Annotated in this window: 98 protein-coding genes, 6 tRNA genes and 1 pseudogene (1 of these 105 only partly in view); 49 read left to right on the top strand and 56 right to left on the bottom strand. The window is 72.5% G+C overall.

The features are described 5' to 3' along the window. From ACZ6O5_RS15435 to ACZ6O5_RS15415, 5 genes and pseudogenes are all read right to left on the bottom strand, one after another. Nucleotides 1-1,653, bottom strand: a 1,653-nt coding sequence (locus tag ACZ6O5_RS15435; protein WP_465977604.1) for an FG-GAP repeat domain-containing protein, incomplete at its 3' end; no start/stop codon positions are given. A gap of 984 nt (nt 1,654-2,637) precedes the next feature. After that, nucleotides 2,638-3,027, bottom strand: a complete 390-nt coding sequence (locus ACZ6O5_RS15430; RefSeq protein ID WP_465977602.1) for a hypothetical protein — start codon at nt 3,025-3,027, stop codon at nt 2,638-2,640. 630 nt (nt 3,028-3,657) lie between these two features. Next, nucleotides 3,658-4,646: pseudogene (locus ACZ6O5_RS15425) on the bottom strand (IS481 family transposase). Nucleotides 4,647-5,061: 415 nt separating this feature from the next. Then, entirely contained in the window at nt 5,062-5,958 is an 897-nt protein-coding gene (locus ACZ6O5_RS15420; RefSeq protein WP_465977600.1) for a hypothetical protein, read from the bottom strand. Next, entirely contained in the window at nt 5,955-6,338 is a 384-nt protein-coding gene (locus ACZ6O5_RS15415) for a PadR family transcriptional regulator (RefSeq protein WP_465977598.1), read from the bottom strand. Before ACZ6O5_RS15415 ends, ACZ6O5_RS15420 begins: the two co-directional genes overlap by 4 nt. Nucleotides 6,339-6,603: 265 nt before the next feature. Between ACZ6O5_RS15415 and ACZ6O5_RS15410 the strand changes: the two genes are divergently transcribed. Both ACZ6O5_RS15410 and ACZ6O5_RS15405 read left to right on the top strand, forming a co-directional pair. After that, the gene (locus tag ACZ6O5_RS15410) at nt 6,604-7,176 is read left to right on the top strand and encodes a hypothetical protein (RefSeq protein WP_465977596.1); all 573 of its coding nucleotides are present in this window, start codon (nt 6,604-6,606) and stop codon (nt 7,174-7,176) included. A gap of 304 nt (nt 7,177-7,480) precedes the next feature. Then, nucleotides 7,481-7,873, top strand: a complete 393-nt coding sequence (locus ACZ6O5_RS15405; RefSeq protein ID WP_465977594.1) for a DUF4279 domain-containing protein — start codon at nt 7,481-7,483, stop codon at nt 7,871-7,873. 1,415 nt (nt 7,874-9,288) lie between these two features. Here ACZ6O5_RS15405 and ACZ6O5_RS15400 read toward each other — a convergent pair. Further along, nucleotides 9,289-9,735 carry a GNAT family N-acetyltransferase gene (locus ACZ6O5_RS15400; RefSeq protein ID WP_465977592.1) on the bottom strand — a complete coding sequence of 149 codons (447 nt, stop codon included), beginning with the start codon at nt 9,733-9,735 and terminating at the stop codon, nt 9,289-9,291. A gap of 670 nt (nt 9,736-10,405) precedes the next feature. Here ACZ6O5_RS15400 and ACZ6O5_RS15395 point away from each other — a divergent pair. From ACZ6O5_RS15395 to ACZ6O5_RS15380, 4 genes are read left to right on the top strand one after another with little or no spacing between them, the layout of a single operon-like run. Further along, on the top strand, nt 10,406-10,864 hold the full coding sequence (locus tag ACZ6O5_RS15395; RefSeq protein ID WP_465977590.1) for a hypothetical protein: 459 nt from the start codon (nt 10,406-10,408) through the stop codon (nt 10,862-10,864). Then, nucleotides 10,861-12,315 carry a PrsW family intramembrane metalloprotease gene (locus ACZ6O5_RS15390; RefSeq protein ID WP_465977588.1) on the top strand — a complete coding sequence of 485 codons (1,455 nt, stop codon included), beginning with the start codon at nt 10,861-10,863 and terminating at the stop codon, nt 12,313-12,315. The genes ACZ6O5_RS15395 and ACZ6O5_RS15390 overlap by 4 nt, the downstream gene beginning before the upstream one ends. Further along, nucleotides 12,312-13,187: a hypothetical protein gene (locus ACZ6O5_RS15385; RefSeq protein WP_465977587.1), complete on the top strand. Its 876-nt coding sequence runs from the start codon at nt 12,312-12,314 to the stop codon at nt 13,185-13,187. The genes ACZ6O5_RS15390 and ACZ6O5_RS15385 overlap by 4 nt, the downstream gene beginning before the upstream one ends. A gap of 37 nt (nt 13,188-13,224) precedes the next feature. Then, a complete protein-coding gene (locus ACZ6O5_RS15380) occupies nt 13,225-13,767 on the top strand; it encodes a hypothetical protein (protein ID WP_465977585.1) in 543 nt (180 codons plus the stop codon). Between the two features lie 609 nt (nt 13,768-14,376). Here ACZ6O5_RS15380 and ACZ6O5_RS15375 read toward each other — a convergent pair. Then, nucleotides 14,377-14,448, bottom strand: a tRNA-Val gene (locus tag ACZ6O5_RS15375). Between the two features lie 50 nt (nt 14,449-14,498). Beyond that, nucleotides 14,499-15,032 carry a TIGR02611 family protein gene (locus ACZ6O5_RS15370; protein WP_425787384.1) on the bottom strand — a complete coding sequence of 178 codons (534 nt, stop codon included), beginning with the start codon at nt 15,030-15,032 and terminating at the stop codon, nt 14,499-14,501. 273 nt (nt 15,033-15,305) lie between these two features. On the opposite strand from ACZ6O5_RS15370, the gene ACZ6O5_RS15365 reads away from it, so the two are divergent. After that, complete coding sequence (locus tag ACZ6O5_RS15365; RefSeq protein ID WP_007457244.1) at nt 15,306-15,737, top strand: SsgA family sporulation/cell division regulator; 432 nt, start codon at nt 15,306-15,308, stop codon at nt 15,735-15,737. A 78-nt stretch (nt 15,738-15,815) separates the two neighbouring features. On the opposite strand, the gene ACZ6O5_RS15360 is transcribed toward ACZ6O5_RS15365, so the two are convergent. After that, a complete protein-coding gene (locus tag ACZ6O5_RS15360; protein ID WP_465977582.1) occupies nt 15,816-16,592 on the bottom strand; it encodes an SDR family oxidoreductase in 777 nt (258 codons plus the stop codon). Between the two features lie 161 nt (nt 16,593-16,753). Between ACZ6O5_RS15360 and ACZ6O5_RS15355 the strand changes: the two genes are divergently transcribed. Both ACZ6O5_RS15355 and ACZ6O5_RS15350 read left to right on the top strand, forming a co-directional pair. Next, nucleotides 16,754-17,668, top strand: a complete 915-nt coding sequence (locus ACZ6O5_RS15355; protein WP_465977580.1) for a helix-turn-helix transcriptional regulator — start codon at nt 16,754-16,756, stop codon at nt 17,666-17,668. Between the two features lie 7 nt (nt 17,669-17,675). Next, the gene (locus ACZ6O5_RS15350; RefSeq protein ID WP_281935072.1) at nt 17,676-18,131 is read left to right on the top strand and encodes an RrF2 family transcriptional regulator; all 456 of its coding nucleotides are present in this window, start codon (nt 17,676-17,678) and stop codon (nt 18,129-18,131) included. On the opposite strand, the gene ACZ6O5_RS15345 is transcribed toward ACZ6O5_RS15350, so the two are convergent. From ACZ6O5_RS15345 to ACZ6O5_RS15315, 7 genes are all read right to left on the bottom strand, one after another. Next, a complete protein-coding gene (locus ACZ6O5_RS15345) occupies nt 18,132-18,746 on the bottom strand; it encodes a malonic semialdehyde reductase (protein ID WP_465977578.1) in 615 nt (204 codons plus the stop codon). It abuts the gene before it with no gap. Further along, nucleotides 18,740-19,303: a flavin reductase family protein gene (locus ACZ6O5_RS15340; RefSeq protein WP_465977576.1), complete on the bottom strand. Its 564-nt coding sequence runs from the start codon at nt 19,301-19,303 to the stop codon at nt 18,740-18,742. The genes ACZ6O5_RS15345 and ACZ6O5_RS15340 overlap by 7 nt, the downstream gene beginning before the upstream one ends. After that, nucleotides 19,300-20,634: an LLM class flavin-dependent oxidoreductase gene (locus tag ACZ6O5_RS15335; protein ID WP_357296627.1), complete on the bottom strand. Its 1,335-nt coding sequence runs from the start codon at nt 20,632-20,634 to the stop codon at nt 19,300-19,302. Before ACZ6O5_RS15335 ends, ACZ6O5_RS15340 begins: the two co-directional genes overlap by 4 nt. An 11-nt stretch (nt 20,635-20,645) precedes the next feature. Then, nucleotides 20,646-21,503, bottom strand: coding sequence for an ABC transporter permease (locus ACZ6O5_RS15330; RefSeq protein ID WP_465977573.1), 858 nt, complete (start codon nt 21,501-21,503; stop codon nt 20,646-20,648). Continuing rightward, the gene (locus ACZ6O5_RS15325; RefSeq protein WP_465977571.1) at nt 21,496-22,314 is read right to left on the bottom strand and encodes an ABC transporter ATP-binding protein; all 819 of its coding nucleotides are present in this window, start codon (nt 22,312-22,314) and stop codon (nt 21,496-21,498) included. Before ACZ6O5_RS15325 ends, ACZ6O5_RS15330 begins: the two co-directional genes overlap by 8 nt. Then, nucleotides 22,311-23,342 (bottom strand): ABC transporter substrate-binding protein, encoded by a 1,032-nt coding sequence (locus ACZ6O5_RS15320; RefSeq protein WP_465977569.1) that lies wholly within the window; start codon nt 23,340-23,342, stop codon nt 22,311-22,313. The genes ACZ6O5_RS15325 and ACZ6O5_RS15320 overlap by 4 nt, the downstream gene beginning before the upstream one ends. Nucleotides 23,343-23,480: 138 nt before the next feature. Continuing rightward, nucleotides 23,481-23,621 carry a putative leader peptide gene (locus ACZ6O5_RS15315; protein ID WP_465977567.1) on the bottom strand — a complete coding sequence of 47 codons (141 nt, stop codon included), beginning with the start codon at nt 23,619-23,621 and terminating at the stop codon, nt 23,481-23,483. A 182-nt stretch (nt 23,622-23,803) separates the two neighbouring features. Here ACZ6O5_RS15315 and ACZ6O5_RS15310 point away from each other — a divergent pair, with 182 nt between their 5' ends. Beyond that, nucleotides 23,804-23,977: a DUF4236 domain-containing protein gene (locus ACZ6O5_RS15310; protein ID WP_064498970.1), complete on the top strand. Its 174-nt coding sequence runs from the start codon at nt 23,804-23,806 to the stop codon at nt 23,975-23,977. A gap of 114 nt (nt 23,978-24,091) precedes the next feature. Continuing rightward, a complete protein-coding gene (locus ACZ6O5_RS15305) occupies nt 24,092-24,610 on the top strand; it encodes a potassium channel family protein (protein WP_465977565.1) in 519 nt (172 codons plus the stop codon). Here the strand turns inward: ACZ6O5_RS15305 and ACZ6O5_RS15300 are convergent. Both ACZ6O5_RS15300 and ACZ6O5_RS15295 read right to left on the bottom strand, forming a co-directional pair. Then, the gene (locus ACZ6O5_RS15300; RefSeq protein ID WP_465977563.1) at nt 24,576-25,475 is read right to left on the bottom strand and encodes a hypothetical protein; all 900 of its coding nucleotides are present in this window, start codon (nt 25,473-25,475) and stop codon (nt 24,576-24,578) included. The genes ACZ6O5_RS15305 and ACZ6O5_RS15300 overlap by 35 nt on opposite strands. Before the next feature lie 48 nt (nt 25,476-25,523). Then, nucleotides 25,524-26,045 carry a VOC family protein gene (locus ACZ6O5_RS15295; protein WP_465977561.1) on the bottom strand — a complete coding sequence of 174 codons (522 nt, stop codon included), beginning with the start codon at nt 26,043-26,045 and terminating at the stop codon, nt 25,524-25,526. 50 nt (nt 26,046-26,095) lie between these two features. Between ACZ6O5_RS15295 and ACZ6O5_RS15290 the strand changes: the two genes are divergently transcribed. After that, nucleotides 26,096-26,566, top strand: a complete 471-nt coding sequence (locus ACZ6O5_RS15290) for a MarR family winged helix-turn-helix transcriptional regulator (RefSeq protein ID WP_281935094.1) — start codon at nt 26,096-26,098, stop codon at nt 26,564-26,566. Nucleotides 26,567-26,614: 48 nt separating this feature from the next. Further along, the gene (locus ACZ6O5_RS15285; protein WP_465977559.1) at nt 26,615-28,267 is read left to right on the top strand and encodes a tetratricopeptide repeat protein; all 1,653 of its coding nucleotides are present in this window, start codon (nt 26,615-26,617) and stop codon (nt 28,265-28,267) included. A gap of 4 nt (nt 28,268-28,271) precedes the next feature. On the opposite strand, the gene ACZ6O5_RS15280 is transcribed toward ACZ6O5_RS15285, so the two are convergent. After that, nucleotides 28,272-29,630 (bottom strand): sensor histidine kinase, encoded by a 1,359-nt coding sequence (locus ACZ6O5_RS15280; protein WP_465977888.1) that lies wholly within the window; start codon nt 29,628-29,630, stop codon nt 28,272-28,274. Nucleotides 29,631-29,668: 38 nt separating this feature from the next. Then, nucleotides 29,669-30,325: a response regulator transcription factor gene (locus ACZ6O5_RS15275; protein ID WP_107159334.1), complete on the bottom strand. Its 657-nt coding sequence runs from the start codon at nt 30,323-30,325 to the stop codon at nt 29,669-29,671. Nucleotides 30,326-30,422: 97 nt separating this feature from the next. On the opposite strand from ACZ6O5_RS15275, the gene ACZ6O5_RS15270 reads away from it, so the two are divergent. Both ACZ6O5_RS15270 and ACZ6O5_RS15265 read left to right on the top strand, forming a co-directional pair. After that, nucleotides 30,423-31,550, top strand: coding sequence for a LolA family protein (locus ACZ6O5_RS15270; RefSeq protein ID WP_465977556.1), 1,128 nt, complete (start codon nt 30,423-30,425; stop codon nt 31,548-31,550). A 245-nt stretch (nt 31,551-31,795) separates the two neighbouring features. After that, the gene (locus ACZ6O5_RS15265) at nt 31,796-34,012 is read left to right on the top strand and encodes a HelD family protein (protein ID WP_465977886.1); all 2,217 of its coding nucleotides are present in this window, start codon (nt 31,796-31,798) and stop codon (nt 34,010-34,012) included. Nucleotides 34,013-34,067: 55 nt separating this feature from the next. On the opposite strand, the gene ACZ6O5_RS15260 is transcribed toward ACZ6O5_RS15265, so the two are convergent. Then, the gene (locus ACZ6O5_RS15260) at nt 34,068-34,490 is read right to left on the bottom strand and encodes a hypothetical protein (RefSeq protein WP_281935104.1); all 423 of its coding nucleotides are present in this window, start codon (nt 34,488-34,490) and stop codon (nt 34,068-34,070) included. 301 nt (nt 34,491-34,791) lie between these two features. Here ACZ6O5_RS15260 and ACZ6O5_RS15255 point away from each other — a divergent pair, with 301 nt between their 5' ends. Continuing rightward, nucleotides 34,792-35,169, top strand: coding sequence for a hypothetical protein (locus ACZ6O5_RS15255; protein ID WP_425787397.1), 378 nt, complete (start codon nt 34,792-34,794; stop codon nt 35,167-35,169). Nucleotides 35,170-35,229: 60 nt separating this feature from the next. Here ACZ6O5_RS15255 and ACZ6O5_RS15250 read toward each other — a convergent pair whose 3' ends face one another. The 3 genes from ACZ6O5_RS15250 to ACZ6O5_RS15240 all read right to left on the bottom strand — a co-directional run bounded on the left by ACZ6O5_RS15250 (nt 35,230) and on the right by ACZ6O5_RS15240 (nt 39,078). Next, on the bottom strand, nt 35,230-36,216 hold the full coding sequence (locus ACZ6O5_RS15250; RefSeq protein WP_281935106.1) for a sporulation protein: 987 nt from the start codon (nt 36,214-36,216) through the stop codon (nt 35,230-35,232). A gap of 94 nt (nt 36,217-36,310) precedes the next feature. Next, nucleotides 36,311-37,087 carry a DeoR/GlpR family DNA-binding transcription regulator gene (locus ACZ6O5_RS15245; RefSeq protein WP_465977553.1) on the bottom strand — a complete coding sequence of 259 codons (777 nt, stop codon included), beginning with the start codon at nt 37,085-37,087 and terminating at the stop codon, nt 36,311-36,313. Then, nucleotides 37,087-39,078 (bottom strand): beta-galactosidase, encoded by a 1,992-nt coding sequence (locus ACZ6O5_RS15240; RefSeq protein WP_465977551.1) that lies wholly within the window; start codon nt 39,076-39,078, stop codon nt 37,087-37,089. Before ACZ6O5_RS15240 ends, ACZ6O5_RS15245 begins: the two co-directional genes overlap by 1 nt. Before the next feature lie 228 nt (nt 39,079-39,306). On the opposite strand from ACZ6O5_RS15240, the gene ACZ6O5_RS15235 reads away from it, so the two are divergent. The 6 genes from ACZ6O5_RS15235 (at nt 39,307) to ACZ6O5_RS15210 (ending at nt 46,398) form a co-directional block, all read left to right on the top strand. After that, complete coding sequence (locus ACZ6O5_RS15235; protein ID WP_465977549.1) at nt 39,307-40,638, top strand: ABC transporter substrate-binding protein; 1,332 nt, start codon at nt 39,307-39,309, stop codon at nt 40,636-40,638. A 22-nt stretch (nt 40,639-40,660) separates the two neighbouring features. After that, nucleotides 40,661-41,617, top strand: a complete 957-nt coding sequence (locus ACZ6O5_RS15230) for a carbohydrate ABC transporter permease (protein ID WP_465977548.1) — start codon at nt 40,661-40,663, stop codon at nt 41,615-41,617. Next, nucleotides 41,614-42,498: a carbohydrate ABC transporter permease gene (locus tag ACZ6O5_RS15225; protein WP_465977547.1), complete on the top strand. Its 885-nt coding sequence runs from the start codon at nt 41,614-41,616 to the stop codon at nt 42,496-42,498. Before ACZ6O5_RS15230 ends, ACZ6O5_RS15225 begins: the two co-directional genes overlap by 4 nt. Continuing rightward, the gene (locus ACZ6O5_RS15220; protein ID WP_465977545.1) at nt 42,495-44,654 is read left to right on the top strand and encodes an alpha-galactosidase; all 2,160 of its coding nucleotides are present in this window, start codon (nt 42,495-42,497) and stop codon (nt 44,652-44,654) included. The genes ACZ6O5_RS15225 and ACZ6O5_RS15220 overlap by 4 nt, the downstream gene beginning before the upstream one ends. Before the next feature lie 101 nt (nt 44,655-44,755). Next, a complete protein-coding gene (locus ACZ6O5_RS15215; RefSeq protein WP_465977884.1) occupies nt 44,756-45,148 on the top strand; it encodes a YciI family protein in 393 nt (130 codons plus the stop codon). Nucleotides 45,149-45,150: 2 nt separating this feature from the next. Next, nucleotides 45,151-46,398 (top strand): RNA polymerase sigma factor, encoded by a 1,248-nt coding sequence (locus tag ACZ6O5_RS15210; protein WP_465977882.1) that lies wholly within the window; start codon nt 45,151-45,153, stop codon nt 46,396-46,398. A 50-nt stretch (nt 46,399-46,448) separates the two neighbouring features. Here ACZ6O5_RS15210 and ACZ6O5_RS15205 read toward each other — a convergent pair whose 3' ends face one another. From ACZ6O5_RS15205 to ACZ6O5_RS15195, 3 genes are all read right to left on the bottom strand, one after another. Then, nucleotides 46,449-47,015 carry a hypothetical protein gene (locus ACZ6O5_RS15205; protein ID WP_465977543.1) on the bottom strand — a complete coding sequence of 189 codons (567 nt, stop codon included), beginning with the start codon at nt 47,013-47,015 and terminating at the stop codon, nt 46,449-46,451. Nucleotides 47,016-47,089: 74 nt separating this feature from the next. Beyond that, a complete protein-coding gene (locus ACZ6O5_RS15200) occupies nt 47,090-47,263 on the bottom strand; it encodes a hypothetical protein (RefSeq protein WP_465977541.1) in 174 nt (57 codons plus the stop codon). Continuing rightward, nucleotides 47,260-47,478: a flavin reductase gene (locus ACZ6O5_RS15195; protein WP_465977539.1), complete on the bottom strand. Its 219-nt coding sequence runs from the start codon at nt 47,476-47,478 to the stop codon at nt 47,260-47,262. The genes ACZ6O5_RS15200 and ACZ6O5_RS15195 overlap by 4 nt, the downstream gene beginning before the upstream one ends. A 282-nt stretch (nt 47,479-47,760) precedes the next feature. Between ACZ6O5_RS15195 and ACZ6O5_RS15190 the strand changes: the two genes are divergently transcribed. After that, a complete protein-coding gene (locus tag ACZ6O5_RS15190) occupies nt 47,761-48,174 on the top strand; it encodes a GntR family transcriptional regulator (RefSeq protein ID WP_465977537.1) in 414 nt (137 codons plus the stop codon). A 21-nt stretch (nt 48,175-48,195) separates the two neighbouring features. After that, nucleotides 48,196-50,682, top strand: coding sequence for a tetratricopeptide repeat protein (locus ACZ6O5_RS15185; protein WP_465977535.1), 2,487 nt, complete (start codon nt 48,196-48,198; stop codon nt 50,680-50,682). 94 nt (nt 50,683-50,776) lie between these two features. Here the strand turns inward: ACZ6O5_RS15185 and ACZ6O5_RS15180 are convergent, their stop codons facing one another. After that, nucleotides 50,777-52,159 (bottom strand): cellulase family glycosylhydrolase, encoded by a 1,383-nt coding sequence (locus tag ACZ6O5_RS15180; protein ID WP_465977533.1) that lies wholly within the window; start codon nt 52,157-52,159, stop codon nt 50,777-50,779. 298 nt (nt 52,160-52,457) lie between these two features. Here ACZ6O5_RS15180 and ACZ6O5_RS15175 point away from each other — a divergent pair, with 298 nt between their 5' ends. Beyond that, the gene (locus tag ACZ6O5_RS15175; protein WP_281935123.1) at nt 52,458-53,420 is read left to right on the top strand and encodes a TIGR03557 family F420-dependent LLM class oxidoreductase; all 963 of its coding nucleotides are present in this window, start codon (nt 52,458-52,460) and stop codon (nt 53,418-53,420) included. Between the two features lie 224 nt (nt 53,421-53,644). Then, entirely contained in the window at nt 53,645-54,280 is a 636-nt protein-coding gene (locus ACZ6O5_RS15170; RefSeq protein WP_465977531.1) for a GAP family protein, read from the top strand. Between the two features lie 38 nt (nt 54,281-54,318). Here ACZ6O5_RS15170 and ACZ6O5_RS15165 read toward each other — a convergent pair whose 3' ends face one another. From ACZ6O5_RS15165 to ACZ6O5_RS15140, 6 genes are all read right to left on the bottom strand, one after another. Further along, complete coding sequence (locus tag ACZ6O5_RS15165; protein WP_465977529.1) at nt 54,319-55,158, bottom strand: endonuclease/exonuclease/phosphatase family protein; 840 nt, start codon at nt 55,156-55,158, stop codon at nt 54,319-54,321. 8 nt (nt 55,159-55,166) lie between these two features. Continuing rightward, nucleotides 55,167-56,657, bottom strand: a complete 1,491-nt coding sequence (locus ACZ6O5_RS15160) for a phosphatase PAP2 family protein (protein WP_465977527.1) — start codon at nt 56,655-56,657, stop codon at nt 55,167-55,169. A gap of 76 nt (nt 56,658-56,733) precedes the next feature. Continuing rightward, complete coding sequence (locus ACZ6O5_RS15155) at nt 56,734-57,735, bottom strand: YihY/virulence factor BrkB family protein (protein WP_465977525.1); 1,002 nt, start codon at nt 57,733-57,735, stop codon at nt 56,734-56,736. Next, nucleotides 57,728-58,735 (bottom strand): diacylglycerol/lipid kinase family protein, encoded by a 1,008-nt coding sequence (locus ACZ6O5_RS15150; protein WP_465977523.1) that lies wholly within the window; start codon nt 58,733-58,735, stop codon nt 57,728-57,730. Before ACZ6O5_RS15150 ends, ACZ6O5_RS15155 begins: the two co-directional genes overlap by 8 nt. A gap of 91 nt (nt 58,736-58,826) precedes the next feature. Next, nucleotides 58,827-59,402: a Clp protease N-terminal domain-containing protein gene (locus tag ACZ6O5_RS15145; protein WP_465977521.1), complete on the bottom strand. Its 576-nt coding sequence runs from the start codon at nt 59,400-59,402 to the stop codon at nt 58,827-58,829. Then, nucleotides 59,402-59,638 (bottom strand): HTH domain-containing protein, encoded by a 237-nt coding sequence (locus tag ACZ6O5_RS15140; RefSeq protein ID WP_107159391.1) that lies wholly within the window; start codon nt 59,636-59,638, stop codon nt 59,402-59,404. The genes ACZ6O5_RS15145 and ACZ6O5_RS15140 overlap by 1 nt, the downstream gene beginning before the upstream one ends. Nucleotides 59,639-59,740: 102 nt before the next feature. Between ACZ6O5_RS15140 and ACZ6O5_RS15135 the strand changes: the two genes are divergently transcribed. The 6 genes from ACZ6O5_RS15135 to ACZ6O5_RS15110 all read left to right on the top strand — a co-directional run bounded on the left by ACZ6O5_RS15135 (nt 59,741) and on the right by ACZ6O5_RS15110 (nt 66,279). Then, nucleotides 59,741-60,541, top strand: a complete 801-nt coding sequence (locus tag ACZ6O5_RS15135; RefSeq protein WP_465977519.1) for a PP2C family protein-serine/threonine phosphatase — start codon at nt 59,741-59,743, stop codon at nt 60,539-60,541. 65 nt (nt 60,542-60,606) lie between these two features. Beyond that, nucleotides 60,607-61,170, top strand: coding sequence for a TetR/AcrR family transcriptional regulator (locus tag ACZ6O5_RS15130; RefSeq protein WP_465977517.1), 564 nt, complete (start codon nt 60,607-60,609; stop codon nt 61,168-61,170). Then, nucleotides 61,167-61,991 (top strand): oxidoreductase, encoded by an 825-nt coding sequence (locus ACZ6O5_RS15125; protein ID WP_465977515.1) that lies wholly within the window; start codon nt 61,167-61,169, stop codon nt 61,989-61,991. The genes ACZ6O5_RS15130 and ACZ6O5_RS15125 overlap by 4 nt, the downstream gene beginning before the upstream one ends. A 66-nt stretch (nt 61,992-62,057) precedes the next feature. After that, the gene (locus ACZ6O5_RS15120; RefSeq protein WP_465977513.1) at nt 62,058-62,888 is read left to right on the top strand and encodes a universal stress protein; all 831 of its coding nucleotides are present in this window, start codon (nt 62,058-62,060) and stop codon (nt 62,886-62,888) included. 128 nt (nt 62,889-63,016) lie between these two features. Then, complete coding sequence (locus tag ACZ6O5_RS15115) at nt 63,017-65,419, top strand: phosphoketolase family protein (protein ID WP_465977511.1); 2,403 nt, start codon at nt 63,017-63,019, stop codon at nt 65,417-65,419. Continuing rightward, the gene (locus ACZ6O5_RS15110; RefSeq protein ID WP_281935144.1) at nt 65,416-66,279 is read left to right on the top strand and encodes a universal stress protein; all 864 of its coding nucleotides are present in this window, start codon (nt 65,416-65,418) and stop codon (nt 66,277-66,279) included. The genes ACZ6O5_RS15115 and ACZ6O5_RS15110 overlap by 4 nt, the downstream gene beginning before the upstream one ends. A 47-nt stretch (nt 66,280-66,326) precedes the next feature. On the opposite strand, the gene ACZ6O5_RS15105 is transcribed toward ACZ6O5_RS15110, so the two are convergent. Next, entirely contained in the window at nt 66,327-68,666 is a 2,340-nt protein-coding gene (locus tag ACZ6O5_RS15105) for a heavy metal translocating P-type ATPase (protein WP_465977509.1), read from the bottom strand. Nucleotides 68,667-68,836: 170 nt separating this feature from the next. Between ACZ6O5_RS15105 and ACZ6O5_RS15100 the strand changes: the two genes are divergently transcribed. After that, nucleotides 68,837-69,847, top strand: coding sequence for an Acg family FMN-binding oxidoreductase (locus tag ACZ6O5_RS15100; RefSeq protein ID WP_465977507.1), 1,011 nt, complete (start codon nt 68,837-68,839; stop codon nt 69,845-69,847). Nucleotides 69,848-69,939: 92 nt separating this feature from the next. Continuing rightward, complete coding sequence (locus tag ACZ6O5_RS15095; protein WP_465977880.1) at nt 69,940-71,607, top strand: GAF domain-containing sensor histidine kinase; 1,668 nt, start codon at nt 69,940-69,942, stop codon at nt 71,605-71,607. Between the two features lie 11 nt (nt 71,608-71,618). On the opposite strand, the gene ACZ6O5_RS15090 is transcribed toward ACZ6O5_RS15095, so the two are convergent. After that, complete coding sequence (locus ACZ6O5_RS15090) at nt 71,619-72,257, bottom strand: response regulator (protein WP_281935148.1); 639 nt, start codon at nt 72,255-72,257, stop codon at nt 71,619-71,621. Nucleotides 72,258-72,431: 174 nt separating this feature from the next. Between ACZ6O5_RS15090 and ACZ6O5_RS15085 the strand changes: the two genes are divergently transcribed. The 3 genes from ACZ6O5_RS15085 to ACZ6O5_RS15075 all read left to right on the top strand — a co-directional run bounded on the left by ACZ6O5_RS15085 (nt 72,432) and on the right by ACZ6O5_RS15075 (nt 75,041). After that, nucleotides 72,432-73,406, top strand: coding sequence for an Acg family FMN-binding oxidoreductase (locus ACZ6O5_RS15085; protein WP_465977505.1), 975 nt, complete (start codon nt 72,432-72,434; stop codon nt 73,404-73,406). Beyond that, a complete protein-coding gene (locus ACZ6O5_RS15080; RefSeq protein WP_465977503.1) occupies nt 73,348-73,971 on the top strand; it encodes a tetratricopeptide repeat protein in 624 nt (207 codons plus the stop codon). Before ACZ6O5_RS15085 ends, ACZ6O5_RS15080 begins: the two co-directional genes overlap by 59 nt. A 65-nt stretch (nt 73,972-74,036) precedes the next feature. Then, the gene (locus ACZ6O5_RS15075; RefSeq protein WP_465977501.1) at nt 74,037-75,041 is read left to right on the top strand and encodes a twin-arginine translocation signal domain-containing protein; all 1,005 of its coding nucleotides are present in this window, start codon (nt 74,037-74,039) and stop codon (nt 75,039-75,041) included. Between the two features lie 227 nt (nt 75,042-75,268). On the opposite strand, the gene ACZ6O5_RS15070 is transcribed toward ACZ6O5_RS15075, so the two are convergent. Beyond that, on the bottom strand, nt 75,269-76,270 hold the full coding sequence (locus ACZ6O5_RS15070; RefSeq protein ID WP_465977499.1) for an NAD-dependent epimerase/dehydratase family protein: 1,002 nt from the start codon (nt 76,268-76,270) through the stop codon (nt 75,269-75,271). A gap of 605 nt (nt 76,271-76,875) precedes the next feature. Between ACZ6O5_RS15070 and ACZ6O5_RS15065 the strand changes: the two genes are divergently transcribed. Beyond that, nucleotides 76,876-77,430 (top strand): hypothetical protein, encoded by a 555-nt coding sequence (locus ACZ6O5_RS15065; protein WP_465977497.1) that lies wholly within the window; start codon nt 76,876-76,878, stop codon nt 77,428-77,430. 64 nt (nt 77,431-77,494) lie between these two features. On the opposite strand, the gene ACZ6O5_RS15060 is transcribed toward ACZ6O5_RS15065, so the two are convergent. From ACZ6O5_RS15060 to ACZ6O5_RS15050, 3 genes are all read right to left on the bottom strand, one after another. Further along, entirely contained in the window at nt 77,495-79,141 is a 1,647-nt protein-coding gene (locus ACZ6O5_RS15060; protein ID WP_465977495.1) for a PKD domain-containing protein, read from the bottom strand. A 176-nt stretch (nt 79,142-79,317) separates the two neighbouring features. After that, nucleotides 79,318-79,389 (bottom strand) — tRNA-Val (locus ACZ6O5_RS15055). 13 nt (nt 79,390-79,402) lie between these two features. Beyond that, nucleotides 79,403-79,475 (bottom strand) — tRNA-Gly (locus ACZ6O5_RS15050). Between the two features lie 149 nt (nt 79,476-79,624). Between ACZ6O5_RS15050 and ACZ6O5_RS15045 the strand changes: the two genes are divergently transcribed. Then, nucleotides 79,625-79,867, top strand: a complete 243-nt coding sequence (locus ACZ6O5_RS15045; RefSeq protein ID WP_107159425.1) for a DUF6458 family protein — start codon at nt 79,625-79,627, stop codon at nt 79,865-79,867. A 94-nt stretch (nt 79,868-79,961) separates the two neighbouring features. Here ACZ6O5_RS15045 and ACZ6O5_RS15040 read toward each other — a convergent pair whose 3' ends face one another. The 4 genes from ACZ6O5_RS15040 to ACZ6O5_RS15025 form a co-directional block, all read right to left on the bottom strand. Next, entirely contained in the window at nt 79,962-80,780 is an 819-nt protein-coding gene (locus tag ACZ6O5_RS15040) for an isocitrate lyase/PEP mutase family protein (protein WP_465977493.1), read from the bottom strand. Between the two features lie 87 nt (nt 80,781-80,867). Then, nucleotides 80,868-80,942 (bottom strand) — tRNA-Val (locus ACZ6O5_RS15035). 13 nt (nt 80,943-80,955) lie between these two features. Beyond that, a tRNA-Cys gene (locus tag ACZ6O5_RS15030) sits at nt 80,956-81,026 on the bottom strand. A gap of 35 nt (nt 81,027-81,061) precedes the next feature. Continuing rightward, nucleotides 81,062-81,134: transfer RNA gene (locus tag ACZ6O5_RS15025), tRNA-Gly, on the bottom strand. Between the two features lie 273 nt (nt 81,135-81,407). Here ACZ6O5_RS15025 and ACZ6O5_RS15020 point away from each other — a divergent pair. Further along, nucleotides 81,408-82,010 (top strand): TetR/AcrR family transcriptional regulator, encoded by a 603-nt coding sequence (locus ACZ6O5_RS15020; protein WP_199199863.1) that lies wholly within the window; start codon nt 81,408-81,410, stop codon nt 82,008-82,010. Between the two features lie 99 nt (nt 82,011-82,109). On the opposite strand, the gene ACZ6O5_RS15015 is transcribed toward ACZ6O5_RS15020, so the two are convergent. After that, nucleotides 82,110-83,282: an alkane 1-monooxygenase gene (locus tag ACZ6O5_RS15015; RefSeq protein ID WP_465977491.1), complete on the bottom strand. Its 1,173-nt coding sequence runs from the start codon at nt 83,280-83,282 to the stop codon at nt 82,110-82,112. 286 nt (nt 83,283-83,568) lie between these two features. Between ACZ6O5_RS15015 and ACZ6O5_RS15010 the strand changes: the two genes are divergently transcribed. Beyond that, complete coding sequence (locus ACZ6O5_RS15010; protein WP_465977489.1) at nt 83,569-84,927, top strand: glycosyltransferase family 2 protein; 1,359 nt, start codon at nt 83,569-83,571, stop codon at nt 84,925-84,927. A 6-nt stretch (nt 84,928-84,933) separates the two neighbouring features. Here ACZ6O5_RS15010 and ACZ6O5_RS15005 read toward each other — a convergent pair whose 3' ends face one another. Next, the gene (locus ACZ6O5_RS15005; protein ID WP_465977487.1) at nt 84,934-85,788 is read right to left on the bottom strand and encodes a hypothetical protein; all 855 of its coding nucleotides are present in this window, start codon (nt 85,786-85,788) and stop codon (nt 84,934-84,936) included. A 181-nt stretch (nt 85,789-85,969) separates the two neighbouring features. On the opposite strand from ACZ6O5_RS15005, the gene ACZ6O5_RS15000 reads away from it, so the two are divergent. The 3 genes from ACZ6O5_RS15000 to ACZ6O5_RS14990 all read left to right on the top strand — a co-directional run bounded on the left by ACZ6O5_RS15000 (nt 85,970) and on the right by ACZ6O5_RS14990 (nt 88,521). After that, nucleotides 85,970-86,653 (top strand): class I SAM-dependent methyltransferase, encoded by a 684-nt coding sequence (locus ACZ6O5_RS15000; protein ID WP_465977485.1) that lies wholly within the window; start codon nt 85,970-85,972, stop codon nt 86,651-86,653. Between the two features lie 117 nt (nt 86,654-86,770). Beyond that, nucleotides 86,771-87,703 carry an ABC transporter ATP-binding protein gene (locus ACZ6O5_RS14995; RefSeq protein WP_465977483.1) on the top strand — a complete coding sequence of 311 codons (933 nt, stop codon included), beginning with the start codon at nt 86,771-86,773 and terminating at the stop codon, nt 87,701-87,703. After that, entirely contained in the window at nt 87,700-88,521 is an 822-nt protein-coding gene (locus ACZ6O5_RS14990) for an ABC transporter permease (RefSeq protein WP_465977481.1), read from the top strand. The genes ACZ6O5_RS14995 and ACZ6O5_RS14990 overlap by 4 nt, the downstream gene beginning before the upstream one ends. Before the next feature lie 24 nt (nt 88,522-88,545). On the opposite strand, the gene ACZ6O5_RS14985 is transcribed toward ACZ6O5_RS14990, so the two are convergent. The 4 genes from ACZ6O5_RS14985 to ACZ6O5_RS14970 all read right to left on the bottom strand — a co-directional run bounded on the left by ACZ6O5_RS14985 (nt 88,546) and on the right by ACZ6O5_RS14970 (nt 92,964). Next, on the bottom strand, nt 88,546-89,223 hold the full coding sequence (locus ACZ6O5_RS14985; protein WP_465977479.1) for a response regulator: 678 nt from the start codon (nt 89,221-89,223) through the stop codon (nt 88,546-88,548). Continuing rightward, on the bottom strand, nt 89,220-90,905 hold the full coding sequence (locus tag ACZ6O5_RS14980; RefSeq protein ID WP_465977477.1) for a sensor histidine kinase: 1,686 nt from the start codon (nt 90,903-90,905) through the stop codon (nt 89,220-89,222). Before ACZ6O5_RS14980 ends, ACZ6O5_RS14985 begins: the two co-directional genes overlap by 4 nt. 176 nt (nt 90,906-91,081) lie before the next feature. Beyond that, the gene (gene bioD, locus ACZ6O5_RS14975) at nt 91,082-91,810 is read right to left on the bottom strand and encodes a dethiobiotin synthase (RefSeq protein WP_431937220.1); all 729 of its coding nucleotides are present in this window, start codon (nt 91,808-91,810) and stop codon (nt 91,082-91,084) included. Then, nucleotides 91,807-92,964 carry an 8-amino-7-oxononanoate synthase gene (locus ACZ6O5_RS14970; RefSeq protein WP_465977475.1) on the bottom strand — a complete coding sequence of 386 codons (1,158 nt, stop codon included), beginning with the start codon at nt 92,962-92,964 and terminating at the stop codon, nt 91,807-91,809. Before ACZ6O5_RS14970 ends, bioD begins: the two co-directional genes overlap by 4 nt. Before the next feature lie 156 nt (nt 92,965-93,120). Here ACZ6O5_RS14970 and bioB point away from each other — a divergent pair, with 156 nt between their 5' ends. The 3 genes from bioB (at nt 93,121) to ACZ6O5_RS14955 (ending at nt 94,937) form a co-directional block, all read left to right on the top strand. Beyond that, nucleotides 93,121-94,116, top strand: coding sequence for a biotin synthase BioB (bioB, locus tag ACZ6O5_RS14965; RefSeq protein WP_281935182.1), 996 nt, complete (start codon nt 93,121-93,123; stop codon nt 94,114-94,116). A 127-nt stretch (nt 94,117-94,243) separates the two neighbouring features. Continuing rightward, entirely contained in the window at nt 94,244-94,426 is a 183-nt protein-coding gene (gene bsaP / locus ACZ6O5_RS14960; RefSeq protein WP_281936254.1) for a biotin synthase auxiliary protein BsaP, read from the top strand. A 4-nt stretch (nt 94,427-94,430) separates the two neighbouring features. Further along, a complete protein-coding gene (locus ACZ6O5_RS14955) occupies nt 94,431-94,937 on the top strand; it encodes a GNAT family N-acetyltransferase (RefSeq protein ID WP_465977878.1) in 507 nt (168 codons plus the stop codon). Nucleotides 94,938-95,012: 75 nt separating this feature from the next. On the opposite strand, the gene ACZ6O5_RS14950 is transcribed toward ACZ6O5_RS14955, so the two are convergent. From ACZ6O5_RS14950 to ACZ6O5_RS14930, 5 genes are all read right to left on the bottom strand, one after another. Then, on the bottom strand, nt 95,013-97,460 hold the full coding sequence (locus ACZ6O5_RS14950) for a non-reducing end alpha-L-arabinofuranosidase family hydrolase (RefSeq protein WP_465977473.1): 2,448 nt from the start codon (nt 97,458-97,460) through the stop codon (nt 95,013-95,015). Nucleotides 97,461-97,660: 200 nt separating this feature from the next. Continuing rightward, entirely contained in the window at nt 97,661-100,546 is a 2,886-nt protein-coding gene (locus tag ACZ6O5_RS14945) for a glycoside hydrolase family 9 protein (protein WP_465977471.1), read from the bottom strand. 197 nt (nt 100,547-100,743) lie between these two features. Beyond that, complete coding sequence (locus ACZ6O5_RS14940; RefSeq protein WP_465977469.1) at nt 100,744-101,001, bottom strand: flavin reductase; 258 nt, start codon at nt 100,999-101,001, stop codon at nt 100,744-100,746. Then, nucleotides 101,001-101,291 carry a hypothetical protein gene (locus ACZ6O5_RS14935; protein ID WP_465977467.1) on the bottom strand — a complete coding sequence of 97 codons (291 nt, stop codon included), beginning with the start codon at nt 101,289-101,291 and terminating at the stop codon, nt 101,001-101,003. Before ACZ6O5_RS14935 ends, ACZ6O5_RS14940 begins: the two co-directional genes overlap by 1 nt. Then, nucleotides 101,288-101,428: a hypothetical protein gene (locus ACZ6O5_RS14930; RefSeq protein ID WP_465977465.1), complete on the bottom strand. Its 141-nt coding sequence runs from the start codon at nt 101,426-101,428 to the stop codon at nt 101,288-101,290. Before ACZ6O5_RS14930 ends, ACZ6O5_RS14935 begins: the two co-directional genes overlap by 4 nt. A gap of 254 nt (nt 101,429-101,682) precedes the next feature. Here ACZ6O5_RS14930 and ACZ6O5_RS14925 point away from each other — a divergent pair, with 254 nt between their 5' ends. Next, entirely contained in the window at nt 101,683-102,486 is an 804-nt protein-coding gene (locus tag ACZ6O5_RS14925; RefSeq protein WP_281935196.1) for a helix-turn-helix domain-containing protein, read from the top strand. After that, nucleotides 102,477-102,668, top strand: coding sequence for a DUF397 domain-containing protein (locus ACZ6O5_RS14920; protein ID WP_465977463.1), 192 nt, complete (start codon nt 102,477-102,479; stop codon nt 102,666-102,668). Before ACZ6O5_RS14925 ends, ACZ6O5_RS14920 begins: the two co-directional genes overlap by 10 nt. An 843-nt stretch (nt 102,669-103,511) precedes the next feature. Here ACZ6O5_RS14920 and ACZ6O5_RS14915 read toward each other — a convergent pair. Beyond that, nucleotides 103,512-104,618 carry the 3' portion of a GNAT family N-acetyltransferase gene (locus tag ACZ6O5_RS14915; protein ID WP_465977461.1) on the bottom strand. It continues 21 nt past the right edge of the window, so the window shows 1,107 of its 1,128 coding nt (coding positions 22-1,128); its start codon lies off the right edge, out of view; the stop codon is at nt 103,512-103,514.

The following is a 104,618-nucleotide window of genomic DNA, read 5'->3' as shown; positions in this document are numbered from 1 at the left end:
GAACGCGGTCCCGGTGCCAGGCTTGAATCCACCACTCCCGTTGCCCGAGAAAAGGTACAGATCCTTACTCACGGCGTGACGGGCAATGACATCGGAATTTCCGTCGCCGTCGAAGTCTCCTGGAGAGACGACGGTGTCGTACCGACTCCAGTCGTTACTGAACGCGGTCCCGGTGCCAGGCTTGAATCCACCACTCCCGTTGCCCGAGAAAAGGTACAGATCCTTACTCACGGCGTGACGGGCAATGACATCGGATTTCCCGTCGCCGTCGAAGTCTCCTGGAGAGACGACGGTGTCGTACCGACTCCAGTCGTTACTGAACGCGGTCCCGGTGCCAGGCTTGAATCCACCACTGCCAAGGCCGGAGAAGAGGTACAGGTCTTTACTGGCGGCGTGACGGGCAATGACGTCGGATTTCCCGTCGCCGTCGAAGTCTCCTGGAGAGAGGATGGTGTCGTAGCGACTCCAGTCGTTACTGAACGCGTTGCCGGTGCCGGGCTTGAATCCGCCGCTGCCGTTGCCCTGAAATAGGTGAAGGTCTTTCGTCTGAGAGTGGCGGGCAATTATATCCACATTCCTGTCGCCGTCGAAATCATTAGGAACAGGCGGAGGAGTGCCCCCGCCACCGTCGCCGCCGCCACCGTCGCCGCCGCCGTCACCGCCGCCGCCACCACTCGACCCGGATCCGCAGACAGTCCCAGTTGCGCCCGCGTGTTCCCACTCATGACGGCTGTCCGAACTGGTCCAACCGATTCCGACGCTAAAGGGCCCCACGCTCAGGCTATTAATGCCGGTTTGAGACCAGCTGTGACCGTTCTTGACGAATATTTGCGTTCTTGAACAAGAGTCCGTCAGCCTTGTGAACGACATTAGAATCATGCCGCCGTACATATCGAAGTCGACGTCGTTGTCGCAGCTAGCGCTTAGAGCCCGCGTGTAATCTTGTCTTTGATACGCGATACCATACTGATTCGCCGCAGTGGTGCCGGATGGGCTGGTGATGGAGCCAATGCCATAGTTGTCCCGCATTCCATTAAGGCCGGGGTCGCCCCAGTACCATAGTTGCGACGATCCAGAGTTGATCTGATATTCACCGCCACTCAACGCCAACCCAATCGCGTCCGGTCCGCCAAGGCTTCTGTTGATGCATCCCCTCCAAGCATCTGCGGCATAATCGTGGTTCAACCAAGACCATTCACCTCTGGCGTAATAGCGGCTATTTGTCGGCTCATACCACAAACTTGTAGACCAGCTGACATCCGACGCGCCTACGCCACCCTGGTCATCAAGAGTCGCGGCTGAACTTCGTGGTGAAGCCGTGGGCTTGCTCGCACTTCTGGCAACCGGGATTAGGCAGAACTCCTCAAGGAATACCTTGTCCGCCGCCGCTTCGCCTTCGCCGCGGGAGAGGAGCGACGACGACGCGTTCCCGAGCGACTTCTCAGTGATGGGCTTGTCGGCATTAGGTCCCTTGCGGATGCACTTTGCGGGCGCCGCCACTGCTGGTGCGGCGTCGATTGCTACCCCGGGGCCCCACAGGAAGAGTGCACCTGCGATAATGCTTAATGTTGTGCGACGCACGCATTTCCTTCCATCGAAGAGATGTTTGAGACCGTAGCAGAAGGTAAGGCGCGGTGGGGTGCGGTGGAACATGGCAGGACTTATAGACAAAAATGCGGACGTACTGCTGGCTCGAAGTTGGAAGAGGGAAGAGGAAGGCAGAACTGCATGCAAAGCGAAAGACGTAACTTCACCTACCCGCTAGGCAAGATAGCGTTTGGCATGGCACTGCTCGGCGTAATTCTATTCGTTTGCGCGGGCAACTTGGACTACGGGCTCTTAGGCCTAAGGTTCCCGATGAATGCAATCGCCATCATTCTCATGTCTGGATCGGTTCTTTTCTGGGCCCTCCATGCGCTGGCCTCGATCTTGCGGGAGAATAGAAGCGATTGCTAACGATCCTGCAAGAGAGCACCGATGTGCTAGCCGGCCACAGCCTCGTGTCGGATCGGATCCTGCCGCCGCGAGTGCATATGTCGGATCCATCACCGTCCGCGCAAGGCCGTTGTACCCGCTACGAGATCCGTTGGGCAAGCCAGGAGGCGGCCTGGTGGTGCCAGTGGATCGCATGCTGCGGGATGTGGCGTACGTGTGGACGATGTTCCAGTACCCCCCGCTACCCGCAGGTAGTGGGCTGGCACCGGACCTGCTCACCGATACGGAGCACACCCACGCCGAGGCCCTGGAATGGAGCCGAACGTCGTTGGTGGAGGCGTATCAGATCAGCGCCGCGCTGCTGGTCAAGCTCGGCGACGCAGAGTTGACGGGGCTGGCCGTGGATCCGCCGATGCTTGCCGCCACGGGGCAACCGAGATCTGGCAGCCGCCGCAGCCACGCAGCGCGGGCAGGTGTTGTTGCGCACGCTCAGGCGGGCGCGCCAGGCGAAGTCGTTGATGCTCGCCGCCGAGTACCGGATGCGGCCACGTCCCGCTGGCACGCGATCGCACCGGCCCACGCCGGATTCGCTAATCCGCTGAGCGGCCCAGTACGGCCTTCCCCGGCGTCCACGATAGTCCGGATTCGCACTCCACGGGCGGGCAGCCTGCGAGTACGTGGTGATGACGCCTGAGCGCTCGGTCAGTTGATCGCGATGGTTCCAGCAATGCGCTGAGCGGCTACTGCGGGAAGGCTCGGATTCTGCGTGAGTTCCAGGATCACCTCGGGGTCCGGGTGGGACGTCAGCTCGATCAGAAGGAACTGGGCAACGTCCAGTCGCTCCGACGCGTGGGCGCCCAGCGCCAGTCGCACTGCGGTGTCCGGCCAGGAGGCGAGCCTGGGCAGCAGGTCGTCGGGTGCGTCGGCCCGGTCGATGGCAGCGAGCAGTGCCCATGGATCCTCGCCTGACATTCGCTCCACCGCCAGGTTCCCCGACTCGATCAGCGCCAGCAGGATGTCGCGCTGTCCGCTTCCGGCAAGCAAGTTCGTCTGGGCTGACGTCAAACGCTGTTCCCGCGCCAACTTCCCCACAACGCCGGATCCTTCAAAGCCAAGAGGACATCGACGTGCTCGGGGAGCAGTGCGGGGTTTCCTGCCAAGGCAAGCAGGATCGGCTAGGAAGACACGACACTCCCGGACGTTGAGGGCTGTGCAGCGCAATTCGCGGTCAGTACACAGCGTCGGGCAACGTCGGGAAACATATAGCGCGGAGCCGCGCGAACATATCTGTCGGCGTTCCACCTTGCGACATCAGGGACGCACCCACTCCCAGTCGCTCTCGCATTCATCGGTGCTGAAGATGGCACACGACCCGTCCCCAGCCGGGGATTCTTGTTGCCCGGCCCGATACGACTTTCTGCTCCTTTCTCAGCCTGCCGCCGACTCCATCCACAGATCTTAACAATTCCTCCCGGTCGGCGGCAGCTCGAGTGCCGGTAAGAAACGTTAATCAGATCCTTATGGAACGTGACTGCCAGCGGCGGGATCACCCTCCGGGCACGCGTCGGCCCCGACAGTCACGATCGTCGCTGGCCGCCCGCGCTCCATCCACCCGGGCAACAGCGGCTCTAAACATCGCCCACTGCTCATCGGTCAGATCACCACGACCCACCGTAAGACCATCGACGGAGACGAGCCCGGGGATCAACTTCCGAAACGGCCCTAGATGTTCTGCCCAGAGAGGTTGGGGACGCGGCTGGCGGGTGGGCCGCCGAGTGCGGTGTGGCTGCGGTGATTGTTGTAGTGGTGCAGCCATGCGGGCAAGGCGGCTCGTCGGGCGGTCTCTGAGGTGTATGGCTTGGCGTAGGCCCATTCGTCGGCCAGGGTGCGGTGGAAACGTTCGACCTTGCCGTTGGTTTGTGGGTGGTAGGGGCGGGTTTCTTCACGCTGATCCCGGCGCTGGTGAGGGTGTCGCGCCAGAGTCGGGAGCGGTAGCAGCTGCCGTTGTCGGTGATGACCCGTCGCACGGTGATGCCGTGAGCGGCGAACCAGGCTTGCGCCCGTTGCCAGAAGGCGGTGGCGGTCTCGCGGGTCTCGTCGGTGAGGATTTCGGTGTAGGCCAGGCGGGAGTGGTCGTCCAGGGCGGTGTGCAGGAACGCGTATCCGAGCCTGGCGCCGCCCCAGCGGTCAGTGGTGTGTCCGGGTGTGGCGGTGCGGTTGAGTTTGCCTCGTCGCCGGCCTTGGGTGCGCCAGCCACCGCCGTCGGGGATGTTGCCGAGTTTCTTGATGTCGACGTGGACCAGGTCGCCGGGGTTGGCGTGTTCGTAGCGGCGGACCGGACGGCCGGTGCCGCGATCCAGATGAGCCAACCGGGCGACCCCGGCACGGCGCAGGATCGCGTGGCACGTCGACGTCGCGATGTCCAGCCGCCCGGCGATCCGGGCTGGCCCCCACCGCTTCTTCACCCGTACGTGCAGCACCTTGCGCTCCACCGGTGGGCGGGTCCGGTTCGGGGACCGGTGCGAGCGGCTGGACCGGTCAGCCATGCCCGCGACGCCCTCGGCGCGGTAGCGGTCAGCCCACCGCTTCGCGGTGTTCACGCTGACCTGGAAGCGTTCCGCGGCTCGCCGCAACGGCCACCGATCGTCAACCACACAGGGCGCCAAGCGCAGCCGGCCACGCTCTGTCAGGGATGCGTTAGCGTGGGGCACGAGGACCTCCCGGGTGATGCGGAACCTTCGACAAGCTCCACCTCACCCGGAGGTCCTCACCTATTTCAAGATCCCAGCCCTGACACCAACGTCCATGGGCAGAACACCTAGACGAGCCGTGAACGGTTAAAGCCCCGTCCAGGCCGTGGCGACCGCCCGGCTGCTACAGCTACCAGCGACCTAGCCCGCGAGCAGTACAGCCACGACTGGGACGCTATGGGCGTCATCAACGCCCCGACACATCCATACCGTTCCACCCATCGCCCGAATGCAGCACGAGTGGAACGCCACGGGTGTCAACGACGCGCCGACACACCGATGGCGTTCCACCCACGGCCTCGAAGCGGGGCAGGCCCCGGCGGCCTACGCCGTGAGGGCGACGCGCCACGACGACGACAAACCGTCCGTCGGCTGGTCAGGCGCGGGTGCGCTGCCGAAGCCGGGTCGAAACGACCGCGCCGACCGCCATGAAGACCGCGACCACAAGCGACGGCAGGGCGTCGGGCCGGCGCAGCAGTTCCCCCGCCGACTCGGTGTTGCCCAGTTGGTGGAGCGTGCCCAGCAGGAGGGTCGGCGCGATGGCGATCAGCAGGCGCTGGTCGGCCGTCGCCCCCCAGAGGAAGGCGGCCGCCCCGGCGATCACCATTGCGGCGGCGACGATCCGGCTGCCCGTGTCGACCATGCGGAGGCCGTCCGCGGAGATCAGGTGCAGGGCGAGCATGCCGGCGGTGACCAGGACGGCGTTGGCCCGGGGCGCCGGCGGCACGTCCGCCGGACGCCGCAGGCACGCCACGATCAGGGGCGTGGCGACGACCGGCGCCCACCACTGTGGCAGTCCGTTGAGGAAGAGGTACGGGGAAATCACGGTCGGCACCACTGCCGCGGCCACCACCAGGACGGCAGCCATGCGGGTACGGCCCGCGACGAGCGCCACCAGCGCCGCGCCGACCATGAGTTCGTAGACGCCCTGGTCCCGGAGGACGGTCAGGGGATCCGCGAGTCCACCGAACTGGAACGCCTCGATCAGGTCGTCGAGGCCGATGAGCGCACCAAGCGCCAGCACCGCCATGGCGCCCAGGTGGATGCCCTGCCAGAGCAGCACGGCCGTGGGTCGGGGCGCGGTGCTGCCGCCGTGCACCCGTAGGGCACCCCGGATCAGCGAGGTCGCCTCCCGAAGGCGGGGCCAGCGGCGGGTGGTCGGTTCGTCACCGATAAGCGTGTCGATCAGTTCGTCGGCGCGTTCGCGCCGGTAGCCGGCCGGATAGGCCCGCAGCAGCATCCGGTAGCGCTTCTCCAGAACATCGGAACTCATGCTGGTCGGATCCTCGCGGTAGAAGGTTGACGGGTGCTTCCCTGTGGTGAGCCCCGGTGCGCCAGGCGGTCCATGACCACCCGGGCGGCCCGGGCGAGCCGGTCGGCCTCTTCGGCGAGCAGGCGGTAGCCCTCGTCGGTGAGCCGGTAGTAGCGACGGGCACGCCCGTTGACGATCTCCTCACCGTCGGCGGTGACGAGGCCCTCGCCGAGCAGCCGGTCGATCACCGAGTAGAGCGAGCCGGCGGCGAGGGTCACCCGTCCATCCGACAGCTCGGTGACCCGCTTGATCACGGCATAGCCGTGGAGCGGGCCGCCGAGCAGGGCAGCAAGAACGAAGTACGACGGTTCCCGCAGCGCGGGACGCGAGGTCGATCGCATGAGCTGAATATACAAGCAGCATGAGTATTCAGCCAAGGCGACCTGGGGCCTGTGTCGAAAGTCGGTCACCACCACTAGTTGATGGCGGCGAGGGTGGATCGTGGCCATCGCTGCCACCGTGCTGATGAGGCCCGCCTTTCTCGGTCGCTTCGAGAACAACGTGGACACGTCACAGGTCAGGCGCTGCGGGCAACACAGTGATAGGCGTCTCTCGCACAGGCTTGCCAGTCAGCGCCGCCTCGGGCAGCGCCAGTAGGTGGCCCCAGTGGCGATCAACAACCGCGGCCAGGTCCTCGGCCGCACCGACGCAGGCCCCGTCCTGTGGACGAACGGCCGTGCCCGGCCCTTGGCCCTCGGCGAGGTGTCCGACGTCAACGAGCGCGGCAGGTCTCCGCCGGGGTGTATGTGCCGGGCGGCTTCTACGCCGCCCTGTGGCACAGTGGCCGGGTCACCGACCTCGGCGCCGGCCCCTTCGACCGCAGCAACCACGTACGCCCTCAACGACCACGGCTGGGTGATCGGCTGGCAGTTCTCGGCCGAGCAGTTCGAGCGCGGCATCCTCTGGCGGCACGGCCGCGCTCTGGACGTCGGCACCCTCAGCGGCAGCTCCACCCAACTGCGGACGATCAACAACCGCGGCGAGATCCTGGCCAGCTCCCAGGCCACCGACAGAAGCGCCCGCCCGACGCTGTGGCGACGCGGCGTCCTGCACGACCTCAGCCTCGCCGGAGTCAGCACGGACGGCGAGGTCGTCGACCTCGAAGACCGCGGCCGCATCGCCGCGACGGTCCGCCCGGTCTGGGGTGTCAGCCGCGCGGTCGTCTACCACCCGCGCTGACGAGGGCCGGTCCCGGGCGGCGGGCCGGTCGCGGTCACCCGCCCGGATCAGACCGCGGCCGCTTACCTGGGCGGCCCTGGCAGGCGTCAGCGCCCGGGCCAGCGACCGTGAGGCTCAGTCGCTGCCGACCCGTTCCCACGGCCCCCTCGTCAACCGGACGTGCTCAGGAATGCCGTGCCTTGTCAGCGGCGAAAGAGCACGCCGCACTGTCGGTTGCCGGCGCGGACCCGGTGGCGGAGTGACGGGGGACCCCGACTCCGGCGAGGCGGACTGACAGAATGCTCGGATGAAAGCGCGGAGTCGAGTGACGTTCATCATTGAAAGCGAATCACTCACCGCGGAAGAGATCAGCCGACGGCTGGGCCTGCGGCCTACGCAGGTCACCAAGCAGGGCGACCCTGTATCTCTGAGCAGGCCCCATGCGGACCGCCGCAGACACACGACATGGGCCCTGGCCAGCCCGCTCAACGACGACGAGGAACCGGCCGCGCACCTGGAGGCGCTTCTTTCCCTCATCGAACCGCTGGCCCCCACTCTTCGGCAGGTCGAAGAGTCAGGAGGCAACATTTCCTGGTCATGCTTCGTCACGGCGAAACCGACGGGGAACATGGTCTGGCTCGAACCGCACATCTTGTCCCGCCTCGCCAGGATCGGCATAGCGTTGGTGCTCGACATCTATGACAGCGACACCGACTGAGCGGTCACATCAGCAAGGCCGCGAGCGCTGGCAGGGGCGTTCTTGATCAGGATGGTGCTCGACAGCGGTAACGCCGAGGTGACCGAACGCGCGCCCGGTCAGCGGCATGTGCGGGCGCCGGCCAGGCGGACCACCTACGGCGCCCTGCGGCGATCGCGACTGTCCGCTGCGGCAGCACCGGGACCGGCCAGTCAGCGGCAAGCCGTCGTCGATCAGCCCTCGGCGAACGGGATTCGGCGACCTTCCACGAAAGCGGCGGCCCGTTCTCGCGCTTGCACTATTGATCGATTATCGACGTCGGTGATCAGACTGAGTCGGCAGCCAGACAGGGCAGGCGTTAGCCCGTCCTCGTGGCTCCAGAGGCGAGCGAGGTGATCACTCGGGCGGGTTATGGTTTCAAGGTTTCTAGGCACAGGATCAGCACTTGGCCGTCCTCGAAAGTCTTCCAGAGGACGTCGTCGGCTGTCGGAGCGCCGGAGCACGTCTCATTGAGGATCTTCTCTGTCACCGGACTCGGCCTTATCTCGCGGTACACCACTCGCCTGCGCGCAGTCGGATCGTCACAGGCGACGATGCGCGTGTCCTCTACCGCCGCCCCGGCTAGACAGTCCCCAATCTCGGCGGAGAACCGCTCTACATCCCGTACGCTGCGGACGAAGCCGAGGATGCAACTGATCGCACCAACGACGGCAAGAATCGCGGCCACGAACGCCCGTAGGCTTGACGCCCGAGATCCCTGTCCAGCGGGCAACGACATCAGCACTCCAGCGGAAGTATGGGCAGAGCCGATGGCACCCAAGGTAGAGCTCGCCGTCAACCGCCAACACACGACGCCTGTCAATCCGGGCGCCGACCGGGACACATTCTGGGGAGGTCAATGCACATCCGGCCGCGGCGGTCGCCCAACCACAATCAGGCGAGCGGGCCGACTAAAACCCGGACGTTGCTGGTCGGGCTGGAGCCCACGCGGGTTCACAGGCGCGGCGAAGCCTTGGGGTCGCGCGTGCACAGATCGAGCGGCTGGTACGTCGACGCGCCGCAGCGGGATGAGAACGACACGGCTACTTCTCAGGGAGTTGCTCGCTGTCATCGAGCCTCACGCCGAAGGGCTGGCGCACGCCCAGCAGGTGCGGGGAGTCCGGGCGGGGATCAACGTCGTGGTCGAGATGCGCTCCGGACGAGACAGAGCCGGCGACCTCCTGGTGACGACTCCCGCTTTTCACCTCACCGCGGCGACGATGCGGCGGCTGGCTGGCTGGCCTTAACCTGTGGCTCGACTGCGATCAGTACGTCAACTGACAGGCGACGCCCGTCATGCCACCTGCACCGAAGCCGACGACAATCGACCGTACCTCCGAACCCCTCGACGTGGCATGAGCGCGCACCCGCCGTCCGGCTTGGTGGCCGTTTCCCCCTCAGGGCAGATCGCGGCGCAGGATGTAGTTGAAGCCAAAGTCTGTCTCGGTGGTGCGGACGTCGATGTAGCCGAGCCGGCGGTAGAAGTCGTGCGCTGTGATACTCGCGCCGGTTTCCATGTGGTCGTAGCCGTCGATCAGGGCCAGCGCCTCGATGTGGCGCATGAGGAGCCGTCCTATGCCGTGACCGGCGGCCCGGGAGTGCACGAACATGGTGTAGACCTTGTTGCCGTCACGGGAGACGGTGCCGGTGATCCCGTTTGCTTCGGCGACGAACATCTGCCGTTGTGTGGCGAGTTCTTTGATGCGATGTTCGGTGAAATGGTCGCACATCCGCCCGATCACCTCGCTCGGATAGTCACGACTGTTGACCTGACGCAGGCAGCGTTCGATGAGGGCCGCGACGGCAGAGGCATCGGCGTTGTCGAACCGTCTCACGATCACCATCGATCCACCTTGCCTGCATCAAGTGCCAGACGGAGCACCGGCATGACCGGACGACGTGATGGATGCCCCGCATTCGGCGCTCCCGGTCGCCGTTGAAGTCCGGGTTGAGGCGGTCGGCCAGGCAGGACCGGTGCGCGGTGAACGACGCACACCCCGATCCCTCGCTGCCGCGCACATCGACAGAGACGCCGTCGCCGCCGGGGCTGAGGATCGTGCGCTGGCCGCAGCATCCGCACGGCCAGCTGAGCTCGCGCAGGTCCGCGGCACGCGTCGTGAGGCGTATCCGGACGGGCGGGTGGTACCAGCTGATCTCCTGTACGACCGCCCCAGGCCGCACATGGGTAGCGGCGTCTCACCGGTGATGAAGCGCCAGGCAGAGGCTGGCCCGCCCATGGGGTGGACCGCCGTAGGGATGCAGAGGGCATTGGCTTCGGCGATCGGCTTGCCCAGCAGGTCGACCAGCGCCTCGCGGTGCTCGGGTTCGTGACGCCCGCGGACGTGAGAAGAAGCTTCACGCTTGCCTCCTGTGTGCAACAAAGTCGACAGATCGGGGGTACGGGAGTACGGATCGAACACCGCAACGAAATTCATCGCTGTTACGACCCTCGACCCCTGCACGCCGAAACGGGACAGCGGAAGCGGCGACCGTTCGATACCTTCGCGATGACTGATGAACGCGGAGGGCTCGCATCCTGTCACGCGCGGTGCTGCCCGCTATCCGAACGCGGGGGTTCACGTGTCACCTGTCGAACCGCCGGGCGCCGCCGAGCGGCCCGGTTTTGAACGACGCCCGCACTTCCGGCTCATGCTGCTGCCGGCAGCCATGGGGCTCGTACTGGCAGTGCTCGGTGTGGTGGCCGCCAACCATGCGCCGACCGATCTGTCGCAACTTCCCGGCGTGCCCGGGCTCCCGTCGCTGCCGCCCTTCCCGGGTGGCAGCCCTGGCCCCGGTGCGCCGAACCTGCCGTCCGGGTTCCCGTCCCTGCCCTCGTTCCCCGGCGACCTGCCCTCGCGCTCCGGTGCGCCCAACCTGCCATCGGGCTTCCCGAGCCTGCCCTCGTTCCCGGGTGACCTGCCCTCGCTGCCCGCACTGCCTCCGGCACCGAACGCCGCCGGAGGTGTGCGATGACCGCCCTCACCACGACGACGACGGCGCCGGCCATCCGGCGGCCCCGATTGACGTTCGACACCCGACCTCCGCTGCTGGTGGCTCTGCTGTTCTCCGCGCTCTACGCGGTGCAGATGCTGATCGACCTCCTTCGGCCAAAACTGATCCCGACCGATCCGGCGATCGGCTTCTTCCTGCCGTTCTGGCCCGCCCTACCCCGGGTCGTGTTCTGGTTGGTGCTGGTCAGTTGGGCGGTGGCCATCCTGCTGCTCGTCGGCTGGTGGCTCACCCGGCGGACCCGACCGGTGGCGCCCGCGACCGTGCGCCTGGTTATCGCCGGCGTGCTGCTGGCGCCATTCGTCGTCTACCCGCTCGCCACCGTCTTCGGACACCTGGGCTACGCGCTGGTCTGCGTACCGAGCAGCGCTTTTGCGCTCTGGGCGGTGGTCCGGATGCAGCGCTACCGGCGGATGCCGGGCTGGCTGCCGCTGGCCCTGTTCGCCTGGGGTGCCACGATCGCGGTCGGATTCGGGGCCGCGATGAACACCTCGGTGTTGGAGTGGGGCCCTTCCTACTACGGCAGCGTCAACGCGCTCGTCACGATGAACAAGGTCTACACGATCACCTTCGTGAGCGCTGGCGTCGGCGAGGAACTCGGCAAGGGCGCCGGGGTCATGCTCGTCTATCTGCTCCTCCGGCGGCATTTCGACGGTGTGGTCTCCGGCATCGTGCTCGGGGCCGCCGTCGGGCTCGGTTTCAACTTCACCGAGAGCATCGAGTACATGTCGGCGGCGAACGGCGCCGCAGCCGAGTTTCAGTTCTACATCCGCCAGTCCGCCGGGATCATGGCCGCCCACGTCGCCTTCACCGCCGCGATCGGCGCCGGCTTCGGGGTCGCCCGGCAGCTCGCCGATCCTCTTCAGCGACGGCTCGCCATCGCGGCGGGCTACGTCGGGGCTGCCGGCGCCCACTTCGCCAACGACACACTGCTGCGGTGGCTCTCCCAGCACCCGCTGCACTGGTTCGCGGCCGGCTCGGCACCGGACATTCTCATCGCGCAACTGCTTCCCCTGGTGGTGCTCCAGGGTCCGTTCGTCGTCTTCTACCTCGCCCTGCTGCATCGGGGTCTGCGCAGCCAACGGGCCGGGCTGGCCGCCGAGCTTGGTGCCGAGGCCGGCTCCGGCGGGACGGCGGTCACCGAGGCGGAGGTGCCGATCCTGCTCGATCCCGCCCGGCGACTGTGGCTGCGAATAGCCACGCTACGACGGTACGGGCCGGCGGCGTACCGGGCGGTGAGTCGGCTGCATGCGGCTCAACTGGAGCTGGGTACGCAGTTGTGGCACCGGGCGCGCGCCGAGGTCGACCCGCATGCGCCGGACGACGAGACCCTGCGCGGCCTCGTGCTGCGCCGCAAACAGGAGGTCCAGTCGACAGTCATCGCGGGAGAATCCCAGCGGGCGGTGCCGGCATGAGCGGCAACGGTTTGCTCCGCCGGGCGGCGACCGGTTTGCTGGTCGCGCTGACGGTCCTGCTCTTCCTGCCCTCTCCCGCCCTCGCCTGCACGATCACCTACCAGAACGGCGAGCCGAGCCCGGGCGGCTGCGGCGGCGCGGCACCGGCGATCGGGGCCGCTGCCCTCCTCACGACGGCGGCCGGCGCGGCCGTGATCTGGTCACTACTCAGCTATGCCCGTGGCGCGATGTCGGCGACCGACATGGTGCGGGCGCTCCAGCAGAACTTCAACGTCCTCGATGCGATCGGCCGTGACCTGCCGTCGGGCGGCCAGTCCATCGGAGACCGGCTGGCCGCAGGCGCCCAGGTCCCCGCGCGGGCTCGCGGCAACCCGGATTCCTACTACTACAACCCGCAACGGCGCGAATACCAGCTCAAACCGACGGACCGAGGCGCCAACCCGGTCTCCGGATCGACGATCGCCAACCAGCTCGGCACCCGGGTCCACTCCAAACTGAAGGCTGCGGACATCGCCTCCGGCAGGTGGGATCAGGTCGACACCGTGCTGACGGACGCCGCCGGCGACGTGATCATGCTGCCGAAACGCTACGACCTCACCACGGGCGAACCCATGCCCGACTCACCGCTGATGAAGTCCCGGCCGGACGGGTTGAGCCTCACGCGCGACGAGATCATGGATCACAAGCCGATCGGCCGTCCGGTGCTGAAGGACCAACACCAGATCATCAGGTACGTCAAGGCGTACGAGCTGAAGACGGGTCGGCTGCCCCAGAAGATCCTGATCGAAGCCTACGATCCACTGACGGGCACCGTGGTGGACACGCAGGAGTACTCGATCCAGCACTTCATGCCCTGGCTGAACCGCGCCTAGCGGTCCCGTTCCATCGAAACCCTGCCGGAGACAGCACATGGAGACGCAGCACCAGGCATTTCCCTTCGATCACGAGGGTTTCCTGGGCGGGCTCGCCCCGATCCTGTCGCGAGCCCTGGCGAGCGGCGACACCGAGGGCCTCGTCGGGTTCATCGAGGACAACCTCGACCAACTCCGCAGCCCGTACCCCGGGAACACCGTGACGACCCCCTGGCGAGCCATGTTCGAGGGCGAGCTGGACGTATCCGAACTAGGAGACTTCGCCCTCACCCGCTACTACGACCCCAGCGACGATGTCGGGGTGGGGTCGGGCTGGGAGGAGGTCTACAACCTGGCAGCCGCCGAGGTCGAGGCCGACACCGACGAGCTGATCTTCGGCGCCTGGTTCGGTCCGGCGGACAACCGCTTCAACCCCGGCCGGGTGGGCTCCTTCATCCGGCCCTGGGAGACGGTACGCCGGCAGCGCCAAGCCACCGCCGCGCGCATCAGCAGCGGTGCCTACTCGGATGCCATCGTGGCCCTGGAACGCATGCTCGCAGCCGCGGATGAGCGGAAGCAGGGCCTCTACGTGACGTTCTGACGGTCGGATGGAGGGGCCATTGTTGTTCACGCACTGCTGTTGCTCGGATCAGGTGCCCCTGCAGGGCCCCGGCAAAGTCGTGACGGTGTCTTACTTCTCAGGTTTGGAGTAGAAGCGCCGCTGTTGGTGGCAGCAAGACGGGCATGACGTGCTCGGAAGATCATCGAGGTTCTCTACGCCATGCTGATCGCCGAAGTGAGTCATGCCTGCGCTGCCATCACTGCGTCAGCGAGGTCAGCTCAGGCAGTGTGTCCGCGTCCAGGCCGTAGCCATCGACAAGCTCGATGACTTCCAGACGCCTCCGTCATCGATGGCTCAATGGTCGTCCAACGTAGCCACGAACGAGCCGGATGATAGCCAAGCCAGCTACGAGCCCGTGGATCTTCGAGGGTGGGCGCGGCAGCGATGCAACGCCGGCAGAGACTTGATCTCGACACGGCCGCCTCTAACGACGCTCAGCGCTCCGCTGCAAGGCCGTCAGTAGACGGGGACGGGCAAGCGGTCGCCGACGCCGCTGCTCCCAAACTGCTCCCAATTTATGGGGCAACAGCGCGAAAGCCCGTTACCGGCAGGACCGGCTACGGGCTTCCTAGCTGTAGACATTTACGGTGGGCGATACTGGGATCGAACCAGTGACCTCTTCGGTGTGAACGAAGCGCTCTCCCGCTGAGCTAATCGCCCTCAGCGCGCATGACTCTACCCGATCGACGGCCCGGACCAAAAACCGGGCCTCAGTGCGTCGCGAGGTAGTGCAGCGCCCGCGCGACCACGTCGATGCCGAGGCTGTACTTCAGCGACAGCCACACCACCACCGACACGAAGACCAGCCCGACCAGGCCGAGCACGAAGCGCACCGGTAGCGATCGGCTGGTCACCCAACGCGTCCAGGCGTTGACGTGCCGGCGGGTGAACGCGAGCAGCCGGCGGGCCCAGTGGAACTCGACCGCCCAGACGCCGAGGCCGGCGATGACCAGCAGCCAGCCGGGCCCGGGCAGCGGGATGAGCGCGATGCCGACGGTGACCACGACAGCGCCGAGGATGCCGATGAAGATCTTCAGCGCGACGCGGCCGGTGGGGTTGGCGCGGATGAGGTCGAGCGTGGTGTGCAGGCGACCTCGCCAGCCCCGCCGACGCGGCGCGGTGGGCGCGGCCGGGGAACGCCCGTCGACCGGCACTTCGTACCCCCGATTTCTGGCCGTTCGGGCCGCATCCTCCGGCGGATCGCCCGGGGCCCGCGATGCCACCGGGGTTTCCCTCGTGACCATTTCCACCCCCAGTGTCGCGCGGGACCGTCACCCCTGCTGAGGACTGGACGTTACCGGAGTAAGTCGACGACTGAACCACCCGTTGCCGGGCGGGACGACGGAGTGGGCGGAACCGGAAATCCTACTCGGGGTCTCCCGGCCCCGAAGGCTTTCCGATCCCCTTCCCACCACTGGGTGAAGTCAGCGTATGGCGGAGCGTAGCCAGGAGCAGCACCTGAGTATGGGAAAAGCGGGACACGCGCGTTCCGCAGCGGTGCCGGGGGGAGAACGTCCATGAGTGTCATCCGACCGACGACCGTAGAGGTCGAGACGTCGCTAAGGCTCGTCGCGCCTGACGCCACCGCCTTGCCGGTGCGTGCCAGTCTGCGTTACGACCCTGCTGACCCGTATGCGGTCCATGTCCTGTTCCATGCCGAGTCTGCCGGCGGCGAGGCGGTGAGCTGGTCGTTCGCACGCGAACTGCTGGTCACCGGGCTCGACGAGCCGGCCGGCATCGGTGATGTGCGGGTCTGGCCGTGGGCCACCCCGCGCGGCGACTTCGTCGCGCTGGCGCTGTCGTCCCCGGACGGCAACGCCCTGTTCGAGGTTCCGCGCAGCGTGCTGGTGCGCTTCCTGCGCCGGACCTACGTCGTCGTTCCGCGCGGCCGGGAGGCCGAGCACCTGGACGTCGACACCGCGGTGAACCGGCTGCTCGCCGGTCGCTGAGCACGACCACACCCGGGGCCGCGCGGATCTGCCGAGTCCGCGCGGCCCCGGGCCGTCTCACCCCGAGGGGTACGCGGGTCAGCCGCGCGTGGTGATCCCGCCGTCGACCGGGATGACCGCCCCGGTCAGGTACGCGCCGGCGCGGGACGCGAGGTAGATCGCGGTGCCGGCCATGTCGTCGGGGTGGCCGATGCGGCCCAACGGCACCTGCTGTTCGATGGCGGCGCGCGACTCCGGGTCGTCGAGCGCGAACGCCATCATCTTGCTCTCGAACGGCCCGGGCGCGATCGCGTTGACCGTGATCGCCTCACCGGCGAGCTGGTGGGCGAGACCGCGGGTGAGCATGTGCACGGCGGCCTTGGTGGCGGAGTAGGCGTACACCTCCATCCACGGCACCCGGAGCCCGTCGATCGAGCCGATGTTGATCACGCGGGCCGGGTCGTCGGCATCGGCGGCGGCGCGCAGCGCCGGCAGCAGCGCGGTGGTGAGCCGGAACACGGCCTTGACGTTGACGGCCCAGAGCTTGTCGAACGCGCCCTCCGGGTACTCCTCCAGCGGCGCGCCCCAGGTGGCGCCCGCGTTGTTGACCAGCACGTGCAGCCGGTCGTGGCGTTGCCGGACGGCTTCGGCCAGCGCCAGCGCGCCGGCGTCGCTGCCGAGGTCCGCCGGGATCGCCTCGCAGTGCCCCTCGGCGGAGAGTTCCTCGGCGACCGCCGCGCACACGTCGGCCTTGCGCGAGGAGATGATCACCCGGGCGCCGGCCCGCACGAAGCCGCGCGCGATCATCAGCCCGATCCCTCGCGAGCCACCGGTGACCAGGACCGTCTTGCCGTCGACCGAGAACAGATCCGTCATGCCCATCCCATCGCCGTCGCCGCCGGGCCGCGGACCGGTCACCCGACCCGAGCCTTACCGATCGGTAACCTAACCGTCCGTGGTGTGCCCCGACAAGGCGTCGGAGCGGGGTGAAACCGTCGAGATGCAACGTGCGTCCGGGCCGGTTACCGTCAAGGATGATGGTCACTACCGGTCAGCCCTCCCCGGCCACCCGCATCGGCCTCTCGGACATCCGCCTCGACACCGACGAGATCGTCACCGGCGCGCTCGACGACCTCACCGCCGCACCCGGCTGGCCCCGGCCGATCCTGCTCGACCGTGACCTGCTGGTCCTGGTCACTCATGGCCACGGCACCGCCGAGCTGGACTTCCGGGCGGTGCCCTGCCGACCCGGCACGCTGCTGCGGGCCCGCCCCGGCCAGGCGCTGCGCTGCCTCGGTCAGCAGCTCGACGCCACGGTGGTGAGCTGGGGGCCGGACGCGCTGCGCGGCCTCGACGTCGACCCGGACGCGGTGCCCGCCCACCGCCAGCTCACCGGCGAGGACGCCGACGCGGTGATCAGCGAGGTGAGTCAGCTCGCCGTGGACGCCGACCGGCACGCGCTGGTGCCCGCCGCCGCGGCGTTGCTGCGTCACCAGCTCGCCGTGCTGCTGCTGCGGCTGAGCCTGCTGCCGCGGGGCGAGGAGGGGCCACCGCCGGGCGCCGAGGCGGTGACGTTCCGGCGGCTGTGCCGCGAGGTGGAACGCGGTTACCGGCGCACCCGCCGGGTGGAGGACTACGCCGCCCAGCTCGGCTGCTCCGTGCGTACCCTGACCCGGGCCTGCCTGGCGGTGACCGGTCGCAGCGCCAAGCAGGTCATCGACGAGCGGGTGGCGTTGCAGGCGTGCCGGCTGCTGGCCGCCACCGACGACCCGATCGCCCGGATCGGCCGGCTGCTCGGTTTTCCCGAGCCGACCAACTTCGGCCGCTTCTTCACCCGGGAGGTCGGGGTGAGCCCGGGGGCGTTCCGGGCCGCCCGGGAGCAGCCGCTGCCCGTCCGTCTGGTGCGTCCGCGCCCGCCCGCCGACTCCCCCGCGCCGGCCGGCCGGGCATGATGGCAGTGTGCAGATCTCCGCGCGCGGCGACTACGCGGTCCGGGCAGCCCTGAGCCTGGCCACCGCGTACCCCACCCTGCTGTCCACCCAGGCCATCGCGGCGGAGCAGGACATGCCCCGCAAGTTCCTCGAAGCGGTCCTCGCCGACCTGCGCCGGTCCGGGATCGTCCGGGCCCAGCGCGGCGCCGAGGGCGGTTACACGCTGTCCCGACCGCCGCGCGACGTCACCATCGGGCAGGTGCTGCGCGCCGTCGACGGCCCGCTCGCCGGGGTACGCGGGCTGCGTCCCGAGGAGACGAAGTACGAGGGTGCGGCGGAGAACCTGCCCCGGCTCTGGGTGGCGGTGCGCGCCTCGGTGCGGCGGGTGGTCGACGAGGTGAGCCTGGACGAGCTGGTCAGCGGCCGGCTGCCGGCGCACGTGCGCAAGCTCACCACCCAGCCGGACGCCTGGGAGCCGCGCTGATCACAGCGTGGTGACGACCTCCTCGTACGACAACCGGGGCAGCCGTTCCCGCCAGGCGTCCGGGGCCGGGCGGCCGATGTTCATCAGCAGCAGCACCCGGTGCCGCCCGTCGGGGAAGAACTCGCGTTCCACGCCGGTCGCGTCGAACCCGGCCATCGGGCCGGCGGCCAGCCCGGCGGCGCGTACCCCGACCACCAGGTAGCCGATCTGGAGCGCGGCGTTGAAGCGGGCCTGCGCCTCCCGGCCGGCCGGGTCGCCGGTGAACCAGTCCCGCGCGCCGGGGCGGTGCGGGAACAGTTCGGGCAGCCGGTCGTGCCAGTCGACGTCGGCGGCGAGCACCGCGGTCAGCGGCGCGCTGGCCGTCTTGTCCCGGTTGCCGGCGCTGACGTACGGCAGCAGCCGCGCCCGGGCCGCCGCCGAGCGCAGCAGCAGCACCCGCAGCGGCTGCGCGTTCATCGCGGTGGGGCCGTTGCGGACCAGGTCGTGCACGGCCCGGACCTGCGCCTCGTCGACCGGCTCGTCGGTGAACGCGTTGGCCGTGCGGGCCGCCCGGAACAGCAGGTCCTGGGCGGCCCGGTCGAGCGCGAGCAGCTCGTCGGCGGGCGCGTTCACCACGACTCGGACCAGTCCTCGATGGTGGTGGTGTAGCGGCCCCGGTGGTGCAGCAGCGGGTCGCCGTCCTCGCCGGCGCCGAGCGCGAGCGGCTCACCGAGCACGATGGTGTGGTCGCCGGCCTCGATCCGCCGGACCACCCGGCACAGCAGCACCGCCAGCGCGTCGCCGATCAGCGGCACCCCGAACGGGCCGGTGGTCCAGCCGGGGTGGGCGGTGAACCGGTCGATGCCGCTGGTGGCGAAGATCTGCGCGATCTCCTGCTGGCCGGAGGCGAGCAGGTGCACCGCCACGTGCTCGGCGTGCGCGAAGGTCGGCCAGCTCGACGACGCGCGGCCGAGGCAGACCGAGACCAGCGGCGGATCCAGTGACACCGAGGTGAACGAGGTGGCGGTGAACCCGGACGGCGGCAGCGTCGGCAGGAGCCGGTCGCCGCGCAGGCCGGGCGTGGTGACCACGGTGACCGTGGACGCCTGCCGGCGCAGCAGGCCGCGGAACGAGTCGACGTCGACCGGGCGCAGCTCGACGGTGCCGGTGCCGGGCCGGTCCACGGTGGTCACGACGCCACCAGCTCTCGGGCGGCGTGGACGCTGGCCGGCCGGGGCAGGCCGTAGTGTTCGCGCAGGGTGCGCCCGGTGTACTCGGACCGGAACAGCCCGCGTCGGCGCAGCAGGGGTACGACGTGGTCCACGAAGGCCTCCAGTCCGTGGGGTAGCAGTGGTGGCATGACGTTGAAGCCGTCGGCGGCGCCCCGGGTGAACCAGAGCTCGATCTGGTCGGCGATCTGCTCCGGGGTGCCGACCACGACGCGGTGCCCGCGCCCGCCGCCGAGCCGGCCGATGAGCTGCCGGAGGGTGAGCCGTTCCCGCCGGGCCAGGTCCACGACGAGCTGGTAGCGGCTCTGGTGGGACTGCACGGTGGTGGCGTCGGGCAGGTCCGGCAGCGGTCCGTCGAGCGGTCGACCGGTGAGGTCCAGCCCGGTCATGCCGGAGAGCTGGGCGAGCGCGTGCTCGGGCACGATCAGCGCCTCCAGTTCGTCGGCGAGGGCACGGGCCTCCCTCTCGGTACCCCCGATGACAGGTGCGATACCGGGCAGCACCTTGATCAGTTCCGGGTCGCGGCCGGCGTCGGCGGTGGCCCGTTTGAGCGCGGCGTAGAACGCCTGCCCGTCGGCGAGTGTCTGCTGGGCGGTGAAGACGGCCTCGGCGTAGCGGGCGGCGAACGCGATGCCGTCGGCGGACGAGCCGGCCTGCACCAGCAGCGGGCGGCCCTGCGGCGGGCGGGGCGTGTTGAGCGGCCCGGCCACCCGGAACCGTTCGCCGGTGTGCGCGATCTCGTGCACCCGGTCGGTGTCGGCGAAGACGCCGCCGGCGGTGTCGAGCACCAGCGCGTCGTCCTCCCAGCTGTCCCAGAGCTTGATCGCCACGTCGACGTGTTCGGCGGCGCGGCGGTACCGGTCGGCGTGCGCGGGGTGGTCGTCGAGGTTGAAGTTGCGGGCCTCGCGGGCCTGGGCGGAGGTGACGATGTTCCAGCCGGCCCGGCCGCCGCTGAGGTGGTCGAGCGAGGCGAACGCGCGGGCCAGGTTGAACGGTTCGGTGTAGGTGGTCGAGGCGGTGGCGATCAGGCCGATGCGCTCGGTGACGGTGGCCAGTGCGGCGAGCAGCGTGAGCGGCTCGAAGACGGCCTGGATGTTGTGCCGGACGGCCGGGCCGACGGCCAGCCCGTCGGCGAGGAAGACCGAGTCGAGGGTGCCCCGCTCGGCGATGCGGGCCAGCTCCTGGAAGTGGCGTACGTCGGCGAGACGGCCGGGGTCGGTGCGTGGGTGCCGCCAGGCGGCCTCGTGGTGGCCGACGCCCATCAGGAAGGCGTTCAGGTGCAGGGTGCGGGTCATGGCGGTTCCTCTCAGGCGGTGGTGACGTCGACGCGCCAGGTGGAGAAGCGACGTTCCCCGGCGACGAGGAGCTGGTTGACCACCAGCCCGATGGCGGAGATGGTGATGATCCCGGCGTACATGTCGGGGATCGCGAAGTTGTACTGCGCGTAGTTGACGAGGTAGCCGAGGCCGGCCTTGGCGCCGACCATCTCGGCGGCGACCAGCACCAGGATCGAGTACGCCCCGGCCAGCCGGACGCCGGTGAAGATGGTCGGCACGGACGCCGGCAGGATCACCTTCTGGAACAGCCGCAGGTGGTTGAGGCCCATCGAGCGGGCCGAGCGCACCAGCAGCGGGTCGACGCCCTTCACGCCGGCGATGGTGTTCAGCAGGATCGGCCAGGAGCAGGCGTAGACCACCAGGGCGATCTTGGAGGTCTCGCCGAGGCCGAGGATGAGCACGAAGACCGGCAGCAGCGCCAGCGCGGCGGTGTTGCGGAACACCTCCAGCAGCGGGCTGAGCAGGTCGGCGAGGGGGCGGTACCAGCCGATCAGCAGGCCGAGCGGGATGGCGGTGGCCACCGCGAGCGCCAGCCCGGTCAGCGAGCGGGTGAGGCTGGCGCCGACGTGGTCGGCGAGCTGCCCGCTGCGCAGCAGCTCCCACCAGGCGACGAGCACCTCGGAGAGCGGGGGCAGGAAGACCCGGTCGACCAGGCCGGTGCGGGGCACCACCTCCCAGGTCGCGGCCAGCGCCAGCAGCGCGACGCTGCGGTGCAGGGCCCGGCCGCCGAGCGCGAGCAGCCGGCCGGTCCGGGCGGGGGTGACGGCCGCCGGGGGCACGGCGGGCCGGGCCGCCGTCGCGGCGGGTCGTTCGGCGATGTCAACCAACGCGGGCCTCCTCGCGGACGGCGGACTGCGCGGCGCGTACCTCGTCGCGCAGCAGCGTCCAGATCTGGTGCCGGTGGTGCCGGAACGCGTCGGTGGAGCGGACGTCCTCGGCCGCCTCCCGGTCCCCCAGTTCGATGTCGATGACCTGCTTGATCCGGCCGGGGCGCGACGTCATCACGGCGACCCGCTGGCCCAGGTGCACGGCTTCGTCGATGCCGTGCGTGATGAACACGATGGTCTTGCCGGTGGCCTGCCAGATCCGGACCAGCTCGTCCTGGAGGAGGTCGCGGGTCTGGGCGTCGAGCGCGGCGAACGGCTCGTCCATGAGCAGCACGTCCGGGTCGTACGCGAGGCTGCGGGCGATCGCGACGCGTTGCTTCATGCCGCCGGACAGTTCGTGCGGGTAGCGGTCGGCGAAGCCGGTGAGGCCGACCAGGTCGAGGTGGTACGCGACCAGGTCGGCGCGCTCGGCGCGGGGCAGGCCCTTGGCCTCCAGTCCGAACGCGACGTTGCCGGCGGCGGTGCGCCAGGGCAGCAGCGCGTACTGCTGGAAGACGATGCCCCGGTCCAGGCCGGGGCCGGTGACCGGGCGGCCGTCGACGAGCACCTGCCCGGAGGTGGGGGTGGCCAGCCCGCCGAGCAGGTCGAGCAGGGTGGACTTGCCGCAGCCGCTGGGGCCGACGACGACCAGGAACTCGCCGGGGCGTACGCCGAGGGTGAGGTCGTCGAGCGCGGTGACCGCGCCGCCGCCGCCACGCCGGCCCGGGAAGACCTTGCGCACCCGGTCGAAGCGGATCTTGTCGGTGCTCATGCGCCACCGCCGGGGTTGGCGAACGCGTTGAACCGGTTGGTGTAGAGGTCGGCGGGCTGGGGACGCGGGCCCTTCAGCTCGCCGGCGTCGGCCAGCCAGTCGATCCAGGTGGCGAACTCCCGGTCGGTGATGACGCCGCCGGTCTCGGCGACGCCGCTGGACTTCCAGTAGTCGACGAGGGTGGCGTCCTCGTTGCGGCCCCGCCTGCCGATGATCTCCCTGAGTCGGGCCACCACGGTCTCCCGGGGCTGGGTGCGCGCCCACTCGATGGCCTTGCCCACACCGGTGACGAACGCGCGGACGGTGTCCGGGTTGCGGGCGATGAAGTCGTCGCGGAAGACGTAGCTGCCGGCGCTGAACGCCCCGAGCAGTTCGTAGTCGGTGAACACGGTGCGGATGCCGCCGGCCGCGACCGCCCTGTCGCGGATCACGCCGCCGAGCACCGCCACGTCGATCTGCTTGGCGCGTAGCGACTGTTCGGTGTTGACCGGGGGCAGCGCGACCAGTTCGACGCGGCCGATCTCGTCGGCGGTCAGGCCGCCCCGGGCCAGCCAGGTGCGCAGCACGGCCTCGGCGTGCGCGCCGAGCGTGTTCATGCCGACCCGCTTGCCGATCAGGTCGCGCGGGCCGCGGATCGGGCTGTCGTCGCGCACGTAGTAGCCCTGGAAGGTCTGCGCGTCGGAGCCGTAGTAGCTGACCACGGCCGTGATCGGCGCGTTGGCGGTCTGGAGCTTGACGATCGCACCGTTGAACGCGCCGCCGACGTCGCTCTGGCCGGTGGCGGTGGCCTGGATGTCGGCCGGGCCGCCGGTGACGTTGCCGATCCAGTTGAGTTTGACGTCGCCGAGGTAGCCGAGGTCGGCGGCGAGTTCGGGGAGCGTCACCTGACCGACCGAACCCTGGTAGCGCAGTTCCGTGGTCTGGTTGCCGGCGGCGCCGGCGTCGATGCCGCAGCCGGTGGCGGCGGTGAGGGCGAGCAGGGCGACGGCGGCGGCGAGGGCGCGCCGGGGTGATCGGGTCGAGGGCATGGCGGTGTCTCCTGATCTGTCCACGATGCGGTGGAGGGGGCCCACGTGGGGGCGGAGCGCACGCCGTGCCGCGCCGGGCCACGATGCGCCGGCGACGGGAACGGACGGGCGGAGGAGGGGGAACGACGAGCGTTCGGCTCAACAGAGCGCGCTCGCGTGCCGGACCAGGTCGACGTGCACGCGAGCGGTGAGGAGAAGCTCGTCCCGCTGCGACATGTCCTCATGCTGCCGACCGTTGTCCCCGCCGGTCAACGCCCTTCCAGTCAGTGAGACTTTCATCGCTGGCTTTGTTACGACCCGTCTCCACCAGCATTTACCACCCCTTAACACCTACCCGTTGGATAGAGATTTTGCCGGGCGCGACGCCCACCGTCCAGACCGGACCGCATCGGGTTTCGCGTTTCGTCGAACCGGGCATGTTCCTCCTCGCAGAGGCAGGGAGATCGAAGGAGGCACCCCCGATGGGCGTTCAGTTCCGCAAGCGCAAGAAGTACGGGCCGCTGATCCTCCACTTCACCCAGAACGGGTTCTCCTCGTGGAGCATCAAGATCGGCCGTTGGTCCTGGAACTCGAACACCCGCGCCCACCGCGTGGACCTTCCGGGGCCGCTCTCCTGGAAGCAGGACAAGGCCTGACCTCGGGCGAGGAACTCCGACGAAATCCGGTGTCGACGAACCGTCGGCACCGGATTTCGTCGTCCGGTCCGGTGTTCCGACGCCGCGAGGCGGTCCGGGGCGGACAATCGCGACATGGTGGACCTGACCCTGCGGCGGATGCGGCGGCGGGCGGTGGCGGCCTGCGCGCTGATGCTGGTCGGCTACTTCCTGGTGCCGGTCGAGGCGGACCCGAACGGGTGGCGACTGGCGCTGCGCTCGGTCGCCACGGTGCTGCTGGTGGCGGTGGTCGCGTTCCTGGTCACCGGCCAGGTCCGTCGCCAGCTCACCCGCGACCAGCCGACCGGCGACTCGGAGGACCGCGCGCTCACCCGGCTCGCCGTCGCGCTGATCGCCGGGCTGCTGGTCTTCGCGCTCGCCGACTACGTGGTGGCGAACACCCGCCCCGGTGAGTTCGTCGGGCTCCGCACCCGCATCGACGCGCTCTACTTCGCGTTGGCCACGCTCACCACGATCGGCTACGGCGACGTGCACGCGCAGGGGCAGATCGCCCGGGTGGCGGTCTGCGCCCAGATGGTGTTCAGCATCGGCGTGGTGGCCACCGGCGCGTCGGTGGTGGTCAGGCAGATGACCCAGCGGTCGGCCCGGCGCTGATCACCACGTCGCCGCCGAGCCGGCCGGGCTCCGGGTCGCGGGTCACCGCGCCGGTGGCGAGCAGCGAGGTGAGCGCGCGGTTGGCGTCGGCGGCCCGGTAGACCGTGGCGGTGGCCGCGAACCGGCGCAGCTCGGTCACCGTACGCGGGCCGGAGCGGGCCAGCTCGGCCAGCAGCTCGCGGCGCAGCGGGCCGGGCTCCGGGTCGAGCGTGATCTCCAGCAGCCGCCCCGCCGGGTCGGCCGGGTCGCGGTAGCGCACGCCCGCGTACTCGTCGACGGCCCAGAGCGCGTCCTTCATCGTCTCCAGGCCGCGGTCGGAGCCGGTGGCGTAGCCGAGCAGTCGGGCCGGCCCGTCCTCGGGTACCAGCTCGACCTCGGTGACCAGCGGGAAGCCGGCAGCGGTGAGCGCCGGCCGCAGCGACCGGCCGGGCGCGGTGACCAGCAGCAGCTCGGCCGGGCGGCCGGACGCCACGGCGGTCAGCAGGGCCGGGTCGGGCGCGCCGCCGTCGACCACGGCCAGCAGCGGCGCGCCGGCCGCGCCGGCCGCCTTGAGCGCCACCGGCAGCCGGTCCGGCCGGCCGGGCACCAGGTGCACGGCGACGTCGGCCGGCAGGGTGGCCTCGACCGCGCCGAGCCGCGCCGGCAGCTCCGCGTCGCCGTCGGCGAGCACCAGCACGGTCAGCCGCCGCCCGCGCAGCCGGTCGGCGAACTCGGCCACCACGCGCAGCGCCGCCTCCGCGCCACCGGCCTCTCCCCCGGCGTACGCCAGGGCGAGCGTGGCCCGCCGCGCCCGGTGCAGCGCGGCGGGGAGCCAGTGGTCGAGCTGGCGGACGAGCAGCTCGCGCAGGACGGCGTCGGTCGACATGGTGCCGTTTCTACCGCACCCGACCCCGTGCCCGGCCGGGAACCCCGGTCAGGCCGGGACGGAGACGCCCACGCCGCCCCGGGTCTGGCCGCCGTAGCGCTGCCGCTCGCGGTCGAGGTCGAGCCGACCGATCCGCTTGCGGGCGGCGAGCGTCGCGTCGTCCAGCAGGTTCGCCGGGACGATCCAGACGATCTCGAACTCCAGTCCGTCCGGGTCGCGCCCGTAGAGGCTCTTGGTGGTGCCGTGGTCGGACGCGCCGCCCAGCGCGCCGGCGGCGGCCAGCCGCTCGGCGGTGGCGGCCAGCTCGTCGAGCGTGTCCAGCTCCCAGGCGAGGTGGTAGAGGCCGACGGTGCCCCGGCCGGCCGGGGACGGCCCGGCCGCCGCGCCGACCTCGAACAGCCCGAGGTCGTGGTCGTTGGTGGAGTCGGGCGCCTGGAGGAAGGCAGCGCCGCGGAAGCCGTCCGGCGTCATCGGGACCCGGCGGAAGCCCAGCACGTCGCGGTAGAAGGCGACGCTGCGCTCCAGGTCACTGACGTAGAGGACGGCGTGGTTGAGCCGGTGGATTCCCATGCCCTCGACGGTACCGCGTTTTGATTGAGCGTTCAACCATTGGCGCTATGATGGGCGTCATGACCCGGTGGCTGGACCCCGACGAGCAGCGGACCTGGCGGGCCTTCCTCGCCGCCTCCCGCGCGCTGATGGACACGCTCGACCGCGAACTGCAACGCGACGCCGGCATGCCGCACGCGTACTACGAGATCCTGGTCCGACTCTCCGAGGCCCCCGGCCGGCGGCTGCGGATGAGCGAGCTGGCCGACGCCACCGGCTCCTCGCGCAGCCGGCTCTCGCACGCCGCCGCCCGGCTGGAGGCCGCCGGCTGGATCCGCCGGGAGGACTGCCCCACCGACCGGCGCGGCCAGCTCGCCGTGCTCACCGACGACGGCTTCGCCACGCTGACCGCCGCCGCGCCCGGCCACGTCGAGGGCGTACGCCGGCACCTGTTCGACGCGCTCAGCCCGGCCCAGGTCGACCAGCTCCGCCGGATCAGCGAGACGCTCGCCGACCACTTGACCCAATCGGCACCAAACTGATCCACTCCGGGGGTTGTACTTACCGTCGCCGGATGAGCACGATGGGGCGTGTCCTCCGGCTTCGCTGACCTGACCGTCCAGGCGCACCATCTGGTGTCCGAAGGCGACCTCACCGGTGCGCAACGGCTGCTCGCCGACGCGCTCAGCGACGCCGACCCGCGCCCCGGCAACGCCTCCCCCGAGCTGGCCGAGGCGGCCGGTCTCCAGGCGCGGCTGCTCGTCGCGCTCGGCGAACCGCACTCCGCGCGCGGCTGGGCCGCGTTCGCGTACGCGGCGACCACCCGCCTGTTCGGCCGCTCCGACGAGCGCACCGTCACCGCCGCCGCGACGCTGGCCGCGGTGCTGCACCGGGTCGGCAGCGACGCCCGCGCCGCACGGCTCTACTCCGACGTCATCATCGAGCTGACCGCCCGCGACGGGCCCGAGTCGCAGCGGGTGCTGGCCGCGCACGCCGACCTGGCCACCGTGGAGTACGCCCGCGGCCAGTGCGAGGTGGCCCGCGACCGCCTCGCCGACGCCTGGGAGCTGCACCGCGAGGTCTACGGCGACGACCACCCCAGCGGCATCAAGATGCTGGCCAAGCTCGGCGCGATGGAACGCGACTGCGGCCGGTACGCCGAGGCGCACGAGCACCTGGCGCTCGCCGAGGACCTGTGCCGCCAGCACCTCGCCGTGGACGACCCGCTCGCCGTCCAGGTGGCCGGCCTGGCCCGGGCCGCCGCCGACCCGGACCACGTCTGCGCCGCGCCCGAACCACAGGCACCCACGACGCCGGTGGTGCCCGCCGCCCGGGTCGCCCCGCCCGTCGAGGGTCCACCCGACCTGCCGCCCTACAGCCCGCCCGCGCTCGACGAGCCGGTGCGCACGCCGCTCTACCACCCGCCGGGCCGGGCAGCCGACGCCGGGCACGTGCCCACGCCCCGCACCGCGCCCGAGGCCGACGCCGAGTCGTTCGACGACTACCCGTGGCCGCCGGAGCACGAGCATCCCTGGCGACCGGACGAGCCGGCCGACCAGCCCTGGCGGGCCGGCGAGCCGGCGGAACAGCCCTGGCGGGCCGGCGAGCCGGCGGAACAGCCCTGGCCGCCACGCGAGGACGCGGTGCCGCCGACCGTGTTCGGGCTCGCCGCCGACGCGCCGCCCGGCGTACGCCGGGTGCCGCCGGCCCCCGACTCACCGTCGCGCTACCTGCCGGTGCACGTGCCCCGGCCACCCGCCACGCCCCGGCGCGAACGGCCCTGGCTGCCGTTGGCGGTGCTCGGCGTGGTGGTGGCGCTGCTGCTGGGCACCATCGCGGTGATCGCCGGCGTGTCCCGGGTGGACGGTGACCGCGACACCCCGGCCGCCCCGTCGGGCGGGCCAGCGTCGAGCGGGCCGCCGCCGACCTCCGCGCGGCCCACCACCAGCGCCCGGCCGGCCGCCTCCCCGGGCACCCCACCGGGCCGGTTCGCGCTCACCGACCGGCGCGACAGCATCGTGCTGAGCTGGACGTACCCGGCCGGTGCGGAAGGGCCGGTGGTGGTCGCCGGGGGCCGCGCCGGCCAGCCGCAGCACACCTTCGCGACGCTGCCCGCCGGCTCCGGCGACTACATCGCCTACGGGCTCGACCGCACCACCGACTACTGCTTCACCGTGGCGCTGGTCTGGTCCACCGACACGGTGGCCCGCGCCGCCCCGGTCTGCACCAAGCGACGCCGCTGACCTGTCACTCCGGGTCCGGCTCGGCCAGCGTGGGCAGCCGTACCGTCGCCCGCAGCCCCGGCGCGGCGACGCCCGGCGTCGCGTCCGCCAGCTCCACCGTGCCGCCGGCCCGGCGCACCAGCTCCCGCACGATGGCCAGGCCGAGGCCCGCGCCGCCGGCGTCGCGGGCCCGCGCGTCGTCCAGCCGGGTGAACCGGGCGAACACCCGCTCCCGGTCCGCCGCCGGGACGCCCGGCCCGTCGTCGGTCACCGTGACCAGGTGGTACGCGCCCTCCGGGCCGGCGACCGCCAGCCGCACCTCGGCGGACGCGTGCCGGATCGCGTTCTCCACCAGGTTGATCAGCACCCGGCGCAGCTCCCCCGGGTCCCCCTCGGTCCACCACGCCCCGGCCGGCACCGCCAGCCGCACCAGCGGCGACGGATAGCGGGCCGCCACGGCGCGCAGCAGCTCACCCAGTTCCACCGGACCCACCGCCGCCGGCCGTGCGGGGCGCGCGTCGTCCTCGTCGAGGCGGGCCAGCAGCAGCAGGTCGTCGACGAGACGGCTCAGCCGCTCGGTGTCGGCGAGCAGGTCGTCGGCGACCGCCGGCCAGTCGGTGCCGTCCCCGAGCCGCCGGGCCACCTCCAGCTCGGTACGCATGTTCGTCAGCGGGCTGCGCAGCTCGTGCGCGGCGTCGGCCACGAACGCCCGCTGCCGGTCCCGGGACGCGGCCAGCCGGTCCAGCATGTCGTTGAGCGTGACCGCGAGCCGGTGGATCTCGTCCTGCCCGGCCGGCACCGGCAGCCGCTCCGCCCCGGCCCGCCCGGTGATCTCGGCGGCGCCGCTGCGCAGCTCCTCCACCGGGCGCAGCGTCGCGCCCACCACCCGCCAGGCCACCACCGCCAGGCCCGCCACCAGCAGCGGGAAGCCGACCAGCAGCAGATTGCGCACCACGTGCAGGCTGTGTCGCACGTCGGACAGCGACTTGGCCACCAGCACCGTACGCGGCTCGGCCGGGGTGCCGGCCGGCACCGTCACCACCCGGACCGGCCCGGACAGGCCGACCCGCTGCCCGTCCACCACCAGCCGCTGCCGCTGCCCGGGCCGCAGCTCGTCGGGGCCGAGCATCGGCACCAGCCGGTCCGCGTCGATCGAGGCGGCCCGGATCCGGCTCTGCGCGTCCACCACCTGCACCCGCAACTGGCCGCCGGCCACCGGCAGCGGGTCCGGCAGCGCGTCCTCGGCGGTGAGCAACGCGACCGCGTCCGCGGTACGCAACGCCTCCGCGTCGGCCGAGCGTTGCAGCGTCCAGCCGAGCGCGCCGAGCAGCAACGCGCCACCGAGCGCGAACCCGAGCGCCAGCCCGAGCACGCCCAACGCCAGCAGCCGGGCCCGCAGGCCGAGACGGGGTCGCCGGCGGCTCACGTGGCCAGCCGGTAGCCGGCGCCGCGGACCGTCTCCAACCGCTCCCGGCCGATCTTGCGGCGCAGGTAGCCGACGTAGACCTCCACCGCGTTCGGGGCGGTGTCCACCGAGGCGTCCCAGACGTGGTCCAGCAGCTCGGTCTTGGACACCACCTCGCCGGGGCGGCGCATCAGGTAGTCGAGCAGCGCGTACTCGCGGCTGGTCAGCGCCACCTCGGCGTCGGCCCGGGTGACCCGCCGCCGGGCCGGGTCCAGCCGCAGGTCACCGACCGTGAGCACGGCCGGCCGGCGGGGCGCGCCCCGGCGCAGCAGCGCCCGCAGCCGGGCCAGCAGCACCACGTACGAGAAGGGCTTGGTCAGGTAGTCGTCGGCACCGCAGTCCAGGCCGTCGGCCTGGTCGTACTCGCCGTCCTTGGCGGACAGCATCAGCACCGGCAGCCAGCGCTGCTCGGCGCGCAACCGGCGCACCACCTCGTAGCCGGAGAGGCCGGGCAGCATCACGTCGAGGATCATCGCGTCGTAGTCGCCGTGCCGGGCCGCGTCCAGCCCGGCCGGGCCGGTGGCCGCCACGTCCACCACGAAGCCCTCCGCCGACAGGCCCCGCCGCAACGCCGCGGCGAGCCGCGTCTCGTCCTCCACCACCAGCAACCGCACCGGTCCAGGGTGCCACCACCGGGTCACCCGTAGGGGATCGGCTCAGCGTCCTCACAGCGAGGATCCCGCAGCATGGAGCGCAAGGAGGTGCACACTGATGTCTGTGATGAAGAACCGCGCCGTGCTGCGCTGGCTGGTCCCGGTGACCGCGGGGGTCGCCGTGATCGGGGGCGGCGCCGCCGTCGGCACGTTCGCCGCCGGCGCCGACCCGGCCCTGCCCCCGCGCAGCGCCGCCCAACTGCTCGACGACCTGCGGACGTCCCGCCTGGACGGGCTCTCCGGCACCGTCGTGCAGCGCGCCGACCTGGGCCTGCCGCCGATCGCCGCGCTCGCCGGCCAGGCCAGCGGCAACCAGCTCGCCGGGCTGGTTGCCGGCACGCACACGCTGCGTGTCTGGTACGGCGGCGAGGACCGGCAGCGGCTCGCCCTGGTCGACACGCTCGGCGAGCAGGACGTGCTGCGCAACGGCCGCGACGTCTGGACCTGGAGCAGCCGGGAGAACACCGCCGTCCACCGGAAGCTGCCGGCCGACGGCAAGGACCTGCCGGCCGCGCCGGCCACCCCGGCCGACGCCGCCCAGCAGGCGCTGGCCGCGATCGACCCGACCACCGCGGTGACCGTCGGCCGGTCCGCCACCGTGGCCGGGCGGGACGCGTACGAGCTGGTGCTCACGCCGCGCGACAAGGCGTCGCTGGTGCACCAGGTGCGCATCGCGCTGGACGCGAAGGAGCACGTGCCGCTGCGCTTCGAGGTGCTGGCCGACGGCCAGGACGAGCCGGCGTTCGAGGTGGCGTTCACCCAGGTCGACTTCCGCACCCCGGACGCCGACCAGTTCCGGTTCAACCCGCCGCCCGGTGTCAAGGTCACCGAGGAGTCGGCCGACGCGCGCCCCGGTCCGGCGGGCCGGGCCCCCGGAACCTCGCCGGGCAAGCTGCCCGACGGGGCGCAGCGGCCGGACGTGCGTACCGTCGGCACCGGCTGGACCACGGTGGTGGTCGCCACGCTCGGCGACGCGGCGAAGGCCGGCGGCACGAAGGCCGGCGCGGGCGCGCCGGACGCCGACATGCTGGCGAAGGTGCTCGGTGACCTGCCGAAGGTCAGCGGCGACTGGGGCAGCGGGCGGCTGCTGAGCGGCAAGCTGTTCAGCGTGCTGCTCACCGACGACGGCCGGGTGGTGGCCGGTCTGGTCACGCCGGAGCGGCTCTACCAGGCCGCGAAGGGCTGATCGAACGTCGGGCTCGGGGCCCGGTCGGCGTGCGCCGGCCGGGCCCCGAGCCGTGTCCGGGCTTGGTCGAATGGCGGGCGACGCGCTATCTTTCTCAGTTCAGGCACAAAAAAGGAATGGCTTATGAATGCCATTCCTGCGGCAATTTTAGTCAATGAGGAGCCCGCTTGTCAACGCACTCCGACGTGTCGGGTGAGCTGCACCAGGACGACGACGAGATCGGTCGCGAGCAGGAGTACGTCTCGATGCTCTACGACCGGCTGGACGGGCTGCGCGAGCAGGCCGCCCGCCGGCTCGACGAGGAGTTGCGCCACACCGGCGGCACCCAGCAGGCCCGCTCGCAGCGCGACTCCACCGTGGCGATGTACGCCGACCAGGTCGAGCAGTACTCCGCCGTCGAGTCCGGCCTCTGCTTCGGCCGCCTCGACGGGGACGACGGCGCCGCCCGCTACATCGGCCGGATCGGCATCTTCGACACCTCGGGCGAGTACGACCCGCTGCTGATGGACTGGCGTGCCCCGGCCGCCCGCCCGTTCTACCTGGCCACCGCCGCCAACCCGCAGGGCGTACGCCGGCGTCGGCACCTGCGCACCCGCGACCGGAAGGTCACCGGCCTCAACGACGAGGTGCTGGACATCACCGCCGCCTCCCCCACCGCGCACGAGGAGGTCACCGGCGAGGCGTCGCTGCTCGCCGCGCTCAACGCCGGACGCACCGGCCGGATGCGCGACATCGTCGAGACGATCCAGGTCGAGCAGGACCGCATCATCCGCGCCGGCCTGCCCGGCGTGATGGTGGTGCAGGGCGGGCCCGGCACCGGCAAGACCGCGGTGGCGTTGCACCGGGCCGCGTACCTGCTCTACACCCACCGCCAGCAGCTCTCCACCCGGGGCGTGTTGCTGGTCGGCCCGAACGCCACGTTCCTGCGCTACATCTCCCAGGTGCTGCCGGCGCTGGCCGAGACCGGTGTGCTGCTGCGCACCCAGGCCGACCTGTTCCCGGGCGTGCACGCCCGGCGCACCGAGCCGGCCACCACCGCGGCGCTGAAGGGCCGCGCGGTGCTGACCGAGGTGCTCGCCGGCGCGGTCCGGGACCGGCAGTGGGTGCCGGCCGAGCCGATCACCGTCGAGCTGCCGCAGCGGGAGGTGCTCACGCTCGACCCGGAGACGGTCCGCCAGGCCCGCGACCGGGTCCGGCGCACCGGCCGGCCGCACAACCTGGCCCGCGCGCTGTTCGACGTGGAGATCGTGCACGCGCTCGCCGACCAGGTGGCCGAGCGGATCGGCGCCGACCCGCTCGGCGGGGAGAACCTGCTCTCCGAGGCGGACCGGGCGGAGATCCGCCGCGAGCTGCGCGAGGAGCCGGAGATCGGGGCCGCGCTCGACGAGCTGTGGCCGGTGCTCACCCCGCAGCGGCTGCTCGCCGACCTGTTCGCGTCGCCGGAGCGGATCGCCACCGCCGCGCCGATGCTCACCGACGCCGAGCGGGCCGCGCTGCACCGGGAGCCCGGCGGCTGGACGCCGGCCGACGTGCCGCTGCTCGACGAGGCCGCCGAGCTGCTCGGCGAGGACGAACGCGCCGCCGCCGCCCGCCGGGACCGGATCCGCGCGATGGAACGCGAGTACGCCGAGGGCGTGCTGGAGATCTGGCGGGGCTCCCGCTCGATCGACGTGGAGGACGAGGCCGACGGCGGTGAGATCCTCGGCGTGACCGACCTGATCGACGCCGCCCGGCTCTCCGAACGGCAGGAGGAGTCCGACCGGCTCACCACCGCCCAGCGGGCCGCCGCGGACCGCACCTGGGCGTTCGGGCACGTCATCGTGGACGAGGCGCAGGAGCTGTCGCCGATGGCGTGGCGGCTGCTGATGCGCCGCTGCCCGAGCCGGTCGATGACCATCGTCGGGGACGTGGCTCAGACCGGTGCGCTGGCCGGCACGCCGTCCTGGGGCGAGGCGCTCACGCCGTACGTGGCGGACCGGTGGCGGCTGGAGGAGCTGACCGTCAGCTACCGCACCCCGGCCGAGATCATGGCGGTCGCCGCCGACGTGCTCGCCGAGATCGACCCGGCGCTGCGCCCACCCCGCTCGGTACGCGCCACCGGCGTACCGCCGCAGGACCGGACCGTTCCGGCGGACCGGCTCGCCGTCGAACTGGTCGAGGCGAGCGCCCGCGAGGCCGCCGTCCTGGGTGACGGCCGGCTCGGCGTGATCGTGCCGGCCGGGCGGGTGGCCGACCTGGGCGCCGCCGTGGTCGCGGCGCTGCCCGAGGCGGCCGTCGGCGAGCAGCCGGAGCTGGCGAACCGGGTGGTGGTGCTGACCACCGAGCAGGCGAAGGGCCTGGAGTTCGACTCGGTGCTGGTGGTGGACCCGGACCGGATCGTCGCCGAGTCCCCCCGAGGCCACAGCGACCTCTACGTCGCGCTAACCCGCGCCACCCAGCGCCTCACCATCCTCCGGACGTAAGGAGGGGCCCCCTACTAACGCTTCCGGTAGAGAAGGGGCCCCTTCTCACGCCGGCTCAGCCGGGGTTGGCGCCCTCGTCGGTGACGTTGGCGACCTGGGCGCCGGGGGCCGAGGCGTCACTCGTCGACCCGCCGGCCGGGGTGCTCAGCCCGCCGGTGGTGGCGTCCCCGGTGGTGGTCGGCGCCACCTTGCCCGGATGCCGCTCCGGTTGTCGGGCCACCCGGCGCACGCTGGCCGGGCCGGCCGTGCCGCCGGTCGTGGTGACCGCGCCCTGGCCGCGGGTCGGCCCGCCGTCGCGCAGCACGTCCGGGTCGATCGCCACGTGCGCCGGGTCGTCCGGATCCGACTCCTGGATCACCCGCTGTTCGTCGGTCGGCGGCACGGTGACCTCGTCCAGCGCGCCCTCGCCGTACACGCCGCCGGCGACCCGCTGTTCGGCCTGCCGGGCGGCGTCCTGCCGGATGTCGTCCTCACGCACGTCAACCACCTCGCAGCTCGTGGTGTGGGTATCCGTGCTGCGTGCCCGGGGTCGGGAGGCTGAAACCGGCCGGGAGGCGCGTCGGTTGGCTCCCCGCAGCGCCGGATGTCCGGTTCGGGGCGCGGCCGGCACACCGCCCGTCCGCGCGGCCGGCACACCGCCGGCACCCGCCGGTTAGCTTGTCTCGGGGGGCGGGTAGTCGGAGGGTGCCCCCGCCACAGTGTGCGAACCGTGCCGTGGCCGAACTGCGGCAGCGGGGCGAGGGGTGCCGTACGACTCATCAAATCCTGAGGAGGACCAGATGAGCACGCAGGCCGCATCCACCAGGCCGATGAACCGGCCCATGTCGGACGTCCAGAACCGGTCGAGCATGATGGAGTCGCCGACCCGTCCGATGCCGTCGATGCACGACGGCCACCGGGAGGAGATGCCCGCCCCCGGCACCGAGACGAAGCAGGCGTTCCTCACCACCGAGTTCTGGGTGTACGCCGCAGCCGCCGCGGTCGTCGTGATCGCCGCGTTCTGGAAGGGCACCACCGCCAACGGCCTGAACATCAACAACCCGAACCAGGCCTGGTGGTACCTGACCGCGCTGACCGGCGCGTACCTGATCAGCCGTGGTCTGTCGAAGGCGGGCAGCGCGCGCCGCTCCGGCAAGGAGCGTCGCGGCCGGCGGTGACCCGCGCCGCGCGACCGGCGACGCCCCCGGGATCCGTCCCGGGGGCGTCGTCGCGTGCCGTCACTCCTCGCCGAAGTCCCCGCCGTCGTCGCCCTCGAAGGCGTCCTCCAGCATCTCGCCGGCCACCAGACCGCCGGCGACGCCCAGCGCCGCGCCCGCCACCATGCCGCCCATGCCGCCGCCACGACGACCGTGGTGGCCCTGCGGACCGTAGTGACCGGGGGCGCCGTAGTGGCCCTGCGGGGCGCCGAAGCCCTGGGCGCGCAGGCCGCCGTACCGGGACGTGGTCTCCCGCAGCCACCCGTCGACCACCTGCGGCCAGTCGGTACGCGAGGCGTCGCTGTGCGGGACGGAGTATCGCCCGTAGACGTCGTGCCCGGCGCTGAGGAAGCCGCCGCGCTTGTCGCACTCCAGGATCACCTCGACGCCCTGCTGGCTGGTCACGAACGTCAGCTCGACCTCGGTGACCGTCTGCGCGTACTGCGGCGCGGCGTAGAACTCGATCTCCTGGTAGAACGGCAGCGTCTGCGGCACACCGTAGATGTGGCCGCGCTCCAGGTCCGCGTGCTTGAACCGGAAACCCAGCGCCTGGAACGCGTCGAGGATCCGCTCGTGGACCGGCAGCGGGTGCACCGACACCTGGTCCAGGTCGGACTTGTCGACCGCCCGCGCCACCGCCAGTTCGGTACGCAGACCCATGGTCATGCCGTGCAGCCGCTGGCCGAAGACGTCGGTGACCGGGGTCTCCCACGGCACCGGCATCTGGAACGGGATGGCGAGCTGCTGCTTCGGCGCCAGCTCGAACGCATCGCTGACCGGCATCCGGTGGAACTCCATGACGCCGGCGTACTCGGTGTCGCCGCCCTCGATCTCGACCCGGGTGACCAGGCCGACGGTGATCCGCTCGATGCGCGCCGGCGCGTCGCCGCCGACCAGGTTGACGTGCCCGTCCAGGGCCAGCCCGGGCCGGGTGTTCGGGTTGGTCAGCACGGTGTCGACGCTGGGGCCGCCCACGCCGAACGCGCTCAACATCTTCTTGAAGACCATCGCCACTCCGCCTCCGCCATCCGCGGGCTCCACCGTGGAGCCCGCGGGCCGTGCAGGGCACCCTAACGGGAACGGCTGGGAAATGCCTGAAAGGTCAGGCCACCGGTACGACGATCAGCTCGCCCACCTGCTCGCCGAGTTCCCGGCGGGCCGCCGCGGGCAGGCCCTCGTCGGTGATCAGCACGTCGGCCTCGTCCAGCGGCGCGATGGTGGCGATGCCGATCGTCTCCCACTTGGTGTGGTCGGCGAGCACGACCAGCCGGCGGGCGGCGCCGATCAGCCGCCGGTTCACCGCCGCCTCCAGCAGGTTGGGGGTGGTGAAGCCGGTGCGCCGGCTCATCCCGTGCACGCCGAGGAAGAGCAGGTCCACGTTGAGCGCGGCGATGGCCGCCTCGGCGACCGGGCCGGTCAACGCGTCCGACGGGGTACGGATGCCGCCGGTGAGCACCACGCTCTGGTCGGCGCGGGGGTTCTGGTAGAGCGCGTCGGCGACCGGGATCGAGTTGGTGACCACGGTCAGCCCGCGTACCCCGGCGAGCCGGGCGGCCAACGCGGCGGTGGTGGTGCCGGCGGACAGCGCCACCGCCATGCCCGGCTCGACCAGCCCGGCGGCCCGCTCGACGATCGCCTGCTTCTCGGCCCGCTGCCGCGCCGACTTGGCGGCGAAGCCGGGTTCCTCGGTGGAGCCGGGGCCGGCCAGTGTCGCGCCGCCGTGCACCTTGTCGATCAGCCCGCGCTCGGCCAGCACCTCCAGGTCACGCCGGATGGTCATGTCCGACACGCCGAACCGGTCGACCAGGTGGCTGACCCGGACGCCGCCGCGCTGGCGGATCAGCTCCAGGATGGCGCTCTGCCGTTGCTGGGCGAGCATCAGACCGGTTCCTCGCGGACCACCGCCACCTCCCCCGCCGGCACCACCAGGTCGCCGTCACACCGTCCGCCGGTGAGCAGTTCGACGCCGGTGACCGGCAGCCGGGCCGCGTCGTCGGTGTGGTTGACCACGAACAGCCAGCTCCGCTCCGCCGAGCGACGCCGGACCACCTCCACGCCGACCGGCGCGGGCACCGGCGGGTGCACGCCGGCCTCGGTGAGCAGTCGGGCCACCAGCCGGTCGGTCGCCGCGTCGTCGAGCCGGGTGCCGACGTACCAGGCGGCGCCCGCGCCGACGGCGTTGCGGGTCAGCGCCGGCACGCCGGGCAGCGGCCCGTCGGCGTACGCGGCGAGCACCTCGGCGCCCTCGGCGTGCAGCCACTCGGTCCACACGTCGGCGTCGGCGCCGTCGTCGAGGCGGACCGTCTCGCCGGCGCGCAGCGGGAAGAACTCCTCCACGCGTACGCCGAGCAGGTCCCGGAACGCGCCCGGGTAGCCGCCGAGCCGGATGTGGTCGTGCTCGTCGACGATGCCGCTGAAGTAGGTGACCAGCGCGGTGCCGCCGCCCTCGACGAAGCGGCGCAGCGCGGCGGTGTCCGCGTCGCGGGTCAGGTAGAGCGTGGGCACCAGGACCAGCCGGTAGCGGGACAGGTCCGTCGACGGGTGCACCACGTCGGCGGTGACGCCGGCCCGCCAGAGCGCGGCGTGCAGCGCGGTCAACCGGTCGGGGTAGGTCACGTCGACGCTGGGGTGGGAGTCGAGTTCCGCGCCCCACCACGCCTCGTAGTCGAACAGCACGGCGACGTCGGCGTCGACCCGGCTGCCGCGTACCTCGGCCAGCGCGCGCAGGTCGGCGCCGAGCCGGCTGACCTCGCGGAACACCTTGGTCTCCGGGCCGGCGTGCGGCACCAGCGCGGAGTGGAACTTCTCCGCGCCGGCCCGGGACGCCCGCCACTGGAAGAAGAGCACCCCGTCGGCGCCGCGCGCCACGTGCGCCAGGCTGTTGCGGCGTAGTTGGCCGGGCGTCTTGGCCACGTTGCGGGGCTGCCAGTTGACCGCGCTGGTGGAGTGCTCCATCAGCAGCCAGGGCGCGCCGCCGGCCACGCCGCGCGTCTGGTCGGCGGCGAGCGCGAGGTTCACCTGCGGCTGCGGGTCGGCGGCGGTGAGGTAGTGGTCGTTGGCGACCACGTCCACGTCGGCGGCCCAGGAGTGGTAGTCCAGGTACTTGATGCCGGTACCGATCATGAAGTTGGTGGTGACCGGCTGGGTGACGAGCCGGTCGAGCAGCTCCCGTTCGGCGCGGAGCTGGGCGCGCTGCTCGTCGGAGGAGAAGCGCAGGAAGTCGAGCTGCTGGGTCGGGTTGGCGAACGTCGGCGCGGCGCGCGGCGGGTTCACCTCGGCCCAGTCGTGGTAGCGCTGGCTCCAGAACGCGGTGCCCCAGGCGGCGTTGAGCGCGTCCAGGTCGCCGTAGCGCCCGCGCAGCCAGCACCGGTACGCCTCGGCGCTGACGTCGCAGTAGCAGTGCACGTTGTGGCAGCCCAGCTCGTTGGAGACGTGCCAGAGCACCACCGCCGGGTGGGCGGCGTACCGCGTCGCGACCGCCTCGACCAGGGCGAGCGAACGGTCCCGGAAGATCGGCGAGCTGGGGCAGTACGCCTGCCGGCCGCCGGGCCACAGCACGGCGCCGTCGGCGCGGCGGGGCAGTGTCTCCGGGTGCCGGTGGGCCAGCCACGGTGGCGGGCTGGCGGTGGCGGTGGCCAGGTCGACGCGGATGCCGCCGTCGTGCAGCAGGTCGAGCGCGCGGTCGAGCCAGCCGAACTCGTACCGGCCGGGGGCCGGCTCCAGCAGGGCCCAGGAGAAGATGCCGACCGAGACCAGGTTGACCCCGGCGCGGCGCATCAGCGCGACGTCCTCGGGCCACACGTCCTCGGGCCACTGCTCCGGGTTGTAGTCGGCGCCGTACCAGATGCCCTCGCCGTGCCAGTTCCGCATGAGAGCTGAGGGTGCCCGCGAACGACAGCCAAGTCAACACTTTCCAACATCGACAGTAGTTACAACGTTTACCACGCCTTTTCGCTGCCACAGCACGGTTATCGCCGCCCTTTCGCCCTCTTGACAGCGCGGAACCAACGGGTAGCTTCAACCGCCACCGGCTATTTCTGTTCGGACGTGTGGATTCTCGGTGGATCTCGTAGCCACCTCGTCCCCGCAGGAGGCACCATGTCCCGTCCCCGCTCACAGGCCGAGTACCTCGCCCGGCTCGTCCCTCCGTCCGTCGCCGGCCTGCGCCGGCGCTCGCTGCTGGCCGGCGCGGCCGGCGCGGGCGCGTTGCTCGGCACCGGCGCGCTCGCCGGCTGCGGCGACTCCGACTCCGACTCCGGCGGCGATGCGAAGAGCGTCACGCTCGGCTCGAACCAGTCGGACCCGAAACCCAAGGACGTCGTCGCCAAGGTGGTGGACGGCTTCAAGACATCGTCCGGGGTGACCGTCAACGTCAACACGGTCGACCACAACACGTTCCAGGAGAACATCAACAACTACCTACAGGGCAAGCCGGACGACGTGTTCACCTGGTTCGCCGGCTACCGGATGCGGTTCTTCGCGGCCAAGGGCCTGGCCGGTGACCTCAGCGACGTGTGGGGCAAGCTCGACGGCTACTCCGACGCGTTCAAGAAGGCGTCCACCGGCGACGACGGCAAGCAGTACTTCGTGCCGGCGTCGTACTACCCGTGGGCGGTCTTCTACCGCAAGTCGGTCTGGCAGCAGCGCGGCTACCAGGTGCCCACCACGCTGGACCAGCTCACCGCGCTCGGCGCGCAGATGAAGAAGGACGGCCTGACCCCGATCGCCTTCGCCGACAAGGACGGCTGGCCGGCGATGGGCACGTTCGACATCCTCAACCTGCGGATCAACGGCTACCAGTTCCACGTCGACCTGATGGCAGGCAAGGAGTCGTGGACCTCCGACAAGGTGAAGAAGGTCTTCGACACCTGGGCCGGGCTGCTCCCCCTGCACCAGCCGGACGCGCTGGGCCGCACCTGGCAGGAGGCCGCCCAGTCGTTGCAGCAGAAGAAGAGCGGCATGTACCTGCTCGGCCTCTTCGTCGGCCAGCAGTTCAGCGGCGCCGACCTGGAGGACCTGGACTTCTTCACGTTCCCGGAGGTCGACTCCACGATCGGCGCGAAGGCCCTGGACGCGCCGATCGACGGGTACATGATGGCCCGCAAGCCGAAGTCCAAGGACGCTGCCACCAAGCTGCTGACGTACCTGGGCTCGAAGGACGCCGCGAACATCACGGTCAAGAACGACCCGAGCACGCTGGTCGCGAACAGCGGCGCGGACACCGCCGGCTACACCGCGCTCCAGAAGAAGGCCGCCGAACTGGTCGGCTCCGCCACCGAGATCGCGCAGTTCCTGGACCGGGACACCCGGCCGGACTTCGCCTCCACCGTGATGATCCCGGCCCTCCAGCAGTTCATCAAGAACCCGAAGGACATCAGCGGGATGCTCACCAGCGTCGAGAACCAGAAGAAGTCGATCTTCACAAGCTGACGGCGGAAGGGGGAAGGACACCATGTCCGACCTGCCCCTGATCCAAGCGGATCACGCCGTGCCGCCGCCGGCCGCGACCACCACCACCGGTGGTCGCGGTCGCCGGCTACGGCTCCTGTCCGGCACCGACCGCGTGGTGATCACGCTGATGGTGCTGGTGCCCCTGCTGCTCGTCCTCGCCCTGGTCTGGCTGCCCGCGGCGGCGACCGTGCTGCTCTCCGGCACGGACTGGGACGGCATCGGCCCGCTCGGCGAGATCGACTGGGTCGGGCTGAAGAACTACGACGACGTGGTGAACAACTACCCGCCGTTCGTCCCCGCGGTGCAGAACAACCTGCTCTGGCTGGCCGCGCTCTTCGTGGTGGCCACCCCGATCGGGATGTTCCTCGCCGTGCTGCTCGACAAGGAAATGCGCGGCAGCCGGTTCTACCAGACCGCGCTCTACCTGCCGGTGGTGCTCTCGCTGGCGCTCGTCGGCTTCATCTGGCAGCTCATCTACAGCCGGGACCAGGGCCTGCTCAACGGCGTGTTCGGCGGCGACACCGACTGGTACGGCGACCCGAACGTGAACATCTGGGCGGTGCTGGTCGCCGCCGGTTGGCGGCACGTCGGCTACATCATGCTGCTCTACCTGGCCGGCCTCAAGGGCGTCGACCCGTCGTTGCGGGAGGCCGCCGCCGTGGACGGTTCCTCGGAGACCAGCACGTTCTTCCGGGTCGTCTTCCCGGTGATGCGCCCGATCAACATCATCGTGCTGGTGGTCACCGTGATCGAGTCGCTGCGCGCGTTCGACCTGGTCTGGGTCATCAACAAGGGCCGCAACGGGCTGGAGCTGATCTCGGCGCTGGTCACCCAGAACGTGGTCGGCGAGGCGAGCCGGATCGGCTTCGGCTCGGCACTGGCCACCATCATGCTGGCCGTCTCCCTGATCTTCATCACCGTCTACCTCTGGACCGTCATGCGGGAGGACAAGCGATGACCGCCGCCGTCTCCCCCGGCCGCCGCCGGCCGCTGCGGCCGGCCCGGGTGGTGCTGCACCTCTTCCTGGGTACGATCGCCGTCGGCTGGTTGTTCCCGCTGTTCTGGGCGGTGCTCACCTCGTTCCGCTCGTACCAGTACACCGCCGTGCACGGCTACGTCTCCTTCGGCGGCTGGACGATCGACAACTACGTCACCGCGTGGCGGACCGCCGAGTTCGGCAAGCACTTCCTCAACTCGCTCTACATCACCCTGCCGGCGGTGCTGCTCACGCTCTTCCTCGCCTCCTGTGTGGCGTTCGTGATCGCCCGGTTCAGTTGGAAGCTCAACATCGTGTTGCTGGGCCTGTTCACCGCCGCGAACCTGCTGCCCCAGCAGGCCCTGCTGATCCCGCTGTTCCGGATGTTCACGCAGATCCCGCTGCCGGCCTGGATGAGCGACTCGGAGCTGCTCTACGACAGCTACTGGGGGCTGATCCTGGTCAACGTCGCGTTCCAGTGCGGCTTCTGCGTCTTCGTGCTGAGCAACTACATGAAGGCGCTGCCGCACGAGCTGTACGAGGCCGCGATGGTCGACGGGGCAAGCGTGTGGCGGCAGTACTGGCAGGTCACCCTGCCGCTGTGCCGACCGGCCCTGGCCGCGTTGGCCACGCTGGAGGTGACCTGGATCTACAACGAGTTCTTCTGGGCGACGGTGCTGATGCGTACCGGCGACAAGTTCCCGGTGACCAGCTCGCTGAACAACCTGCGCGGCCAGTTCTTCACCGACAACAACCTCGTCTCGGCCGGCTCGGTGCTGGTCGCGATCCCCACCCTGGTGATCTTCTTCCTGCTCCAGAAGCAGTTCGTCCGGGGCCTGACGCTGGGAGCCTCCAAGGGATGACGATCGTTCATCTGCGCCGGGCGGGGACCAGCCTGGTGCTCGACGCGCGCGGCTCGGGGTTGCCCCGAGTCGTGCACTGGGGTGCCGACCTCGGGCCGCTGTCGACCGCGGACCTCTCCGCGCTGGTCGACGCCACCGTCGCGCCGGTGGTGCCGAGCAGCTTCGACGAACCCACCGTGCTGTCGCTGCTGCCCGAGGGGAGCGCGGGCTGGGGTGGCCGGCCCGGGCTTGCCGGCCACCGCGACGGCCGGGACTGGTCCACGGCGTTTCGCCTGGTCGGTCTCGACGTGATTGACCCGCCGAGCGACGACGGACCCGAGGCGGGGGCCGCGCGGGTCACCGTGCGGGCGGCGGACCCGGGCGCGGGGTTGAGTCTGTCGATCGAGATCACGCTGGACCCGGCGGGGTTGCTGACACTGCGGCACCGACTGCGCAACGACGGCGACGGCCGCTACGAGCTGCGCGAGCTGACCCCCGTGCTGCCGGTGCCGGCGGTCGCCACCGAGCTGCTCGACCTGACCGGGCGCTGGTGCCGGGAACGCGAGCCGCAGCGGCACCCGTGGCCGATGGGCGCCTGGGTCCGCGAGGGGCGGCACGGCCGCACCGGGCACGACGCCACGTTGCTGCTGGTCGCCGGCGTCCCCGGCTTCGGCTTCGAGCACGGCGAGGTGTGGGCGGTGCACACCGCGTGGAGCGGCGACCACGTCACGGTGGCCGAGCGCCGCCCCACCGGCGAGGCCACACTCGGCGGCGGTGAACTGCTCGCGCCCGGCGAGATCGTGCTCGGCCCCGGCGAGGAGTACGCCACGCCGCTGCTGTACGCGGTCCGGTCGGCGGACGGGCTGGACGGGCTCAGCCACGTGCTGCACACCCACCTGCGGGCCCGGCCGGGTCATCCGCGCACGCCGCGCCCGGTGACGCTGAACGTGTGGGAGGCGGTCTACTTCGACCACGACCTGGACCGGCTGCGGGCGCTCGCCGACCGGGCCGCCGAGGTGGGCGTGGAGCGCTTCGTGCTCGACGACGGCTGGTTCCGCGGCCGGCGGCACGACCTGGCCGGGCTCGGCGACTGGTGGGTCGACGAGCAGGTCTGGCCGGACGGGCTGCAACCCCTCATCGACCACGTACGCGGGCACGGCATGCAGTTCGGGCTCTGGGTCGAACCGGAGATGGTCAACCCCGACTCCGACCTGTTCCGCGCCCACCCCGACTGGGTGCTCCAGACACCGGGCCGGCTGCCCCCGGCGTGGCGGCACCAGCAGGTGCTCGACCTGGCCCACCCGGACGCGTACGCGTACCTGCGCGACCGGCTCGACGCCGTGCTCAGCGGGCACGACGGGATCGCGTACCTCAAGTGGGACCACAACCGTGACCTCACCGAGGCCGGGCACGGCGGCCGGCCCGGCGTGCACGGGCAGACCGTGGCGATCTACCGCCTGCTGGACGAGTTGCGCGCCCGGCACCCCGGCCTGGAGATCGAGAGCTGCTCGTCCGGTGGGGCCCGGGTCGACCTGGAGATCCTGCGCCACACCGACCGGGTCTGGGCCAGCGACTGCAACGACGCGCTGGAACGACTCTCCATCCAACGCTGGACCGGGCTGCTGCTCCCGCCGGAGCTGATCGGCACGCACATCGGCCCGGACCGCTCGCACACCACGCACCGCGTGCACGACCTGGGCTTCCGGGCGGTCACCGCGCTCTTCGGCCACCACGGCATCGAGTGGGACATCGCCGCGATCGACGCGTCCACGCGGGTCGAACTGGCCGCCTGGGTGGCACTGCACAAGCGGCTGCGCCCGCTGCTGCACGGCGGGCGGGTGGTCCGGGTCGACCACCCGGACCCGGCCGTGCAGGCCCACGGCGTGGTCGCCCACGACCGCTCCCGGGCGGTGTACGCGGTCAGCCGCGTCGCCACCTCCGTCGCCCAGGTGCCCGGCGCGGTGCGGCTGCCGGGGCTGGACCCGGCGCGGCGCTATCTGGTGCGCCCGCCGGCCGGGGTGCCGGAGCCGGCGCTGTTGGAGCTGACCCCGCCGGGTTGGCTGGCGTCCGGCGCCGGGATGACACTCCCCGGGTCGGTGCTCGGCACGGTCGGCCTGCAACTGCCCGCGCTGCACCCGGAGCAGGCGCTGCTGCTGGAGGTCACCGAAAGCTCCTGAGAAACTTCGCCGACGGATGTCGAGAACCGGGGTGGTGGCTTCTACCCGGGGTGGAAGCACCGACAATCGGTGCTCGGCGTGAGGAGCGAATCGTGAAGTACATGCTGCTGATGCAGTTCAGCGCGGCCGGGACCGACATCCCGCCGGTGGACACCTGGACGCCGGCGGAGTTCCGGGCGCACCTCGACTTCATGGGCGAGGTCAACGCGAAGCTCACGGCCGACGGCGAGTTCGTGCAGGGTGAGGGGCTGGGCGGCCCGCAGCAGGCCCGGATCGTGCGGGCCGGCGCCGACGGCGCGCCGGTGGTCACCGAGGGGCCGTTCGCGGAGACCAAGGAGTTCCTGGCCGGCTTCTGGATCGTCGACTGCGAGACGCCGCAGCGGGCGGTCGAGATCGCCGCGTTCATCTCCACCGCGCCCGGCCCCGGCGGCCGGCCGCTGCGCATGCCGATCGAGGTGCACCCGGTGATGTCCGGCCCGCCGCAGGAGATGTGACCCTGGCCGACCACACCGTCGAGGACCTGCTGCGCGAACTGGCGCCGCAGGTCCTCGGTGTGCTCGCCCGCCGCTTCGGTGACTTCGCCACCGCCGAGGACGCGGTGCAGGAGGCGCTGCTCGCGGCCAGCCGGCAGTGGCCGGTCGACGGGCTGCCGGACCATCCGCGTGGCTGGCTCACGCAGGTCGCGTACCGGCGGATGATCGAGTTGGTGCGGGCCGAGGCGGCCCGGCGGGACCGGGAGGACCGCGCGGCCCGGCGCTCCGGCGACGACCGGCGGACCGCACCGGCCGCCGACGAGCCGGTGACCGGCGACCGGGACGACACGCTGGTGCTGCTCTTCCTCTGCTGTCACCCGTCGCTGACCACGCCGTCGGCGATCGCGCTGACGCTACGGGCGGTAGGTGGGCTGAGCACCGCCGAGATCGCCCGCGCGTTCCTGGTGCCCGAGGCCACCATGGCGCAGCGGATCAGCCGGGCCAAGCAGCGCATCCGCGACTCCGGGTTGCCGTTCCGGCTGCCCGAGCCGGCCGATCGGCAGGCCCGCCTCGCCGCCGTGCTGCACGTCCTCTACCTGATCTTCACCGAGGGGCACACCGCGAGCCTCGGCGACGACCTGCGACGGGTCGACCTCTGCGAGGAGGCGATCCGGCTGGCCCGGGAGATGCACCGGCTGCTGCCCGGCGACAGCGAGGTGGCCGGGCTGCTCGCCCTGATGCTGCTCACCGACGCCCGCGCCGCCGCCCGGAGCGGCCCGTCCGGGGAGCTGATCCCGCTGGCCGAGCAGGACCGGTCCCGCTGGGACGCCGCCGCCATCGCCGAGGGCACCGCGCTGGTCACCGACGCGATGACCCGGGGGCCGGTGGGGCCGTACCAGCTCCAGGCCGCCGTCGCCGCGCTGCACGACGAGGCGCCGACCGCGGCGGCCACCGACTGGCCACAGATCCTCGCGCTGTACGGGGTGTTGGAGCGGCTCACCGGCAGCCCGGTGGTGGCGTTGAACCGCGCGGTGGCGACCGCCATGGTGCACGGCCCGGCCGCCGGCCTGGACGCGCTCGCCGGCCTGGCCGGCGATCCCCGGCTGGCCGGTTCACACCGGCTCGACGCGGCCCGCGCCCACCTGCACGAGATGGCCGGCGACCACGACGCCGCCGCGACCCACTACCGTTCCGCCGCCGCCCGGACCACCAGCCGCCCCGAGCAGGAGTACCTGCTGACCCGCGCCGCCCGCCTGCTCCACTCTCGTTGATCAAGGAGTTCGCGTCGGCATCCGCCCGGTTCGCGACGCGAACTCCTTGGTCAACTCGTGCGCGAGGTGGTGTCGCGGAGGGCGAGGGCGACGGTGGCGAAGAGGGCGACGCCGCAGCCTACGCCGGAGACCAGGGCGACCGCTCCCGCGTCACCGCCGAGCGCGTGGGTGAGGAAGCCGGCCACCCCGAGTGCGGTCATCACCGCGCCGAGCCAGTGGTAGCGCGGCATCCGCCACACCGCCGCCAGGCCGAAGAAGTGCACGCCCACCACCACCGCGACCCAGGCGACCGACACGGCAGGCCGGTCGAACACGTTGTTGATCACGGCGAGGCCGCCGAAGAGCGCGACCGCCTCCACCGCCACCACGATCCAGTAGCGGCGGTCCATGAACCCCGCCGCCTCCGGTCCCCGCGCACCGGGTGGGGCCTGCGCGACCCGGAACAGACCGACCAGGAGCAGCGTGGCCACCAGCAGGCCGGCGACCCGCAGCACCAGCGGCCAGGGCGCGGGCAGGCCGCCGCTGTTCACCATGACGAAGACGGTCCCGAACGAGATCGCCACCAGCGAGCCGATCACCAGTCCCGACGGTCGTCCCCTGGTCCCCGGCGTGCTCATCGCGTCCCCTCCCGACGATCGCGCGCCGCCCGGTCGGCCCGACGCGCGCCAGATCGTACGGCAGGCCGACTCGGTCAGATCGAGCGGCGAGCGACGCGTGGGCTGGTGGACGACCGAAGGTGCTTCTCCTTGTGCTGCCGCACCATCTCGTCCCACACCTCCTGCGGGAAGTCCGGATCCGGCGGTATCCATCGGTGCGAGTTGTCCGAGTAGTGGAACTTCTCGTCTCCGCGCTCGATCCGGCTCATCGCAGCCAGCCGAGGAAGCGACGATGGAGCATGGTCGGCGAAGCCTCGATCATGTCCTGTGTGGCAGCCACCAGGAACGGGGCCAGGTAGAGGGCGAGGGACAACGACGACTGGTCGTACTCGGCCCGCAACTCCTGACGACGGATGGGGCAGGGCCACGGGCGCTGGCATCCGGAGCAGTGCCAGCGGGGCACGACCGGGTCGTGTGCGGTCACCTCTCCTCCCCTGGCCAGTGCGCGCGCTTGATCGGGAGGTGATGTCTTGCCCGGCACGGCAGGTCGGATCCGCAGCGGCAAACCCTGCACCACCTGGTCCACGACCCCACCGGCCGATGTCGTCGGGCGAAGGTCAGCGCCGCCGCGATCACGCATTGGTCGTAGGTGACGTGCCCACGCATGTCGCGCTCCTCCGTCAGCAACCGCAAGTGACATCACTCTAAGTGCTGTATTGATGTAAACACAACAGCCTGACAGCATGAAGTCACCTAGCGTGCGGGCGTGAGCGATGAGAGCGGCTTCGATCCCGATGTCGCCACCTGGAAGCAACTCGCGGACCGGCTTCGGCAGGCCATCCGTTCAGGCCAGCTTGCCCCTGGTCAGCGAGTACCGACCGAACTGAGCCTCACCCAGGAATACCAACTCAGCCGACTCACGGTCCGCCGCGCACTCCAGCAACTGCGAAGCGAGGGCCTGATCGTGGTCGTACAGAGCCGAGGAACATTCGTCCGGGGCGAGCGGGAGCGCACCACCGTCCCCGTGGGCAAGGGCGACCAGGTGCAGGCGCGGATGCCCGATCCGGAAGAACGACGCCGGTACGCCCTCCACGAGGGCGAGCCCGTCATCGTGGTGACGAGAACGAACGGCAACGTCGAGGCGTACGGGGCGCACAGCGTGACCGTCGTGGGAGCCTGACGACCTCACCCGGTCCGCCTGTTGCCGGTTGATGACAGTGGGTACGGTGCGGTGGTGTCCGTGCATTGGGGACGGTGGCTGCGCCGAGGGCTGCTGGTCGTGGTGGTCGGAGCGACGGCGGCGCTGATTGGCTGGTCGCTGGTCGCCGACGGGAAGACGCCAGTGGCGGTCGTCTCCGGCGCGCTGGCCGCACTGGCGACGATGTTCGTGCCACCCCTCCTGGCTGCGCTCAGGCCCGCCCGGACAGCACATAAGAGCGGCCCCGACTCGTCGCGGGTGTTCGGCGCGGTGCCCCGCGTGGCGTGGCACTTCCAGAACCGACCGGCAGAAGTCCGGGCGCTGCGGTGGGCGCTGAAGGGCCAGGGCCGCGCCGCCCTGGTGGCGCTCGCCGGGCAGCGCGGCGTAGGCAAGTCGCAGTTGGCCGCCGCGTACGCGCGGCAGTGCGCCGAGGACGGCTACGACCTGGTGGCGTGGCTCAACGCCGAGGGTGGACCCACCGCCGAGCTGGCCCTGTTGGCCGAACATGTCGGACTCCGGAGCGGGGCCGACCAGACGCCACACGAGCTGGCGACGGCGGTGACCCGGTGGCTCAGCGAAGGCCGACGGGGCCGGCAGTTGGTGGTGTTCGACAACGTCGACGACCCGGACGACGTGGCGCCGTACCTACCCGGCCCCGGCGGCGCGACGGTGCTGATCACCAGCAACCGGCAGGAGTTCGCGGCCATGCCCGGCGTCGCCGTCGTACCAGTGGGCCTGTTCAGCCCGGAGCAGGGGCGACGGTTCCTGCGGGACGCGACTGGGCTGGCTGACGGCCCGGATGCCGGCGAGGTCGGCGAGCAGTTGGGCTGGTTGCCGTTGGGGCTGGCACAGGCCGCCGCGTACATCGTGCGCAACAAGCTGTCGTACCGCGGCTACCTGGACGCGTTGGACAGGCAGGGCCTGGACGCGACCCTGCGCCGGCAGGCCGGCACCGATCATCCCGGGGTGCTCAAGGCCACCCAACTGAGCGTGGCGGGTCTCGTCGCGGACGATCCGAGCGGGGACGCGGTACGCCTGCTGACGGTGCTGGCTCTCTTGTCCCCGGACGGCATCAGTCGGGAGCTGCTCGACGCCGGCGCGGACGCGTTGGGGCTGGCCGGCGGGGCGGGGCGAGCGCTGGACCTGCTCGCCGGGGCGTCACTCGTCACGCTCGGGGGCGTGGCGGAGGACGAGCGCGGTCGGGACCGGGTAGTCGTGGCAGTGCACCGGTTGACCGCCCGGGTGATTCGCCACCTCGCCGCCAGAGCAGACGCCACACCACCGCTGGCGGACGCGATTGCTGCCGCGGCGGGACTATTGAGCCTGCTCACCAACAACCTTCCCTATCCACAGGTTGCCCAGCGCCGTGCCGAAGTCGACGAACTCGTGGCCCACCTCCTAGCCTTGTACGGCAACTCCGCGAACCCCGTGCCTCTGCTGCTGGTGCCGCTCTTCTGGGCGGCGGACTCGCTGCAAGAGGTTGGTGACCTCAACCGCGCCATCGCCCTTCAGAGGCAGACCCTCGCCGACTGTGAACGAAGCCTGGGGTTCGATCACCCGCACACGCTGACGTCCCGCAGCAACCTGGCTAGCGCTTATGAGTTGGCCGGCGACGTCGAGCAGGCCGTTACCCTGCATGAGCAGACGCTAGCGGACCGCGAGCGGGTCCTCGGCCCCGACCACCCGGACACCCTGGCCTCCCGTAACAGGCTCGCCAGCGGCTACGACTCGTCAGGCCGTTCTGAACAAGCCATCGCGCTCTATGAAAAGACCCTCGTCGACAGCGAGCGGGTCTTCGGGCCCGATCACCCGAATACCTTGGCATCACGCAATGACCTGGCCTACGCCTACCAGTCAGCGAGCCGCACCGAGCAAGCGATCAGCCTTCATGAGCAGACACTCGCCCAAAGCAGCCGTGTTCTGGGCCCCGACCACCCGAACACCCTCTCCTCCCGCTATAACTTGGCCAACGCATTCATGTCGGCAGGTCGCTTCGAAGAAGCCATCACCCTGCACGTACAAACACTCGCTGACCGCATTCGGATCCTCGGTACCGACCATCCGAGCACTATCGGCTCCCGCGTCAGCCTCGCCAACGCCTACGACTCGGTGGGACACGTCGAACAAGCCGTCAACCTCTTGAAGCAGGCCCTCGCTGACAGCCAACGGGTTCTCGGCCCTGGCCACCCGACCACCTTCATTTCCCGCGATGGACTGGCTCACAGCTACCAATCCATGGGCCACCACGTAATAGCCATAGCCCTCTTCGAGCAGACTCTCGCCGACAGCGAACGGGTTCGCAGCGCGGACCACCCGGATAATCTGGCCTGCCGCAACAATTTGGCGTACGCATATCTGTCGGCCGGACGCGTCGCACAAGCCATCACCCTCTACGAACGAACCCTCGCGGACTGCGAGCGAGTGTTGGGGGCCGACCATCCAAGGACCGCAACCGTGCGTAGAAGTCTGGACTCGGCGCGTCGCCGTTGACACCACACTTATTCGCACTACGACCTGAGCTGACCGCGTACGCGAAGAAAGGTGGCCGGGTCCGTGCAGACCCGGCCACCCGATGCGCGGTCGGTCAGCTCGCGGAGCAGGTCACCGCCGGGGTGGCGGCGCTGCCGTTGCCGATGAAGCCGAACGTGGTGCTGGCGCCGGCGCCGAGCCGGCCGTTGTAGTCGACGTTGCGGGCGGTCCACGCCGACCCGCTGCCGCTGACCGTGGCGTTCCACGCCTGGCTGACGGTCTGGCCGTTGGCGAAGGTCCACGTCGCCCTCCAGCCGGTGATCGCGGCGGAACCGGCGGTCACCTTGACGTCGCCCTGGAAGCCGCCCTGCCACGAGTTGACGACGGTGAGGGTGGCGGTGCAGCCACCGGTCGGCGGGGGCGTGGTGGTCGGCGGCGGGGTCGGGGTCGGGGTCGGGGTCGGGCTGGGGCTGGTGGTGGGGCTGGGGCTGGTGGTCGGGCTCGGCGAGCTGCCCGAGTAGACCGACGCCTCGCGGGAGGTGGCGGCGATGCCGTTGGCGCCGTTGAAGATGCGCTGGCCCCAGGTGGTGAGCTGGGCCGGGTTGAAGCCGGTGGTCATGTCCAGGTATTCCACGCCGCCGCCGTTGCCGCTCCAGGACCAGCCGAGGTAGCCGATCCGGTTGGTCTGGGCGTAGGACATGATGGCGTCCTCGTCGGGGTTGCCGTCGGAGTGGTTGAAGCCGAACTCACCGACCACGATGGGCAGCCCGGCGGTGCGGAACCGGCCCAGGTAGTCGCTGATCTCGGCGGCGGTGTCGAACACGCCGTACATGTGGATGGAGAAGACGGTGTTGCGCTGCGGGTCGGCGTTGAAGACGGTGCCGGCGTTGTCGCGCATGGTGAACGACCAGTCCTGGCCCCAGTTCGGCGCGTCCACCATGATGGTGTGGGTGAGGCCGCCGGCGCGCAGCCGCTTGATCGCGTTCGAGGTGTCGGTGGTCCAGGCGCTGTAGCCCTGGTTGCCGAACGGCTCGTTGCCGATGTTGACGATGACGTACTTCTCCTGGCCCTTGAGCACGTCGGCGATGCTCAGCCAGTAGTCGGTCGCCTTGGCCAGCGTGGTGGCGGCGCCGTCCTCGCCGTAACCGGTGGTGTCGTGCACCTCCAGCACGCAGATGAGCCGGTTGGCCTTGCACAGTGAGATCACGTTGGCCACGTCGGCGGCGCTGTTCTTCGTCCAGCGGTCACCGCTGGCCAGCACCACCCGGACCGTGTTGGCGCCGAGGGCCTTGATGTTGGCGAACGAGCTGGTCTGCTGCGGGTACCAGGTGTGCGCGTGGTTGACGCCGCGCATCACGAACTCGGTGCCGTTGGCGTCGTAGAGCCGACCGTTGGAGACGGAGAACCCGGTCGCGGCCTGCGCCGGCTGCCCGAAGGCGAAGACGGCGGTGAGCGCCGTCAGCAGGGCGACGCCCGCGGCGGAGAGCATTTTCTTCATGGCTGTCCTCTGAAGGGAGATCTCCCCCGTGCCCGTGTGGGGGTGCGGTGATGGTGATGACGGTCCCGGACGCCGGCATCAGCGTAGGCCGATGAACCTCTGAAGGCAACCGGTTAAGTCCTGTGGCGGCCCGCGTCGTCACGGGCCGCCACAGGGGCGGTCATCCCCACCACAGGATGGTGCGCCTCTCCGGTCTGAACCGGTTAAGCGGACTGTAGGCAGCCTCGAACCACTCGTCAAGGTTGACACGCTCCCGACGGGGTATCCGGGGACGATCCACCCCGGGAGGAGAGGCGCCATGGTGAACGTCGGCTACACCCTGATGTGCGAGCAGGCCGGTCCGAAGGAACTGGTCGACCACGCCGTGCGCGCCGAGGCCGCCGGCTTCGACCACCTGGTCATGTCCGACCACTACTATCCGTGGCTGGAGTCGCAGGGCCACTCGCCGTACGCCTGGTCGGTGCTCGGCGCGGTCGCCCACGCCACCACCCGGCCGGAGCTGCTGTCGTTCGTCACCTGCCCGATCCGCCGCTACCACCCGGCGGTGGTGGCGCAGAAGGCCAGCACCATCGGGGTGCTGTCGGACGGGCGGTTCACGCTCGGCCTCGGCGCCGGGGAGAACCTCAACGAGCACGTGGTCGGCGGCTGGCCGCACGTGCAGCAGCGGCACGAGATGTTCGAGGAGGCGTTGCAGATCATCCGGCCGCTGCTCAACGGCGAGACGCTGACGTTCTCCGGCAACCACTTCGACGTGCCCGACGCGTATGTCTGGGACCGGCCCGAACGGCCGGTGCCGATGGCGGTGGCGGCGTCCGGCCGGCAGTCCGCCACGCTCGCCGCCGAGTACGCGGACGCCATGATCGCCACCGACCCGCTGTCCCACCTCGTCGACATGTACGAGGAGGCCGGCGGCGCGGGTCGCCCCCGCTACGGCCAGGTGGCCATCTGCTACGGCCCCGACGAGGACGAGTGCCGCAAGATCGTGCACGACCAGTTCCGCTGGTTCGGCATGGGCTGGAAGGTCAACGCGGACCTGCCCAACCCGGACGCGTTCGACGCGGCCACCCAGTTCGTCCGCGAGGAGGACGTGGCCGAGGGCATCTCCTGCGGCCCGGACGTCGAACGGCACGTCGAGGCGTTCAAGAAGTTCGTCGACGCCGGCTTCACCCACGTGGCGCTGGTCCAGGTCGGCGGCGACCGTCAGCCGATGTTCCTCGACTGGGCCCAGGAGGAGCTGCTGCCCCGGCTGCGCGAGCTGTGACCGGTTTCGGGCGGTGCCGCAAGCCGCGGCACCGCCCGGCCGTCGTTCCGAGGAGCTGACGTCATGCGCATCGGAAACACCGAGATCCGGCCCGCCGGCGGCGGGTTCGGCTGTCTCCTGATGATCCTCTTCTCGATTGTGGCCTCGGTGGTGCTGACCGTGCTGCTCAACCTGATCCTCTAGAACCGGCCGCGACCCCGATCGGGCGGCAACAGAATGAGGGCATGAACCTGCTGACCGTGCTGCCGCTGGCGTTCGTGATGGTCGCCGGTCCGCAGCTCGTCAGCGCGATCTTCCTGGCCGCCAGCCGCGACCCGCGGCGCAGCTCGGTGGCGTACCTGGCGGGCGCGGCGCTGGGCACGCTGGTGCCGCTGACGATCTGGTATGCCGTGTTCCGGCTGGTCCGGCACTCCGCCGGCAACGACACGAAGGACAGCGGCAGCCGGCACCTGATCGACTGGATCGTGCTGGCGCTGCTGCTCGTGCTCATGGTGGTCACGTTCCTGCGCCGGAAGCGGAACCAGCCTCCGGGTTGGATGCGCAGGCTGGAGGACCCGAAGCCCGCGTTCGCGTTCGGCCTGGGCCTGCTGCTGTTCCTCGCCATGCCCAGCGACGAGGTCACCATGGCGTCGGTCGCCGGCAGCCTGGCCGGGCACGACAAGCCGTGGTGGCACCTGCTGCCGTTCCTGGTCCTCACCGTGCTGCTGCTGGCGCTGCCGCTGCTCGGGCTCGTGCTGCTGGGCGCACGCGCCGGCCGGCTGCTGCCGAAGATCCGCGACTGGTCCAACGCCCACTCCTGGATCATCAGCGAGCTGGTCATCGCAATCTTCGTAGCCATCATCCTGTCCGACCTCGCCTAACCCGCACGCCCGGGGGGCCGAATTCACGGAAAGCGTGGCTATCCGGCCCCGGATGACCACGCTTTCCCTGAAACAGGGCTCTGCACGGGCGTGAGGTCCAGCTCGGCCAGGACGGGGTAGTGGTCGGAGGCGGTGTCGGCCGCCGCGTCGCGGATCACGCGGACCGCCACCAACCGGTCGGCCAGGGGCGGCGTGGCGAGCAGGTAGTCCAACCGCATCCCGGCGAACTCCGCGCCGCCGTGGCCGGTCGGCACCGTCAGCCCGCCCGGCCCGTCACCGCCGGAGCGCGGCCAGAGATCCACCAGGCCGCCGTCGAGCAGCCGGGCCACCGCGCGGGTGTCCACGGTACGGCCGTCGCGGCGCAGGTGCCGACGCCGGTACGCGGCGGCGAGCCCGGCCAGCCGGGCGGTGTGGTCGACGGCCGGCTCCAGCGTGTTCAGGTCCCCGGCGAGCAGGGCCAGCTCTCCCCCGGCCCGCCGCACGGCCGCCGCCAGCCAGCCCGCCTCGATCCGCCGCCGCGCGCCCGACCAGGGGTTCAGGTGGGTGCTGAACACGGTCAGCGGCCCCGCCCCGGTGGCCACCCGCACCAGGGCGGCGGCGTGGTGGAACGGCCGGCGGACCCGCCCGGCGGCCAGCACCCGCAGCGGCGGACGGACCAGCACCGCCACCGGCTGGCCGAAGCAGGACCGGGCCAGGTACGGCACCAGACCTGTCCGCTCCGCCAACCCGCCCAGCGTGCGGTCCAGCCCGCGCAGCTCCTGGAGGGCCAGCACGTCCGGGCGCTGCGCGGTGACGACCGAGACGATCCGGTCCCGGCGGTCGGTGCCGTCACGGTCCCGACCGCCGGTGCGGATGTTCCAGGTCATCACCCGCAGCATCGTCGTCGTCAGTCCGGCCGACCGGCCTTGGCCAGTTCGTCGTCCAGCTCGTCCACCTGCTCGGACTCGATCGCCGGCTGGTTGCCCTGGGCGACGTCGGCGTTGGGCCGGATCACCCACCAGAGCAGCGACAGCCAGAGCGCGCCGAGCAGGATCGCGCCCATGAAGTCGGTCGGGTGGTGCATGCCCCGGTACATCCGGGAGGTCGCCACGCCGACCGGCATGATCACGGCCATCGCCACGAACAGCCACCGCCACCAGCGGTCGGTACGCGGGAACACGATGATCGCCATGGCGACCCAGAGGCAGATGGTCGCCGCGATGTGCCCGGACGGGAACGACGAGGTGGGCATCTGGCCGTCCAGGTTCTCCACCGGCGGGCGGGGCCGCTCCACCACCCGGGCGCTGGCCAGGAACAGGCTCAGCTCGCCGAACATGGCCAGCACCACGAACAGCACCGGCCGCCAGCGGCGCCACAGGGCCAGCACGATCGGGCAGAACACCAGCGAGACCAGCAGGATGGCGTGCGTGTCGCCGAACTTGCTCCACCACCAGCTCAGGTCGGTGAGCGCGTCGGTGTGCCGGGCGGCGAACCAGCGCGGGACCTCGGTGTCGAGCGTGTCGAAGAACGTGCCCTTGGCGTGGTAGCTGACGTACATGCCGAAGGCGTACAGCACGCCGAAGACGATCACCCAGCCGACCAGCAGCTCGGCCACCGCGGAGCGGGGATGCTCCAGCACCTTCTCCTCGGCCGGGGCGGGCTTGATCTCCTCGCCCGCCTCGGGCTCCAGGCCCTCGCTCAGCGGCGGCACCGGCCGGCCGCGCTCGCGTCGCCACAGCCGGAACGCGTACGCGGTGACGCCCAGCCAGGCCGCGCCGAGCAGCCAGCCGCCGAGCACGTCCGACACGAAGTGCACGCCCAGCGCGATCCGGGTCAGCCCGACCAGGAAGACCAGCACGGCGGCGATGGCGATGGCCGGCTTGCGCCAGCGGGGCGCCATGGCCGGCAGGAACACCAGCAGCAGCGCGCCGTACGCGACGAACGAACCGAGCGCGTGGCCGCTGGGGAAGCTGTTGCCGGGGGCGCTGGCGATCGGCACGTCCACCACCGGGCGCAGCCGCCCCACCAGCGCCTTGAGCGACGGGTCGAGGATCAGCCCGCCCACGCCGGTGACGATCAGGTAGACCGCCAGCCGGGACTGGCGGCGGATCAGCAGGCCCACCACCGCGATGGTGATCAGCCAGATCAGCACCGGTCGACCGCCCAGGTCGGTGATCGCCTGGAGCACGGTGACCAGCGGGTGGTGCGGGGCCACGAGGTTGTTGAACCACTCGGCCGCCGCGTGGTCGGCGTCCTGGAGCGGGCTCCAGCGGAACCGGACGAGCATGAGCAGCACGCCGAAGGCGACGCCCGCGCCGGCCACCGCGAGCAGCCCGACCAGGCTCCGCTCGGCGAAGTGGCCGAGCGGCCGGCGCCCGGCTTCCTTGACCGCGGTCACACCGCACCTCCCTTTTCTTCTGCGAGGCGCGCTGTACCCGATCGGCGTGGCTCTCACACGCCGCGTCGGCGCGGCGTCAGAGCGCGGTCATCTCCCCGGTGTCGAACAACTCCTCGCGTTGCGCCTCCGGCTGCCACAGATCCGGCTGGGCCGGCTCCTCCACCCCGATCCGCATGGCCTCCAACTGGGCGGCGAAGGCCAGCCCGCCGAAGAGCGCCATGCCGGTGAGGTTGGCCCAGAGCAGCAGCGCCATCATGCCGGTCAACGCGCCGTAGGTCTGGCCGAAACCGCCGCTGTACTTGACGTACGCGGCGAGCAGCAGGCTGGCCAGCCACCACAGCGCGATGGCGATGCCGGCGCCGAAGAAGAGCCAGGACAGGCCGGGTTGCTTGCGTCGGGGCGTGTGCCGGAACAGCACCGCCACGGCGAGCACGGTCAGGCCGAGGCTGAGCGGCCAGCGGATCACGTCCCAGACGACGGTGGCACCCTCGCCCCACTCGTAGTGCCGGCGCACCGAGTCGCCCAGCGCGCCGCCGCCGACCAGGATCAGGAACCCGATCAGCGCGGGCACGCCGGCGACCACCGCGAGGACGGCGGCGCGGACGTACTTGGGGAACGCCGGACGGTCCCGCTCGACGCCGTAGATCCGGTTGGCGCCGCGCTCGATCTGCGCCATCGTGGTGGTCAACGCGACCAGGCCGGTGATCAGACCGAGGGTCAGCGCCAGTTCGCCGGCGTCCTCGGTGCGGTCGGAGTCGGTCAGCAGCTCCTGCACCATGGTCTCGCTCTGACCCGGCGTGATCGCCAGCACCGTGTCGGCGACGACCTTGCCGCCCTCGTCCGCGCCGAGGTCGGTGATCAGGCCGGTGAGCGCGATCAGGAACGGCACCACGGCGAGGCAGAGCTGCAACGCCAGGGCTCGGGAGTGGCTGAAGCCGTCGCCGTAGCGGAACCGGATGAACGCGTCCCGCAGCAGGGACCAGCCGCCGTGCCGGCGCAGCGTGCGCCAGGCGTCGTCGGCGGACAGCTCGTTCTCGGCCATCAACCGCGTCTCGGGGACGAGCTTGGTGCTACTCACGGCGCGCCTCGTCGATCAGACGCTCGCCGCGCTCGGCGGCGGCCTTGGCGTCCTCCGCCAGGTCGGGGTGGTCCGCCGGGCGTGGCACGCAGAGCCAGAGCGACTCGGGTCGGATGGTGGCGGTGAGCGAGCGGCCCGGCTCGATCAGGTCGCCGTCGAGCTGCCGGGGCTGGGCCCGGTTGCTGGCGATCTCGACGGTGCGGGCCCGGAACACCTCCATCCGGGGCACGCTGCCGGTGCGGCGCACCAGCGCCCAGCCCATGGCGACCCAGTGGCCGAGCGTGCGCGGGGTCAGCACCGCCACGTCGAGCCAGCCGTCGTCCGGCTCGGCGTCGGTGAGCAGGCGCACCCCGCCCTGGAGCCGGCCGACGTTGGCCACCAGGACCGAGCGGGCCCGGCGGCGCACCGGCGCCCGGCCGTCGATCCGGACCGAGACCCGCATCGGCCGGTCCCGCAGGTGGCGGGCGGCGCCGACCAGGTAGGCCGGCCAGCCGATCCGCTTCTTGGTGGTCTCGGAGGTGGAGTCGAGCATCTGGGCGTCGAAGCCCATCCCGGCCATCACCGCGAAACACTTGTCGTCGACCACGCCGACGTCGAGTCGGCGCATTCCGCGCTCGACGGCGACCTCCAGCCCGGCGGCCAGGTCGTTGGAGAGGCCGAGGTTGGCGGCGAGCAGGTTGCCGGTGCCCTGGGGCAGCACGGCCAGCGCCACGTCGGTGCCGGCCAGCGCGGTCACGCAGGCCATCACGGTGCCGTCGCCGCCGCAGGCGAAGACCACCTCGGCGCCGGCCTTCACCGCCTCCTCCGCCTGGCCGCGGCCCGGGTCCTCGACCGTGGTCTCGTACCAGGTCGGGGCCGGCCAGCCGGCCGCGTCGAGCGCGCCGTCCACGATCCGCCGGAACTCGTCGAGGTCGGCCACCTTCACCGGGTTCACCACCACGGCCGAGCGCGGGGTCCGGTTCTCGGCGGTCACCGGAAGCTTGTCGTCTGCACCGTCCACGGCGTCAGTGTGCAGGACACCGGGCGCGGCGGCGAGCCGGCGGGCGGGGTCGTTGCGAGGACCGCAATCAGGTTTGGATTCCGGCGGGGGGTCAGGCCGCCTCGCGCAGTGCCGCGTCGACCCGTCGCCGCAGGTCGTCGACGTCGACGCCGGCCTCGGTGAGCACCTGCGCGGCCAGGCCGTCGCCCTCCCGGAGCAGGCCGAGCAGGATGTGCTCGGTGCCGATGTGCCGGTGGCGCAGCCGGAGCGCCTCGCGCAGCGACAGCTCCAGCACCTTCTTGGCCCGGGGCGAGAACCGGCCGCTGTCGGGCCGGCGACGCCACCACCGGCGCGGGCGCGGTGTCGCCTCGCGGAGCGCGTCCGGGCCGAACGACTCCTCGATCCGGGCCACGATGGCGGCCAGGTCGATGCCGATCTCGCGCAGCGCCGCCGCGTCCGCCGCGCCGAGCCCGTCGACGCCCTGCGCGGTGTGGCGGGCCACCGCCGCGCGCAGCGCGTCGGCGTCGACGCCGTCGGCCGACAGCAGCCGAACCGCCAGGTTGTCGCGGTCGGCGAGCACGCCGAGCAGCAGGTGCTCGGTGCCGACCGGCCGCCGGCCCTCGGTCTGTGCCTCGACGAGCGCGTGGTGCACCACGGCCCGGGCCCGGTCGGTGAATCGTTCGAACATCACGCCTCCCAGCTTTCGCGCACCGCCGGCCGTCCGGCGTGCTTCTTGTGGACCGCCTGTCGGCTGACCTCGAGCGCGTCGGCGATCTCCTGCCAGGACCAGCCCTGTCGCCGGGCGTTGTCCACCTGGACCACCTCGAGCCGTTCGAGCAGCCGGCGCAGGGCGAGCACGGCCCGCAGGCCGACCTTCGGGTCGGTGCTGCCGGCGGCCGCCGCGAGTTCCGTTGCCTGACTCATACTGTCAATGTAGGTTGACAGCGCCATGGCGTCAACCCCGGTTGACACGAGACACGCCCTGACCTGCCCGTTCGCCGCCCGTGCCGGTGCTACGGTCCGCTGGTGTTCCACCGCCGCCCACCGGACCGACCGGTCGAGGCCACCCGCCGACTGACCGCCGGGCGACTCACGCTGGAGGTCGCCGGCGGCAGCGTGGTCGGGCACCGCTATCCGGCGAACTACGACGTGCTGCACGTCGACGAGGAACTGCCGCTGGCCGTGGTCTGCGACGGCATGGGCGAGGGCGAGGGCAGCCGGGCAGCCGGCGCGACCGCGACGCAGACGTTCGTCGGGCGGGTCCGCGCCGGGTGGCCGGTCGTCGACGCCGCCGGGCTGCACGCCGCCGCCGCCGAGACCCAGCGCCGGGTCCGCCGGGCCGGCGCCACGCGCGCGGGGCTGACCGGGTGCACGCTCACCGCGCTGGTGGTCGAGCCGGACGGCGACCGGGGCTGGCTCGTGCACCTCGGCGACTCGCGGGCGTACCGGCTGCGCGACGGGCTGCTGGAGCTGGTCACGGTGGACCACACCCTGGCCTGGCTGGGGCTGCTGCACGGCTGGTGGCCGGCCGACTCCCCGGAGGCGGCCCGGGCCCGCTACCAACTGCTGCGCTACGTCGGGCACCCGGACCAGCCGGAACCGGACCTGCTCGCCGTCCCGCTGCGTCGCGGGGACACCTGGCTGCTCTGCACCGACGGGGTCAGCGACCAGCTCGGCTACCACCGGCTCCGGGACCTGCTGGCCGCCCGTCAGGAGCCGGCGCGGACGGTCCGGGCACTGCTGGACGCCACCCTGGCGGCCGGCGGCGCGGACAACGCCACCGCCGTCGTGGTGCGCGTGCACCCCGCCCTGCCCGCCCCCCGCTGAACACCCCCTCCGGCGTGACCGGGGACACGATTGACGTCCTGACGTTTTGTGCAAAACTTGTCAGCATGTCGAACGACCGGTTGGAGACGATCCTGGCCGCCGCGTACGCGTGCTTCACCCGGCACGGGATGCGGCGCACCACCATGGACGACATCGCCGCCGCCGCCGGCATGTCCCGGCCGGCGGTCTACCAGTACGTGCGCAACAAGAACGACGCCTACCGGCGACTGGCCGAACGGCTCTTCGCCGACACGCTCGACCGGGCCCGGCAGGCCGCCGCCACCCCCGGCGGCGAGCTGGCCGACCGGCTGCACGACGTGCTCGCCGCCAAGCTGGAACTCACGCTCACGCTGCACCGGGACAGCCCGCACGCCACCGAGCTGCTCGACGCCAGCGGCAAGCTCACCGGCGACCTCGTCGAGGCGTACACCGCCGAGATGACCGACCTGGTGGCCGGCACGCTGGCGGACGCCGCCGGGCCCCGGGCCCGCGCGGTGGCTGACGTGCTCGTCGCGCTCACCCGCGGCCTGGAGGCCGACCTCACCGACCCCGACCTGCCCCGGCAGCGGCTGCGCGACGGCGTCGCGCTGCTCGTCGCCGGCCTGACCTCTCCGGGAGACCACGCATGACCACCGTCCTGATCACCGGCACCTCCTCCGGCATCGGCCGGGCCACCGTCGCGCGGCTCGCCCGCCGGCCCGACCTCACCGTGTACGCCACCGCCCGCAAGGTCGACGCGATCGCCGACCTGGCCGACACCGGCGCCCGGCTGCTCGCCCTCGACGTGACCGACGAGGCGTCCATGCGTGCCGCCGTCGCCGCGGTCGAAGCCGCACACGGCCAGGTCGACGTGCTGATCAACAACGCCGGCTACGGCGAGTACGGCCCGATCGAGGAGTCCCCGATGGACCGGGTGCGGGCCCAGTTCGAGACCAACGTCTTCGGGCTCGCCCGGCTCACCCAGCTCGTGCTGCCCGGCATGCGCCGGGCCGGCCGGGGCCGGATCGTCAACATCAGCTCGATGGGTGGCCGGCTGGTCTTCCCCGGCGGCGGCTACTACCACGCCAGCAAGTACGCGGTGGAGGCGATCTCCGACGCGCTGCGCCAGGAGGTGCGGCCGTTCGGGGTGGACGTGGCGGTCGTCGAGCCGGGCCTGATCCGCACCGGCTTCGGCGCGGTCGCCGCGTCCTCGCTCGGCGCCGGCACCGAGCCGACCGGGCCGTACCGCCGGATGGTGGCCGCGGTCGACGCGTCGATGGCGAAGTCCTACCGGAACCCGGCGCTCGCCGCACCGCCGGAGGCGGTGGCCCGGGTGATCGAGCGGGCCGTGCTGGCCCGCCGCCCCCGCACCCGCTACCTGGTCACCGCCGCCGCCTGGGCGATGGTGCACACTCGCCGGCTGTTCGGCGCCCGGTTCTTCGACGCGGTCAACCGCCTCCAGTTCCGCTGACCCGGTCCGGCCGACCCGGCCACCCGACTACCGTGGGTGAAGAACCCCGTCGGGAGGTGAGCCGGAATGGCCGCACCCAGCCACGGCGCGGTGGTGGTCGGCGTCGGCCGGTCGACGGAGGCGCTGACGGTGGTCCGCACGGCCGCCGGCGAGGCCGCCGCGCACGACCGGCCGCTGCACCTGCTGCACGCGTTCAACTGGGCCGCGACCGGCGGCCCCGCCCCGGCCGGCGGCACCCGCGTCGACGCCGAACGCATGCTGGAGCAGGCCGGCCAGCTCGCCGCCGACACCGCGCCGGGGGTGCCGGTCAGCGGCGAGATCGTCGAGGGCTCGCCGGTCGAGGCGCTGCTGCGGGCCGCCGGCACCGCCTTCCTGGTCGCGCTCGGTGACGGCGGCAGCTCCACCTGCCCGGCCTGCGTACCGGCCGACGCGCCCGCCGTCGAGCTGGCCGCCCGCGCCGGCTGTCCGGTCCTGATCGGCCGCTCCGAGCCGGCCCCGCCCGGGCCGCTGCTGGTCGGCTACGACGGCTCGCCGGGCGCCCACCACACGCTCGGGTACGCCTTCGACTGCGCCGAACGCCGGGGCGCCCGGCTGCTCGCCGTCCGGGTGGTCGAACCGGAGCGCCGCGACACCGACGACGGCCTGCTGGAAGCGGCGGTCAACCGGCAGGCCGTCCGGCACCCCCGGGTGGCCGCCAACTGCCAGACCGTCCGCGGTGAACCCGCCGACGTCCTGCTCGACCGCTCCCGGTCGGCGCAGCTCGCGGTGGTCGGCGCGCGCGGCGACGGGCCGGTGCGGTCCAGTCTGGGCGAGGTCAGCCAGGCCCTGCTCTACCACTCGCCGGCCCCGCTGATCGTCGTCCGGGGGCTCGACCCGGGCGCCCGGGAGGGGGCATGACGCCCGCCCGACCCGGGACCTACGGCCCTGACCGACACCCCCGCCCGGAGGCGAGGGTGGACGGGCCGGGGACGGAGGGTTCCGCCCCGAGTGGCAGCCGACCCCGAGCCGCGAGAGGCCAACGTCGCATGGACACCGCGCTGGACCTGCACAGCCCCCTGACCGACGACGAGTTGCGCCGGCTGGACGCCTACTGGCGGGCCGCGAACTACCTGACCGTGGGGCAGATCTACCTGCTCGACAACCCGCTGCTCCGCGAGCCGCTCAGGCCCGAGCACGTCAAGCCCCGGCTGCTCGGCCACTGGGGCACCAGCCCCGGCCTCAACCTGCTCTACACGCACCTCAACCGCGTCATCGTCGACCGGGACCTCTCCGCCATCTTCGTCACCGGCCCCGGCCACGGCGGCCCCGCGCTGGTCGCCAACACCTGGCTGGAGGGCACCTACAGCGAGCTGTACCACCACATCCCGCGCGACGAGGCCGGCATGCAGCGGCTGTTCCGCCAGTTCTCCTTCCCCGGCGGCATCCCCAGCCACGTGGCGCCGGAGGTGCCCGGCTCGATCCACGAGGGCGGCGAGCTGGGGTACGCGCTGAGCCACGCGTACGGGGCCGCGTTCGACAACCCGGACCTGCTGGTCGCCTGCGTGATCGGCGACGGCGAGGCGGAGACCGGCCCGCTGGCCGGGAGCTGGCTGTCCAACGTGTTCCTGAACCCGGCGCGGGACGGGGCGGTGCTGCCGATCCTGCACCTCAACGGCTACAAGATCGCCAACCCGACGGTACTGGACCGGATCCCCGCCGACGACCTGCGCGACCTGATGCGCGGCTACGGCTACCAGCCGTACCTGGTCGAGGGCGACGACCCGGCGACGGTGCACCAACTGCTCGCCGCGACGCTGGACCGGGCGGTCGACGAGATCGCCGAGATCCAGCGCCGGGCCCGCTCCGGCGGCGACGTCGAGCGTCCCCGCTGGCCGATGATCGTGCTGCGGACGCCGAAGGGCTGGACCGGTCCGGCGGAGGTGGACGGCAAGCAGGTCGAGGGCACGTTCCGCGCCCACCAGGTGCCGGTCGCGGAGGTACGTGACAACCCGGCGCACCTGGCCGAGCTGGAGCGCTGGCTGCGCAGCTACCGGCCGGAGGAGCTGTTCGACGCCACCGGCGGCCCGGTCGCCGAGCTGGCCGCGCTGCCACCCACCGGCGACCGGCGGATGAGCGCCAACCCGGTGGCCAACGGCGGCAAGCTGCTGCGCGACCTGGAGCTGCCGGACTTCCGCGACTACGGCGTCGACGTCGAGGAGCCCGGCGGCACGGTGGCCGGGGCCACCGGCACGCTCGGCCCCTGGGTACGCGACGTGATCGCCCGCAACCCGCAGACGTTCCGCCTGTTCGGCCCGGACGAGGTCGCCTCGAACCGGCTCGGCGCGGCGTTCGAGGTCACCGACCGGGCGTTCGTCGGCCGCCGGCAACCCGGCGACGACCACCTCTCCCCCGACGGCCGGGTGATGGAGGTGCTCTCCGAGCATCTCTGCGAGGGCTGGTTGGAGGGCTACCTGCTGACCGGCCGGCACGGCATCTTCACCAGCTACGAGGCGTTCATCCACATCGTCGACTCGATGGTCAACCAGCACGCCAAGTGGCTCAAGGTGACCCGGCACATCCCCTGGCGGGAACCGATCGCCTCGCTGAACTACCTGCTCTCCAGCCACGTCTGGCGGCAGGACCACAACGGCTTCTCGCACCAGGACCCCGGCTTCATCGACCACGTGGTCAACAAGAAGGCCGAGGTGGTCCGCGTCTACCTGCCGCCGGACGCCAACACGCTGCTCTCCACCATGGACCACTGCCTGCGCAGCCGGCACTACATCAACGTGGTGGTGGCCGGGAAGCAGCCGGCGCCGAACTGGCTGACCATGGAGGAGGCGGTCCAGCACTGCCGCCGCGGCCTGGGCATCTGGGACTGGGCCAGCACCGACGACGGCGCCGAGCCGGACGTGGTGCTCGCCTGCGCCGGCGACGTGCCGACGCTGGAGACGCTCGCCGCCGCCGACCTGCTGCGCCGGCACCTGCCCGACCTGAGGGTGCGGGTGGTCAACGTGGTCGACCTGATGCGCCTGCAACCGCCCTCGGAGCACCCGCACGGCCTGCCGGACAACGAGTTCGACACCATCTTCACCCGCGACAAGCCGGTCATCTTCGCCTACCACGGCTATCCGTGGCTGATCCACCGGCTCACCTACCGCCGGGCCAACCACGAGAACCTGCACGTGCGCGGCTACAAGGAGGAGGGCACCACCACCACGCCGTTCGACATGGTGATGCTCAACGACCTGGACCGCTTCCACCTGGTCATCGACACCATCGACCGGGTGCCGGGGCTGCGCTCGCGCGCCGCGCACCTGCGCCAGGAGATGGTGGACGCGCGCCAGGCCTGCCGCGACCACACCCGCGAGTACGGCGAGGACGACCCCCGGGTCGTCGAGTGGCGCTGGATCCGCGAGACCGACCCGGCCGTAAAGGGTGACGCATGAGCAATGAGGAGATCGTGGTCGGCTACGACGGCTCGACCGACGCGTCGGTGGCCCTGAACTGGGCGCTGGACGAGGCGGGCCGGTCGGGCCGGCCGGTGCGGCTGGCGTACGTCTTCGAGTGGTTGACGGTGGCCGGCTGGATCGGCCCCGGCGTGGCCCCGGGCATCTGGCCGGACGAGAACGCCCGCCGGCAGGTCGAGGAACTGGTCCGCAAGGCGGCGGCGGACGCCGCCGCCGAGCGGCCCGGCATCACCGTGCACGGCGAGGTGTTCGACGGCCCGCCCGCGCTGGTGTTGCAGGAACGCTCCACCGGGGCCGGGATGCTGGTGCTCGGCAGCCGGGGGCACGGCGGCTTCGGCGGACTGCTCGCCGGCTCCACCGCGGTCTCGGTCAGCGCGCACGCCCACTGCCCGGTGGTGGTGGTCCGCGACGGCCAGGCCGCCACGTCCGGGCCGGTGGTGGTCGGCTCGGACGGCTCCCCCTCGGCGCTGCGGGCGCTCGGCTTCGCCGTGGAGCGGGCCGCCCAGCGGGACGTGCCGCTGCGGGTGCTGCGGGTCTGGGAGCCGCCGGGTGACCGGTGGGTGCCGCCGGACTTCGACCCGGAGGACGTCGCCGCCGGCGAGCGGACCGCCGCCGAGGCGGAGCTGGCGCCGTGGCGGGAGACCTTCCCGGACGTGCCGGTGGAGATCTCGGCGGTGCCCGGCAGCGCGGCGTCGCTGCTGGTGGAGGCGAGCCGGGCGGCGCAGCTCGTGGTGGTCGGCAGCCGGGGCCGGGGCGGGCTGCGCGGCATGCTGCTCGGCTCGGTCAGCCAGCAGCTCATCCAGCACGCCCACTGCCCCGTCGCCGTGGTCCGGGAGTGAAAGGCGGGGCCCCCTGTTAACGCCTTGGGCAGAGCAGGGGGCCCCGGTTAACGCCCGGCCGGCCCGTCGGACGGGTTGAGCGAGAAGTAGTCCTCCTCCTCCTGGGCCAGGTGCAGGCGCAGCACCGCGTCCAGGCCGTACAGCGCGGCGAGCAGGTCGGGCACCTCCTCGGCGGGCAGTCCGCCGTCCAGCGCCGCCAGGTGCCCGCCGATCCGCTCCACCAGCCGGACGATCTCCACGTGCGCCCGGCTCATCGTCGAGGTCGCCTCGTCGCTGCCGAGCGGGCCGGCCAGCGCCGGGTAGAGCTGCCGTTCCTCGGCCGCCTCGTGCGGCAGCACCTCGTCGACCAGGCGCCGGTGCACGTCCCGCACCGCCGGCACGCACCCCGGGTCGTCCGGGCGGGTCGCCACCAGGTCGGCGGTGTCCCGCAACCGGGCCAGCACGTCCCGGACGCCGCCGTGCTCGCGTTCGTACCGGTCGAGCAGCTCCCGGGTGTGCGCCGGCACCTCCCGTTGCCGCAGCCCGCCGCCGAGCGCCCGCAGCGCGTTGAGGATCACCAGCACGTCGATGCCCTCCTGGAGGAACGCGCCGGCGACCGGGGGCAGCCGGCCGGCGGCGGCCACCAGCATCGCCAACACCGCCAGGCCCATGCCGACGGTGGCGCTCTGCACCGCGATTCGGCGGGCGTACCGGGCGATCTCGACGGCGTCGGCGAGCCGGTCCAGCCGGTCCACGGTGAGCACCGCGTCGGCCACGTCGGCGGAGGCGGTCGCCCCGGTGGCGCCCATCGCCACCCCGACGTGCGCCTCGGCCAACGCCGGGGCGTCGTTGACGCCGTCGCCGACCATCACGGTCACCGCCCGCGCCGACTCCGCGCGTACCCGGTCGGCCTTCTCCGCCGGCGCGCAACGCGCGATCACGTCGTCCACGCCGACCACCTGGGCGACCTGCCGGGCCGTACGCGGACGGTCGCCGGTCACCATCACCAGCCGGGTCAGCCCCGCCTCGCGCAGCCGCCGCACGGTCCGCCGGGCGTCCGGGCGGACCGGGTCCTCCAGCAGGATCGCGCCCAACGGCCCGTGCTCGTCGCTGACCCAGACCGTGGACCGGCCGGCCCGCTCGGCCCGGTCCCGGACCCGGTCCGCCCACGCCGGCGGCTCGCCGTCGAGCTGGCCGACCCGCACCGTCCGGCCGTCGACCCGGCCGGTGACGCCGCGTCCCGGCTCCTCGGTCACGTCGGTCGGCCCGGCCAGCGGCAACCCCCGCTCGCGGGCCTGCCGGACCAGCGCGGCGGCCAGCACGTGCGGCGAGAGCTGCTCGACGGACGCCGCCAGCCGCAGCACCTCGTCCCGGTCGCCGCCCGGCGCGACCACCGTCTCCGCGGCCCGGGGCCGGCCGGCGGTGAGCGTGCCGGTCTTGTCCAGCAGCAGGGTACGGGCGCGGCCGAGCTGCTCCAGCGAACCGCCGTCGCGCACCAGCACGCCCCGGCGGGCCACCCGGGACAGCCCGGAGACCACCGCGATCGGGGTGGCCAGCAGCAGCGGGCACGGGGTGGCCACCACCAGCACCGCCACCGCCCGCACGAACTCGCCGGACAGCAGCCACGCCAGGCCGGCGAGCAGCAGCGTGAACGGCACGAACCCGGCCGCGTACCGGTCGGCCAGCCGCACCATCGGGGCCTTGCGCGCGGTGGCCTCCCCGGCCAGCCGGACGATGCCGGCGTACGTGCTCTCCGCCGCGTTGCGGTCGGCCCGCAGCCCGAAGCCGGCGCCGGCGTTGACCACGCCGCTGGCCACCTGCTCCCCCACGGCGCGGCCGACCAGCCGGGACTCGCCGGTCACCACCGACTCGTCGAGCGTGGCCGCCTCCTCGACCGTGCCGTCCACCGGCACCACGTCACCGGGGCCGACCACCAGCCGGTCACCGGCGACGACCCGGTCCAGCGGCACCACCTCGATCCCGCCGTCCGCGGTGCGCCGCCGCGCCCGCCGGGGCGCCCGTTCCAGCAGCGCCCGCAGGTCGCGGGTGGCCCGGCGCCGGGCGTACTCCTCCAGCGCCCGCCCGGTGGCCACCATCACCGCGATCACGGCGCCGGCCAGGTACTCCCGCACCAGCAACGCGCCGAGCAGCGCCAGCACCGCGATGACGTCCACCCCGAACTCCCGGCGCCACAGTTGGCGCAGCATGGTCCAGGCGGCCGGCGCGAGCGCCACCACGGTGACCGCGGCCCAGACCAGGTCGGCCGCGCCCCGCGCGCCCGCGAACCACGCCGCGGCGCCGCCCAGCACGGCGAGCGTGAGCAGCGCCAACGGGGCCCACTCGGCGGTCGCGGCCCGTCGAGGGCGGGCCGGCCGTTCGGGTACGCATTCGCGCGGTTCGGTCCCCACGTGCGGATCGTCTCAGTGCCGAAGCGGGGCAGGCAGGGCGAACGCGGGTAATCCGGGGGGCCGAAGGACCCCGTGCGACCCGATCCGACATGCCCGAGGATGGAGCGGCAACCCCACCCGGGCCTCCCGGGCGTGGGGCACGATGGGGAGAAACAGGAAAGGTCGTGACGATGAGCCACGAGACGCCGGCTACCGATCGCCCGCTGACCACCGCGCTCGCGGAGGCCGCCGGGACGGCCGGCCACGCCCCGTCGGTGCACAACACCCAGCCCTGGCACTGGACGGTGCTGCCGGACGCGCTGGAGCTGCGGGTGGTCCGGGAGCGGCACCTCAGCGCCATGGACCCGGAGGGCCGGCTGCTGGTGGTGAGCTGCGGCGCGGCGCTGCACCACGCCCGGGTGGCGCTGGCCGCCGAGGGCTGGACGCCGGTGGTGGAGCGCCTGCCCGACCCGCACCAGCCCGACCTGATGGCCCGGCTCACCGGGCTGCGGCACACCGGCGCCGACCCGGACGCGATGCGCCTGGTGCAGTGCATGCGGGTGCGGCACACCGACCGGCGTCCGGTCAGCGACGAGCCGATCCCCGCCGCCGTGCTGGGCGACATCGACCGGGCCGCCACCCGGGAGGGCGTCGACCTGCAGATCCTCGACGACATGCAGAAGATCGAGCTGGCCGGCGCCGCCCAGCAGGCCGCCGCCGTCGAGGCGGACAGCCTGGAGCTGCGCGAGGAGCTGGCGTACTGGACGAACCGGGCCGGCACCGGCACCGGCCTGCCGCCGGAGGTGCTGCCCGACCAGGCGGCGCAGACCACCGTGCCGGGCCGCGACTTCGGCACCCCCGGCTCGCTGCCGATCGGCCCCGGCCACGACAAGGCCGCCGTCTACGCCATCCTCTGGGGCGCCGAGGACGAGCCGCTGAGCTGGCTGCGCGCCGGTGAGGCGCTCTCCGCCGCCTGGCTCGAAGCCACCCGGCACGGGGTGTCGTTGGTGCCGCTCTCCGGCGTGGTCGAGGTTGACGGCACCCGCGAGGTGCTCCGGCAGACGCTGGCCGGCCTGGGCCACCCCTACCTGAGCATGCGGCTCGGGCTGGCCGACCCGGAGCACGCCGGGCCGCCGCACACCCCGCGGCTGGACGCCGCGCAGACCGTCGACACGTCGGCGGTCCGCGACCAGCAGTCCTGACGGTCTCGTCGGCGGCGGCCACCGGGCGATAGCATCGGCCGGTGGCCGCCGCACCGAACCCCCGGCACGAGCCCGTCACGCCGTCGCTCGGGTTGTCCCCGCTGTCCCGGGTCCGCCTCGATGAGCTGCTTCAGGAGATGCTCGACCGGGTCGGGGAGGTCGTCACCAGCCGGGAACGGCTGCGTGCGCTGCTCGACGCGGTGGTCGGCATCGGCTCCGACCTGGACCTGCGCAGCACGTTGCAGCGGATCGTGCGGTCGGCGTGCGAGCTGGCCGGCGCCCGCTACGGCGCGCTCGGGGTGATCGGCCCGGACCGCATGCTGCACGACTTCATCGTTTACGGCATCGACGCCGAACTGCACGCGCGCATCGGCGAGCTGCCGCACGGGCGGGGCGTGCTCGGCCTGCTCATCGACGAGCCGAAGCCGCTGCGCATGCCGGACATCACCCGGCACCCCCGGTCGTACGGCTTCCCGCCGCACCACCCGCCGATGCACAGCTTCCTGGGCGTGCCGGTGCGCATCCGCGACCAGGTGTGGGGCAACCTCTACCTGGCCGAGAAGCAGGGCGCCGCCGAGTTCACCGAGGACGACGAGGAGATCGTGTCCGCGCTCGCCGCCGCGGCCGGCGTGGCGATCGAGAACGCCCGTCTCTACGCGCTGGCGCACCGGCGGGAACGCTGGCTGGCCGCCGCCGCGGAGATCACCTCGGTGCTGCTGGGCGAGGTGCGCCGCACCGACGCGCTGTCGCTCGTGGCGCGTCGCGCCCGCGAGGTCGCCGAGGCGGAGCTGGCGCTGGTGCTGCTCTACGACGAGGACGAGGCGCAGTTCACCGTCGAGGTGGTCGACGGCGCGGACCCGATCGCCCAGGAGCTGGTCGGCGCGGTGCTGCCGGCCGGCGAGACCAGCTTCGCCGGCTCGGCCACCGAGCGCCGGCACGAGCAGGTCGACGACCTGGCCGCGGCGGCGCCCTGGCCCCAGCCGGTGGTCGCCGGCCCGGCGGTGGTGTCCCCGCTCGCCGCCGCCGACACGCTGCACGGCGTGCTGGTGATCGCGCACCGGCCCGACCACGGCCCGGCCGGCGACGACGACCTCGCGTTGCTGACCAGCTTCGCCGGGCAGGCCGCGCTGGCCATGGAGCGGGCGCGCGGCCAGGAGGAACGGGAACTGCTGGTGGTGCTGGAGGATCGCGAACGGATCGCCCGCGACCTGCACGACGTGGTGATCCAGCGGCTCTTCGCCACCGGCCTGCAACTCCAGAGCGGGGCGATGAACGCCCGACCCGACGTGGCCAAGCGCATCAACCAGGCGGTCGACGACCTGGACGCCACCATCCGCGACATCCGCCGCACCATCTTCGAGCTGCGCACCCCGATGAGCGCGGCGCTGCGCACCGAGATCCGCGAGGCGATCGAGGTGGCCGCCGAGACGCTCGGGCACCGGCCCGACCTGGACCTGGTCGGCCCGATCGACAGCGCCGTCCCGGACGAGCTGCGTCCCGAACTGGTGGCCGTGCTGCGCGAGGCGCTGTCCAACGCGGTCCGCCACGCGCACGCCGACCGGGTGTCGGTGCGGGTCGCGGTGGACGCCGGCCGGGTCGAGATCACCGTCACCGACGACGGGATCGGCTGCGACCCGACAGCGGCCCGCAGCGGCCTGGTCAACCTGCGGGAGCGGGCCGAACGGCTCGGCGGGGAGTTCACGCTGCGCCGGGTCGAGCCGCACGGCACCGAGCTGCGCTGGGGCGTCCCGCTCGACTGACCCGGCCGGGGTCAGTGGTTCTTGCCGAGCAGCCGGGTGGCCAGCACCGCCGCCTGGGTGCGCCGCTCCAGACCCAGCTTCGCCAGCACGCTGGAGACGTAGTTCTTCACCGTCTTCTCGGCCAGGAACATCTTGCCGGCGATCTCGCGGTTGGTGAGCCCCTCGGCGACGTACTCCAGGATCCGCCGTTCCTGCTCGGTGAGCGACTTCAGCTCCCGCGGCTGCTCCACGCCGCTGCGGATGCGCTCCAGCACCCGGGTGGTGATCGCCGGGTCGAGCAGGGACTGCCCGGCCGCCACCCGGCGGACCGCGTCCACCAGGTCGGTGCCGCGGATCTGCTTCAGCACGTAGCCGGCCGCACCGGCCATGATCGCCGCGAACAGCGCCTCGTCGTCCTCGTACGAGGTGAGGATCAGGCCCTTGATGGACGAGTCCACGGCGCGCACGTCCCGGCACACGTCGATGCCGTTACCGTCGGGCAGCCGGGCGTCGAGAATCGCCACGTCGGGGCGGAGCGCGGGAATCCGCCGCGCCGCCTCCTGGGCCAGGCCGGACTCGCCGACGACCTCGATGTCGCCGCTGCTGGTCAGCAGATCGGCCAGGCCACGACGGACGACCTCGTGGTCGTCGAGCAGGAACACCCGGATCATCAGTCCTTTCTACCCGCTGCCCGCCACCCCCGCACGGGCCGAAGGTCCCGTCGTCGACGCGCCGCCCCGGGCCGGTCGGACCCGCCAGGTGGGACCTCCGGCCCTGCTCAGGGCCGCTTCCGGTGACGCACCGTAGGAACCGGAAGCCCGACGCCGTACGAAGGGAGCACGACCATGACGACCGAATACACCGTCGGGCAACTGCGGGCCGCGGTCACCGACGCGGTACGCGCGCCGTCGCTGCACAACACCCAGCCGTGGCGGTTCCGACTGCACGACGGCGGCATCGAGGTCGCCGTCGACCCGCTGCGCGGCCTGCCGGCCACCGACCCGACCGGCTGGGGCGCGCGGATCGCGTGCGGGGCGGCGCTGTTCAACCTGCGGCTGGCGCTGGCCGTGGCGGGCACCCCGGCGACGGTCCGGCTGCGCCCGTACCCCGCCGAACCGGACGTGGTGGCCCGGCTGACGCCGGACGTGCCGCGCCGGCCCACCCCGACCGAGCAGAGCCTGTACGGGGCGGTCGGCCGCCGGTTCAGCAACCGGGCGCCGTTCTGGCCGGACCCGGTGCCGGCCGAGGCCCGCTGGCGGCTCGGCGAGGCGGCCCGCGCCGAGCAGTGCTGGCTGGAACTGGTCATCGGCACCAGCGCGGTCAACGCGTTCGCCGAGGTCGCCCGCAGCGCCCATCGGGTGCTGGAACGCGACCCCGCGTACGTGGCCGAACGGGTGGCGTGGATCCGCTCCGAGCCGGCCCCGGACGGCGTGCCGGCCGCCGCCGGCGGCCCGCAGACCGAACCGCAGGACCTGCTGCCGCAGCGTGGCTTCGGCGGACGCAACCGGGCGCCCGGCCGGGACTTCGAACCGGAGCCGCTGGTCGCCGTGCTCGGCACCCCCGGCAACACCGGCACCGACCAGGTCGTCGCCGGGCAGGCCCTGCAACGGGTGCTGCTCACCGCCACCGACGCCGGGCTCGCCGTGTCGATGCTCTCCCAGCCGATCGAGGTGCCGGCCGCGCGGGAGGCGCTGCGGCTGTCCCTCGGCCGGTTCGGCACGCCGCAGATGGTGATGCGGGTCGGGTACGGCCAACCGGGCCGTGCCACCCCGCGCCGCCCGGTCGACGAGGTGCTCGACCTGCCGGTCGCACGGGCCTGACCCCGCCACCGCGACCGGAGCGACAGCGGTCGTCGGCCTCGGCGCGGCGCACCGGGTGGCCGGGCGCACCGACGCGGCGGAGGCCGCCTTCCGGGCGGCGCTGGCGCTGTTCCGGCAGCTCGACGACCGGTTCGGCGAGGCGTACACCTCGACCAGCCTGGCCCTGGTGCTGGGGCGCGACGGCGCGGAGGCGGACGCCGGCCGGTTGCTGCGCCGCGCGTTGGCGCTCTGCGAGGAGCTGGGCTACCGACGGGGCGCCGCCATCAGCCGGGGTCACCTCGGCGACCTGCACCTGCGCACCGGCGAGTACGAGCGGGCGGTGGCGGAGCTGACCGAGGCGGTCGCCGGCAGCCGGGAGGTCGGCGACGGCATCGGTGAGCTGATCGCGTTGCGTCGTCTCGGCGCCGCCCATCTCGCCCTGGGTCGGCTCCCGGCGGCCCGGTCCGCGTTGCGCGGCTGCCTGGCGCTGTGCCGCGTGCACGGTGAGGAGCAGGAACGTGAGCGGGCGCTGCGACTGCTCGGCGAGGCGCGGGCGCGCGCCGCGAGCGAGGTGAGAGCGAGCTGAGAGGACGGGACGGCCGGCGGGCGGCACGGTGGGCACCGAACCCATCGGACCAGGGGAGGCTCCCGATGACCGACCGCACCACCGTCCCGCCGACGACCGGCGGACCCGGCCTGTCCCGACGCCGTTTCCTCGGCGGCGTCGGCGCGTCCGCCGCCGTGCTGGGCGCGGGCGGCGTGCTCGGCGTTCCCGCGCCGGCGTCCGCCGCGTACTACATGAAGTGGGGCGCGGTGGTCTCGCCCGGCAGCGCCACCAACAACATCGACTTCGCCCGCAAGGTGGACCTGCTGCGCCGGATGCGTCCGCAGACCGCCCGCATCTCGATGTTCTGGGGCGACCCGAACCGGCGGCAGTTCAGCGACGGGCAGCTCGACGAGCTGCGCGGCACCGGACTCACCGAGATGATCATTCAGTCCTCGGAGGACCCGGACCCGGCCCTGGCCCGCCGACAACTCGACCAACTGCTGCCGTACGTCGACGCGCACCCGAACACGCTCTTCGTCTGGGAGATCGGCAACGAACCCGACTGGCACCAGCCGAACAACCCGTGGCTGGCCCGGTGGAACCGGCTGGCCACCATCCGCGACAACAAACCGGCCCAGGACCGGGGCAACCTGCTCTGGGCGATCAACATGCCGGCCGGCCGCTGGAACGGCGACGGCTCCGGGTTCACGTTCGGCAACTCCGGGCAGTGGTTCGACGCGTTCGTCCGGGACACCGGCGACGGGCTGGGCGCGATGCTCACCGGCCCGTACCGGCCGGACGTCGCCACCGTGCACTGCTACAGCTCCAGCTACCTGACGCGCGGCGCGGACGGCGGCGGCGAGCACAACCCGTACAAGATGATCGACTACGTGCGGGGCTGGAACCCGGGCCTCAGCATGAAGGTCACCGAGGCCGGGATCGACGGCGCGAGGTCCGACCGCGGCTACCGCTACGTCAGCTTCGGCTCGTCTGTGGCGAACGAGACGGCCGGGCAGGTCGACAGCGTCTGCTTCTACGGGCTCCCCCCGGCCGAGCGGCAGTACGGCATCTGGGAGACCGAGGCCAGCCAGGTCGGCACCCACCCCTGAGTGCCGGACCGGGCGCGCCGCCGGGTGCGACGGCGGCGCGCGGGGAAGCGGCGGGGCCGCCGGGACCCGGCCCCGCCGCACCGCCCCCGTTGTTCGTCCGCACCGCCCCCGTTGTCGCCGGCCCGCGCCGGCACCGGCCCGCCCCCGTTGTCTGTCGGGCCGATGCCGGCGCGGGCGGCGGGTCGGCCGGCCGTGCGACGCGGCCGGAGGACCGGCCGCGTCGTGGGTCAGGCCGGCAGGGTGGCCAGCAGCGCCGCCTCCCGCTCCGGAGCCAGGCCCACCGGGACGCGCGCCGGTCGACCGGCCCGCGCCGGCACCCGACCCACCTCCCGCAGCCACCGCCAGGTGTCCGCGACCGTCTCGGCGACCGGCCGGCAGACCAGACCCGCCGCGTACGCGCGCTCGACGTCGCGCTCCTGCAACCAGCGGTACTCGTGCCCGCGCGGGATCCAGATCGGCAGGTCGTTCCACGGCTCCACCCCGGCGGCGAGGATCGGCGCCGGCGGCGTCCACCGCAGTGTCGCGTCCGACCCGGTCGCCGCCACCACCGCGTCGAGCAGCTCACCCATCGTCGTGTGCCCGCTCCGACTCACCACGTTGTACGCCCCGCCCACGCCCTCGGCGCCCCGGTCCAGCACCCAACCCGCCAGGTCGCGGACGTCCACGTACTGCACCGGGAGATCCGGTGGCCCGGGGGCCAGCACGTCCCCGCCCCGGGCGACCCGGTGCAACCACCACGGCAGCCGCCCGATGTCCTCCCCCGGCCCGAGGATCAGGCCGGCCCGCACCAGCAACGCCCGTTCGCCGAACACCTCCACGGCGGCCCGCTCCCCGCCGGCCTTGTTGCGCGGATAGTCGCCGTCGTCCGCGTCCGGCTCGGCCGCGACGGTCGGCGCCTCCTCCCCGGTGCCCGGCCCGGCCGTCGGCGCGTACACCGAGCCGCTGGAGACGTAGACGTAGTGCGGCACCGCACCGGTCAGGGCCCGTGCCGCGTCCCGCACGGCTCGGGGCGCGCCGTCCCAGGTGTCCACCACCAGGTCCCACTCGCCACCGGCGAGCGCCGCCAACCCGCCCGGCTCGTCGCGGTCACCCCGCAACCGGTGTACGCCGGCCGGCACCTCGCCGTGCACACCCCGGTTGAAGACGGTCACCGCCCAGCCACGGCGGACCGCCTCGGCCACCACCGCCCCACCGACGAAACCTGTGCCACCCAGCATCAACAGTCGCATCGTCCCACCCTGCCCCCGGAACCCCGGGCCGGGCGGACCTGTTCACGGTGAGCGGATCTGCCAACGGCAGAACCCACCCACTCCCTGCGTTAAGCATGAGGTTGGCGGTACTCGATGTCCGTTTCGTCACCGCCAACCTCATCGTCAACGGGGTGAACGGTCGAGCGTCGGGCGGGGCGCGGAGTGGGCGGTCGCGCCGCGCAGCAAGGACGCCACCCCACCCCCGACCTTCCCTGCGCCGATCTTGCACTTGGTGCCCCTGGAACGTCGGTTTCGCCCCGAATAGGCGGTCCGCAACTGCAAGATCGGCGGTCCGGGATGTCGGGGGCGTTCCCGCGTGGGGTGGGGTGTCCGGTTTCGGGGTGGTGGGCGGCACGCTGACGGTGGAATGGGTCGGGGGGTCGCGGCGTTGTATCCCGGTGCACGGCCGAGGAAGGCAAGCGCCCCCGCGCCGCCCCGCCCGGGAATGACGGTGGACCCCCGGTCGTTACACACAGTTCCGGCCGCCGCGTCGAGGCCCCCGCCCCGCGAGCAGCCAAGACTTTCTTGTGCGCCTGACGGTGCCCGCACCCCCGGTGCGTTGACCCCCGAATGGAGCCCTCGCCATGAACACGATGCTGCGTAAGAGTGTGCTGGGTATTGCTGGTCTGGCTTTCACCGGTGGTGTGTTCGCCGGTCCGATCGCCGGTCACGTCGAGTCCGCGCACGCCGCCACCGCCAGCAAGCCGATCGCGGTCGCGGGTGTGCAGGGTGAGCAGTCCACGATCACCCTGAACGACGAGCAGACGGCCAACGTCAAGGCGATCATCGCCGCGACGAAGAAGGCCGGGCTGCCGGAGCGGGCGGCGGTGGTCTCGATCGCTACGGCGTTGCAGGAGTCGAAGCTGGAGAACCTGGGCCACCTCGGCGACCGCAACGACCACGACTCGCTGGGTCTGTTCCAGCAGCGTCCGTCCTCGGGTTGGGGCACGCCGGAGCAGATCACCGACCCGGAGTACTCGACGCTTGCGTTCCTGAAGGGGTTGAAGCAGGTCGACGGCTGGCAGGACATGCCGGTGACCCAGGCCGCGCAGACGGTGCAGGTGTCGGCCTACCCGGACGCGTACGCGCAGTGGGAGAAGCAGGCCACCGACCTGGTCAACAAGCACTGGAACAGCTAAGACGCCACGAAGGCCGGCACCCCGGACAGGGGTGCCGGCCTTCGACGCGTACCCGGAAAAGGGGTCAGGCCGGCGGGAGGACGAACGTCCAGGTGGTGGTGGTCGTGCTCGCCGCCGCGGCCGTCGCGGCCAGCCCGCCGTAGCTGCCGACCGGGACGCTGCTCGCCGAGTCCGCCAGCAGGCCGGTCACCCGGCCACCTCCGGTCTGCGAGCTGTTGCTGCGGACCGCGACGCCGGCCGGCGGGGTGAGCGCGGTGGAGGTGGCGTCGCCGTGCAGCCAGTACGACACGGCCCAGCTCTGCGCGGCGGTCACCGGCGCGAACGGGGTGGTCCGCGTGGCGGTGCTGGCCGGGTCGGCGGCCCGGGCGAAGACCGGCGCGCCCGGCGCGACCCCCCGGTACGCGGCCACCACCAGGTTGCCCTTCGCCTGGCTGTCCAGCGCGACCCGCACCGCCGTGCCCGCGTCCCCGGCGGTCGCGGTCTTCCACCAGGCGGTGGTGGTGGCGTAGCCGCCGTCGAACCGGTCGAGGCGCGTCCAGCCGGTCACCCCGGTCGGCTCGCCGGTGCCGGTGTGGGTGTTCTGGCCGAGCAGGAGCAGCAGCGTGTCACCGGGCTGCACGCCGGACGGGACGGTCACCGTGTGGCTGGACCAGTTGGCGTTCGCGGTGGCCTGGCCGACGAACGAGATCCGTTCCGGCACCGGCGCGACGGTGACGTCGACGGTCGTGGTGCCGGTGGCGCCCCGGTCGTCGGTGACCGTCAGCGTGACCGGGTAGGTGCCGGCCGCGGCGTACGTGTGCGACGTGGTCGGCACGGAGACGGTGTCGACGTCGGACCCGTCGCCGAAGAACCACCGGTGGTCCTGGATCGCGCCGTCCACGTCGGTGGAACCGACGCCGGAGAACGTGCACACCAGCCCGGCGCAGGACGGCGTCACGGCGGCCACCGGGGCCTGGTTGGCCGGCCCGCCGGAACCCTTCAGGATCTTCACGTAGTCGATGTCACCGGCGAAGTAGTCGCAGGTCACCTTCGTGCCGTCGCACTGGCTCTTGCCGCCGACGGAGAGCTGCCACGAGTTCGCGATGGTGCCGGTCGGCCCGGACAGCCGGCTGGTGCGGACGCCGTCGACGTACATCTCCACGTACGCGGCGGTGCGGTTGCAGGTGACGGTGTGCCACTGACCGTCGGCGATCGGCACGTCGGTGTACCCGGTGCGCGAGGCGCCGTCGCCGCCACGGAACAGGCACTTCGGCTTGCCGCCCGGCGCCTCGAACTTCCAGTAGCCGCCGGCGGTGTTCCCCTGTCCCTTCTGGAGGATGTTGCCGAACGAGTACGTCGTGCGGTAGCGGATGGTCACCGAGAAGTCCCCGGTGTCCGGGTTGAGGTCGGTGCTGTGCGGCACCAGGTCCACGTGGCCGGGCACGTACTCCTGGTCGGTGGGCAGATGGGTGGCGAACCGGTGGCCGGTGGCCCCGGCGTAGATCGCGCCGGTGACCACCTCGTCGCCGACCGCGCCGTGCCGGCCGCTGCCGCTGCTGTCCGTCAGCACGGTCGACGCCGTCGGCTCGTCCATGCTCCAGAACGCCACGGTCCGGGTCGCGGTGGCCTGCGCGGGCGCGCCGCCCACCGTCACCCCGGCCGCCGCGACGACCACCGCCACGCCTGCCCGGGCGGCCGTACGCCGCCATCGTCCCTGCCCGATCGTCCGCATGTGACCGCCTCCCTGCGTATCGGCCCCACCCTGACACGCGTCGAGCCGGCGGCCCATAACCCGCACGGTTGATCTTCACCCGGCCCTCGGGGCGAACGGGTGACCGATGTGGCCGGTGCCGGCCGCCGGGGGGAGATGCCCGCCGGTCGACCGGCGGCGGAGAGGTGATTCTTCGGTGGGCGATACTGGGTTTGAACCAGTGACCTCTTCCGTGTCAAGGAAGCGCGCTCCCACTGCGCCAATCGCCCGGGGCAGTTCGCGAGCGGACGACGGGATTCGAACCCGCGACCCTCACCTTGGCAAGGTGATGCGCTACCAGCTGCGCTACGTCCGCACCGTCGCCGACTCGCGTCGGCGACGAGGGAAACTCTACCCGATGCCAAGATCGCCGCGCGGCGACCCCCCGCGGGCCGTGGTTGCGCTGCTCGTCGCCGGGGTACAGAGCCGGGCGACAGCACAATCATCCCCCTGAAGGAGGCTGTCGTGGGTATCGGTACGAGCATCTTCCTGATCGCGGTCGGCGCGATCCTCACGTTCGCGCTGAACGCCAACGTCGGCGGTGTCGACCTCGACGTCGTCGGCTGGATCCTGATGGCGGCCGGCGTGCTCGGCCTGATCATGACCACGCTGGTCTGGGGCCGTCGCCGTCAGGTGGTCACCACCGTCGACCAGCCGGTGGAGTACCGCCGCGTCGAGGAGCGCCGGGACGTCGCCCCGCCGATGTGATCCGACCGCACACACCCGGGGGCCGACGGAGCTGATCGGTCCCCGGTCGGCCGGGACGGGGGCGCCGCTGGGCGCCCCCGTCCGCGTCCCCGGGTCAGTCCCGCATCAGCGCGTTGAGCGTGTCGTGGTCGAGCCCGCCGGCCAGCGTGTCGTACGTCCCGGCGTCGAGCGCCTCGGTCGCCGCCCGCCGGGCCACCGCGTACGCCGCCCCGAAGACGGTCGAACCGAGGCTGATCCGGGCCACCCCGAGCCGGGCCAGCTCGGCAACCGCCGGGGCACCCGGCCCGACCAGCACGTTCAGCGGGGCGGGGAGCGCCGCCACCAGCGCCGCGATGGTCTCCGGGTCGACCGTCCCCGGCACGAAGACGCCGTCCGCGCCGGCGGCCAGGTACGCCTCGGCCCGCGCCACCGTCTCCGGCACACCGCCGAGGCCGCACAGGAACGTGTCGACGCGCGCGTTGACGTACAGCGGGATGTCGGCGCGGTCGGCGGCGGCGCGGACCGCGGCCAGGCGGGCGCACTGCTCGTCGACCGGGCGCAGGGGCGGGCCCGCGTCGTACCGGGCGTCCTCGATGTTCACGCCCACCGCGCCGGCCGCGAGCACCGCGGTCACCGTGCCCGCCACCTCGTCGGGGGTGTCGCCGTACCCGGATTCGATGTCGGCGGTGACCGGCAGGGGCACCGCGGCGGCGACCCGCTGGATCACGTCGACGGCGGTCTCGCGGGTGAGCGCGTCGCCGTCCGGCGCGCCCCGGCTCCACGCCACGCCGGCGCTGGTGGTGGCGACCGCGCGGGCGCCGGCCGCGGCCACGATCCGGGCGCTTACCGCGTCCCAGGCGTTGACCAGGACCAACGGCTCACCGGGCACGTGCAGGCTGCGGAATTGCTGGGCTCGGGTCTGTTGTTCGTTCACCGGGCCAGTCTCGGCCACGCGGGGCGTTCCCGGTGCCCCGCACCCGACGAGAAAGGCCGTGTCGAGTGATCGACACGGCCTTTCCGATGGTGGGCGATACTGGGTTTGAACCAGTGACCTCTTCCGTGTCAAGGAAGCGCGCTCCCACTGCGCCAATCGCCCTCGTCAACTGCCGAGGTGGAGACGGGATTTGAACCCGTGTACACGGCTTTGCAGGCCGTTGCCTCGCCTCTCGGCCACTCCACCGAGGTTGCCCCCGAACTGCGTGGCGGCATTCTCCGAGCGGACGACGGGATTCGAACCCGCGACCCTCACCTTGGCAAGGTGATGCGCTACCAGCTGCGCTACGTCCGCACGCCCCCGGCGTTTCCCGGTGACGGATGAGAACTTTAGCCGAGCGAGGGAACGTTGCCAAATCGGATCCCCGTGCCCGGCGCGTCCGGGATGAGCAATGCGCCATCTCCGGCAGGCGTCCTAGGAGCCTGGGCGGGATTGGACGGGCCGATCATAGGCACGCCGACCTGCGGATCCTGGCCACCGACGGAGTGTCTACCTTCCGACTGTCCCATCGCCGACCGGCCGCTCCGGTAACTCCTCGTGGTCATCCGGATGGGCTACCGTAACGGCGTGACGAGACGAGCCGCCGAGATCCGCCTGGACGCGCTGCTGCGCACGGCCTGCGAGGTGATCGCGGAACGAGGGCTCGCCAACACGCGTACCGCCGACGTGGCGGAGGCGGCCGGGGTCAGCCAGGCGCTGGTCTTCTACCACTTCGCCACCAAGGACCGGCTGCTCGCGCAGGCGTTCGCGTACGCGGTCGAGCAGGATCTGGCCCGCCTGGACGCGGTGCTCCGCTCCGCCGCGCCGCCGCTGGCGAAGCTGCGCCGGATGCTGCGCCTCTACGCGCCGACCGGCCGCGCCGCCTCCTGGTCGATCTGGATCGACGGCTGGTCCGAGTCGCTGCGGACGCCGGAGTTGGAGAAGCTCTCCCGCCGCCTCGACCTGCGCTGGCGGCAGGACCTGGCGACGGTGATCGCCGACGGGGTCGCCGACGGCACCTTCACCTGCCCCGACCCGGCCGGCGCCGCCTGGCGGATCAGTGCCGTGATGGACGGCCTGGCGGTGCAGCTCTCGGTGCACGAACGGGTGATCACCCGCCGGCAGATCGCCGAGTGGATCCGCCTGGTCGCCGCCCGCGAGCTGAGCCTGGAACCCGGCCAACTGGACTGAGCCGGCACCAGCCCCGGCAACAGGCCCAACCGGCTGGACGGGAGCCGCCGGCCGGGCCCGGCCGCCCACCAGGGGGTGAGGGACGGCCGGGCCCGGAGTTCAGCCGGCGGACGGCTCCGCGGCGCCGGCCCGGGCCAGGCGGGCCCGCACCCGGTCCCGGGCCGGCGGGTGGACGTTCGCGGCGGACAGGTCGCCCCGGTAGTGGGCCAGCACGCGGTGGTCCATCACCCGCCGCCAGACCGGCGGCAGCAGCGCGGCGATCACCATGGTGGCGTAGCCGGCCGGCAGTTGGGGCGAGGCGTCGAAGCTGCGCAGCGCCTGGTAGCGGCGCAGCGGATTGGCGTGGTGGTCGCTGTGCCGCTGGAGCTGGAACAGGAAGACGTTGGTGACGACCCGGTCGCTGTTCCAACTGTGCCGGGGGTCGACCTTCTCGTAGCGGCCGGCGGCGGTGCGCTGCCGGGCCAGGCCGTAGTGCTCCAGGTAGTTGACGGCCTCCAGCAGGGAGAAGCCGACCACCGCCTGGAGCACGAGGAAGACCAGCACGCCGGGCCCGAACACCGCCGCCAGCACGGCGAAGAGCAGCACGGTCAGGGCCCAGGCGTTGAGCACCTCGTTGCGCCAGGTCCACGGGCTGCGCCCGCGCAGCCGGAAGCGGCCGGCCTCCAACCGCCAGGCCGAGCGCAGGCTGCCGGCGACGGTACGCGGCCAGAACGCCCAGAACGACTCGCCGAGGCGCGAGCTGGCCGGGTCCTCGGGCGTGGCGACGCGGGTGTGGTGGCCCCGGTTGTGCTCGACGTGGAAGTGCCCGTACCCGGTCGGGGCCAGCGCGATCTTCGACAGCCGGCGTTCCGCCCGCTCCCGCTTGTGCCCCAGCTCGTGGGCGGTGTTGATGGCGATGCCGTCGACCACCCCGACGGTGGCGACCAGGCCGGCGGCGGCCGGCCAGGAGAGCCGGCCGCCGGCCCACACCGCGCAGCACAGCACCAGGGCCGCGTACTGGGCGGGCAGCCAGAGGTAGGTGAGCCAGCGGTAGTAGCCGTCGGCCTGCAACGCCGGCACCGCCGCCTCGGGCGGGTTCGCCCGGTCGTCGCCGATCATCAGGTCGACGAGCGGGATGGCGCCGAAGACCACCGCCGGGGTGAGCCACCAGGCCCAGCCGGAACCGGTGGCGTGCCAGAGCGACCAGGCCAGGAACGGCAGCGTCGGCACGAGCAGCGCGAGCGGCCAGAGCGGCCGGCGGGGGTCCCGCCACGGAACGGTGTCGGTACGCATCGTCGGACTCCGATCGGTTGCTCCTGATCCGACTGTGTCAGCCAGCAGGGGTTTTTACAAGGGAAAAGTTTTTGTAAACCGAGTCACCCCTATCGACCCCTACCTTCAGTGACTGACACCTATGCGTACGGTTATCGTGAATCATCCTCGTCAAATTGTCTTCCGGCCCCACCCCCGGCCGGCCCTCTCTCGCACGCCCGCGCGTCGGCGGTCCCGCAACGAACCCGCCGCGCCGATGGCCCCGGCGGCGCCGTCCGTCGTGGACCGACGAACGGAGACCCCACGCATGTCGTTGCCGACTTCCGGCACCCCCGAACTGACCGTGGTGATGCCGACCTACCAGGACCCGCACTGCCTGGAACTGACCCTGCGGGCGCTGGCCCGCCAGACGCTGTCACCGGACCGCTTCGAGGTCGTCGTGGTGCGCGACGGCGGATCGTCCGACGGCTACCCGGAGGCGCTGGCCGCCGGCGCCGGCCTGCGCCTGCGGCTGATCGAGCTGGCCGAGCGCCGGGGCCGCTCCGGCGTGCGCAACGAGGGCGTACGGCACGCCGCCGCGGACCTGATCGTCTTCCTCGACGCCGACTCCTGGTCGATGCCCGACCTGCTGGAGCGGCACCTGACCCACCACCGCACGCCGGGCGCGGCCCCGGTGCTGATCGGCCGCCGCGACGACATCGGACTGGCCCACCTGCCCGCCGTGCTGCGCGACGAACCGGCGGCGATCCCCCGCGTCTCGCCGTACGCCGGCGACATGCGCTTTCCCCCCGACGGCGTGCCGGACGAGCGCCGGGACTGGCTGGCGGTCGGCTGGACCGTCGCCTACACGCACAACATCTCGTTGCCCCGCGAGCTGTTCGACCGGGTCGGCGGCTTCCGCGAGGAGTTCGCGCTCAGCTACGGCATGGAGGACATCGAGCTGTTCTACCGGGTCGACCAGGCCGGGGCGACGTTCGGGTACGACGACGACGCCCGCGTGGTCCACCTGCCGCACCACCGCAACATGGGCCGCAACTGGGCCGAGACGATGGCGAACACCCGGTCGGTCATGGCGCTCTACCCCTGCCTGGAGTGGGAGTTCCTCAGCGTCATCGTGGGCCCGGAGGCGGTCAAGCGGATCCTGTTCTACCGCTCCCTGGTCCGCGCGTCCGTCACGGCCGCGACGTGCGCCATCGGCCCCGCCGTGACAGGGCTCGCCGACCGGTTGCCCGGCCCGCGGGTGCTCTGGGTGGGCACCGGCAGCGCCGACGCCGGGCTGCCCCCGGAGGCGTTGACGTTCGACCACGGCGCGCCGGTCGGTCCGACCAATTTCCACCTGATCGGACTCGCCCCGCCGCTGGCGCCGGGCAGCCTGGACGCGGTGGTCAGCGTGGACTTCTGGCGCTACCTGCTCTGGCCGGAGCTGTGCCAGTTCGTCAACGCGTCGCTGCTGCTGGCCGGCGAGGTGCACCTGGTCGCCACCGACGAGAGCGCGCCGGAGATGTGCACCGTCGACCCGGAGTCGCTGGCGTACCTGCACCGGTCACTGGCGGCCGAGTTCACCGTCGACCGGCAGGAGGTGCCGGGCCTCGGCGCGGTGCTGTCGCTGCGCCCCCGGTCCGCCGGCGCCGCGCCCGCGTACGCGCAGGCCGCAGCCGCCGGCTGAGGCCGGTCACCGCCACCGTCGCGGGGTCCGTCGCCGTTCGAACGACGGCGCCGGGCCCCCGGCCGGACCATCGGCGGGCTCGCCGGCGGGGCGGAGCAGGCGTCGCATCCGCAGCAACAGCCCGGCCCCGAGGAAGAGCAGCAGACCACCGAGCCCGAAGGCGGCCTGCACCACTCCGAAGCCGCCGGTCTCGGCGACCGGCCGCCCGGCCGCGCCCGGCAGCGGCGGCTCGACCACCGTCGCGTCGGTCGGCTCGTCCGCCGTCGGCTCCTCGGTGGGCGGCTCCTCGCGGGGCGGGTCGGTCGGCGCGGCGCTGGTCGGCGTCGGCTCCGGCGTCGGCTCGACCGCCTCGCCCACCACCTGGCGCGAGGCGGTCCGCCGGGCCAGCAGCCGCAACTGCGGGTCGTACGCCTCGGCGGCGATGCTCACCCGGCCGCGTCCCACGTCCTCGGCGAACGCCACCCGGTAGCGCGCGGTCACCGTGCGCCCCGGGCAGAGCACCCCGGGGTCCAGCTCCCGGTCGGTCAGTCGCGCGGTGTCCCCCTCGGTGCGGATCTCCAGCGGAAACGAGCCGGTCTCCTCCACCCGGTCCACCTTCACCTGGTCCAGCCGCAGGCCCTGCACCTGGAGCAGCATCGACCAGCGCACCTTGACGCAGTCGGAGCGCGCGCCCCGGTCGGACCGGGACACCACCGCCGAGAGCGTCTCCACCCGGTTGCCGCCGGTGAACTCGTCCGGCAGGCCGCTCAGCTCCGTGGAGAAGGCCGCCGCCGCCCGGGCCGGCGCGGCCCCGGCGAACCCGGAACCCGCCAGGCAGGTCAGCACCAGCCCGATCCGCAGCGCGTGCCGCCACCCGCTCACCCGGCCTCCTCACCTCGGTCGGTCGTGTCCACCCGCAACGCTAGGAGCGGTCCCGGCCGGCCGGTAGACGGGCGTGTTCGCACCCAACGTCAACATCGGGGGGTCGTTTCACCGACAGTGGTGAACCGGTCACGACCGCCCGCCGACACGCCCGGGATCGGCCGTGCGACACAATCTCCGGGTGTCCGAGCTGTCCGCCGCCTTCGTCCGGCTGCACGCGCGTCTCGCCCCGGTCGCCTTCGTCCCCGAGGTGCGGCTGCACCAGGCCGACGAGCCGATCGGCCTCTGGGAGCTGACCGAGGGTGAGTTCCGCAGCAGCCAGCCGCCGCCGTTCTGGGCCTTCGCCTGGGCCGGCGGGCAGGCGCTCGCCCGGTACGTGACCGACCACCCGGAGCTGGTCGCCGGCCGCCGGGTGCTCGACCTCGCCGCCGGCTCCGGCCTGGTCGCCATCGCCGCCGCCCGGGCCGGCGCCGCCGCCGTCCGGGCGGTCGAGGTGGACGAGCGGGCCGTCGCGGCCGTCGCGCTCAACGCCGAGGCCAACGGGGTACGCGTCGACGCCGAGTTGGCCGACGTGCTCGACTCCGACGCCGGGGACGCCGAGGTGGTGCTGGCCGGCGACGTGTTCTACAGCGAGGCGATGGCCCGGCGGATGCTGCGCTTCCTGCTCCGGGCCGCCCGGTCCGGCGCGCGGGTGCTGGTGGGCGACCCGGACCGGGCGTTCCTGCCCCGCGAGCGCTTCCACCGGCTGGCCGGGTACGACGTGCCGGTGTCCGAGGCGCTGGAGAGCGTCCGGGTCAAGCACACCACCGTGTGGGAGCTGGACCCGAACCCACCCGGCGCCCGCCGCAGCCAGCCGGGGCGTTAAGCGGGGGCCCCGCCTCTACCGCAGGCGTTAAGCGGGGGCCCCGCCTTACCAAAGTGGGGGTGGGTGGGTGCCGTTCGGCGGCGGTGGGGGGTGCCTGCCGGCGCCTAGCGTCGGCGCATGATCACACTTCGTGGATTGACGAAACGGTTCGGCGGGGTGACCGCCGTCGACGACCTGACCGTCGAGATCCGCCCCGGCCAGGTGACCGGGTTCCTCGGCCCGAACGGCGCCGGCAAGTCCACCACCATGCGGATGGTGCTCGGCCTGGACCGGCCCACCGCCGGAGCGGCCCTGGTCAACGGGCGCGCGTACCGCACCCTGCGGCACCCGCTGTACGAGGTCGGCGCGCTGCTCGACGCCACCGGCGTGCACCCGGCCCGCTCCGGCGTGGCGCACCTGCGGGCGATGGCGCGCAGCAACGGCGTACCGGCCCGGCGGGTCGCCGAGGTGCTCGACCTGGTCGGTCTGGACAGCCGGGCCGCCGGCAAGCCGGGCCGGGCGTTGTCGCTGGGGATGGGGCAGCGGCTCGGCATCGCCGGCGCGCTGCTCGGTGACCCGCCGGTGCTGCTGCTCGACGAGCCGGTCAACGGCCTCGACCCGGACGGGGTGCGGTGGATCCGCGGGTTCACCCGCCGACTCGCCGACGAGGGACGCACCGTGCTGATCTCCAGCCACCTGATGAGCGAGATGCAGCAGACCGCCGACCGGGTGGTGGTGCTCGGCCGCGGCCGGCTGGTCGCCGACGCGCCGCTGGCCGAGCTGATCGCCACCCGGCCCGCCGCCTCGATCCGGGTACGCGGGCCGGAACCGGCCGCGCTCGCCGCGCTCGGCGACCGGCTGGCCGCCGAGGGCGCGACCGTCACCGCCGGGCACGGCGGCCTCTCCGTCGCCGGCAGCACCGCCGACCGGGTCGGTGACCTGGCGTACGAGCTGGGGGTGCGGCTGCACGAGCTGACCGCCGTCGCGCCCTCCCTGGAAGAGGCGTTCCTGGAACTGACCGCCGCCAGCGTCGAGTACGTCGCCGGCCCGACCGGAGGCGAAACCCGATGACCGCACTGCCCACGCTCGACGAGACCCGGCCGACGTCCCGGCCCACCCCGGCCGGCCATCCGCTCGTCGGCGCGGTGGCCGCCGAGTGGACCAAGCTCTGGTCGGTCCGCTCCACCTGGTGGACGCTGGTCGCGGCGCTCGTCACCATGGCGGCCACCGCCGCCCAGCTCGCCATCTACGCGGTGAACGCGAACACCGACGACGACCCGACCGTGGACCCGGGCGTGCTGCCGGTCGGGGAGGTGGTGGCCGGCTCGCTGGAGCTGACCCAGTTCGTCGTGCTGGCGCTCGGCCTGTTCGCGATCACCAGCGAGTTCGCCACCGGCACCATCCGCACCACGCTGCGCTGCACCCCGTCCCGGGGTCGGGTGCTGGCGGCCAAGGCGCTCGTGGTCGGCGCGGTGACGTTCGGCGTCGGGCTGCTGCTCGGCGGCGTCGGCGCGGCGGTGGCCCGGCCGGTGCTGGGCGAGTGGGGGCGGGCGCCGCTGGGCGGCACGGTGGCCGACATCGTCGCCTGCGCCGGATACCTGGCGCTGGTGAGCGTGCTGGCGCTCGGGCTCGCCGCGGCGCTGCGCGGCCCGGTGCTGACGCTGACCGTGCTCCTGGCGCTGCTCTACATCGTGCCGCTGTCGTTGCAGGAGCCGGACATCACGGTGCTCACCCGGATCGCCGACGCGTTCCCCGGCGTCGCCGGGGGCCACTTCCTGGCCGGCGACACCGAGCCGTACCCGGCGGCCGTCGGGCTGCTGCTGCTCGCCGGCTGGGCCGCCGCCGCGCTGGCGGGCGGCCGGTGGGCGCTGGCCCGGCGCGACGCCTGACCGCGCCGGCACGGGCGGGGCTGGTCAGCCGGCGGGCGGGACCAGCCCCGCCTCGTACGCGAGGATCGCCGCCTGCACCCGGTTACGCACGTCCAGTCGGGTGAAGACGCTGGTCAGGTAGCTCTTCACGGTGCCCTCGACCAGGTGCAGCCGACGGGCGATCTCGGCGTTGGACAGCCCCGCCCCGACCAGCGCGAGCACCTCCCGCTCCCGGTCGGTCAGCCCGGCCAGCCGATCCCGCGCGGACGGGCCACGGGCGAGCCGTCCCCCACTCAGCTCGATCACCCGGCGGGCCACCCGGGGCGACAGGTACGCCCCGCCGTCGGCCACCGCGCGCACCCCGGCCAGCAGTTCCCTCGGGTCGCCGGACTTCAGCAGGAAGCCGGCCGCGCCGAGGCCGAGCGCGCGGGCGATCAGGTCGTCGTCGCCGAACGTGGTGAGCATGACCGGCGCGGTCTCCGGCACCAGGCGGCGGATCTGCGCCGCCGCGTCGAGCCCGTCGCAGCGGGGCATCCGGATGTCGAGCAGCGCCACCCGGGGCCGGTGCGCACGCACCAGCTCCACCGCCGCGTGGCCGTCGCCCGCCTCGCCGACCACCTCGACGCCCGGGTCGGCGGCGAGGATCGCCCGCACCCCGGCGCGCACCATCGCCTCGTCGTCGGCGAGCACCACCCGCAGCGGCCGCCCGTGGTCGTCGGTCATGACGCGATCCCCTCCTTGCTGATCAGCTTCCCGTCGCTGAAGCAGAGCCGCCAGGTCGGCTCCGCGAACGGGAAGTTGCCGTCGGTGTAGAACTCGCAGCCGGATGCCGCGCCGGTGGCGGGCGGCTCCGCCTGCCGCCGGGGCAGCCCGAGCGCGTCCCGCTGCTCGCCCAGCCTCAGCCGGTCGAAGCCGGGCCGGTCGAGCACCGCCCCGGCGGTGGCGAGCGGGTAGTAGACCAGCGCGAGCACCAGCGCCAGCCCGGCCGGCGCACCGAACGCGACGAGCAGGCTCCGGCGGACCCGCCGGCGGGCCTCGCGCAGCCGCCGGGCCTCCACGCCGGACCGCCCGCCGCCGTACGGATCGCCGCCGTACGGATCGCCGCCGTACGGATCGCCGCCGTACGGATCGCCGCCGTACGGATCGCCGCCGTCGTGCGAGTCACCGCCGCACGGCCCGCCGCCGGGCCGCCGACCGGCCCGCGGGGGGCCGAGGCTGGCGACGGGCACCGGGTCGCCGCCGGGTCGCACGTCCGGCCGACGGCCGTCTGTCGGGGCGGACAGCGCGCCCCTGGACAACGGAAGGCGAGCGGTGACCGCCCAACCGCCGTCGCACCGGCCGGCGTCCAGGGTGCCGCCGGCGAGGCGTACCCGCTCGCGCAGCGCCAGCAGGCCGGAGCCGTGCGACGCCGGCCCGGCCAGCGGACCGGCCGGGGCCGGCGGGTTGACCACCGCGACCGTGACCGCGTCGACGGCGCGCGCCACGGTGACCGTGACCGGGGCGTCCGGCGCGTACCGGGCGGCGTTGGTCAGCGCCTCCCGGACCACCCGGTGCACGGCGTGCGCGACCAGCGGCGGCAGGCCCACGTCGGCGGCCGCCTCGCCGGGCAGGTGCACGGTCATGCCGGCGTCGCGGGCACCGTCGACCAGGTCGGCGACCGACTCGCCGGGCGGGCGCCGGGGGCGCTCCTCGCGCAGCACCCCGATGACCTCGTGCAGCCGCTCGGTGGCGGCGGCGACGCTGGCCCGCAGCTCCCCCGCCGCCGCACGGTGCGCCGGCGACAGTCCGGTCGCCAGCTCCAGCGCGCCCGCTCGCAACGCGATGAGGCTCAGGTCGTGGCCGAGCGAGTCGTGCATGTCCTGGGCGATGCGGGCCCGCTCGCGCAGGCGCACCCGTTCCGCCTCGCTCCGCCGCTCCTGCGCGGCGTGCCGTCGCCCGGCCGTGGCAAGCGCCCGGTGCTGGCGCCGCAGCCGGCCCAGCAGCCAGGGGAACACGCCGGCGAAGAGCAGCACCGAGGCGAGCTGGAACCAGGCGGCCGGCTCGGTGCCGAGCAGGCCGAGGTTGAGCACGGTGCCGGTCACCGCGATGGCGGCGAACACCGCCGCCGCCGGGGCGGCGCGGGCGCTGCGCAGCCCGGCCAGGTAGCCGAGGACCGGGATGGCGAACACCACGTTGCCGTCGACGAGCGAGCCTGCCACCACCGCCGACACCGCCACGAGCGGCCACCGGCGGCTCACCGCCACCGCCACGCCGAGCAGCGCCAACGCGCCGACCAGCAGGGGCACCTCGTGCGACCGCCACGGCGGGGTGAGCCGGGCGTACGTCACCGGCGTCGCGAGCACGGCCCAGAGCAGCAGATCACCGGCCCGGCGACAGGCCGTCGGGGACAGCGGGCGCAGTTCCACGGCGGTCACGCTACCCACGCCGGCCGGGGCCGGACACCGACGAAGGTCAGGTACTCAGCCCGCCGTAGCGGGCAGGGGTAAACACGCCCCGGCACCCGACGCGGTGAGCCAGGGGTGGCGTTAAAAGGGGCCCCCGCCTATACCGAATGCGTTAAGAAGGGGCCCCGCCTTACTGCTCAGCCGCTCTCCTCGGCCCAGGCCCGCCAGTCGTCGAGGACCCCGTAGAGCGCCGGGGTGAGCCAACCCGGCGCGGACCGGCGGAACACGCCCGGGTCCATCCCGCCGGCGCCGGCGGGCACCGCGCCGAGCAGGTTCGGCACCAGCTCGGACAGGTTCAGCCAGTGCACCAGCTCCGGCTCGGTCGGCCAGGCGCCGATCACCACGCCGGCCGGCACGGCCCGCCGCTCCAGCGCCTCCAGCGTCAGCGCGGTGTGGTTGAGCGTGCCGAGCCCGGCCCGCGCCACCACCACGGCCGGCGCGCCCAGCGACACCGCCAGGTCGGCCATCGTCCAGGGCTCGCCGGACGGCCGCAACCCCATCGGCACGAGCAGCCCGCCGGCTCCCTCGATCAGCACCAGGTCGTGCTTGTCGACCTCCTCGCGGACCGCGTCGACCGCGTTGTACAGCTCCAGCGGCGGCAGCTCGGCGACCCGGGCCGCGGCCAGCGGGGCGAGCGGGTCCGGGTAGCTGGCCAGCGTCCGGCCGGTGAGCGGGGCGGCCAGCCGGGTCACCGAGTCGACGTCGCCGGGCTCGCCGGTGGCGGTGCCGGTCTGACCGGGCTTGACCACCGCCACCCGCAGCCCGGCCGCCTGGGCGGCGGCGGTGACGGCCGCGGTCACCACGGTCTTGCCGATCCCGGTGTCGGTGCCGGTCACCAGCACCGCGCCGGTCCAGCCGTCGCTCATGAGTCCTCCGTTCGGGACTGCGGGGCGCACGCCACGATCACGTCCAGGGCCCGTTCGAAGTCCGCCCGGTCCACCCCGGCGCCGATGGTCAGGCGCAGCCGGGAGCGGCGGTCCGGCGTGGACGGCGGACGGAAGCAGCCGACCGCCACACCCCGGTCGCGGCAGGCCGCCGCCCAGGCGGTCGCCGCCTCCGGGCCGGGCGCGGTCACCGAGACCACCGCCGCGTCGGGGGCGGACACGGGCAGCCCCGCCGCGCCCAGCCGGCGCACCGCCAGCGCGACCCGGTCGGTCAGCTCGGCGCGGAGCGCGTCGCCGTCCCGGGCCAGCCGCACCGCGGCCCGCACCCCGGCCACCACCGCCGGTGGCGGCGCGGTGTCGAAGATGAACGGGCGGCCGGTCTCCACCAGGTGGCGGACGAACTCCGCCGGCCCGGCGACCACGCCGCCGGCCCCACCGAGCGCCTTGGACAGGGTCGCGGTGACCACCACGTCGGGCGCGCCGGCCAGCCCGGCCGCGGCCACCCCGCCGGCACCGGCCGGGCCGGTGACGCCGAGCGCGTGCGCGTCGTCGACGAGCAGCAACGCGCCGTGCCGGCGGGCCACCGCGTGCAGCTCCGCGAGCGGGGCCACGTCGCCGTCCACGGAGAAGACCGACTCGGTCACCACCACGGCCGGCCGGCCCGGCGCGGCGGCCAGCGCGGCGGCCACCGCGGCCACGTCCCGGTGCGGCGTCACCAACGTCTCGGCGCGGGAGATCCGGCAGCCGTCGATCAGCGAGGCGTGGTTGTGCGCGTCGGAGACGAGCAGCGTCCGCGGCTGGGTCAGGCCCCGGACGGCGGCGAGGTTGGCCAGGTAGCCGGAGGAGAAGACCAGCGCCCGGTCGACGCCGAGCCAGGCGGCCAGGTCGTCCTCGAGCGCGTGGTGCAGGTCGGTGGAGCCGCGCACCAGTCGTGACCCGGTGGCGCCCAGCCCGTACCGGGAGAGGGCCGACGCGGCGGCGGCGGTGACCTCCGGGTGGGTGGCCAGGCCGAGGTAGTCGTTGCCGGCCAGGTCGACGACGTCGTCGTCGGCCGCGCGGGGACGCAGCGTGCGGGTCAGGCCCGCCTCGGCCCGCTGTTCGGCGCCGCGGTCGAGAGCCGCCAGCCAGTCCGCCACCGCACCGTCCCCTCCCGCCGACCGCCCGCCCCGCCGGGCGCTTCCGCCGGGCGAAGTTACCACCCGGGCGGGTGACCCCGGCGTGGCGTGGTCCCGGCTCGCCGGGCCGCTCACGACGGTTTCCCGCGCTTCCGGCGGCCTGTTAGGTTACGAGCCATGCCAGAGATCCTCGACCAGGCCCGGACCCGGGTGCTGGAGAACGGCGTCGGCCTCGACGAGGCCGGCATCCTCGCCGTGCTGAACCTGCCCGACGAGCACCTGCCGGCCGCGCTCCAACTCGCCCACGAGGTCCGGATGCGGTGGTGCGGCCCGGAGGTCGAGGTCGAGGGCATCGTCTCGCTGAAGACCGGCGGCTGCCCGGAGGACTGCCACTTCTGCTCCCAGTCGGGCCTGTTCACCTCGCCGGTCCGGTCGGTCTGGCTGGACATCCCGGCGCTGGTCGAGGCCGCGAAGCAGACCGCCGCGACCGGGGCCACCGAGTTCTGCATCGTGGCCGCCGTCCGTGGCCCGGACGCCCGGCTGATGGCGCAGATGCGCGCGGGCGTGGCCGCCATCCGCGAGGCGGTCGACATCCAGGTCGCCGCGTCGCTCGGCATGCTCACCCAGGAGCAGGTCGACGAGCTGGCCGCGATGGGCGTGCACCGGTACAACCACAACCTGGAGACCTGTCGCTCCTACTTCCCGAACGTGGTCACCACGCACTCCTGGGAGGAGCGCTGGGAGACGCTGCGGATGGTCCGCGAGTCCGGCATGGAGGTCTGCTGCGGCGGCATCCTCGGGCTCGGCGAGACGGTGGAGCAGCGGGCCGAGTTCGCCGCCCAGCTCGCCGAGCTGGACCCGCACGAGGTGCCGCTGAACTTCCTCAACCCGCGTCCCGGCACGCCGCTGGGTGACCGGCCGGTGGTCGAGGGCAAGGACGCGCTGCGGGCCATCGCCGCGTTCCGGCTGGCCATGCCGCGCACCATCCTCCGGTACGCGGGCGGTCGCGAGCTCACCCTGGGGGACCTCGGCACCCGCGACGGCCTGCTCGGCGGCATCAACGCGGTCATCGTCGGCAACTACCTGACCACGCTGGGTCGGCCGGCCACCGACGACCTGCAACTCCTGACCGACCTGAAGATGCCGGTGAAGGCGCTCTCGGCGACCCTGTGAGGCGACGGTGACGAAGCTGGTCCGACCCGACGCGCCGGCCGGTGACGCCGACGCGCCCAACCGCGCCGACGCGCCCAACCGCGCCGGCACGGCCAACCGCGCCGACGCGGCCGACGACGCCGGCGCGGTGACGCGCTGGTGCGACAGGTGCGGCGAGTCGGTGGCCGCCGGCCCGCACCCGGCGTGTGCGGCGGCACGGGCGTGGGAGCCGCCGCGCTGGTGCGCGTCCTGCCGCCGGCGGATGAAGGTGCAGGTCGTGCCGGCCGGGTGGTCGGCGGTCTGTGTCGAGCACGGTGAGCGGCGGGGCTGACGCGATGCTGCGCGGGCGGACGGTGACGCTGCGGCCGGCGACGGACGCCGATGTGGTCGCGCTGGCCGCGATCCGCGCCACCCCGGAGGTGCGCCGCTGGTGGCGGGGCGGCGACGACCTGGCCGGGGCGGTCCGCGCCGACCTGGCCGACGACGCGCTGACCGTCTACGTGATCGAGCACGAGGGCCGGCTGGTCGGCGCGATCCAGTGGTACGCGGAGACCGACCCCGACTACCGGCACGCCAGCCTGGACGTCTTCCTCGACCCGGAGGCACGCGGCGCCGGGCTGGGCGGGGACGCGATCCGCACGCTGGCCCGACACCTGGCCGACGAGTACGGCCACCACCGCTTCACCATCGACCCGGCGGCGGCGAACACGGCCGCGATCCGGGCGTACGCGAAGGTGGGCTTCCGTCCGGTGGGCATCATGCGGCGCTACGAGCGGGGCGCCGACGGGCGCTGGCACGACGCCCTGCTGATGGACCTGCTCGCCGACGACCTGGCCGACTGAGCCGGCGGCGCCACACACCGACGGGCGTGCCCGGCACCGTACGGTGCCGGGCACGCCCCGGTGGTCAGCGATCCGTCAGCGTTGCAGGGTCAACACACCCGGCCGCCACGGCAGCAGGTTGTAGTCACCGCTCGCGCTGGGGTTCTTGCCCTGGTACAGCAACTGGAGGTTGCAGGCGTCGACGGTCTTGGTCTGGTCGGGATTGTTGCGGACCAGGTCACCGTGGCTGATGTCGTTGGTCCACGTCGCGCCGCTGTTGGCCTTGCCCGCGAACGGGTTGCTCTCGGTGGCCGCGTTCGGGGTCCAGGTGCCGCCCAGGCTGGTGGCGGTGAAGGAGCGGAAGTACCGCCCCTGGCTCCCGATCGCCTCGACGAGCATCAGGTACTGGTTCTGGCCCTGCACCTTGTAGACCTCGACGCCCTCGAACAGGTTGTTCGTCGAGTCGGTCATGATCGTCGTGTAGCTCGAGCCGAAGCTGCCCGGGAAGTTCCCGAGCGGCATGCTCGACCGGTAGATCTTGCCGTTGTCCCCGGCGAAGAAGAGGTACATGTTCTGGTCGTCGCCGATGAGCGTCTGGTCGATGACGCCGTACGGGGCGTCGGGGAGGGTCGCGGTGGAGAGCGTCTGCGCCGCGGACCAGCCGTTGGCGTTGGTCGGGTCACTTGACGTCTTGTAGCTGAACGACGTCGGCCCCCACTGGTACGCCAGCACCCAGATGTTCTTCGGGGCGAAGTACAGCAGCGTGGGCGCCACGGTGCCCTGGCTCATCCCGGTCTGGCTGGCCGAGGCCATGTCGGACCAGTTGGTGAACAGGCCGAAGTTCATCGAGCCGTACTGCCCGCTGCCGTTCACGTTCGACGCGTAGACCAGGTGCTTGCCGTTGTAGACCACGTTGGTGAAGTCCTTGACCGAGACCCAGCCGTTCGCCGGGTTCGCCAGCGCGCCGGTCGACGACCAGCGGTAGGTCGACGGCAGCGCGCAGCCGCTCGGCGGCGGCGTGGTCGTGGGCGGCGGCGTGGTGGGCGGCGGCGTGGTGGTGCCGAAGTCGGTCCGCCACTGCTGGTTGGTCTGGCCGTGGCAGTCGTAGAGCTGGATCTGCTGGCCGTTCCCGGTGCCCCAGACGTCGAGGCAGCGGCCGGACTGCACGCCGCTGATGGTGCCGTTGGAGTTGACGTTCCACTGCTGGTTCGACTGACCGTTGCAGTCGTAGATGATGACGCCGGTGCCGTTGGCGGTGCCCCCGCCGTTCGCGTCGAGGCACTTGCTGCCGTACACCATCAGCTGCTTGCTGCTGGTGTACGTCCACTGCTGGTTCGACTGGCCGTTGCAGTCCCAGAGCTGGACCCGGGTGCCGTTGGTCTGCGTGGAGTTGGGCACGTCGACGCACCGGCCCGACTGCACGCCGACGATCCGGCCGGCGCCGCCGGACGGCGGCGGTGTGGTCGGCCCGGAGGTCGGCGTCGCGGTCGGCGAGGTGGTCGGGGCCGCCGCGTTGAGCGCGTTGAGGACCGAGGTGTACGCGGCCTTCTTGTTGCCGCCGCCGTCGAACAGCAGCGGGCTCTCGCCGGAGCGCCAGGAGTCGCTGTCGCGCACGCCCCACACGGTGATGCCGATGCAGCGCGGCACGTTCATGCAGGCCTGGGTCAGGCCGGCGTACTGGCTGGTGGAGGCGTTGGTGACGTCGGCCTCGGTGAGCGCCACGTCGACGCCGAGCGCGGCGAAGCTGGACAGCGTGGTCTGGAAGTTGCTCGGCAGCGAGCTGCCGCCGGTGAAGTGGGTCTGGAGACCGACGCAGTCGATCGGCACGCCCCGGGACTTGAAGTCCTGGATCATCCGGTAGACACCCTGCGTCTTGCCGTACGACCAGTTCTCGATGTTGTAGTCGTTGTAGCAGAGCTTCACCGACGGGTCGGCCGCCCGCGCGGTGCGGAACGCCACCTCGATCCAGTCGTTGCCGGTGCCCTGGAGGTTCGAGTTACGGCGGCTGCCGTCCTCGTTGAACGCCTCGTTCACCACGTCCCACGCGGCGAGCTTGCCCTTGTAGTGGGCCATCACACCGTTGATGTGGTTGATCATCGCGTTGCGCAGCGTGCTGCCCTGCATGTTCTGCATCCAGCCGGGCTGCTGGGCGTGCCAGGCCAGCGTGTGACCGCGCACCTTCAGGCCACGCTGGGTCGCCCAGTTGTAGATCTGGTCACCGGAGTTGAAGTTGAACTGGTTCTGGTTCGGCTCGGTGGCGTCCGGCTTCATCTCGTTCTCGGCCGTGATCATGTTGAACTCACGCGCCGCGATCGTGCTGTACGTCGAGTCACCGAGCCGGCCGGCCGCGATGGCCGTGCCGAAGTACCGGCCCGACTGCGCGGCGGCCGCGCCGAGCGTGCTCGCCGCGGCGTTCGCCGACGGCATCATCACCGCGACCGCGGCCACCGTCACGACGCTGACCGCACCGGCGAGCAGCGCTCGGACGGCGGGCGATCGCCGCCGTCGGGTCCCGCCGCGAGCAGCGGATGGGCTCATTGCCACCGTGGCCTCCTTACTGGCCAACACCCGAGCCGTCTGGGCGGGGACGACTGGACGTCAAGGTTGAGGTATCTAATTTCTTCGATATTTCCATCGACCGCGCGGGTGGACAATATGTTTCGGAAAAGTTTCGGTAGATTTCCGGACCGCGTGCGCGGTCGGTCACCCGGTGTGATGACCGACCGCGCCCGCCGGATCGGTGGTCAGGAGACGGTGCAGACGCTCCCGTTGAGCGTGAAGCCGGTCGGCCTCGGGTTCGTGCCGGTGTGGGTGCCGTTGAAGCCGAAGCTCGTCGACGCCCCCGCCGCCAGCGTCCCGTTGTAGGCGAGGTTCGAGGCGGTCACCGCCGTGCCGGTCTGGGTGACGTTCGCCGACCAACCCTGCCCGACCTTCTGCCCGGTGCTCGGGAACGTGAAGGCGAGCGTCCAACCGTTGATCGCGCTGGTGCCGGTGTTGGTGACCGTGACGTTCGCGGTGAACCCGGTGTCCCAGGTGTTCGCCGTCCAGGTCACCGCGCAGCCGCCGCCGGTCGGCGCGGCCGTGGTGGTGACCGTGACGCCGGGCGAGGCCGGCGAGACGTTGCCGGCCGCGTCCACCGCGACCACAGTGAACGTGTACGCGGTGGAGGCGGTCAGCCCGGTCACCGCCAGCGTGGTGCCGGTGGTGGAGCCGACCAGCACGGTCCCGCCCCGGTAGACGCGGTACCCGGTGACCCCGACCGCGTCGGTGGCCGGACCCCAGGTCAGGGTGAGCCCGGTCGGGCCGACCGCCGACGCGGTGGGCGTGCCGGGCGCGGTCGGCGGCGTGGTGTCCGGCGCCGGGGCGGCCGGCGTGGTGACGGCCAGCGCCGCCGAGGCCACCGACCGGTTGCCGGCGCCGTCGACCGCGCGCACGGTGAACTGGTACGTCCGCTCCGGCGTCAACCCGGTCACCGCGAGCGTGTTCGTGGTGGCCGGGCGCAGCACCAGCGCGTCGCTGCCGGTCTGCGCCTGGGTCACCTCGTAGCCGGCCAGGCCGCTGCCGCCGGTGTCGGTGGCGGCGGCCCAGGTCAGCGTCAGGCCGGTGGCCGTGACGCCGGAGGCGACCGGGGTGCCGGGGGCGGTCGGCGCGGTGGTGTCCGGAGTGGTCGGGCCGGGCTCGTCGCCCCACACCCGCACGCCGCCGGAGTAGAGCGGCACCTTACGGTTCGGCCCGGCGGTGGCCTGGTACGACGGGTCGTTCGTCGGGTCCCAGGTGCCGCCCTCCGGCACGCCGATCTTGAACTGCACCTCCATCCGGTGCTGCGACTGCCCGGCCGGCGCGATGGTGTAGCCGGTGCAGTCGACCTCGACGTACCAGATGTCGCCGGAGAACTGCTTCGCCGTCGACGGCGACGGGCAGCCCTGGGTGTAGCCGGGCGTGACGGTCACCGGGCCGGTGCCGTCCGGCCGGAAGTAGTACCGGAACTTTCCGGTGGTCAGCGCCCGGGCCGGGAACGCCGACTTGTTGTAGATGATCGCCTTGAGCCCGGTGGCCCGCGGTTCGGCCTGCATCACCGTGGTCTCCACGGTCAGCTCGTCCATGTCCGGCGTCTCGGCGGTCGGGAAGCCGGCGCGCGGGCTGCCGCCGTACTCGTTGGTCAGCCGGGCCAGCGCGGAGGTGAAGCCGGCGTTGTAGTCGGTGGCCACCTCGTTCATCACGTAGTCCGACCGGCTGTCGGTGTACGCGTCGTTGGCCGCCGACGGGCCGCCGACCAGCGCGCCGTAGAGCACGTGCCGGGTCTCGACCGGCACGGTCTGGCTGTCCCACCAGGAACCGTGCGCGGTGCGGTGGTGCGGGTTCTTCGGGGAGTTGGTCCCGAACCCGATCAGGTAGCTGGAGTTGCGGGGGTTGTCGCCGAGCGCGTAGTTGACCTGCCGGACCGCGAAGTCGTGGTAGCGCGCCTTACGCGTCGCGTCGGTGGTCTTGTCGCTGTAGACCAGCGCGGCGAACGACGTGTTGGCGGCGTAGCGCAGCGCGCCCCACGAGTCGAGCACCGCCATCCCGCCCGGCGAGTAGGGCACCTTCTGCCCGTTGACGCCCACGGTCCAGTAGTCCAACCAGCGGTTCGCGTCGTCGACGTACTTCTGCTTGCCGGTCAGGTTGGCCAGCAGCACGTACGCGCCGAACTGCTTGTTGTCCCAGGCCAGCGTCCACTTGTACGAGCGGGTGGTGGACTGCGGCTCGGTGCCGAGCTTGTCGTACTCGCTCTCCGCCTTGGCCAGGTAGGTCGCGTCGCCGGTGGCCCGGTACAGCCACGTCGCGCCCCAGACCAGCTCGTCCTGGTAGCCGCTCCAGGACTTGTAGAACGACGCCGCGTCGGTGATGCACTCGCTGTACGACTTCCGCACCGTGTCGGCGAACGTGTAGAGCTGCTTGGCGTGGCCCAGCAGCTTGTCCGCGTAGGCGGCGTCGGTGGGACGGAACACCATCGACGACGCGGCCATCGCCGCCGCCGTCTCGCCGGCCAGGTCCGCGCCGCCACAGCTCGCGTCGATCTTGTACGCGGGCCGCGCCATCGGCAGCACCTCGGCCGGCCCCCACCACTTGTGGTCGTCGTCGCCCTTGCCGACCTGGCCGTAGAGGACGTTCGGGGCCGGGTGCGCCTTGATGAAATAGTCGTTGACGAAGCGCAGGTTGTTGAGCAGATAGCTGAGTTGGCCGGAGGCGACGTAGCCGTCCCGGTACTCGACCGCGCCCCAGGCCAGCATGGTGGTGCTGAACGCCATCGGGAAGCCGAACTTCACGTGGTCGCCGGCGTCGTACCAGCCGCCGGTCAGGTCGACGCCGACGTCGGCGCCGTCGGTCAACGCCGAGTCGCCCCGCCAGGAGACCCGGTTCCAGGACGGCTTGCGGCCGGACTGCTGGGCCTCGTAGAAGAACAGCGACTTCTGCAACGCCTCGGCGTAGTTGTACGTGGCCGCGGCCTGCGCGGCCGGGGCGGACGCGGTGGCCGGCGCGGCGGCGGCCGGCAGCGGCACGGTGGTGGCCAACGCGGCCACCAGCGCGGCGCCGGCGGCGAGCAGCCGGCGGGACGGGCGACCGCGCGACGGCGGGGTCGGTCGGGGCATGGCGAGCTCCTGTGGGCGATGGGCTGCCGCACGGCGGCACGACGCGGCGAAAGAACGCTGCCGGTCGGCCGCCGTGCGGCGGTGGTGGTGGGGTGGACCGCGGAGGCGCGGGAGCGCTCCCATGGATGGTTGACAATGTAATCTCGCCGCCGCCGGTTTGGGAAGACGGCCGGGGGCGAGGCGGGTCGGTCAGAAGGTCAGCCGCGAGGCTCGGCCCAGGCGGTGAAGCGGTCTTCGAGGTCCGCCGGGCACCGGCCGCCGTCCAGCTCGGCCAGTTCCTCGGCCGCGGTCCCCCGCAGGGTCAGGAGGTACGCCCGCAGCTCGGCCTTCCGCTCGCGGTAGCGCGCGAGGAGGTTGAGTTTCGCCGTCGAGCACGGCCAGGCCACCCCGCAGGCGCGGCAGCGCCAGGTGGGCCGCGACGGGACGTGGTCGGCGGGGCCGGGGCGGCGGGCCATCACACGAGAGCGCCGACGCGCGGGCGGCGCTGCGACACCGGCGGCGGTGGGGTCAGCACGCGCACCCCGCTCCGCCGCAGGAACAGGGACCGGCGGGCGGTCGCGTTGCCGTCCGGGCCGAGCTGGTAGACATCGGCCCACAACCAACCGTCGTACGTCGTCCAGTCCAGCACACGGATCAGCCGGACCCTGATCGGCCGGGTGAACTGCGGCGACGCCTCCCCGGTCAGGTGCAGGACGTCGCCAGCGCGCAGCGTGGGCACCTCCGGCCGGCGACGCGGCGCGGTCACCGGCCGGCGCCCGGTCGCGGGAAGAGCGTCGTCGCGGCCGGCGACGACAGCCAGCGCGACGGCGGAACGCGGTTCGGCCGGACCGGCGGCGGGGTCGACTGCGGGTTGGGGGTCGGCTTCTCCTCGGGCACGGACACGCCCTCCTCTCGGGTGGAAATGGAAGAGGACCGCCCCGCGCTGACGCCTGCCGGACGAGGCGGTCCCCTGACTGACACGGTCGCCGGGTCTCGGGGGTCCCTGCCGGCCGCGCCGTACTGGCGACACTCTGGTGCGTGACCGCCTAGTGTCGGAAGGTGTCTGGCCACGTTGGAGAGAGTGCGGCGACCAGCGTTTGCCATGGTGGGGGGCCATGGAGGCGCATCGGGCTGAAGGTGGGGGAGGCTTGGGGAACATGACCATGACAGCCGCCGAAGTCCTGCTCGACGAGCTACGACACGCGCGTGCGTCTCGCGGCCTCAGTCAGGACGATTTCGGCAAGCTCATCAGCTACTCGGGCACGCACGTCAGCGCCGTTGAGACCGGCTCGCGCCCGCCGACCGGCGATTACGCCGCCTCGATCGATCGCGCGCTGAAGACCGGGGGCATGTTCGCGCGTCTACTCGATCGGCTCTCCGAACTCGACGCCGCGCCGCTCTGGCTACGCGAGTGGATTACCTTCGAGCAGCAGGCCCGCACGTTGCGGTGGTATGAGGTGGCATGGGTACCCGGACTCCTACAAACCGAGGCGTACGCACGCGCCGTGTTCGGTAGCGATGGCAGGATCAGCGCCGAGGAGGTGGAGACGCGAGTAGCCAAAAGGCTTGCACGGCAACAGATCCTCGCCAGCGACGACCCGCCGCACCTCGTTGCCGTTCTAGACGACGCAGTCCTTCGGCGTCCCGTCGGCGGCCCCGCAGTGATGCGCGAGCAACTGTTCCACCTGGCGCAGCTCAGCCAGCACCGGCGGCGCGTCAGAATCCACGTCGTACCGCGTGGGGTCGGCGCGTACGCTGGCCTCGACGGGCCGTTTGTCGTCGCGACCCTGGCGGACTTGGTTGACGTGGGCTACCTCGACAACCGGCTGCGGGGTCAGGTGGTCGAGCGGACCCCCGAGGTGGCGGCCCTACGCGAGCAATGGGAAGCCATCCTCGCCGAGGCGCTGACACTGCAACAGTCCTCCGAGCTGATAACGGAAGTGGCAAAGTCATGGACCTGACTGGCGCGCACTGGCGCAAGAGCACCCGCAGCGGCAGTAACCAAGGGGCCTGCGTCGAGGTCGCCGACAATGTTCCCGGCGTCGTCGGCGTACGGGACTCGAAGGACTCGACCGGCCCGACGCTCGCCTTCGAGCCGGCGTCCTGGCGGGCGTTCGTCGCCCAGATCGCCGAGCGCGGCTGACCGAACCGGCCCCGAGAGCGCCCCGGACCCGTGCGGCCCGGGGCGCTCTGCCGACGGGCCTGCGGTGGTCTGGCGTGATGGCCGAGCAGGTCGAACACCTGATGACCTGCGCGGAGCAGCCCCATATTCAGTTGCGTTCGTGCCGCTGTCCGCCAGCCCTCACTCCGGACTGCCCGAAGCATTCACCCTGACTGACCCCCGACATACGTCAGGAAGCGGCGAACCTCCGCCGATCTTGGACTTGTGGCACCTCCGATTTCACGCCGAATCGGACATTTACTGGCACCACAAGTCCATGATCGACGAAACCCTCACCGCAAGCCCGCCGCACTTCCGAGTCGAGCGGGTGATCATGGGGTTGACGGCGGTGTTGATCTCCGTTGCTGCCGTCAACTTCATGATCACCTCTCTGTCCCGCCGCTTGTTCGCCCATCGGAGCCCTCGCTGGCCCGATCCAGGAAGACATGGACACCGTGACGGGTGCTCAACCCAGGTTGCCGAGCGCGGCTGACCGAACCGGCTCCGAGAGCGCCCCGGACCCGTACGGCGCGGGCGCTCTGCCGTGTCGGGCGTCGGCGGGCGTCGGCGGGCGTCGGGGCTGGCGACGCGTGGTTGGCATCTTGCCGGCGGGCAGGTCGCGGCGGACGAACCGTCAGCTACCTGCCGGCCAGGGACACGAACGGGGCCCCCGCACCGGAGGCCCCGTTCGTGTCACCGTCCCCCGCATCGGAGGTCGGTCAGGGTGGCGCCGCATCGGCGCCGGTGTCGGCTCCCCGCCGGGCCCCGTCGACGTGCCGCGCCGTTGCGGCTCGCCGAGTGGACCCGGCCGGGCTGCCGTCAGCTCTAACCCGGCCGCTGCGCCGGCAGGCCCGCCGCGGTGTCCCGGCCGGGCCACGCCGGTCGGACGGCCCCCGGCCCTCGGCCGGCCGGCACGCTCACCCGGCCGGCGGGGGTCAGCGGCACCGTCGCGGTCAGCACGCCGCCGTCGCGGTCCAGCGTCACCGGCCGGTCCAGCCGGCGCAGCGTCCGCAACATCGGCGTGTTCTCGGCCTGCACGTGCAGCAGCACCGCGGCGCAACCGGCCCGGCCGGCGTGCCCGAGCAGCCGACGCAGCAGCGCCGAGCCGAGGCCCCGCCGCTGCCAGTCGTCCCGGACCAGCAGCGCCGCCTCGGCCTCGTCGCCCTCGCCGAGCAGGTTGGCCATCGCCACGACCGGCTCCGCCGCCCCGCCGGAGCCCGCCGTGGCGAGCAAGGTCACCCCCCGCGCCGGTTCGAGCAGCCGACGCAGCCGGGCCGGCGACGGGTACGCGCCGCTCAGGTAGCGCCGCTGCCGGCTCCGCTCCGAGCAGCCGACGTGCAGTTCGCGTACGGCCGGCACGTCGTCGGCGGTGGCCGGCCGCACCGACACCTCCCCGCCGTCAGGCAGCACCAGCGTGACCCGGTGGGTGTCCCGGCGGTCCAGCGTCGCCGCCAACTCGACCAGCGCCTGCGCCCGGGCGTACTCGGCCGGGGTGAAGCTCGGCTCCCGACGGCGCAGCTCGTAGGCGCCGCCCGCCGGGTCGGCGAGCAGCATCGTGGTGCCGCCCACGCCGCCCGGCGCGGCGGTGGACGTCGGACGCCAGGTCACCGCGTCGGCGTTCAGCAGCGTCCGCAGCGCCGCGCCGGCACCCTCCGGCTCGCGGAGCAGCCGACCGGCCAGGCCGAGCACCCGGGTCGGCTCGTCGGCCAGCCCACGCGCCTCGCTGCGCGCCACCCAGCAGTCCCGCCCCCGGCCCCGCTCAACCGCGGCCCGCAGGTCGACCTCGGTGATCTGCTCGGGCGCGTCGACCAGGAAGTCGTCGACGGCGCCGACCTCGGTGGTGTGCACCTGCACGGTGAGGATGTTGACCCCGCGCAACGCGAGGCTCGCCGTGAGCACCGACAGGTAACCCGGCCGGTCGTCCACGGTGGC

Source organism: Micromonospora sp. NPDC049201, from assembly GCF_055586805.1.
This window is presented reverse-complemented; position numbering and strand designations above follow the sequence as displayed.

Coding starts and splice junctions, on each gene's coding strand:
- ACZ6O5_RS15420 (WP_465977600.1), bottom strand. CDS start 5,958: ATGAGTTCCGATGTTCTGGAGAAGCGCTACCGGATGCTGCTGCGGGCC.
- ACZ6O5_RS15415 (WP_465977598.1), bottom strand. CDS start 6,338: ATGCGATCGACCTCGCGTCCCGCGCTGCGGGAACCGTCGTACTTCGTT.
- ACZ6O5_RS15400 (WP_465977592.1), bottom strand. CDS start 9,735: ATGGTGATCGTGAGACGGTTCGACAACGCCGATGCCTCTGCCGTCGCG.
- ACZ6O5_RS15395 (WP_465977590.1), top strand. CDS start 10,406: ATGAACGCGGAGGGCTCGCATCCTGTCACGCGCGGTGCTGCCCGCTAT.
- ACZ6O5_RS15390 (WP_465977588.1), top strand. CDS start 10,861: ATGACCGCCCTCACCACGACGACGACGGCGCCGGCCATCCGGCGGCCC.
- ACZ6O5_RS15385 (WP_465977587.1), top strand. CDS start 12,312: ATGAGCGGCAACGGTTTGCTCCGCCGGGCGGCGACCGGTTTGCTGGTC.
- ACZ6O5_RS15380 (WP_465977585.1), top strand. CDS start 13,225: ATGGAGACGCAGCACCAGGCATTTCCCTTCGATCACGAGGGTTTCCTG.
- ACZ6O5_RS15370 (WP_425787384.1), bottom strand. CDS start 15,032: ATGGTCACGAGGGAAACCCCGGTGGCATCGCGGGCCCCGGGCGATCCG.
- ACZ6O5_RS15365 (WP_007457244.1), top strand. CDS start 15,306: ATGAGTGTCATCCGACCGACGACCGTAGAGGTCGAGACGTCGCTAAGG.
- ACZ6O5_RS15360 (WP_465977582.1), bottom strand. CDS start 16,592: ATGACGGATCTGTTCTCGGTCGACGGCAAGACGGTCCTGGTCACCGGT.
- ACZ6O5_RS15355 (WP_465977580.1), top strand. CDS start 16,754: ATGGTCACTACCGGTCAGCCCTCCCCGGCCACCCGCATCGGCCTCTCG.
- ACZ6O5_RS15335 (WP_357296627.1), bottom strand. CDS start 20,634: ATGACCCGCACCCTGCACCTGAACGCCTTCCTGATGGGCGTCGGCCAC.
- ACZ6O5_RS15325 (WP_465977571.1), bottom strand. CDS start 22,314: ATGAGCACCGACAAGATCCGCTTCGACCGGGTGCGCAAGGTCTTCCCG.
- ACZ6O5_RS15320 (WP_465977569.1), bottom strand. CDS start 23,342: ATGCCCTCGACCCGATCACCCCGGCGCGCCCTCGCCGCCGCCGTCGCC.
- ACZ6O5_RS15315 (WP_465977567.1), bottom strand. CDS start 23,621: ATGAAAGTCTCACTGACTGGAAGGGCGTTGACCGGCGGGGACAACGGT.
- ACZ6O5_RS15310 (WP_064498970.1), top strand. CDS start 23,804: ATGGGCGTTCAGTTCCGCAAGCGCAAGAAGTACGGGCCGCTGATCCTC.
- ACZ6O5_RS15305 (WP_465977565.1), top strand. CDS start 24,092: ATGGTGGACCTGACCCTGCGGCGGATGCGGCGGCGGGCGGTGGCGGCC.
- ACZ6O5_RS15300 (WP_465977563.1), bottom strand. CDS start 25,475: ATGTCGACCGACGCCGTCCTGCGCGAGCTGCTCGTCCGCCAGCTCGAC.
- ACZ6O5_RS15295 (WP_465977561.1), bottom strand. CDS start 26,045: ATGGGAATCCACCGGCTCAACCACGCCGTCCTCTACGTCAGTGACCTG.
- ACZ6O5_RS15290 (WP_281935094.1), top strand. CDS start 26,096: ATGGGCGTCATGACCCGGTGGCTGGACCCCGACGAGCAGCGGACCTGG.
- ACZ6O5_RS15270 (WP_465977556.1), top strand. CDS start 30,423: ATGTCTGTGATGAAGAACCGCGCCGTGCTGCGCTGGCTGGTCCCGGTG.
- ACZ6O5_RS15265 (WP_465977886.1), top strand. CDS start 31,796: ATGCTCTACGACCGGCTGGACGGGCTGCGCGAGCAGGCCGCCCGCCGG.
- ACZ6O5_RS15255 (WP_425787397.1), top strand. CDS start 34,792: ATGAGCACGCAGGCCGCATCCACCAGGCCGATGAACCGGCCCATGTCG.
- ACZ6O5_RS15250 (WP_281935106.1), bottom strand. CDS start 36,216: ATGGTCTTCAAGAAGATGTTGAGCGCGTTCGGCGTGGGCGGCCCCAGC.
- ACZ6O5_RS15245 (WP_465977553.1), bottom strand. CDS start 37,087: ATGCTCGCCCAGCAACGGCAGAGCGCCATCCTGGAGCTGATCCGCCAG.
- ACZ6O5_RS15240 (WP_465977551.1), bottom strand. CDS start 39,078: ATGCGGAACTGGCACGGCGAGGGCATCTGGTACGGCGCCGACTACAAC.
- ACZ6O5_RS15235 (WP_465977549.1), top strand. CDS start 39,307: ATGTCCCGTCCCCGCTCACAGGCCGAGTACCTCGCCCGGCTCGTCCCT.
- ACZ6O5_RS15230 (WP_465977548.1), top strand. CDS start 40,661: ATGTCCGACCTGCCCCTGATCCAAGCGGATCACGCCGTGCCGCCGCCG.
- ACZ6O5_RS15225 (WP_465977547.1), top strand. CDS start 41,614: ATGACCGCCGCCGTCTCCCCCGGCCGCCGCCGGCCGCTGCGGCCGGCC.
- ACZ6O5_RS15220 (WP_465977545.1), top strand. CDS start 42,495: ATGACGATCGTTCATCTGCGCCGGGCGGGGACCAGCCTGGTGCTCGAC.
- ACZ6O5_RS15215 (WP_465977884.1), top strand. CDS start 44,756: ATGCTGCTGATGCAGTTCAGCGCGGCCGGGACCGACATCCCGCCGGTG.
- ACZ6O5_RS15205 (WP_465977543.1), bottom strand. CDS start 47,015: ATGAGCACGCCGGGGACCAGGGGACGACCGTCGGGACTGGTGATCGGC.
- ACZ6O5_RS15200 (WP_465977541.1), bottom strand. CDS start 47,263: ATGAGCCGGATCGAGCGCGGAGACGAGAAGTTCCACTACTCGGACAAC.
- ACZ6O5_RS15180 (WP_465977533.1), bottom strand. CDS start 52,159: ATGAAGAAAATGCTCTCCGCCGCGGGCGTCGCCCTGCTGACGGCGCTC.
- ACZ6O5_RS15175 (WP_281935123.1), top strand. CDS start 52,458: ATGGTGAACGTCGGCTACACCCTGATGTGCGAGCAGGCCGGTCCGAAG.
- ACZ6O5_RS15170 (WP_465977531.1), top strand. CDS start 53,645: ATGAACCTGCTGACCGTGCTGCCGCTGGCGTTCGTGATGGTCGCCGGT.
- ACZ6O5_RS15165 (WP_465977529.1), bottom strand. CDS start 55,158: ATGCTGCGGGTGATGACCTGGAACATCCGCACCGGCGGTCGGGACCGT.
- ACZ6O5_RS15145 (WP_465977521.1), bottom strand. CDS start 59,402: ATGTTCGAACGATTCACCGACCGGGCCCGGGCCGTGGTGCACCACGCG.
- ACZ6O5_RS15140 (WP_107159391.1), bottom strand. CDS start 59,638: ATGAGTCAGGCAACGGAACTCGCGGCGGCCGCCGGCAGCACCGACCCG.
- ACZ6O5_RS15130 (WP_465977517.1), top strand. CDS start 60,607: ATGTCGAACGACCGGTTGGAGACGATCCTGGCCGCCGCGTACGCGTGC.
- ACZ6O5_RS15125 (WP_465977515.1), top strand. CDS start 61,167: ATGACCACCGTCCTGATCACCGGCACCTCCTCCGGCATCGGCCGGGCC.
- ACZ6O5_RS15120 (WP_465977513.1), top strand. CDS start 62,058: ATGGCCGCACCCAGCCACGGCGCGGTGGTGGTCGGCGTCGGCCGGTCG.
- ACZ6O5_RS15115 (WP_465977511.1), top strand. CDS start 63,017: ATGGACACCGCGCTGGACCTGCACAGCCCCCTGACCGACGACGAGTTG.
- ACZ6O5_RS15110 (WP_281935144.1), top strand. CDS start 65,416: ATGAGCAATGAGGAGATCGTGGTCGGCTACGACGGCTCGACCGACGCG.
- ACZ6O5_RS15100 (WP_465977507.1), top strand. CDS start 68,837: ATGAGCCACGAGACGCCGGCTACCGATCGCCCGCTGACCACCGCGCTC.
- ACZ6O5_RS15090 (WP_281935148.1), bottom strand. CDS start 72,257: ATGATCCGGGTGTTCCTGCTCGACGACCACGAGGTCGTCCGTCGTGGC.
- ACZ6O5_RS15085 (WP_465977505.1), top strand. CDS start 72,432: ATGACGACCGAATACACCGTCGGGCAACTGCGGGCCGCGGTCACCGAC.
- ACZ6O5_RS15075 (WP_465977501.1), top strand. CDS start 74,037: ATGACCGACCGCACCACCGTCCCGCCGACGACCGGCGGACCCGGCCTG.
- ACZ6O5_RS15070 (WP_465977499.1), bottom strand. CDS start 76,270: ATGCGACTGTTGATGCTGGGTGGCACAGGTTTCGTCGGTGGGGCGGTG.
- ACZ6O5_RS15065 (WP_465977497.1), top strand. CDS start 76,876: ATGAACACGATGCTGCGTAAGAGTGTGCTGGGTATTGCTGGTCTGGCT.
- ACZ6O5_RS15060 (WP_465977495.1), bottom strand. CDS start 79,141: ATGCGGACGATCGGGCAGGGACGATGGCGGCGTACGGCCGCCCGGGCA.
- ACZ6O5_RS15015 (WP_465977491.1), bottom strand. CDS start 83,282: ATGCGTACCGACACCGTTCCGTGGCGGGACCCCCGCCGGCCGCTCTGG.
- ACZ6O5_RS15010 (WP_465977489.1), top strand. CDS start 83,569: ATGTCGTTGCCGACTTCCGGCACCCCCGAACTGACCGTGGTGATGCCG.
- ACZ6O5_RS14995 (WP_465977483.1), top strand. CDS start 86,771: ATGATCACACTTCGTGGATTGACGAAACGGTTCGGCGGGGTGACCGCC.
- ACZ6O5_RS14990 (WP_465977481.1), top strand. CDS start 87,700: ATGACCGCACTGCCCACGCTCGACGAGACCCGGCCGACGTCCCGGCCC.
- ACZ6O5_RS14985 (WP_465977479.1), bottom strand. CDS start 89,223: ATGACCGACGACCACGGGCGGCCGCTGCGGGTGGTGCTCGCCGACGAC.
- bioD (WP_431937220.1), bottom strand. CDS start 91,810: ATGAGCGACGGCTGGACCGGCGCGGTGCTGGTGACCGGCACCGACACC.
- bioB (WP_281935182.1), top strand. CDS start 93,121: ATGCCAGAGATCCTCGACCAGGCCCGGACCCGGGTGCTGGAGAACGGC.
- ACZ6O5_RS14955 (WP_465977878.1), top strand. CDS start 94,431: ATGCTGCGCGGGCGGACGGTGACGCTGCGGCCGGCGACGGACGCCGAT.
- ACZ6O5_RS14945 (WP_465977471.1), bottom strand. CDS start 100,546: ATGCCCCGACCGACCCCGCCGTCGCGCGGTCGCCCGTCCCGCCGGCTG.
- ACZ6O5_RS14940 (WP_465977469.1), bottom strand. CDS start 101,001: ATGGCCCGCCGCCCCGGCCCCGCCGACCACGTCCCGTCGCGGCCCACC.
- ACZ6O5_RS14925 (WP_281935196.1), top strand. CDS start 101,683: ATGACCATGACAGCCGCCGAAGTCCTGCTCGACGAGCTACGACACGCG.
- ACZ6O5_RS14920 (WP_465977463.1), top strand. CDS start 102,477: ATGGACCTGACTGGCGCGCACTGGCGCAAGAGCACCCGCAGCGGCAGT.